The sequence below is a fragment of the Acetobacter estunensis genome (assembly GCF_019083805.1).
Taxonomy (GTDB): domain Bacteria; phylum Pseudomonadota; class Alphaproteobacteria; order Acetobacterales; family Acetobacteraceae; genus Acetobacter; species Acetobacter estunensis_A.
In genome coordinates this window covers 1-90,481 of the sequence record NZ_JAHRDV010000012.1, presented here as the reverse complement: position 1 = coordinate 90,481, position 90,481 = coordinate 1, and the positions used below count along the sequence as shown (strand labels likewise).

Sequence of the window (90,481 nt, the reverse complement as noted above, 5' to 3'; positions counted from 1 at the left end):
GGGCGGCCTCCATGAGGAGGCTGTCCCGGTCAGTTTCCGGAATGCGTGTCAGGGGTGAGCAGCGTGTGGCGTTTGCCGGATGGGTCGCTCACGGTTCCTTGGTCTGTTTCCAGATAGTCCGGTCCCAGCCCCACCCCCAGCCCATGCTGCCGGGATAGTACTCGGTCTGGTTGTCGATATAGGCGAGGAAAAGATGTCCACTTGCCTGATAGGTGCGAGTCGGCACGCCGAATGCCCGGACCACATCCACATCCGTATGCCCGATCAGGGCGTCAAGCCGCTTGCGCTGCTCGGGCGTTGGTCCCGATGCGCAGGCTGTGACTGCCAGAACGGCCATCAATGGCCAGATACGCCTTGCGACCATGATCCTGTCCTTGCCTTCACCATTGCGGGGCCGCGCATGCTGGCCCGAAATCATCCCAGCCACAAGATATTCGCAAGCCGGGGAGCGCCCGTTGCCAACATGACCAGCCGGTCGAACCCCATGGCAATCCCCGCCGTGGGAGGCATGGTGTCCAGCGCGGCCAGCAGCGCCTCATCCATTTCCCAGCGTGGATGTTGAGGATAGAGTTCCTGCCTGCGCGCACGATCAGCCTCGAACCGCCTGCGCTGCTCGGTCCCATCCGTCAACTCCTCGAAGGCATTGGCGAGTTCGATGCCTCCCAGATACAGCTCGAACCGCAAGGCCGCGCGCGGATCATGAGGACAGGCTCGCGCCAGCGCCGCCTGACTGACTGGCCAGTGCGTGAGAAATGTTGGCCTCTCACGGCCGATTACAGGCTCGATGCGCTCCAGAAGCAGGCGAAAGAACAAATCTTCCCAGCTCTCACCCTCACGCAAGACGCAGCCCGCCTGACGCGCCAAAGCCTGCGCATCCTCCATCGTCCCCAGCACATCCGCTCCGACATACCGGTGAAAGGCCTCCGCCATCGTCAGCCGCTCGAAAGGTGTATCGACAGCAATTTCGCATCCGTCGCGCAGCACAACCGGCGGCAGAAGCGTGCGCACCAGCGTCTCCGTCTCGTCCATCAGCGCATCCAGATCAGCACCGGGACGATACCACTCCAGCATCGTGAACTCATGTGCATGCAGCGCACTGGCCTCGCCATTGCGCCAGACCCGCGCGAGCTGGAAAATCGGCAGCCCCGTGGCCGCCACAATGCGCTTCATGGCGAATTCGGGACTCGTGTGCAGGAAAAGAGGCTCGGCCCCTCCATCCGGCATCGTTCGCCGTGTGGCGAAGACCTCCAGATGCACTTCCTCTCCGGGTACCGACACGGCACAGGGCGTCTCCACCTCAAGATAACCACGCCCATCGAAAAAAGCCCGTGTGGCCCGCATCATCAGGCTGCGACGGCGCAACATAGGCAATCGCTCAGCGATATCTGACGGATCGCTCGTCCTGTTCATGGCTCATCCTCTTTCGCGCAGGCGTCTGCCGCGCAGAGGTGGCGTGCCACCCGGTGAAACGCAAGTTGCCCGTATCCTTTGCCCAACGCTAGAACCGCGTCATGCCCTCCCGCTCCTCTCCGCCTCCCGCGCCGCCTCGGAACGAAACGCTGCGCACCCCCGGCGCCCTGATCGAACACGGTCTTGCCCGTCCGGAAGATCGCGCGGCGCTCGAACGTGTGGCGCGGGACTACGCCACCGCCATTCCCCCGACCTTTCTTCATCTGATCGAACGCCCAGACGATCCGATCGGGCTTCAGGTCATCCCCTCACCGGACGAACTGGAGATGGCGCCGCATGAGCGCGAAGACCCCATAGGGGACGACGCGCTCTCTCCTGTTCCGGGGATCGTGCACCGCTACGCCGACCGGGCGTTGCTCAAACCCCTTCTGATCTGTCCACTTTACTGCCGCTTCTGTTTTCGGCGGGAACATGTCGGACCGGATGGCGGCCTGCTGGATGAAGCGGCGCTGGAACGGGCGCTTGAGTGGTTGCGCAGCCACGAAGCCATACGTGAGGTGATCCTCACGGGTGGCGATCCGCTGATGCTCTCTCCACGGCGCCTCGGCCATATCCTGCGTGAACTGGAAAATATCGAGCACGTCACAACGGTGCGCATCCACTCCCGCGTCCCGCTAGCCGCACCGGAGCGGATTACGGACGCACTTCTGGACGCGATGGAGCTGGAGCGTCAGGCCTTGTGGCTAGTGGTGCATGCCAATCACGAGCGGGAATTTACGGAGACGGGCCGCGCGGCACTCCGACGCATCGTGCGACGTGGCATTCCCGTTCTGGGGCAATCCGTTCTGCTGCGCGGCGTGAATGATAGCATACCCGCGCTGGAGGGATTGTTCCGTGCGATGGTGGAAAACCGGGTGAAGCCCTATTACCTCCACCAACTCGATCCGGCGCCGGGAACGTCGCGCTTTTACGTCCCCATCACAGAAGGACGACGCCTGCTGGCGGGACTACGCGGCCGTGTCACCGGTCTGGCGTGGCCAACCTATGTGCTCGACATCCCGGGCGGTCATGGAAAAGTGCCGTTGGGACCGGACTATCTGGAAACAGACCAAGGAACCGTGAGCGACCCATCCGGCAAACGCCACACGCTGCTCACCCCTGACACGCATTCCGGAAACTGACCGGGACAGCCTCCTCATGGAGGCCGCCCCGTTTATACATCAGAGTTGCGCGCCATTTGCGGGCTGCGCCTGAGCGGGTGCCGCCGGCGTGCTCGGAGTGTCAGAGTTCATCTTGCCCGGCTGTGTGGAGTGCTCCACATCGTAAGCCGTGGCCTTCTCGGCATACGTGCCTTTTGCGCCAGGATGCTCCTGATCGTACAGAGCCGCCTTCGCGCGCGCTTCCTTGCGGTAACGATGACGCACATACATGCCCGTCACGCAGCCACCCATGGCACCCAGCACGCCATGATGATTGGCCACATGACCACCGACTGCTCCTGCCGCACCGTATTTGATGCAGCCGCCTGGCTCGGCATGCGCCACGGAGATCGAACTGGCTGCGATCATGGACGCAGCCGTCAGGCAAAGTAGTTTTTTCATGAAGTCGTTGTCCTGCTTCTGCACATCTACCCCGAACAGGGGCACATCAGGACATATGAACCTCAAAGGTGGCGAAAACCAGAACACGTGAGCGAATTTCCATGCACTGCAGTCTTGACGCCCATCGCGCCGTGCGGTCATGAGCGTCCCGGTTCTTTCTCCACGACCCATCCAGCGCGGAGCCCAAACGCCATGTCGATTACACGTCGCGCCCTTCTCGGGGCCACGCTTCCCGCCGCCCTCGCACCGGCATTCCTCTCCGTCGCACGCGCTGCGGGAACGAGCGCCGATCCGCGCATGGCGCCACGCGTACTGGGCAATCCGTCCGCCAAGGTGACGGTCGAGGAATGGTTCTCCCTGACCTGCACACATTGCGCGCGCTTTGCCATCGATGTGTTCCCCGAGGTGCAGCAGAAGCTGATCGACACCGGTCGCATCCGCTATGTGTTCTGTGATTTTCCTCTTGATCGCATCGCTCTGATGGCAGCGCAGGTAGCCCGCGCCCTGCCCGCTGAACGCTATGAGGCGTTCATCCTCTCCCTCTTCTCCAATCAGGACCGCTGGGCGTTCATTCAGGACGGTAACCCCGAAGACCAGCTCCGCAAGATGGCCGGTCTCGCCGGTATGTCAGCCGATAATTTTGACCGCACAGTCAACGACGTTGCTCTGCGCGACGCCATCATGGCGGAGCAGAACCGGGCGGAAGCGCAGTATCACATCGACAGCACGCCCACGTTCCGTTTCAACGATGAAGTCTATCGTCAGGGTGAGCTGACCTATGACGCCTTCGAGAAGAAAGTCGTGGCGGCGGGCGGCTGAACAGCGCTCTCCTTTCCGACATGACGGGCATCTTCTCTCCGGCTGCCGCCCCATCTGATCGCAGGTTCGCGCCTCTCTCATGAGCGCGCGCTTCGTGCAGTTGCGGATCGCGGGCTTCAAAAGCTTTGCCGATCCGGTCTCGGTGGACATCCTTCCGGGCCTGACCGGCATCGTGGGGCCGAACGGGTGCGGCAAGTCCAATGTGGTCGAGGGCCTGCGATGGGCCATGGGCGAGACGTCCGCGCGCAACCTACGTGGCGGCGAGATGGACGATCTCATCTTCGCTGGCACCACCAGCCGCCCTGCACGCAATCTCGCCGAAGTCACGCTGGTTCTGGAGAATGCCAAAGGTCTCGGTCCCGGTCCCTTTGCCGAACAAGACGATCTGGAAATTACTCGCCGTGCCGAGCGCGGGTCCGGCAGCGATTATCGCCTCAATGGCAAGGCAACGCGCGGTCGCGACATCCAGACCCTTTTTGCCGATCTGGCATCTGGGGCGCGCTCCTCGGCCATGGTCAGTCAGGGACGTGTCGCCATGCTGGTCGGCGCGCGTCCCGAAGAGCGTCGCACCATCCTCGAAGAAGCGGCCGGGATCACCGGCCTGCACGCACGGCGCCACGAAGCGGAACTGAAGCTGCGGGCAACTGAAGCCAACCTCACCCGCGCGGAAGACCTCAAGACCCAGCTTGAAACCCGGTTGCAGGGACTGGCGGGCCAGTCCACACAGGCCGCGAAATATCGCGAACTCTCGGCCAATCTGCGCGAGGCGGAGACGACGCTGCTCGCCCTGCTGCACGCCCGCGCGCGCCAGCAGGTGGAACGCGCGCGGCTGGCCGCCATCGCCGCCCGCAACGCTCTGATCGCCGCCGAGGAGGCCGCGGAAACCGCTGTCCTTGCCGAATACGAAGCCGATCGTGCCTTGCCTGCCATTCGTGAGGCAGCCGAACAGCGCCGCACAGCACTGGAACGCCAGCGCGTGGCTGCCGAAGGCATCGCGCGTGAGGAAGAACAGGCCGCGCAGGCGCTGGAGGCCGCAAGCTCCCGTCTGAAGCAGAGCGAAGCCGACCGGGACGCCGCCCTCTCCCGTATGGAGGACGCGCAGGCCACCCTCACGCGCCTTGGCGAGGAAGTGGCCGCTATCGAAACCGTTCGCACCACACTGCCCGCCCGGCAGGAGGAAGCGGATGCCACGATCACCCGCCTGCGCACGGAACTCGCGCAAGCGGGTGATGCGTTGGAACGCGCCACAGCGGATGTTTCGGCCGCACGCACCCGCACTGAACAGGCGCGCGCGGCGCTGGAGGCCACATCCCTCCGTCATGATCGCCTGACACAGGCCCGGGGGGCATTGGAAGCGGAACTCACGCAGCTTCACGCCGAAATGCCCGATGACGCCGCCCTGAAAGCAGCGGAAGACACTGTCCGTCAGGCAAACGAACATCTCTCCGCCTGTCGAGTGGACATGGAGACCGCCACGCAGCGGAAATCCGATGCCCATCTGGCGCTGTCCATCGCCCAGAATGCCGCTGAGGCCGCGCGCACCCGTCATGCAGAACGCGCCAAAGCGCATGCAACCGCCAAAGACACGCTCGCCGCCCTGACCCGCGACCGGGACGCGCTGATGGCGCGACAAGCCGAGGCACAACGCGGCCTTGTCCCCGAAACGGAGCGTGCAGCCCTTGCCGCAGCCCTCGCACAGGCCGAAGCAGCCCAGACAGAAGCCGCCCGCGCGCTCGAAGCCGCAGAGACCGAACGCGCGGCAGCCGCAAGTGCGCTGCTGGAAGCACGGGCGCGCGTACAGGAAGACAGCACTCTCCGCGCCGCCGCGAGTGAGACTGTTCGCCGGGCCGAAGCTGCGCTGAAACGCGCCGAACAGGAAGCCGGAAGCCTCGCGAAAGAACTGGAAACGGCCCAACGTGACGCTGTGCCGGACTCTGTTCTGGAGCAGGCGCAAACCGCACGCGCCAAAGAGGAGCATCGCCTTCAGGATGCCGAAACCGCGCTGACGCAGGCCGAGGAAACCCTCACGCGCGCCACCGGTGCCACCCGGGAATGCGAAGCGGCTCTTGGCACGCTGAACGCGGAACTGACCCAGCTTCGCGCCCGCATCGATGGTCTTGCGCAGGCGCTTGGCGGCGAAGAGCCAGAAGACACGGCGCAGGGCGCTACGCCGGTCTCCGATCTGCTGCGTATTCCCGCAGGGCTGGAAATGGCTGTGGCTGCCGTTTTGGCCGACGGACTGGACGCACCGGAAGCCAGTGCCTCTCCCGCCGCGCCGCGCGCATGGCTCGCCCTCGGGGCATGGCCAACGTCTCCCGCGCTGCCCGCTGGCGCATGCGCCCTCTCGGACATGGTGGAGAGCGCTCCCGACACGTTGCGCCGTGCCCTCTCACAGTCCGGCTTGATCGAGGACACGGCGGATGGAGACGCACTGGCCAGATCTTTGCAACCCGGACAAAGTCTCGTCACCCGTGAAGGCGCGTTGTGGCGTTGGGATGGCTATCGGATTGCGGCTGGGCAGCCAAATGCCGCCGCCCAGCGTCTGACCCAACGCCGTATCCTGCTCGAATCCCGCACCCATCTGGCCGAACTTGAAGATCGCCTGCCTGAAGCGGAAACTCGCGCACGGACAGCGCTGCAAGCTCAGACGGAGTCTGAAGCCGCCATGCGGCAAGCCCGTGAACTGCGCGCCACCATTGAAACGGCACTGGGACAAGCGCGGACGCACGAAGCCGAGACAGCCCGCCGTCATGGCGCAGCCCGCGCCCGACTGGACGCAGTGCGTCCACAGCACGAACGCGCAGCACAGGCTCTCGACGCCGCCCGTATTTCACTTACCGAAGCGCAGGCCGCGCAAGAAGCGCTGCCGGATCCGGCAGCGCTGAAACAGGCATATGACGCGGCACGGACACGCGACCAGAACGCCCAACAGACCGAAACGGCGGCGCGGGAAGCCCGTCGCCGCACGACACAGGCGCTGGAACAGGCGCAACGTGCCCGGCAGGCGACGGAGTCCTGTCACACCAGCGCCGAGACGAAACTCGCCACCATCACGCCCGATCTGGCGCGATTTGAGACCGACTGCGCCACGGCCGCCAAGGCGCTGGAAACCGCGCAGGCGGCTCTGGATGAGACCGCCGATCCGGCAGCCGTCACGAACCACCTGCAAGCTGCACAAACCGAGGCCACCGAGAGCACGCAGGCCGAGACTCGCGCACGTTCCGCATGCGCTGAAGCCGAACAGACACTGACCGCCACCGCCGAGGCCTCACGTATCCTGCAAACCCGCGCGCTCGAACTGCGCTCGCAACTATCAGCGTTGCTCCCGCGTCGGGACTCTCTCGACGAAGAGCTGGCGGACGCCACGACCGCGCTGGAGGCGGCCCGTCAGGCCGTAACCGCCGCCACCATCGATCCTGAACAGGAGGCCCTCCCCGAAACGCTTCGCGCCCGCATCGCAGCCCTTCGTGCAGATGAACAGGCAGCAGGCGAGACCCGCGCAGCGCTCCTTGCCGAACGCGAGACCCTGAGCAGCCGCGAAAACGCGCTGAAAGCGGCGTTGGCCGAATGGACCGAGCGCGAGAGCGTGGCCCGCACCCAGCTTGCACAAGCCGAGCAGAGACTGGCGGGAGTTGCGGAAGAACATCGCACCGTCGCGACCCGGCCCGAGGAAGCGCTGCGGCTGCGCACGACCACTCTCGCCGCGCTGGATGATGCCGAAAAAGCCTATCAGGAGGCCAATGCAGCCCGCGAAGCCGCCGAGGTACGGCTGAAAGACGCACAGGAAAGCCGACGCCAGACAGAAACCGCGTTGACCCAAGCGCGCGAGACAGTCGTGCGCAGTGAAGGCAAGAACGAACAGGCGCAGGCCATCCTCGCACAACTTCTGGCAGAAACGCCGGAGCCGCCCCTCGCCCCCGTGGGTGATCTCACGGAATCAGCGGAGACCGGTCTGCGCCGCAGGATTTCCCGCCTCACGCGCGAGCGCGAGGAACTCGGTCCCGTCAATCTCCGCGCCGATCTGGAAGCGCAGGAAGCCGAACAGCAGATCGAGACCATCCGCCGCGAGCACGCGGAACTGGAAGCCGCCATCGCCCGCCTGCGCGGTTCCATCGGCTCGCTCAACAAGGAAGGCCGCGAGCGCCTGATGGCGGTGTTCACGCAGGTGGACCACCACTTCCAGTCCCTGTTCTCACGCATGTTCGGCGGAGGGCGTGCTCATCTGGGACTTGTCGGCAGCGACGATCCGTTGCAGGCTGGCTTGGAAATCTACGCCCAGCCACCGGGAAAGAAGCTCGCCACGTTGTCTCTGCTGTCCGGTGGCGAACAGGCCCTCACTGCGCTTTCGCTTATTTTTGCGGTCTTTCGGTGTAACCCGGCACCCATCTGCGTCCTCGACGAGGTTGACGCCCCGCTCGATGATGCCAATGTCGGACGTTTCTGCGCCCTTCTGGGCGACATGGCCAATGAGGGTGGAACCCGTTTTCTTGTCGTGACGCATCATCAACTCACCATGGCGCATATGGATCGCCTTTACGGCGTGACCATGCAGGAGCGCGGCGTCAGTCGCGTGCTGTCCGTCGATCTCGAACGCGCTGCGGCCATGGCCGGCGCGGGAAAGAAGGAAGACGCTCATGTCTGATTCCTCCGTGAACATGGATCATATGCCGACATCTCCTCCCACGATCGGTCGTTCCTCACGTCTGACAAAACAGTGCCGTCGCAACACCATCATGGCGTTGGGCATATTGGGAAGTCTGGCCGCTGTCGTCCTGTGGCGCGATTCGCACGCGGACGCGCTGCTGACGCGCATCCATCATGGGCTGGTCATCTGTGCGACGGGCAAAGCCGCAACCGACACACTCCCCACCAGCGCACCTTCCGCGCTCTCCGAACTGGCTGACGCCGTCCTCCCTTCCCGAAAGGCGGATCAGCCCAAGACAGAAGCCCCCACCCAGCCGCCATCCATGGTTGCATTTGAAGTGGTGCGGACTCCCGACAACGCTCTGGCCGTAAAGGACGAGGGACAGACTGTACCGCTGGAGGAGGCTCTGCACGCCTCGCATCGCAAGCACCAACTGGTAATGCTGTCCCTGCAGGAAGCCGACATCCAGCCAGCAGCACGTCTTATCCGTTCCAGCGGCATGAGACATCAGGCCGTAATCGTGGCCAGCAATGAGAGCGAAACACGGGCCGCGCTGAAGGCCGACCGATCGCTCATGGTCGCCATTCCGGTTCGCTCGACACGTGACCAGCTTACCGCCCATCGACTGGCTGGCCAGCATCCTTATGCCGAATATCTCCCAGCCAACGCCTCCCCTACTTTGTTCGCCACCGCTCACCGTGAAGCGGATGTTGTGATTGCCGACAGCCCCGATCCACAGGACAATCCGAAAGCCATCCGCGCCCTGCTGCGCGAGCCGGTGGACATCGTCGTCACCAGCGCGCCGGATCATTTCGCCCACGTTCTGGGCGAAAGCTGACCACTCAGCGCGGCAATCTCTGACCGATTTGCAGCGCAAGCGCGACGTTACGCGCCGTGCGCCGCAGATTCTCCCGTGCGTGTTTCAGCACCTCCTCCAGCGAGGCCGGAGCGGGAACCGAATCGAACACGGCGTCGATTCCCACCTCGCCCAAGCTGTCCACGCCCTTCCCTAGTGAGCCACCCAACGCGATGACAGGCTTGCCATGACGGCGCGCCATTGACGCCACACCGGCCGGCACCTTGCCGCGCGCCGTCTGTTCATCCAGTCGCCCCTCGCCCGTGATGACGAGATCGACCTCGCGGATCTTCTCTTCCAAGCCCAGTAGACCGGCCATCAATTCAAAGCCCGAGCGCATCCGTGCGTCCAGAAAGGCCATTGCGCCAGCCGCCGTGCCGCCAGCCGCTCCCGCGCCCGGCACATGAGCCACATCGCACCCGACGTCGTCACGCAGACATTGAGCGTATCGCCCCAACGCCTCATCCAGCGCTGTTACCATCGCGGGGGACGCGCCTTTCTGCGGACCGAACATCGCGGACGCGCCATCCGGCCCGAGCAATGGATTGTCCACATCGCACGCCAATTCGACCGTTACGTCCTTCAAACATGGATCGAGCGCCGAGATATCGATTCGCGCTAAATCCCTCAGCGCTAGCCCTCCGGCCCCGATCTCCCGACCGTCAGCATCCAGCAGCCGCGCACCCAATGCCTGAGCGAGTCCTGCCCCGCCGTCGTTCGTGGCGCTCCCTCCCACCGCCAGCACGACACGGCGACAGTTACGATCCAACGCCAGCTTCACCAGTTCACCAACGCCGCGAGTCGTAGTTCGGCCCGGGTCACGTGCAGTGGACGGCACGAGCATCAACCCTGCCGCTTCTGCCAGTTCGATCACGGCAAGCTCGCCATCGGCCGAGAGACCGAAGCCGGCCTTTACCGGCCTCCCAAGCGGCCCCGTCACCGTTGCCTCGATCCGTTGAGCGCCCGTTGCCGTGACGAAAGCTGCAACCGTGCCTTCTCCACCATCGGCCATGGGACAAAGGATACAGGAGATATCGGGAAAGACGTCCTCGAACGCCTCGGCAATCACACGGACCACGTCCTCGGCATCTAGGCTTTCCTTGAAAGAATCGCAGGCGATCATGACCTTCACTTTTCCACCCCTCACAAACAAACGGGGCGCCCCGTGAAGGACGCCCCGGATGTCGAAGTCTTTTTCTGGACGGCTGTTCAGCGCGGCAGCATCGACCCGGTTTCAATGAAACGCTGATGCCACGAAAGAGCTTCCGTGAGCAGATGCGGCGTGTGTTTGCCAAACGAACTTTTCTTGGCGCGTTCCAGATAGTCTTCCAGCAGTGGACGGTAGCTCGGATGGGCGCAGTTGCGGATCACCACCTCGGCGCGCTGCACCGGGCCAAGACCGCGCATATCGGCCAGTCCCTGCTCCGTTACAATGATCTGGCTGTCCTGCATGATGTGATCGACATGCGCCGCCATCGGCACGATGGCCGAGATATGGCCGTCCTTCGCCGTGGAGGGCGTAAGGAAAATCGACAGGAAGGAGTTGCGTGCGAAATCGCCCGAACCACCAATGCCGTTCATCATTTTCGATCCCATCACGCGGGTCGAATTGACGTTGCCGTAAATGTCGGCCTCCAGCATGCCGTTCATGGCGATACAGCCCAGCCGCCGGATGACTTCGGCGTTGTTGCTGATGTCCTGCTGGCGAAGGATGATCTTCTCGCGGAAGAACGAGATGCGGTTATTGATCTCTTCCACGGCATCCGGACTGAGGGAGAAGGACGTGGCGGAGGCGATCTTCATCCGGCCATTGTCGAGCATCCGCAGCATGCCATCCTGAATGACTTCGGAATACCCCATCAGATTCTCGAACGGACCTTCATTCAGACCGTCGAGCACCGCATTGGCCACGTTGCCCACACCGGACTGAAGCGGCAGCAGGTTGGGCGGCAGACGGCCCACCTTCACCTCATGCTCGAAGAATTCCAGAAGGTGACCGGCAATGTCTTTTGCCGCCTCATCCGGCTTGGCAAACGGGGCATTGCGATCCGGATCGTCCGTGCGCACCACAGCCACGATCTTCTCGGGATCGACCCGTAGGAACGTTTCACCGATACGGTCATCAGCGCTGCGCAGGGGAATGAGGTCACGCGGAGGGATACCGCTGGCATTGCCGCGCCAAACGTCGTGCATGCCCTCCAGCCCCTCGGGCTGCCAGGAATTGACCTCGATGATGACCTTCTCGGCCAGATCGAGAAAAGTCTGCGAATTGCCGACCGAAGAGGACGGAACGATGCCGCCATCTTCACGGATGGCCGTGGCTTCCACGATGGCGAAGTCGAACTTGCCGTAGTTTCCCTGCACCGAGCGCGGCGCGACCAGTCCGAGATGCGTGTCGAAATACTCGGTTTCACCCGAATTGATGTTGTTACGCATCGCCGCGTCCGTGTTGAACGGAGAGCGGTAGGACACGCCATGGACCTTCGCCAGCGCACCATCGAGCTGCGGCCCGGTGGACGCGCCCGTCACGAGGCGGACCTTCAGATCCTCGCCTTTTCCGCGCAGCTCTTCAATGCGCTCGGCCAGCGCCATCGGGACAGCCTTGGGATAACCCGCGCCCGTGAAGCCGCTTGTGCCCAGGGTTGCGCCATTTCCAATAAGAGCGGCAGCAGCGGCAGCGGGCTTCTCTTTGCTGCGTAGCGCCGGATTGCGAATGCGATCAGTCATCAGAATAGGGTCCTGTTCAGCTTCACGTTTCGATTTTCCACAGACACCGACCTGAAATCGGTTTTCCGTGCAACGATCCGATGGAGCGTTCCGACGTGCCTGATGCCATTTTTCACATGCGCGGCAACCGTCTTTCGCAACAAACGCGGTCCGTTTGCAGCGCACTCTAGGCTGAATTCGCAGGCTTTAGCCTGTCACATGATTGTGCATCGCCCCATTGCCACGCGCTCGTGAACACATATTTCCCTCAGATGGGCACCCCACAGAGCCGCCGTATGGTGTTACATATGCAGGAAAAATGACGCGGCCCCCTTCGCTCGCGGGATTTGGCTGCCAATATGACAAGAAGATGAATGGTGAGCAGGCGATGCACGACGAGAGAGAGTTTCAGCGCAGAGTTGCCGGTCGCCGCATCCGGGTGGTGGGAGATGTCCACGGCGATCTGGAAGCTTTCCGGCATGCGGTGGCAACGGATCGCTTCATCGTGCAACTGGGCGATCTGGTGGATTACGGCCCCGATAGCGCAGGCGTGCTGCGCCTGATGGGGTCGATCCTCGAAGAGGGTCGCGGTCTCTTTCTGCTGGGCAATCACGATCGCAAGCTTGGCCGCGCTCTTCTGGGCCGCAAGCTGCGTCGGGACGAGACACTGGAAGCCACGATCCACCAGCTTTTCGAGCCCGGTAATTCGGACGTTCTGGAACATGCGCTGCCACTCTTTGAAGCCGCCCCCACATGGCTGAAATTCGGGCGCCGTATCTTCGTTCATGCCGCTTTCCACACCGGCATGCTGAGCGAGTCCTGTCCCCCCGGTCTCGACGGCGTTTCGCACCTTCTCTCCCGCGCCCTGTTTGGTGAGGTCACGGGCCGCACCCAGACGGACGGGTATCCGGAACGTCGCCTGAACTGGGTCGATCACATTCCGGCGGGCTATACCGTCTATTGCGGCCATGACCGCCGCTCAACCGATGGACGCCCATGGGTGAAGCATGGTCGCTCCGGGGGAACGGCCGTGTTCGTGGACACAGGAGCGGGCAAAGGGGGACATCTGGCATGGATCGACTTGCCCGATGAGACCGAGCAGCCCGACTACCCCGCACCGCCCGCCTACGAGCCGACTCCCATTCCCATGCCGGGAGACCGGCGCAGCGTGCGCGACTCCTTTTGACAGGAGACATCACGGCGTGGTGAATGAATCCGCTTTCAGAATGAAAGGCGGGTCGGCAAAGGCCGCATGAACCCGTCGCAAGAAGACAGGACCAAGAAGCGTGACGGCAGACCGGACTCATGAGACGACCAACGGCGCGGACGATCAGAAGGGTCCGCGCGCGGAACTGGCGTCACTGCGTCAGAGCATCGACAACATCGACATGGCTCTTGTCGCCATGCTGGCCGAACGCTTCCGGTGTACGCAGGAGGTCGGCAAGCTCAAGGCCAAGCATCACATGCCTCCCGCCGATCCCGCGCGTGAAGCCCGGCAGATCGCACGGCTGAGGCAGCTTGCGACAGACGCGCATCTCGATCCGGATTTTGCCGAAAAGTTCCTCAACTTCATCATCCGAGAAGTCATTCGTCATCACGAAGCCATCGCCGAGAAAACAGGCAGCGCCGCATGATCCGGCCGGTCGCGCATCGCCTGCTTCTCTTGCGGCACTGCGAGGCCGAACCGGCACGAGGCGACGAGTTTGGAAGCGCGGCCGATCAGGCGCGCCCGCTCACGCAGGCAGGCCACCTGATGGCGCGCCGCCGAGGCGAGAGCATGCGTCGCGCAGGACTCGTGCCCGATCTCGTCCTGTGCAGTCCCGCGATGCGCACGCGCCAGACCTATGCCGGTCTGCTGCCTTTCGGAGAGGGCGCACGCCCCGAAATCCGCATCGAGCCCACTCTCTATCTGGCCGCCCCGGACGAATTGCTGGCACGCCTGCGCGCAACGTCAGATTCGGTCCACACCATCCTTCTTGTGGGGCACAATCCAGGGCTTCCGGCTCTCGCCCGCTATCTCAACGGTGTGGAACGCGCGCTCGACTCTGATTTCGCGCTTGGCACGCTCGCCACCTTCCAGGTGGAGGTGGAAGAGCGGGAGTCGATTGCGCTGACATGGAAAGCGCTCGGGCCACGAACGGCCTGGCTTGAGTCGTTCTCGCAAAATTGAGCAGAAATAGGGATGGATCGTCCCGCCTCTCAACAAGGTGACGGTCCAGCGGCTTTCGGTTTCGCGTCCGATCAGGGACAAAAGTGGGGACACCACGACCTCCCGGTGCGTGGGCAGTTCGTTTCAGAAGCAGCGCCATTGAGCGCGTCGGAGGAAGCAGTGACGGGAACAACCGCCAGCATCAAAATCGGGGCCAACTCGGCTGACCTACCGATTCTCAAGGGGACGCTCGGGCCAGAGGTCGTCGACATCCGTCGCCTGACCACTGATCTGGGTGTCTTCACCTTTGACCCCGGCTACGGTGAAACGGCCTCGTGCGAGAGCAAGATCACCTTCATCGACGGCGAGAAGGGCATTCTTCTCCACCGTGGCTACCCCATTGATCAGCTTGCCGAGCATGCTTCCTATCCGGAGGTGATCTATCTTCTGCTCAATGGCGAACTGCCCAACAAGCAGCAGCATGAGACGTTCGTGAATACGCTCACGAATCACACCCTGCTGCACGAACAGATCCGCAATTTCTTCAACGGCTACCGCCGCGATGCCCATCCGATGGCCATCCTGTGCGGGACCGTGGGCGCGTTGTCGGCGTTCTACCCCGATGCCAACGACATCTCACGCCCCGAGAGCCGCGAACTCTCGGCCATGCGCCTGATCGCCAAGATCCCCACGATCGCCGCATGGGCTTACAAATACACGATCGGCGAGCCGTTCGTGTATCCACGCAACGACCTGAACTACGCCGAGAATTTCCTCTCGATGATGTTCGCCCGCCCCTCCGAGCCGTACAAGGTCAATCCGGTTCTGGCTCGCGCCATGAACCGCATCCTGATCCTGCATGCCGATCACGAGCAGAACGCCTCCACCTCAACGGTGCGTCTAGCCGGTTCCACGGGCGCCAATCCCTTCGCATGTATTGCCGCTGGCATTGCGGCCCTGTGGGGACCGGCTCATGGCGGTGCGAACGAAGCCGTTCTCAAGATGCTGGGACAGATCGGCTCCAAGGAGAACATCCCTTCCTTCATTGAAAAGGTGAAGGACAAGAACAGCGGCGTGAAGCTGATGGGCTTCGGGCACCGCGTCTACAAGAACTTCGACCCACGAGCGAAGATCATGCAGGCCACCTGCCACGAAGTGCTGACGGAACTCGGCATCAAGGACGATCCTCTGCTCGATCTGGCCGTGGAGCTGGAAAAAATCGCGCTGAGCGACGATTACTTCGTCAAGCGCAAGCTCTACCCGAACGTGGATTTCTACTCGGGCATCATCCTCAAGGCGATGGGGATTCCCACCAGCATGTTCACCGTGCTGTTTGCCGTCGCCCGCACCACCGGCTGGACCAGCCAGTGGAAGGAAATGATCGAGGAACCGGGTCAGCGCATCAGCCGTCCGCGACAGCTCTACACCGGTTCGGACCGCCGTGACTTCACGGCTCTCGACAAGCGCTGAAGTTCTCCATCCCCCATTCTGTGTAAAGAATGGGGGATGGCTCTCGCGCACAGCAACGAAAAAAGGGGCGGCCATATCTGGCCACCCCTTTTTTATCCCAGATGCAAAAACCTTACGGGCAGGCGCATCCTTTCGTGGGAGCTTCGCTCTTACGAACGACGTGGTGGTCGATCCACTCCGACACCAGTCGGCGCGCTTCGTTCACCGAAGCCTCCGGGTGATGGATACGATAGAGCGTGGTGCAGGCGTTGAAGGCCGAGACATCGTTAGTCCCCACCAGCCGCAGCTCCTGGTAAGCCGTGATAACGGCACGTTCGCATTTCCGGCTGATCCGGGTGATATCAGTCACCGCAGGCTTCCTTGAATTGATAATCATTCTCAACTTGTGTATTATAGGCGTTTGATGGCGCAGGAAGCAAGCCTGCGATGACCTTTCGCGCCAATGATTCGCGCCTCTTCATCTCACGGATGCGTCAGAGGCCGAAACGACGACGCAGCATCTGCGCCACACGGCCAGCTTCGTCGAGCGGGGACCGCACCCACGGCGAAATATCCCGATCGAAGAGCCGAAGCATGCCCTGTTCCATCAACGTGCGAACGAGCCGATTCCACGTTCCGAAACGGCCAGGAACCACCTCCACGAACAAGGGAAGATCGCTGGCTGCCGCCTCGATCACCGTTTCCACTCGACACCCGTAGAGGACGATGGCGTCGGCACAAGCCATGAAACCCAATGTCGGATCGTCATCGGGCTCGCCATGGCGCCAGACAAGACTGAAACACTCATCCAGCCCCGCGATGAAACTCTCGGCAACCTCCCGCGCCACACCGCGCGCGACGGACACCATGACCGAGCCATTTTCCGCCCGAACCATCTCTCCCAATTGCCGTCCCAAAACACTCGCCCTCCGAGGATCGATTGCGCCTCCGGCATCGAGAACGGCGGCCACTCTCGGGCTGGGCAGATGTTCCAGACGTTCACCCCATACATGCCGTGCCCGTTCGTAGAGCGTGGGGGAGACGATGCTAAGAGGTCCAAGCACCGGGATGACATGCGTACCGTGTGTTCGCACCGGATGCGTCGCGGACAGGATCAGTTCATCGAACAGTCGCTGCCCGAAAAAACCAGTTGTACCGTGATGGGTGCAGTGCACAACGGGCACGCCAAAACGACGGCGCAACGACAATCCGGCAAATGCAGCTGAAGAACCGGATGTCATCACGAGACGCGGGGGCACGCATCCCGGTTCCATGGAAGCCAAATCGCGCAATCGACGGAATGACAGATCAAACCGGCTGGCCAGCGCATGAGCCGGCCCCGCCTCACCCTTCGACAGGCCCGATTCGATAATCCACAAAGGTGTGTTGCATGTCCTTTCTTCGCGGATCATGCGTCTCGCCTTTCTTCCATCATCACGCCCATATGCCAGCACCGGGCGACTCCCGATGGATTTTCCAGCGATCTGCGGCTATGCCACCACAACGCCGAAGAACGCGCGCAAGGAAGAAGGGACATGACACGCATGATCGAACAGGAATCGGTTCTCGGCAATGACGCTTCGGCGTGGGACCGGGATGCAGCGCTCACAACCGCGCGCATCCTGCTTGAAATCAAAGCCGTCAATTTCCGTCCCGAAGAGCCCTACACCCTCACTTCCGGCTGGAAATCCCCGGTCTATATCGACTGCCGCCGTATCATCTTCTTCCCCCGCGCCCGTGCGAAGATCATGGAACTCGGTGTGGAAAAGATCGGTCGTCACGTTGGCTACGAAAGCATTGATGCCGTGGTCGGCGGCGAGACGGCGGGCATTCCGTTCGCCGCCTGGTTCGCGGACCGGATGATGACGCCCATGGCCTATGTGCGCAAAAAGCCCAAAGGCTTTGGCCGCAACGCCCAGATCGAGGGCGATGTGCCGGAGGGCATGCGCACGCTGCTGGTGGAAGATCTCACGACGGATGGCGCCTCCAAGATCGGCTTTGCCAAAGCCCTGCGCGATGCTGGGGCCATCTTGGAACACACATTCGTCGTCTTCTTCTATGGCGTGTTTCCCGGCGCTCACAAGACGCTGGCCGATATGGGCATCACTCTGCATTCGCTGTGCACATGGTGGGATGTTCTGGAAGCCTCTGCTGAGCGCCCCTACTTCGCAGAAGGTGCGGCTGCGGAAGTACGCCGCTTCCTCGAAGACCCATGTGGCTGGTCAAAAAAGCATGGTGGCGTGGGCAGCCTCGAAGAGGCTCTCGCACTCAAAACCGCACGCGATTCCTGATTACACTTCACGATGGACGCAGCGGCAGGCGATAACATGAGGGCGGGCGGGTTCACGCCGTCCATCCCTCCCCGCATCCTTGCCTTCGATTCCGGAATCGGGGGACTGAGCATCGTTGCCGCCCTGCGCCGCCATCTTCCTCACGCCCATATCGATTATCTCGCCGACACCGCGTTCTTTCCTTATGGCGGGCAAGAGGACGACCTTCTCAAACAACACATCGTGTCGTTGCTGGAGAACGCCATCCTGCGCCTTGACCCCGATGTCGTTGTCATCGCCTGCAACACTGCCAGCACACTCGCTCTCACCTTGCTGCGTGAGACCTGTGGCGTGCCCTTCGTGGGGTGCGTGCCGCCCATTCGCTGGGCCGCCAGGATCACACGCAGCAAAGTCATTGGGCTACTGGCCACCCCGGCCACCGTGCGACGCTCCTACATCACGGATCTTCGAAACCATTACGCGCCCGATTGTAATCTGATCGCCTACGGCGCGCGAGATCTGGCGGCTCTTGCTGAGAGCGCATTCCGCGGTGTTCCGCCCCATGCCGATTGCATCCGGCAGGATGTGGCAGGGCTGTTCGGACAACCTTCCGGACAACGCATCGACGCTGTGGCGCTTGGCTGCACACACTACACCTTCGTGGCGGACGCCCTACGTGCCGCCTCGCCTCCAGATGTGGCGTGGCTGGACCCGGCGGACGCCGTGGCCCGTCAGACCCGGCATGTACTGGAAACGACCGGACTCTCGACAGGAGCAAGGAGCGAACCGGAACACATCTGGTTCACAGCACCGCCCTATGACCCGGCGCGTCTGGAAAATGGACTGAAGAAGCTCGGATACGACCAGCCCGAGCTTTGGACCTCGGCCTGAACCTGTCTGAAAAACTCCGAATAATATCAGCGCGCGCGATTTGCCGTGTAGAGCGCAACGTCCACCAGAAGCTCGCGAAGCGGCTCATGATGATGACGGGCTGAACCGGGTGCTGCCTGTGGAATACGGGCCAGCGCCTTTACCGCGTCTTCCGCATATTCCTGCGCACGAGCCATCGTCACGCCGATCGCATCGGTCTGTGCAATGAGATCGAGGGCACGCTGGAGATCGCCCTCCCGCTGCTCCTCATTATTCTCGATCGTGCGCACCCAGAAAGCCCGCTCTTCCTCATTGCCTGCGTGATAAGCGGCCAGCACAGGAAGCGTCACCTTGCCTTCCTGAAAATCATCGCCAACCGTCTTGCCCAGCACGGCCTGATCGGCGGCGTAGTCCAAGGCGTCATCGACAAGCTGGAAAGCCATGCCGAGATTGGCGCCATACAGACGGAGCGCCTCACGCACATTATCCGGTGCTTCCGCTACAACGGCTCCGGTTTCACAGGCTGCGGCGAACAGGGCCGCCGTCTTACCGTAGATCACCTTGAGATACTGTTCGACGGACGTGGACAGATCGTTCTGCGTGGTCATCTGCATGACTTCACCTTCCGCCAGCGTCGCGGAGGCTGCGGAAAGGATCGCCATCACGGGCAGCGATCCATCCGCCGTCAAAATCTGGAAAGCGCGTGCGAAAAGGAAATCCCCGACGAGGACGGAGGCTTTGTTGCCGAACACGGCGTTGGCGCTCGCCAGCCCGCGCCGCAACTGGCTGTTATCCACGACATCGTCGTGCAGCAATGTAGCGGTGTGAATGAATTCGACGCAGGCCGCGACCCCAACATGCCGCATGTCCTCGCCATATTTGTCATAGCCCGCCAGCCGAGCCGCTGCGAGCACAAGGAGCGGACGGAGCCGCTTGCCGCCCGCCGCCACCAGATGCGCGGCCAACTGGGGGATCAGCGGCACGTCACTTTGCATCCGCGCGACGATTTCCCGATTGCAGGCCGCCATATCATCGGCAAGATAGTCGGCAAGCCCTCTCAGGGCCGTCTCGCCATCCCGACCGCGCGCCTCGTCACGCGCACCGGCATCCACCACACCGATGGGGCTCTCCGTTTCCGGGCCTGAGCCCTCCGTTTCCGGCCGATTGACTGCAACGCGCAAATGACTTTCTCCCGCCACAGGTTACCCTGTCCTTTCCAGCATATGAGCGGCGCTCCGAAGGCGGTCAAGCTGTGACCCCTGCCCCACCTGCAATTCCGCTCTCTGTTCCCGATGTCGCGATCACCCACGACACGCTGCTTGGAGGACGTGTCATGTACCATCAGTTCCACGATGGCTACCGCACCGGGCTTGAACCCGTGTTCATGGCGGCCCTCGTCCCCGCACGCCCGGGCCAGCGGGTGCTGGAAGCCGGTTGCGGGGCTGGAGCCGGCCTGCTCTGCCTGACCGAGCGCATACATGACCTCGTGGGCACGGGAGTGGAACTTGATCCCGCAATGGCGGAACTCGCGCGAAAAAATCTCGCCCTGAATCACAGAACGAACCTTCAGATCCTGCAGTCAGACATCCGCACGCTCCGTCTGACGGAACGATTCGATCACGTGATGGCCAACCCGCCGTGGCATCCTCCCACCGGCACCCCGTGTCCGGACGCGCGCCGTGACCTTGCCCGCCGCGCACGCGACCGCACGCCGGAAGACTGGATCAAGGCGCTGGCCGGATTTCTCACATCGGGCGGCTCACTCACTTTGGCGATACCTGCCTCCCTGCTCGCCCGCACATTGGCAGCCTGTGAGCACCATCGTATCGGAAGCACGGAAATCGTCCCGCTCTGGCCCGGTGGGGCACGGGAGGCCCGTATCGTTCTTGTGCGCGGCCGCCATCTGGGACGAGGAGGAACGCGCATGTTACCCGGTCTCACCCTGCACCGAGCAGACCGGCATTTCACAGAGGAGGCTGAATCTATCCTGCGTGATGGACACGCTTTCTTTCCCGACTCCTTCGGAAAATCACCGCATCGGCACCTCCACCGGATCACGGCTGCGGGAGCGTGAATATCACACGGCTCCCATGCCTTGACAGTGTCTGCAAACAGATCGTGCATGAACCGACGGTATCGAAAACCGTTGTCTCACACGCACGGCCTCTCAGTGGCGGTATATGCACGTCTACATGGGAACGGCCGGAACGATCAGAGGAATGTTGTCATGAGCACGACGAAAACGACCGACAAGACCAAAGCCAAAGCGGCCTATGCAGCCGAGGTTCAGCATTTTCTCGGCACACCTTCCGACCTCCCGCGCGAAGGCGTGGAGCAGATTTCAGCCGGTCTGCGCGCTCTTCTGGCCGACGTTTTCGCTCTTTACCTGAAAACGAAAAACTTCCACTGGCACATGAGCGGCCGTCACTTCCGTGACCTGCATCTGATGCTCGATGACCAGAGCGCCGAACTGTTCGCCATGACAGACCCGGTGGCCGAGCGCGCCCGTCGCATCGGCGGTCTGACGCTGCATTCCATCGGTGAAATCAGCACGCACCAGCGCATCAAGGACAACAACGCCGAGTATGTCGATGCGCCGGACATGATTGCGGAACTGTGTGAAGACAACAAACAGCTTGTCGCCTCCATGCGGTCGCTGCACGGCCTTACCAGTGACGTGGGGGACTGTGCGACGACAAGCCTGCTCGAAAACTGGATCGATCAAAGCGAAAAGCGCACGTGGTTCCTCTTCGAAATCACGCGCACGACTTTCGGCGCCAACAGCTGAACATCACACATGTTTCTCCCGCCCCTACATTACGGGCGGGAGAAACGGTTTTCCTTCAGCGTCAGGTCGGCTGTCCGTACGCCTTGAGCTTCAGCTTATCGTATGTCTTCGTCGCTCCCGGCATCAGCGGGTCGAGCGCCATGACATGCTCCCACGCTTTCAGCGCAGCGTCGTTGGCTCCTGCCGCCTCTTCAGCCGATGTCAGTGTCTGCCATGACTGGGCATCTTCAGGGTCGCGCTGAAGAGCCTCACCCAGATCGCTGATGGCGCCCTGCGCATCACCACCGGACAGACGCGTCTGTGCTCTCATCCGCCACAAGGCCGCGACATCGCTCTGTAGAGCAAGAGCCGCTCCCATATCCTCGATCGCGTCTGCAGGCTTGTCTTCGCCCAGTTCCCGCGTGGCGCGGCGCACAAGAAGCTGCGTGGCCGGACGAACGGGTTTGAGCCGCAGCTCTTCAAGCGCCTGACGGATCAGCGCAGCCTCCTGAGCGGATTGGGCATGAGCCAGCCGCGCCACTAGATCCGTCCTGGAGTCTTTCGCGCCCGGAGCGGGTATGGCTGTCGTTGACGGTGCCGCATGGCACAGCACCGGCGGGACCATCCCCCATACAGAGAGCACCGTGAGCATACGAAAAAGCCCGCCTCGTGAGCCTCCGTGAGGAGCTGACGGGCGGGCCTTGCGCTGCATGTCATAGGACATGACGGTCAGGTTTCAGCCCTGACGCGCTTTCATGCGCGGGTTCTTCTTGTTGATGACGTAGACGCGGCCACGACGACGAACGACGCGGCAGTCCTTGTCACGCACCTTAGCGGACTTGAGGCTGTTTCTGATCTTCATGACCCGTTTCTTTCATTCATGCGGCTGCAGGAAACCTGCAACAAAAGGTGCTGCGACATACGAAGCCAGACCGGGAAAGTCAACGCACAACACCCACTCAACCTAGGAAAACCGTGCCTTGTGGCTGCTTTTCTTCAAGAACCGATCCTTGCCTCCAACGCGTTTCCCGCAATCACGGTCCCCTCAGGCCCCAACCGCCGCAAACCGTTTGCAAGCGTCCGAAAGTCCTCGGCGCGCGGCGAGCGGAGCCGCCATCCCAGTCCGATGGTCCGCCAGACCGGTCCGCCCGTCAGCGGTCGCGCCACCACACCTGCCCCGTCCAGAAGACCATGATCGACCGCAAGCTGCGGCACGAGGCCGATTCCCAGCCCCTGCCCCACCATGCGCACCAGCGTATGCAGGGAGGACGCCGTGTGCATGGCCTCCGGCTCGCTATCCGCCCAATTGTTTCCCTGTCGGCACACATCCACCGTCTGATCCCGCAGGCAATGACCGTCCTCAAGCAGAACCATCCGCTCACCCGTCAGCTGGTCAAGTGGAACGACGGGCAACGCCTCCAGTGGATGCCCCGGCGGGACGATCAGCACGAACGGATCGCGCCATAAAGGGGTCGTCTCAAGCCCGTCACAGTCACACGGCATGCCAAGCAGAAGGACATCCAGCCGTCCCGTCATCAACCGTTCCTGAAGGCGCTCCGTCATGTCCTCGGAAATGAAAAGTCGGACTCGCGGAAAGAGAGCGCTCACCAACGGCACAAGGCGCGGGAGAATGAACGGCCCGATGGTGGGGATTATGCCCAGCCGCATTGGTCCCGTCATCGGATCGCGCGATGCTTCCGCTACCTGACAGATTGTCTCCAACGCTTCCAGCGCGACTCTGCCCCGTCGCAGAATCTCTTCGCCCAGCGGCGTGAAGACCACGCGTTTGCCCACTTCCCGGTCAAGAAGCTGAACGTCAAGCTGCCGCTCCAGCGCGAGAATACCGGCGGAAAGCGTGGATTGCGTCACCGAGCAGGCCGTCGCCGCCCGCCCGAAATGGCGCAGTTCCGCTAGTGCTAGCAGGTATCTCAACTGTTGAGGCGATGGAAACGCCACCATGTCGTATTCTCTCCGCCACGTTGGTTGTGCGGGAGTATGATCGAATATCTTATTAAAAAAGCAAATCCGACCATCGATCGCGTCGATCATGCCATGCTGAATTATTCATTGGCACCTCCCTCTTCCTGCTGTCATGGATAGGGTCCGCAGGGGGCCGGAACCGGTTTCCTGTCTCAATTACCGCTACATGCAAGGAGCATTCCGATGCTGACAGTAGGCGACAAGTTTCCAAGCTTCGATCTGACCGCCGTTCCGGGTGGCCCGGAAGGTCTGGAGGGCAAGTTTGTCCAGATTTCCGACACGTCCAATGCCGGCAAGTGGAAGATCGTTTTCTTCTGGCCGAAGGACTTCACCTTCGTCTGCCCGACCGAGATCGTGGCGTTCGGCAAGCTGGCCAAGGACTTCGCTGATCGTGATGCCGTGGTCTACGGCGCGTCCATCGATAGCGAATTCGTTCACCTGAACTGGCGTCTGCACCATGAGGACCTCAAGAAGCTTGAGATTCCCATGCTGTCCGACATCAAGCGCGAGCTGTCCGAGGCTCTGGGCATCATTGCCAAGGACGCAGGCGTCGATCTGCGCGCCACCTTCATCGTCGATCCGCACGGCATCATCCGTCACGTGTCGGTCAACGATCTCTCGGTGGGCCGTAACCCGCAGGAAATCGTGCGTATCCTCGACGGTCTGCAAAGCGATGAGCTGTGCCCGTGCAACTGGAAGAAGGGCGACGCTTTCCTTCAGGGCTGATCGCACGACCGGGAATCGTGGTGTCCGCCCTTGCGCGGACGCCACGTCCCTTCCCTTCCCTTCCCTTAACCCCTTACCCACCGAAATTTCCACCGAGGCCAAACACGATGTCGATTGACGCACTCAAGGACCGCATTCCCGATTTCGCAAAGGACTTGCGCCTCAATCTGAGCAGCCTCGCCTCCGACATCACACTTGATGAACAGAAGCTGGCCGGAACATTCGTCGCCAGCGCCATCGCCTGCCGCAACGCAGAACTGACCCGCGATATTCTCGACGAATTCGGCGGCAAGCTCTCACCTGAAGCGCTCAACGCCGCCAAGGCCGCCGCTGCGATCATGGGCATGAACAACATCTATTATCGCTTCACGCATATGGTGGGTGGCGACTACACGCAGATGCCCGCAAAGCTTCGCATGAGTGTGATCGCCCGTCCCGGCGTGGACAAGGTGGACTTCGAACTTTGGTCGCTTGCCGTCTCCGCCATCAACGGCTGTGAGATGTGCGTGCAAAGCCACGAGCGCGCGGTTCGTGAAGGCGGTCTGTCGAGCGAACAGGTCCAGACTGCCGTGCGCATCGCTGCGACACTTCATGGTGTTGCCGCTGCACTAGAAGCCGCTCCTGCGAACTGAGCCTTAAAAGCCCCTGTGGTCTGGCGGCACGACAGGCTGGCCGCTCAGACCACGGGGTTGTTTTCGTTGAAATCCTCTTGTGGGAACGCTTGGAACACCAAGGTGAAGTCAGGCTACCCTTACCCCTCACACAATCGTTGAAGCGAAGCCACGCACAAGCGCCTTCCACATTTCTGGCAACATGTTGATCTTCCTAATATTTCCGTCAAATTTCACGCCTTCGGACCAAAACGTGCGTTTTTTTCGCCAGACGGTGTTGCAAGCTGTGAAAACCCGAGTATAAAGCCCCTCAACAGCGGCACGGAACACCGGGTCACTGAAAAAAGCGGGTGTAGCTCAGTTGGTTAGAGCGCCGGCCTGTCACGCCGGAGGTCGCGGGTTCGAGCCCCGTCACTCGCGCCACTTTTCCTAAAAAAAGTAGCGCTGTTTGAACCACAGGGTCTTTTTCTGGACCTGTTCGATGGTTCATCAGGACTTGCGCATATAGGCGCCAAAAAGCGCGAAAACCACGATGGTTTCCGCGCTATCTGTGTATCAGGACTCTGGTGCCAGAAGTTTTGGGAACAGCCGGTCGAACCGCGCCTGATCCTCGGCACGCATCCGCACAGTGACGACGATACGCATTTCGTCATCCTGACGCTCCAGCACTTCCCCATGCTCATACAGCCACGCCATGGCATCCCCTTTCTCCACAGGGATGTCATACCGAGCGGTCACCATGGATTCGGTCAGATGGGCATCAATTGCCGCCAGAAGTTCCGGCAGTCCGTCTCCCGTAATTGCTGAGATGGCCACCGTGTTTTCACGCACAGGCACGTTTTCCGGACCACCGAGCAGATCAGCCTTGTTAAGAACCTCGATCACCCGGTCGCGCCAATGAGCGTCCAGCATGTGATCGCGTTCCATATCACCCAGAACGGACAACACATCGGCTCTCTGTGCCGCCGTATCGGGATGCGCCACGTCACGCACATGCAGGATGATGTCTGCTTCCGCCACTTCTTCCAGCGTTGCCCGAAAGGCCGCGATCAGTTCCGTCGGCAGATCGCTGATGAACCCCACCGTATCGGACAGGATCACCTTTCGTCCGGACGGCAGCTCAATCGCCCGCATGGTGGGATCGAGCGTGGCGAACAACTGATCCTGCGCATAGACGCTCGCGCCGGTCAGAGCATTGAACAGGGTGGACTTGCCCGCGTTCGTGTAGCCCACAAGCGCCACAATCGGGAACGGCACCCGCTTGCGGGCGCTGCGATGCAGTCCGCGTGTGCGACGGACCTGCTCAAGCTCTTTTTTCAGCCGAACAATGCGATCACCGATCATCCGGCGATCCGCCTCGATCTGCGTCTCGCCCGGGCCACCAAGGAAGCCGAAGCCACCGCGCTGACGTTCCAGATGGGTCCACAGACGCACCAGACGCGAACGCTGGTATTCCAGATGCGCCAACTCGACCTGAAGCGACCCCTCACGGGTTGCAGCGCGCGCGCCGAAGATGTCGAGAATCAACCCCGTCCGGTCGATCACCTTGCAGCCGAGAGCTTTCTCCAGATTGCGCTGCTGGCCGGGAGACAGCCGGGCGTCAATGACCACGACCTTGACCTCTTCCCGCGCCACGGCTTCACGCAGAGAGTCGACCTGCCCGGCCCCAAGCAGGGTCGCAGGACGGCGGGAACGCAGCAGCAGCACGGCATTGAGCACCACAACCAGCCCGATGGAAGAGGTCAGCCCGATCGCTTCCTCCAGTCGCGCGTCAGCGGCGCGGGCATCCTGATCGCGATCAGGCTTTTCCCATGGGAGGATGACAGCGGCGCGGGTGGCCGGGGTGGCTGTTTCAGTAGATGTCGTCGGCAAGAGTTTCGTCGCTCTCCGCTTGAAGGGTCGCCTCGCGCTCCGCGCCGGACGTCACGCCCGCACTCCCGTTGGGAGCCTCGAAGACATTGACGGGCACGAGGGGCATGACAGTGCTGATGGCATGTTTGTAGACAAGCTGGGTGTGGCCGTCGCGTCGCAGGAGGACGGTTTCGTCGTCGAACCAGCTTATGACGCCCTGAAGTTTGACGCCGTTGACGAGGAAAATCGTGACCGGCGCCTTCCCGCGCCTCACATGGCCAAGGAAGACGTCCTGGACGTTCTGGGTCGGTGTCTTTGCCACGATGCAGTCCTGTTTCTTGTTCGTTCTTGTTCTTCCGCCCGTAATCAAAGGTGCGTCAGGGCGGCAGACCGCCTGTGCCCCGGTTCGGAACAGGTTTGATGGCGATCATGCCACAATCGCGCATGTAAGGAATACAGGCGCGCGTATCAATTTCAGGCTGTGCATCACGCATACCAGATGACAGCAGAAACAGAACGCCTCTTCACGTTGTGGCACGATCCTCCGACGTGACGCCAAGCTGCTTGAGCTTGCGATGCAGCGCGCTGCGTTCCATGCCGACAAATCCCGCCGTACGGCTGATATTGCCTCCAAAACGCAGAAGCTGTGCCTGCAGATACTGCGTCTCGAACAGATCCCGCGCTTCGCGGAGCGGCAGGCTCATGATGTCGGCATTGGAATCGAACTTCAGGAGCGCCGGAGCGCCTTCGCTGATCTGGGGCGGCAGCATGTCGGCGCGGATCGGATCGGTGCCGCTGCCGGGCATCATGATGAGCAGACGTTCCATCAGATTGCGCAGTTCGCGCGCATTGCCCGGCCAGTCATAAGCCTGCAGCGCTGCCATCGCATCGGCGCTGAGTTCGCGCACCGGCAACCCGGCCGTCTCGGCAGCTCGGCGCAGGAACATGCGGGCCAATTCGGGAATATCCTCGCGCCGCTCGCGCAGACTGGGAATCCGCAGAGGCACGACGGCCAGCCGATAATAAAGATCCTCACGGAAACGGCCTGCCGCGATCTCGGCCTGAAGATCCTGATTGGTCGTGGAGATGACGCGAATGTCCACCTTCACCCGTGTGGACCCACCGATCCGCTCGAAGCTCTGATCCTGAAGCGCGCGGACAATCTTGCCCTGAGTCTCCAGCGGCATGTCCGAGACCTCATCGAGCAGCAATGTGCCGCCATGAGCGCGTTCCAGCACGCCAATGCGACGCGGAATGCCCTCCGCCCCTTCCAGCCCGAACAGTTCCTCCTCGAACCGACCCGGTGCCAGTGTCGCACAGTTCAGGGCGATAAAGGGACCATCCGCACGGCGCGATCGCGCATGGATCATGCGGGCCGCGACTTCCTTGCCTGCCCCCGGCGCGCCGGTGATGAGCACACGCGAACCGGTCGGCGCCACGCGCTCGATCTGGGCACGGACATTGGCAATCGTGCCGCTCTCACCGAACAGGGTGCTCTCGGGCCCGGCGCGCAGCCGCAATTCCGCGTTCTCACGTTCCAGACGCGACGCTTCCAGCGCACGACGAACCACGACCAGCAGACGGTCGGACTGAAAGGGCTTCTCGATGAAGTCGTAAGCGCCATGCTGTAATGCGCTCACGGCGGTTTCGATCGTGCCATGCCCCGAAATCATCACAACCGGGACAGTCGGATCCTCGACCTGCATGGTCTTGAGCACATCCAGCCCGTCAAGCTTCGAGCCCTGCAACCAGATATCCTGAATAACCAGCGAAGGCCGGCGCGCGCGAAAAGCCGCCAATGCCGCTTCGGAATCGCCCGCAACGCGTGTCTCGTATCCTTCGTCGTGAAGGATGCCTTCGATCAGCATGCGGATATCCGGTTCGTCATCGACGATCAGGATTTCATACGCCATCGTCTTCCTTCTGCACTCCGGCCTTGATCGACAGGTTGAGGATCACCTCGGTGCCTGTCCCGTCGGGACGATCCCTGAGTTCCACTGTCCCTTCATGGTCTTCCATGATTTTCCTGACAATGGCCAGCCCCAGACCCGTCCCCCGAGGTTTGTGCGTAACGTAGGGCTCGGTCAACCTGTCGCGGTCTTCTCCCGGCAGTCCAACTCCGTCATCCGTGACGATAATCCGCGCGCGCGCGCCGTCATGCCGCACCTCCACGCGGATATGTCCACCCGCCTTTCCATTCTCTTCCTCACCGTTCCCCTGCCCCAGTCGCCCGGTCATGGCGATGGCATCCGCAGCATTCTGCAAAAGATTGGTCAGAGCCTGACCGAGCTGCCGACGATCGCACGACAGCCGGAGTCCCTCTTCGGGCAGAACCACATCGTAGAAAATATCCGGGTGCGCGCCTTTTTGAAGCACCAGCGCGTCACGCACGATCTCGTTGAGGTTCTCCTCCGCCATGCGCGGCTGCGGCATGCGGGCAAACGCGGAGAACTCGTCCACCATGCGACCGATATCGCCCACCTGCCGGACAATGGTGTCCGCGCACTGCCTGAACGTGTCTGGATCGGTGGTGATCTCACGCAGGAACCGCCTCTTGAGCCGCTCGGCGGCGAGCTGGATGGGTGTGAGGGGATTTTTGATCTCGTGCGCAATACGGCGTGCCACATCCGCCCATGCTGCCTTGCGCTGGGCCGCCTGAAGAGCGGTGATGTCATCGAACGTGACGACATAACCCTCCGTCACATTATTGCGAAGTTCGACCGCTGCCCGCACGAACAGCACGCGACGGCTGCCCGGCTCACCGATCTGCACCTCACGGGTCAGAGCCCGATCCGTCCCGTCGCACAATGGCGCAAGCATTGGGGCAAACTCGGGGATCACCTCAGCCAGCGGCACCCCGACCTCCAGAGTAAGATCCTTCCCCAAAAGCTCACACGCCGCCCGATTGGGAAGTTCGATGCGCGCCAGTGAGTCCAGCCCGATCACACCGGCCGAAACACCCGAGAGCACGGCCTCCGTGAACCGTCGCCGCTCGTTGATCTGCGCATAGGCCTCCATCAGCTTGGTGCGCTGAGTGGCCAGTTCATCCGTCATAAGATTGAAGGCATGCGAGAGATTACGGATCTCATCGTCGCGTCCAACCTCCGGCACACGCACGGCAAGGTCGCCTTCACTGACGCGACGCGATGCGTCCATGAGTAATCCCAGAGGACGGGCGATCTGGGTGGCGAGCGCCAGCCCCATTAGCACGGCGGCGAGCAACACCAGCAAGGCCACAAGCGCGAAAATCATCACGAAGGTGGTCTGGATCTTCGTACGGTTGTGATCGAGGCGCCTGTAATCCGCGACGACCTTCTCGGTCTTGCGCATATGCCCCAGAATCTCGGGATCAACCGGACGAGTGATGACCAGCATCATCTCCGGTGTTTCCCCCAGCGCCACGACAGCGCGCACCACTTTCTCGTCGGGGCTGTCATAGATCGCCACGTCATTAGTCCGCGCCATCATCGTGGCGGCTGGCGGCGGCAGAGGCTGTTCATAGCCTGAACGACTGAGCAGACCGCCTGTGGCGATTACGCGGTTGGTGATGGGATCATACACCACAGCTTCCGTCAGGCCGCGGATCGTGGCCTGACTGTCGAGCATCTGCCCGAGCGTGTCCGGATCATGCAGCAGATCGGTGCCGTTGACCTGAAGCTCGTTCTCCGCGCTGACCAGATAGTTCGACAGGGAAAAGGCCTCGGTGCGGATGTTGGCGTTGTGCTCGCTCAGATACCCGCGCGATGCTTCCAGCGCCTCGTTCAGCGCCGTATTCACCCGATCCGAGAACCATATCTGGATGCCGTAATCGAAAAACAGAGTAGCGAAGATGCCCACCACAATGGTCGGCGCCACCGCGACAAGGCCAAAGAGCCGCACAAGCCGCACATGCAGCCGCGCACCCGCCCCCTCTCCCGACTGCCGCTCATTGATGAGTCGCCGCACACGCAGGCCGCTTGTCAACGCCAGCAACGCCAGCGCCAGCCCTCCCAGCACAAAGACAGCGTTTTGTATGTGAGGGTGATGGGCCAGCGCCGCGCCTCCTGAAAGCACGACGAACATTGCAAACACCAGCATGAGCGCTAGCGCCGCGAGCGTGACCCACACACCACGCAACTCGAGGAAGTGCTTCACGCTTCCCTTCTTTTCCACAGGCTGATCCGAGGAGTTCATGGTCCCTTGCCCAAGGGAATGTCCAACTCACGGATCTTCTTGCGCAACGTGTTGCGGTTCAATCCCAGAATGGCAGCTGCACGGATCTGGTTGCCCCGCGTGGCCTCCAGCACGACACGCAATAGAGGACGCTCCACTTCCGCAATGATGTGCTCATGCAGGGCCGTGTGCAGCCCATCACCGTGCTCATCCCCCATGGCAAGATAACGCCGGATATGACGTGTCACCACGTCTGCTAACGATTCCTCTTCCCGTGGGCCACCCGTTCCCGTCGTTTCAGGCTGCGCACCGGCCAGTTCCGCCTCGATCAGCGCAGCCGTCACACTCTCTTGGGGATGAAGCGCCACAATGCGCTGCATGAGATTGGCAAGCTCGCGCACATTGCCCGGCCAGCGCCACGACTGAAGCCGATCGAGAGCATCCGGTGTCAAGGTCTTGGAAGTGTGCCCCTCCTCCTGCGCTTCATCGAGGAAATGACGGGCGAGCAGCGGAATATCCTCCACCCGATCACGCAGAGGCGGAACACGGATGGGCACGACATCGAGCCGATAGAACAGATCCTCACGGAACGTACCGGCAGCAATCGCCTGACGCAGATCCTTCTGAGTGGCGGCAATGATCCGCACATTGGCGCGAATCGCGCGACGGCCGCCCGTGACAGTGAATTCGCCATCCTGAAGCACGCGCAGAAGCCGTATCTGCGCCTCGGGCGGCATGTCCCCTACCTCATCGAGAAACAAGGTGCCACCCGCCGCCTGCTCGAAGCGACCGGAAACGCGACCGCCTCCGCTTTCCTGTCCAAACAGTTCCGTCTCGATGCGATCCTTGGGAATGGCGGCCAGATTGACGGCTACGAAAGGCCCGGTGCGGCGATGTCCGTAATCGTGCAGCGCCCGCGCCACCAGTTCCTTGCCCGTTCCACTCTCACCCGTAATCATGACGGTCAGATCGGACGTCGTGAGGCGGGCGATAACGCGGTAGATGTCTTGCATGGGCACCGAACGGCCCAGAAGCGGCATGCGCTCTTCGGGCGCGGGCTCACCGCCTTCTTCAAAGGTAAGGACTGGCTCCTCGAGCGCCCGCTCCACCACGGCCAGCAGTTCAGTGAGATCGAAGGGCTTTGGCAGATATTCGAACGCGCCGCGCTGGGTGGCTTTTACGGCCGTCACAAGCGTTGACTGGGCGCTCATCACGATCACACGCAGATCGGGACGGAAGGTTCGGATACGCTGGAGCAGATCGAGCCCGTTTTCCTCGGGCATCACCACATCGGTGATGACCAGATCGCCCTCTCCTGCCTCCACCCACTGCCACAGTGTGGAAGCGCTGGGCGTAGTCCGCACCTCGTATCCGTTTCGACCTAGCGCCTGTCCGAGAACCGTGCGGATGGACCGATCATCATCGGCGACCAGAACAACGGGGGCGCTCATGGCGCCTGCACATCCCGCCTGCTCGCTCCAGCCCGTTTACTCGCCATGTTCACGCTCACGCCGCCCAGCATCCGTCACCACGGGAAGAAGAAGGCTCACCTCGGTGCATCCGCGACGACTTTCGACTTCGATTATTCCCCCATGATCGTTGATGATCTTGCCGGCTAGAGCAAGCCCGAGCCCTGAACCCGAGGTCTTGGTGGTCAGAAATGGCTCGAACAGATGGGGCCGGATGGCCTCAGGAATACCCGGTCCCGTATCCCTCACCGTAACCACCAGAGGCAGATGCCTACGCTCTGGAGAACCGGGAAGAGCCAGCCGCACGCCCTGCCTGTAGGCGGTCTGGAGAGTGATGGTCCCCGATCGCCCGGATTCCACAATGGCCTCGGCCGCGTTTTTCACCAGATTGAGAAGCACCTGCACGAGCTCGTCGCGGTTGACCCACACATGGGGCAAGGAAGGGTCATACCGCTCGACAATCGGTATCCCTGCGGCAAAGCCTTTTTCCGCGAGCTTTCGCACATGCTCGAGAATCTGGTGGATGTTGACCGGCCGCCGGCCGACCGGCTTTTCCCCGAACATTTCCATTCGCTCGACCAGAGCACGAATGCGGTCGGCTTCATCACGAATGAGAACCGCCAATTCCCGGTCCGCCTCACTAACGGAGCTTTCCAGAAGCTGGGCCGCACCGCGTATGCCCGACAGCGGGTTCTTCACTTCATGCGCCAGAACGGCCGCCATTCCTGACACGCTCCGGGCCGCGGAGCGGAACGTCAGTTGCCGGTCGAGCGCACGAGTGGACGAAAAATCCTGAAAAACCAGCATTACCCGATCGGGCCATTCCGGGACCGCGCAGGCATGAACGCAGATATCTTCATGATGAAAACGGGGAGAGGTCAGCTCTACGTCATGCTCCGTCACCATGACACCGCTGCGACGGACCTGCGCGATCAGGGGAAAAAGCGGATGATCCGCAGGAAGCAGTGTCCCCAGATGCTCCTGACAAAGAAGAGCCCGCGAGCGGGCAAAGAACATCTCGGCTGCGTTGTTGACCCCCAGAATGGCGTCGTCTTTTCCCATTACCATGATGGGAACCGGCAAGGTGTCCAGCAGCAATGCCGCATCCGGAGCGACCGCTTCATTGGCCGACCGGTTCTTCATCCGGCCTGCGCCCGCCACTGCCTGCTCATGCCGCCTGAAGACCATCCGTGCAGCAATCTGTCATCACGTTCTCGGACGACGCCATCTGCCCCTCGCGGGAACGGCGGGGCGTATGACTGGCACCACGGGCGATCTGCTCATCATAAAACGTATTGATGGACGCAATCACGGCCTTCGCATCGTCCATTCGCGTGATGGAAGCACGGAAACCCGCCGAATCCGGCAGTCCAGCCGAGTACCACGCAACATGCTTGCGAGCGAGCCGCAGCCCCGGCTGTTCACCGAAATGGCGCAGCATCATGTCGTAATGCTCAAGCACAATGCCGCGTTCTGTCTCAAGGTCAGGCTCTGGCGGGGCAATCCCTGTCCGAAGATAGGCTGCCACATGACCGGGAAACCATGGCCGCCCATAACAACCGCGCCCGATCATCACCCCATTTGCGCCCGACTGCTCAAGCGCCGTGCGTGCGTCTTCCTTGGTGATGATGTCACCATTGACGATGACGGGAATGTCCACAGCCTCTTTCACCCGCCGCACGAAACGCCAGTCGGCGACGCCATTGTAGAACTGCTGACGGGTGCGGCCATGCACTGTCACCATACGGATTCCGCAGTCCTGCGCGATGCGAGCAAGTGAAGGCGCGTTGAGATGCTCATGGTCCCAGCCCATACGCATTTTGAGCGTGACCGGCACGTCCACAGCTTTGACGGTCGCTTCAAGCAACCGCGCGGCCATCACCTCATCCCGCATGAGAGCGGAGCCGGCCTGCTGGCCCACCGCCACCTTGCGCACAGGGCAGCCAAAATTGATGTCCACGATATTTGCGCCATGCGCGACGGCAATGCGGGCGGCCTCGGCCATCGCTTCGGGTTCACAGCCCGCAAGCTGGATAGAGTTCGGCCCCTCGCCGTCTGCTACCTCCGCCATACGGAGCGTGGCGGCGTTCTCACGCACCATCGCCCACGATGCGATCATCTCCGAGACGACCAGCCCCGCACCCAAGTTGCGCGCAAGCCTACGGAACGGCAGATCCGTCACACCGGCCATGGGAGCAAGGATCACCGGGGTGTCGAGCACCACACCACCGAGGTCGATGGGAGCCAGCCTTAAGGGAGATATCTTTGTCGTGTCCATGTTCTGCATGATGCTTCGGTCTTAATCCGACAGACATCACCGTTCAATCAATGAGTGTGGATATCTCCAACAAAACGCTGCTTCCGTTCGACATGACACAAAGTCTTAGCTCCACCCCATATTCACGATAAAATTCACCGAAAGGCTCACTGAAATTATTTACAAAATCATATCTTACTGGACGCATCCTCAAGCATTCGCGCGGAATATCAAAGAAACACCGAAAAGGATATGCCCCACGCCTTCAGATGTGTTCAAGCATCGACACAGTTGCGACGACACCCCACCGCTTGAGATCAACCGCCGTGCGGCAGAACAAATAGATCAGGTGACAACGGTCTTCCGCCCTTCAGATCGCTCAGCATCACCTGCGTATGGTGCCCCTGAGCATCGGTAACGATCCACCCCCGCAGGGCCACGGGCTGGGCAGAGAAGATCATTTCAAGCGTCCCCTCTCCCGGTGACGCCGTGCGCACAACGGCAACACGTAATATGCCGTCTTCATGCCGAAAATCGGTCACGGTCACATCTCCCGACAGAGAAAGATGTTCCGCCAGCAACAGTCCAAGCGGTGTCCGTTCAAGTGGCATTTCGGTGGTCTGATCGAGCTCCGAATCCCGAAAGACAACCTTTCCATCATTGGCCACAAGAAGAAGTGGGCTTGGCTTGTCATATTCAAAGCGCATGCGACCGGGCCGCGCCAACCAGACACGCCCCGTCGTGCGCTGCCCATCAGGAGCAACCTGCTGGAAACGTCCCTCAAGTGTCGTAACGCCATTCATGGCGTCCTGCACCCGCGCGACCCATCCCTGATCGGCTGGCGTCAGCACGGTTTCGGCGTGACCGGCCACAGACATCGTCACACCCGTCAGGAACAGGCCACTCATAACGACGAACGAACGCAAGAACATGCTTTCACCTGCTGACAAGACGTAACGCCAGACGACCTCAGCGGCCCGTCATAATCCGTTCCACAAGTTGTTTGACCGTGGGTACAAAACCGTTCGAATAGAACGGGTCCGTGGCGAAACGCCACGCATTCGTGCCGCCAAACATCAGATTGTGGTCCGCGATCTCTTCCTCATCCGGACCATGCGCGTGCGCGATGTTCTGCAACGTTTTCTGAATGCAGAACGACCTGGGATCAGCCCTGTGGCCGTTGCTGTATTCGGGAGGCCTCTGGCTCCAGTTGGAAAACCGACATTCCGAGAGACAGCCCATGCAGGCAACCTGATCCGCCACGATCTCGCGTGCGCGCTCCGGCGTTACGAAGATCAGCGTGGAATCCTGTGTGCGCATGGCGTCCGTGAAACCATCGGCCTCCCACGCACGAATACGCAGCAGATCCGCTTCCGTCACAAAGACTTCGCGCTTACGTGCGCCCACACCATAGCTCGCCACCAGTTCGCCGAGAGGCTCTGGCGAGAACGCCACCTGCCGCTCCGAACGCTCACGCAGTTCCTGAAGGAAACTGTTGTTCACAGCAGAAGAATAAAAGCCCGTCGGTGAGAAGCGGTTCAGATAGACGTCGCCCTTTTTCAACGTGCGCAGACGCGCCTTCCATGCTTCAGGAATAGGGCTTTCCGTCGTAAGCAGAGGACGCGTGCCAAACTGGAAAACGATTGGCCCCAGTTCAGGATTGTCGATCCAGTCCTGCCATTCTTCCAGCCACCACACACCACCGGCCATGATGATCGGCGTATCGCCCAGCCCGAAGGTCCGCATCAGCTTACGCAGAGCCGCCACACGGGGATACGGATCTTCCGGCGCCAGCGGATTTTCGGTGTTGGACAGGCCGTTATGTCCGCCCGCGCGCCACGGGTCTTCATACACCACGCCCCCAAGCAACTCGGAGCTCTTGCTGTAGGCGCGCTTCCACAGCGCATTGAACGCGCGTGCCGACGACACGATCGGGTAATAGTAAACGCCGAAACGGGTTGCGATCTCGGACAGACGGTAAGGCATACCCGCGCCACAGGTCAGTCCCTGGATCAGCCCTTTAGCCCCTTCCAGAACACCCGTGATGACCTGCTCAGCACCGCCCATTTCCCACAGGATGTTGGCGTGGATACGTCCTTTGCCGCCTGCACGCTCATGCGCGATCCGCGCCTGAGCGATGCCGCCCCGGATCGCGTAGTCGATCAGTTCTTCGTGCCGTTCCCGTCGGGTCTTGCCCCTGTAGATCTGCGGCACGACATTGCCGTTCTCATCGTAGCTGTCGGCATTGACGATGGAGATAGTGCCCGCACCACCAGCCTCGGCCCAGGCGCCGGCCGACTCACCGGTAGAGACGGACACACCCTTCCCGCCCTCGACCAGCGGCAGAATCTCCGCTCCGCCCAACCTAACTGCGTTGATCGCCTTCATGCCTGTCTCATCGTCGTTTCTGTTCATACCAGATGCGGTCATCCGCACCGGGATCATTGCCAGAGGCTGCGCCATACGCAGGCGGGCGCCGTGACCACTCCGTCACGGCGCCCGCCCCACCAACTGCCCGTCGTCAAACGATGTCAGTCCTCGCGGCGCGGAGCGCGAGCGGGCTTCTCTCCCACCTCGGAGGTGATGTCGGCACCCGTGGCCTGATCCACAACCCGCATGGAGAGCTTCACCTTGCCGCGATCATCGAAACCGATGACCTTGACCTTCACGGCATCGCCCTGCTTGACCACATCCGTCGTGCGACCGACGCGGCCCTGCGCCAATTCCGAGATGTGAACCAGCCCGTCACGCGCACCAAGGAAGTTTACGAAAGCTCCGAAATCCGCCGTCTTGACGACTTTGCCGTCATAGATACGGCCAATCTCCGGCTCCGCCACGATCCCATTGATGCGCGAAATGGCCTTCTGCGCCTGGTCGTCGGACATCGCAGCGATCGTGATCGTGCCATCGTCCCCGATATCCACCTTGGCGCCGGAATATTCCACGATCTCACGGATGACCTTGCCACCGGAGCCGATCACATCGCGGATCTTCTCCTTGGGCACGCTCATGGTCGTGATCTTCGGTGCCGTCGCCGACACGTCCGAACGTCCTTCCGTCAGCGCCTTGCTCATCTCACCGAGAATGTGCAGACGGCCACCACGCGCCTGCTCAAGCGCGATTTCCATGATCTCCGGCGTGATGGACGTGATCTTGATGTCCATCTGCAACGCAGTGACACCCTTTTCGGTTCCCGCCACCTTGAAGTCCATGTCGCCGAGGTGATCCTCGTCACCAAGGATATCGGACAGCACGGCGTAGCCACGGTCTTCCTTGATAAGGCCCATGGCGATACCCGCCACCGGGCGCTTCAGCGGAACACCCGCATCCATCAGCGCCAGCGAAGAACCGCAGACCGTCGCCATGGAGGACGAACCGTTGCTCTCCGTGATCTCGGAGACCACGCGCATGGTGTAGGGGAACTCGGCCTTTGTCGGCAGAAGCGGATGAATGGCGCGCCATGCCAGCTTACCATGACCGATCTCACGACGTCCCGGCGAACCGGTGCGACCGCACTCACCCACCGAGAACGGAGGGAAATTGTAGTGCAGCAGGAAGTTGGTGCGATATTCGCCTTCCAGCGCATCGATCACCTGCTCGTCCTGACCAGTGCCGAGCGTTGCGATCACCAGCGCCTGTGTCTCACCGCGCGTGAACAAGGCCGAACCATGCGCACGCGGCAGGATACCGACCTCGGACACGATGGGACGAACCGTCGTCAGGTCACGCCCGTCGATGCGCAGACCTGTATCGAGGATCGCGCCACGCACGATATCGGCCTCAAGCTCCTTGAGCATCGGCTTGGCCGCCTCGGCGTCCAGATCAGCGGCCGTCAGCTTGTCGAGAACCGTCTTCTTAGCAGCAGCGAGCTTCTCGTAACGCGCCTGCTTGGCCTTTTCCTTGTAAGCTGCGGTGAACAGCTTGCGGCCCAGAGTATCGACCTTCTTGCGAAGCGCGATGGCCTCCTTGCTCGGACCTTCGAGTTCCCACGGCGCTTTCGCCGCATGCTCGGCCAGCGCGATGATGGCGTCGAGAACCGGCTGGAACGCCTTGTGGCCGAAGTTCACGGCACCAAGCATGGTGGCTTCGGAAAGCTCGGACGCCTCCGATTCCACCATCAGCACGCCTTCCGCCGTGCCGGCAACCACGAGGTCAAGTTCGCTTTCCTTCACCTCGTCGATGGTCGGGTTCAGGATGTATTCGCCATCCTTGTAACCGACACGCGCCGCACCGACGGGGCCAAAGAACGGAATGCCGGAGAGCGTCAGAGCCGCCGAAGCACCGATCAGAGCCGGAACCGCCGGATCGTTTTCCATGTCGTGGCTCAGAACGGTCGTGATGACCTGAACTTCGTTACGGAAGCCTTCGGGGAACAGCGGACGGATCGGACGATCGATCAGACGCGAGTTGAGCGTCTCGATTTCGGAAGGACGCCCTTCACGCTTGAAGAAGCCGCCGGGAATCTTGCCCGCAGCATAGGCTTTTTCCTGATAATTGACGGTCAGCGGGAAGAAGTCCTGCCCCGGCTTGACGGTCTTGGCGCCAACCGCGGTGCAAAGCACCACCGTCTCGCCATAGGTCACAACAACTGCGCCATCCGCCTGACGAGCGATCTTGCCCGTCTCCAGAATCAGCGGGCGACCGCCCCATTCGATTTCCTTGCGGAAGTAGTTGAACATTCAGTCGAACCTTACTTCAGGCCGAACGGAGGAGCCTCGCCTTCTCTCAGAAACAGACAAATCCGTTCAGGAGAGTGGACGACCCGAATGCGGACAGCGTCTCGGACGGCATGGTGGCTGGCGCAAAACGCCAGGACGCCATGTGGCCTGAAACGCCGTAACGGATCGAACCCTTGCGACGGCCGGTTCGGCGCGGATGAACCCGGAATCCGGGCATGAAAAACCCGAGACCCCGCAAAGCGGTGCCTCGGGCGATCCCATACAGGATTATCGGCGCAGGTAAAACAGCGGATACGCCACCCTACACCCGACCTGTCATGCTCAGCGACGCAGACCCAGACGTCCGATCAGCGTCTCGTAGCGCTGCTGGCTCTTGCGCTTGAGGTAGTCGAGCAGGCCACGGCGGTTACCCACCATCACCAGCAGACCACGACGCGAGTGGAAGTCCTTCGCGTGCGTCTTCAGATGCTCGGTCAGGTTGTTGATGCGCTCCGTAAGGATAGCAACCTGCACTTCAGGCGAACCCGTATCGGTCGGATTCGTGCGGTATTCCTCAATCAGCGCCGTACGGCGCTCAGCTGTGATCGACATCGTCGTCTCCCAGAATTCAAAGCAAACGAACGGGCCTCAGCCATCCTTCCTCAAGGCGGCAGAGCCCCAGCACATGCTCCCCGTCCATCGCACGGACAATTCCATCAGCGCCCGTTTCCGGGATGCGACCGACGAAATCCAGCAGACCAAGAGCCTGCCCGTGCTGCAGGAGAACCGCTTCGTCCGGGGTCAGGGCCAGCGCCGGGATGTCGGCCAGCGCGGTCGCGACCGGACGCAGAAGTTCCGGTGAAGCGGGGCCTTCTTCGGCGCTTGCGGCCAGCTTGTCCAGCGAAATCGCATCCGCTTCCGTGAAAGGCCCCACCCTGAGCCGCCGCAGTACGGCGATATGCCCGAGCGTCCCGCAGGCCAGTGCCACATCGCGCGCCAGCGAGCGCATATAAACGCCCTTGCCGGACTCGACTTCGAACACGGCGTGATCCGCATCCGGGCGCTCGATCAGCTCGAACCGATCCACCCGTGCAGGACGCGGCGGCAGTTCGGGAGGACGACCATCACGCGCCATGTCGTAGGCCCGCTCGCCCGCCACCTTGAGAGCGGAAAAGACGGGGGGCACTTGCATGATGTCACCCGTTAGTCCCACCGTCGCCGCGCGCAATTGCTCATCCGTCGGCCGCACATCGGAGATGGCCGTCACGGCGCCATCGGCGTCATCGCTATCGCGCGCCTCTCCCATCCGCAGGGTGAAGCGATACCGTTTCGTGCCGTCCATGATGTAAGGCACGGTCTTGGTGGCCGCCCCCAGAGCGATCGGCAGAAGACCGGTTGCCAAGGGGTCCAGCGTCCCCCCATGCCCTACCTTTTGCGCGTTAAATGCCCGCTTGACGATGGCAACGACGGCCGTGGATGTAATGCCTGTCGGCTTGTCGATGACGAGCCACCCATCCAGCGGCCGTCCCTTCCGAACCCGATTGCGCGCCATTTCACCCCCAGCCCCTGAACCCGATGCGCGGACGGATGCCCGTGCGAAGGCGGCGGTCTAGCGAACGGGGCGGCGTCGGGCAATGCTCATCCGCACGGGAAGAGCCCATCGCATCAGGTAGCGATGGGCACCCGGAAGCAGGCCATGGCGTGACTGCGCAAGGCGCGACAGGCTGCGGCCGCATCCTCCGCCCCAAGCCCCACAAGCCGTGCACGATAAAGAGGCGCCGCACTGGACGGCACACGCATCACCAACGGACTGGCACTCAGCGGGCCTATGATGGCGCGCGCCTGAGCAAGCGCCATACGAGCCTCCCCGCCAGACGAAAAGGCCCCGACCTGCACGGCCCACGAACCTCCCGTCCCTCGCACAGAAGCGCTCGTCATTGCAGGAGCGTAAGACACTTGCGTGACCGGGACATGATGACCGACCGGCTCCACGTAACTCGCCAGCTCAGTCGGGAGAGGTGCCGGCTGCGGCGCCGGCAAAGGCTGAGCGGACGCCACCGCAATCGTAGGCTGAGGTGGCGGCAAAGGAGCCGGATCCGCATGCGGAACATCGCGATCCACCAGACAGGCGGACGGATCATAGGCAGCGTCCACGTTTCTCAGGCACCCATCCGCTGTCCGGGAAAGAGCCGCGGTCTCGACAGGTGCGACAGAAGCCGTCGGGACAGTAGGAACGCGCTGCGATGCACTGGCCACCGTGACAGGCGTCGCCCCCACAGCCGGGACTGCATCGCCAAGATGCGGGGAGATGGACGCGACGTAATTGACCGTCTCATCCGGCAGTGGCGTTCCCGCCTGAAGATACTGCTCCAGCCGCCCCGGTCCGGCGTTATAGGCCGCCAGAAAACCCGGCGAGCCAAAACGATCGTAGAGCTGCCGGATATAACCAGATCCTGCTGTGATGTTGTCATGCGGTTCGTACGGATCGTTGCCCAGTCCATACTGCGCCGCCAAAGAAGACCATGTGGACGGCATGAGCTGCATCAGCCCGATCGCCCCTGCCCCCGAGCGGGTCAGGCGACCGTTACGATATTCCTTGCCGCCCGATTCCTGATTCATCACGGCCCGAATCCACTGTTCGGGCAACTGGAATCGACCAGAGGCTTCCCGAACATAGGGTCCCCACGGATCGCTGGTGGTGCCAGGAGGCGTATAATTCCCACGCCCCCATTGAGAAGGGTCACCTCCGGGTCGGGATGTCGCGCTGCATGCGGCCAGTGCCAGCAGCCCCCCAACACTCAGAATCCGAAGGACACGACGCTCCCCGCTGCGGCACATCTTGCATTGCTCTCCATCAAGGCACCCGAACTCAGGATCCGGCCTGCCGTTTTTGCCATGGCATGAAAAAATCAAGGCAGAAAAACGGCATGCAAGGCAGTTTCGCCACTTTTCCCCAACATCCGGTTGACGCCACGGACCTGAACTGGCATGTGCCCTGCCCTCGGGATGCGTGCGGTCGTTTGTGCCCACACACTGTGCATCCCTGCGGGAAATCTTCTCCCGCCCTCGACCACGATCGACAGGTTCAACATGGCCCAGCCTGAACTCGGTTCCAAGCGCGTTTGCGTCTCTTGCGGTGCGCGTTTCTATGACCTCAATAAGGAGCCGGCCGTCTGCCCGAAATGCGGCGCCGACCAGCCTGCCGAGGTTCCCCGTCTCAAGCGCACGGGGGATATTCCCTCGCCTGCGCCCGTGAAGGCGCCCAAACCGACCGAAGAGAGCGATGATGACATCGATCTCGACACCGGTGATGACGATGACGACGACGCCATCGAGGACACCGCCGATCTGGACGACGATGCCGATGACATCAGTTCGGACATCGACGTTCCGTCCGAAAAGGACGAGCACGACTCCTGAGGAGCTATGCTGCGGGGATCTCTGATCCCCGCGTCTTTGCAGGTTTTCTCATTTTACCGGGAAAAATTATTCCCGCTGTCAGTCCCGCTCGATAGTGCATTGCAGAGGATGTTGGTTCTGCCGTGCCAGATCCATGACGAGCGCGACCTTGCTCTCGGCCACCTCATAGGTGAACACGCCGCAGACCCCTACCCCCTTCTTGTGCACATGCAGCATGATGCTGGTCGCCTCTTCGCGGGTCTTATTGAAGAACCGCTCCAGCACATGCACGACAAACTCCATCGGCGTGTAATCGTCGTTGAGCATAAGCACTTTGTACATTGACGGTTTGCGCGTCTTCGTCGTTGTCCTTACCAGAACACCGACGTCATCGCCGCCGTCTTCGGGCTTTTCCGTCATGACAACCCGCCTGACATCTCTGTGGCTCGCTGGCCAAAAGCCAGCCGAGCCGCCCATTGCTTCTGTCCAATCGCGTGACTTCATGAGGTCTCTGTAAACCCCCGACCCGGTCAAGGGAACAGGAATTCGGGCACAACCCCATGCGTCTTGGGCGTCATTGTGTCTCCAATTCCCCACAGTTGAGAAGTCGTGAAGAGGCTTCCCGCATTTCTCACCCCTCCCATCCGTATTTTTGTCATCTTGTTAGCCACTTTTAGCCTAGACGGTCGAATCGGCACTGCTAAGGTTCGAGTGCCCGGCTCACAGGATTCTCGTACTGATCGCCATGATGAATGATCTGCCCCCCACACCGTCAGCATTCGGTAAACGCGACGGGATCGAGACCGGTCGGCCCTCCTTCAGCAATCGTTTCATGCGGCGACTGGCTGTCGGAACAGCTTTTCTGTCCGCTCTTCTGAGCGTTCCGGCCGCGCACGCCCAGTATGTAGGCCGCATCAGCGCTTTCGTGACCGATGCCCGTAGCGGCGCCGTGATGGCCCAGATCAATCCGGATCTGCAGCGCTATCCAGCGAGTCTTACCAAGCTGATGACGCTCTATATGACGTTCAGCGCTCTACGTTCAGGTCAGATTTCCCTTGATCAGGCGGTTCCCGTCTCCGTTCGCGCCGCAACTCGCGAACCGTCGAAACTTGGACTGGTGCCCGGTTCCTACATCACTGTCGAACAGGCCATTCTGGGGCTGGTCACCAAATCGGCCAATGACGCAGCCTGCGCACTGGGTGAACTCGTGGGCGGCGATGAAGATCGATTCGCAACCATGATGACGGCTCAGGCGCATGCGCTGGGAATGAGTTCCACGACGTTTCGCAACGCGTCCGGACTTCCCAACCCCGATCAGGTGACGACAGCACGGGATCTGGCGACACTCGGACGACGTCTCATCAACGATTTTCCGGAAGATTATCACTATTTTTCCGTGCCGCTGTTCTATTTCCACGGACGCGAAATCCCCAATCATAACCCCATGCTGCGCTTTTATCCCGGAGCGGATGGTATGAAGACGGGATATACGGCGCAGGCAGGCCTCAATCTCGTAAGCTCCGCCGCGCGCGATAATGTGCGACTGGTGGGCGTAGTGATGGGCGCGCGCTCCAATGCGGAACGCACGCGCACAATGGCGGCCCTTCTGGATCAGGGCTTTCAGGACGAAGGTGTGGCGCCCGTTTCGCGGCCACAAGTTCCTCTCATCATCGCCCGGGCAGGCAGCGCGTCCGCACGGCGACAAGGTTTTCGCATGATGGTGGCAAGCGGACGAACGGGCAATCTGTCGGCGGCCTCTCGCCAACACCTGAAGAAACTGGGCATGATTCATTATGTGCTGGCGCGTGCGCCGTTGAATCGCCGTCTTAAGGTAACCGGGCTGCACAAGGCCAAAGCGGCTGCGCATTCAACGCATCGTTCCAAGACCTAATGATCTTGAGTTGCTGTTGCGAAATCAGGCTTTTTGACGCATAAGCCTGCTACCGGATGGGTGGCCGAGCGGTTGAAGGCTCCAGTCTTGAAAACTGGCGTGCGGGTAACCGTACCGTGGGTTCGAATCCCACCCCATCCGCCAAAAGATTCTCCTCATAAATTTTGATTGTTCCAGAACCCTTGATCTTCCGGGATTTTTGGCATTTTCTTGCGTCCACAGCGTTCCAGTTTTGTTCTAACCGACCCACAAGGAATGTGGGTATGGAGTGGGCAAGCGATTTGCGGAGTGTGGGCAAACGCCAATGCTGACAGATACAAAGACCCGAACAGCTAAACCCGCTGAGAAAGCGTATCGGTTGGCAGACAGTGGAGGCCTTTTCCTCCACGTCATAGCAGTCTGGAAGCAATATCTGGCGAATGCGCTACCCCCCTGAAGGCAAAGAGCAAACACTCATCCTTGTTCCCTACCTGTTTAGTCCCGGGACTAAACACCTAATCTATTACGAGCCTTCTGCACCGTGTCGCCCACGCGAACGATCTCTCCACGCTCCATTGTCGGGGCAGCACCACAAAACCCCGTTTTGCCTGAAACAACCTGACGATTTCGAGGGTGATATCCTACTCTTGAGCGGCTTGTGCCGGTTCTGATCCAGTATAGCCCTGATCGGCCCATGCCAGTTCACGCTGTCCTCTGTTGCCTGCTGAATGGCTTCTGCCAGCGGATCGATTTCTGCCGAGTCATCCTTGTTTGCCGGGATGACTGACGTGCAGGGCCAGAAGATGCCTCGGAGTATCGACCGCCATGTGCTGCTTCGATCCTTTTTTCTTTTCGCGCCATCATACCCTGACCGTAGCGCGCTTTCCGGGGTCGAACACAGTGCCCTGCTGTCGATGATCGCCGTCGTCGGCTCCGCTTTCCTGCCCGCCGCAATACGCAGTACAGCCCGAAGATCGTGCATAACAGCCTCGAAACATCCCGCATCCATCCAGCGCCGGGATTGCTGGTAAACGCAGTCCACGGCGGAAGGTCGTTCGGCATTGCACGCCACGCAATGCCGTAACGGATCACATACCGCAGACCGTTGAACAACTCCCGCAGATCATGATGGCGTTGTTCTACGCCTTCCTTCATCGGAAGAAGATACGGAATAATCAGCGACCACTCTTCATCGCTGATATCAGACGGATATGGTTTGCGGACAGTATTCATCCATCTGTTCTGCAACACTCACACCATAAAGTACATAACACCCTCTTGGCAGGGCTACATCCCGCAACGAGCCACATCTCCCCTGAAAAAACTTTCATGATCACACCGCAACTTTCTTTTTACAGACGCGTATAAGCGACTGGCAGCATACTCCGGCATTTCATATATTCAGTTGGAATATATAGGGGTGCCCACATCCCCCTACATCAGGCGGTGACTGATTATCGCCTGTCACTGCGAATAGCACTACACAAAATATCTCCGTTCAGAACAAACAGAAACGGAAACACCAGTTATGGAAAATGTTTCCACTATATGGTCAATTTTCACCTATGCACTTGTCATAGGAATAATGCTGGCCTGCATGATGGGACTGTCCACCATAACCGGCACCCGGCGGCGCGGCAGGGCCATGGGTCGCTCCATGTCGCTCCCCTTTGAATCCGGCATCATACCCACCAGATCGGCACACCTGCGGCTGCTTGTACAATATTACTTAGTGGCTATGTTCTTTGTCATTTTTGATGTCGAAACAGCCATTCTCCTGACATGGGCAACTGTTGTGACCGAAACGGGATGGATCGGTTATGGCGCAGCCCTCGCCTTTACTGTCTTTCTGGCGATTTCCCTTGCCTATCTGTGGCGAGCCGGAGCGCTGGACTGGGGGCCGCAGGTTCGTCCACGCCGTGTAACGGACACACGAAAGGACCTCGCACCATGAGTTGGTCCCTTTCTTCCCCCGGCGCGCCCAGAAACGCGCAGCTTTCGCCCAGTTTCAGTGAAACCCTCCGCCGCAATCTGGTCATGGGCCGGTTGCAGGATTTTGTCTCGTGGGGGCAGAAAAATTCGATCTGGCCGCTGAATTTTGGCCTGTCATGCTGTTACGTGGAAATGGCGACGGCCTTCACCAGCCGCTTCGACATCGCCCGTTTCGGGTCCGAAGTCCTGCGCGCCACACCACGCGAAGCCGACCTGATCGTCATCTCCGGCACCGTGTTCGTCAAAATGGCTCCGGTTATCCAGCATCTTTACAATCAGATGCTGGAGCCACGCTGGGTGATCTCCATGGGATCATGCGCCAATTCCGGCGGCATGTATGACATTTACAGTGTCGTGCAGGGCGTGGACAGTTTCCTGCCCGTGGACGTGTATGTGCCCGGCTGTCCCCCGCGTCCCGAGGCGCTGCTTGAGGGACTACTGCTATTGCAAAAATCCATTGGCACACAACGCAGACCCCTAAGCTGGATGGTCGGACCGCAGGGCGCGGAATCCGTGACACCACCCAGTCTACGCGATGAAAAGCGCGAACAGCGTCGGGCCATGCGCGGCCTACGCACGCCGGACGGGATCTGACGCCCATGACGACGCTCCTTTCTCCCGCCCGCGAACAGAGACTTGTGGAAAGAATTTCGGAGCATCTTCCCGGCGGCCTGTTGGCGACACAGACAGCATGTGACGGCGTCTCCATTCTCTGGATCGCGGCGACCGATCTGCGCTCCACGTTTGCCGCACTGAAGGCGTCGGCACCCCTCATGCTACTGGATCTGACAGCCATAGATGAACGCGATCGCATCCACCGCGATGGGCAGCCAAAATCGGCATTCACAGTTGTCTATCACCTGATTTCACTTGCCTCCCGCACGGATGAGGTGCGGATCAAGGTGCCCCTCGGTGCAACTGCTCCCACTCTGCCCAGTATCTGTGACCTGTGGCCCAACGCCAACTGGTATGAGCGCGAAATATGGGATTTGTTCGGCATCCATTTCCAGAACCACCCCTCCCTGCGCCGTATCCTGACCCCACCCACATGGACCGGACATCCACTGCGCAAGGACCACCATGCCCGCGCCACGGAAATGCCTCCCTACAGCCTGACGGAAGAACACGAAGCGCGTGAGCAGGACGCCCTACGCTTTGATCCTTCCTCGTGGGACATGCGACGGCATAGTGCCCACAGCGACTTCATGTTTCTCAACCTCGGCCCCAATCACCCCAGCGTGCACGGGGTGTTCCGCATCGTGCTGCAACTGGAAGGAGAACGGATTGTCGATGCCGTGCCCGATATCGGCTTTCACCATCGGGGCGCGGAAAAGATGGGGGAACGCCAGTCATGGCACACCTACATCCCCTATACCGACCGGGTGGATTATCTCGGCGGCGTCATGAACAATTTCCCCTATGTGATGGCCGTCGAGACTTTGGCCGGGATTACCGTGCCGTCACGAGCACAAATGATCCGCGTCATGCTCGCGGAACTATTTCGCATTGCCAGCCACCTCGTCTTCTACGGCACAATGGCGCAGGATGTTGGGCAACTTTCTCCCGTATTCTACATGTTTACCGACCGCGAACGTGTGTTTGGGATTATCGAGGCGATCTGCGGCTTTCGCATGCATCCGGCGTGGTTTCGCATTGGCGGGGTCGCCATGGATTTGCCCAATGGATGGGAAGGGCTGATCCGAACCTTTCTTCACGATCTTCCCCTGCGGCTGGACGAATACGATGCGATGGTCATGCGCAACCCCATCTTTCGCGCTCGCACGAAGGGGATTGGCGCCTACACCACCGCGGAGGCCGTTGAATGGGGCGTTACCGGGCCGGGGCTGCGCGCCACGGGGCTGGAATGGGACTACCGGAAACACGCACCCTATGCCTGTTACGACCAGCTTGAATTCGACATTCCCATTGGCACCAACGGCGACTGTTATGACCGGATCGCCGTGCATATAGAGGAAATACGCCAGAGCCTGCGCATCATCCGCCAGTGCGTGGACAACATGCCCACAGGCCCGGTCAAGGCCGATCATCCACTAACAACCCCTCCGCCCAAGGCGCAGACGATGCATGACATCGAAACCCTGATCCATCACTTCCTCAGCGTAAGCTGGGGGCCGGTCATTCCGCCGGGAGAAGCGCGGGCCAGCATCGAAGCCACAAAAGGCGTGAACACCTACACCCTCATCAGCGACGGCGGCACGACATCCTACCGCACGCGCATCCGCACACCTTCGTTCGCCCACCTGCAAATGATCCCGCTGCTCAGTCGCGGCATCATGGTCGCAGACCTGATCGCGATCTTGGGCAGCATCGATTTCGTGATGGCCGATGTCGATCGCTGATCTTCCCCTTCCAGCGCCCCTGCGCACGGACATCCTTACCCTTGCAGCGCAGGAACTGCATCCGCGCGGCGCAAGTGTCGCGGCACTACGACTGGTGCAAGCCCGCTTTGGCTGGGTCAGCACCACGCATCTGCGCGAAGTGGCCGACCTACTGAGCATGTCGGCGGATGATCTCGATGGCGTCGCGACCTATTTCAACCTGCTGTTCCGCAGGCCGGTCGGACGGCATGTCATCATGCTGTGTGACAGCGTTTCATGTTGGATCATGGGACGCGAGCCGCTCTGCGCCCATCTGTGTCGGAAACTGGACATAAAGCCGGGAGAAACCACGACGGACAACGCCATCACGCTGCTTCCAACCGTCTGTATCGGACACTGCGATCACGCGCCGGCCATGCTGGTTGACGACACGCTGCATGGAGATGTGACCACGGAAAGCCTCGATCACCTGATCGCTACGCTGAGGGACACGCCATGACGGCCGCCTCCGAACATCCCCTCACCGCCATGATCGACCCTGCTGCCGGTCCACCGGACTGCGCGGCATACGAACGCGCTGGCGGCTGGCAGGCTGCGCGGCTGGCGCTCGGAAGCCTTGCCCCGGCTGAAATCATTGACAAGGTGACACGCTCAAAGCTGCGCGGGCGTGGAGGCGCAGGCTTCGGAACAGGGCAAAAATGGAGCTTCGTGCCCAAGGAACCCGCATCCGAACGCCGCAAATACCTGATCGCCAATGCCGACGAGATGGAGCCAGGCACTTTCAAGGATCGCTGGCTACTGGAAGGCAATCCTCTCCAACTGATCGAAGGGATGATCCTTGCCGCCTACGCCGTACAGGCGGGGCATGGCATCGTGTTCCTGCGTGGGGAATATCAGGAAGCCTGCGTCCGCCTGCAGCATGCGATCGGAGAGGCACAGCAGCAGGGCTGGCTGGGTGAAAATATTCTCGGCTCAGACTTCAGTTTTGACATCCACGTACATTCCAGCGCTGGGCGCTACATATGTGGCGAGGAAACCGCCCTTCTGACCGCGCTGGAAGGCCGTCGCGCCACACCACGCAGCAAGCCGCCCTTTCCGCAGACTGGCGGCCTGTGGGGCGCGCCAAGCGTGGTGAACAATGTCGAGACGCTGTGCAACCTGCCCCATATCATCGCCAACGGACCGGAATGGTTTGCTGGCCTCGGGCTGGGAGAGGATGGCGGCACCAAGATCTATGGTGTCAGCGGGCGCGTAGCAAAGCCGGGCGCATGGGAACTGCCGATCGGCACGCCGCTGCGTCAGATCATTGAGGATCATGCTGGCGGCATGCGCCCCGGCTACCAGTTGCGCGCCCTGCTGCCCGGCGGGGCGTCCACCGCCTTTATCGACACCACGGCCCTCGATGTCGCCATGGATTACGGATCGGTGGAAAAAGCAGGCAGCAGGCTTGGCACCGGCATGGCCATCATTCTGGATGACCGCACCTGCCCCATCGGCATGATCCGCAATCTTGAACATTTCTTCGCGCAGGAATCCTGCGGCTGGTGCACGCCATGCCGCGACGGGCTGCCTTGGGTGGAGCGCCTGCTGGACGCGATCGAGGACGGGACGGGTCGTGATGAAGATTTGGAGCAGCTCGACCGTCATGCCCGCATGCTGGGCGCTCCAGGGCGGACCTTCTGCGCCCATGCGCCGGGAGCGATGGCGCCGCTGGCCAGTGGACTGAAGCTTTTTGCCGCCGATTTTGCCGCCCACATCCAGCAGGGCCGTTGCCCGCATCAAGCCGGAGCAGGACCATGACCACCATCCGCATCGATGGACGAGATTGCCAGACCCGCAGCGACATCAATCTGCTTCAGGCCTGCCTGGAGGCCGGTGCCAACCTGCCCTATTTCTGCTGGCATCCCGAACTCGGCTCCGTCGGGGCGTGCCGGCAGTGCGCCGTCAAACAGTTCAGCGGGCCGGAGGACAGGAAGGGCCGCATCGTGATGGCCTGCATGACTCCAGCCAGCGAGAACGCCATCATCTCCATCGACGATCCGGAAGCCCGCGACTTTCGCGCCGGGATCATCGAATGGATGATGGTCAACCATCCACATGACTGCCCAGTCTGCGAGGAAGGTGGCGAATGTCATCTGCAGGACATGACGGTCATGACCGGGCACAACACCCGCCGCTACCGGTTTACGAAACGGACCCATCGCAATCAGGATCTTGGGCCGTTCGTAAAACATGAAATGAACCGCTGCATCGCCTGCTATCGCTGTGTGCGGTTCTACCGTGATTACGCAGGCGGCGATGATCTGGCGGCTTTCGCGTCACATGACAATGTCTATTTCGGTCGCGCCGAAGACGGCACACTGCAAAACGCGTTCAGCGGCAATCTTGTGGAAATCTGCCCGACCGGCGTGTTTACCGACAAACCCTTTTCTGCCGTTTACACCCGCAAATGGGACATGCGGGGGGCGCCCTCGGTGTGCGTACATTGTGCGGTGGGTTGCAACACCATCGTCAATGCCCGGGAGGAAACCCTCCGGCGTGTCCTCAACCGCTACAATGCGGACATCAACCGCTATGTGTTGTGCGACCGGGGCCGGTTCGGTCATGGTTTTGTCAATGCGCCGACACGGATATGCACGCCGCTGCGCGCCATTGACGGACAGCAGGTGCCTGTACCCATGGCCGATGCTCTCACTGCTTTCGCGCGTATGGCAACAAAAGGGCGGGTTGTGGGCATAGCCTCTTCCCGCGCGGCCTTGGAGACCTGTTTCAGCCTGTGGGCGCTGGTAGGGGCAGAGCATTTTTCCACCGGCCAGACACGGCAGGAACAGGAATGCACGGAACTGGCGCATACCCTGCTCACCCGGCATCCCGGCGCTCTTCCCACCCTGCATGAAATGGAAAGCGCCGACGCCGTGCTGGTGCTGGGCGAAGACGTATGCGCCACCGCCCCTCGACTGGGCCTTTCGCTGCGGCAGTCGGTGCGTCAAGCCTCTTTCCATACAGCAGACAACGCCAAGGTACCACGCTGGATGGATGCAGCGGTCCGTACGCTGGGCAGCGAGTGCCCTTCCACCCTGCATGTCCTGACACCTGCGCCGACCGATCTCGACAGTGTGGCAGCCGAAACCTTTCGCGCAGCACCCGATGATATCGCACGACTTGGCTTTGCCATCGCCCACGAAATTGAGTCCTCCGCTCCACCCGTCATGGATCTGACGCCGGATGATGCGGCGCTCGCCGCAGGCATTGCGCAGGCGCTGCTGGCCGCCCGAAAGCCGCTGGTCGTATCCGGCATGCAGTATGGCTCCCCCGCACTGATGCAGGCCGCCGCCAGTATTGCCGCAGCTCTTGCCCGCACCACACCTGCCACGGGCCTGTCGCTGGTTCTGCCGGAATGCAACAGCATGGGGCTGGCCATGCTGGGCGGACTGCCGCTGGAAACGGTGATGGAACAGGTGCGAGCGGGCGAGATTTCCACCCTGATCGTCGTGGAAAATGATCTGACGCGCCATCTCGATCCGGCGGACGTGGCGGAACTTGTGGCAACCGTCCCCGACATCGTCATGATCGACCATACGGTGACACCGCTGTGCCAGCACGCCAGTCTTGTTTTGCCCATTGCTGCCTTCAGCGAATGCAACGGCACGCTGATCAATCAGGAAGGCAGGGCACAACGCTTTTTTCAGGCGGTCTTTCCTCCTGCTCCCATACAGGCTGGCTGGCGGTGGATACAGGCGTTGGGCCGAAGTCTTGATCTATCCACGCTCCCTGTAACGGAGCTGATCGGCTGGGAAAATCTCGATGAGGTTCTCGCCGCGCTGGCAACGGCGTTTCCCAATCTTGCCCCCGCAACTATGGCTGCGCCCGGAGCGGATTACCGTATCAATGGTGAGAAACTACGCAGCCAGACCTATCGCGCCAGCGGGCGGACCGTCATTCGTTCCTTCGTCAGTGTGCGTGACCAGCCACCACCCGCCAGTCCGGACACACCATTCAGCAGTTCAATGGAAGGGACCTACGAACCAGACATGCCCGGCGCGCTGGTCCCCTACTATCAAGTGCCAGCATGGAATTCGGTGCAGGCGCTCAACCGGTTCCAGTTTGAGATTGGGGGCCCTCTGCGCGGCGGCCCATCCGGCATTCGGCTATTATCCCCTGCGAAGAATCAAAACACGGAATCGCATCCGTACATTTACACCGCGGACATTCCGTCCCCCTATGTCCCGCAGACAGATACCGTTCTGGTGCTGCCCGATATACGTCTGTTCGGCAGCGAAGAACTGAGCCTGTTCTCGCCTCCCATCATGGCGCGATCAACCGTCCCGACGCTGGGGCTGCCCGCCAGTGCGGCCCAATCAGACCGTATAGTGCTGCATCTGGAAGATGGGCCACATGTTTTGCCCGTGGAACCCGTGTCCGGCCTCCCTGAGGGCATTGTCCTATTTCCCGCGTACATGGTCGCACGCGCATTCCGTTTTCCTCGCATGGCCCGGCTTGAGAATTTGCCCAGTGAAGGAGAACGATCATGACGTCTTCAGCGCTCCTCACCATCATTCTTATGCCATTTCTCCTTCTTGCTCTTGCGACCGTGCTGACATGGGTCGAACGGCGTCTGCTGGGCTTATGGCAGGACCGGCATGGCCCTAACCGGGTGGGGCCGGGCGGCATGTTTCAGGCCGTGGCAGACGGAATCAAGATCCTGTTCAAGCAAGACTGGATTCCACCCTTTGCAGATCAAGGTGTTTTCATCCTTGCCCCGGCTATCGGCATGATGACGGTACTGCTGTCCTTTGCGGTCATTCCGTTCACGATGAGCATGGGCATTGCTAGCGACATGAATGTCGGGCTGCTGTTCATTCTCGGCATGATGGGACTGGGAGTCTATGCGGTGGTGCTGGCCGGGTGGTCGTCCAACAGTAAATTCGCGCTTCTGGGTGGGATGCGGGCGGCCGCACAGATGATCAGCTACGAAGTCTTCATGGCGCTTTCCCTTCTGGGTGTGGTCATGATGGCCAGATCATTCAGTCTGCACGACATCGTGACGGCGCAGGCGGGGTTGTGGTTCATCATCCCGCAATGTCTCGGATTTAGCGTCTTCCTGCTTGCAGGCATTGCGGAAACACACCGTCTGCCCTTTGATCTTCCCGAAGGGGAGAACGAACTGGGCGCAGGTTTCCATACCGAATATTCAGGCATGAAATTCGGCATGTTCTTCATTGCCGAATATGCCGGGATCGTTCTGGTCTCATGTCTTGTGACCACGCTCTACCTTGGTGGCTGGCGCGGGCCACTGCTGCCCCCCGCTATATGGTTCCTGTTCAAGACCGGTTGCATGGTGGTGTTTTTCATTCTGTTGCGCGCAAGCTTGCCTCGTCCGCGTTACGACCAGTTGATGGCGTTGGGCTGGAAAATCCTGCTGCCGCTTTCGCTTTTAAATGTCATGGCGACCGGAACTCTTCTTATGCTGCATGCGTCTTTGTAGCACGCCCGACGCAAAGGCACCTCCCATGCTCAATACATTGCGCACCCTGTTCCTGACGGCGCTGCACGCTTTCCACCGACGTGCGACCGTGCAGTATCCCGAACAGCAGCCCTATCTGCCGCCGCGGTATCGTGGGCGGATCGTCCTGTCGCGCGATCCCGATGGAGAGGAACGGTGTGTGGCGTGCAATCTGTGCGCTGTCGCCTGCCCTGTGGACTGTATCAGTCTGCAGAAAACCGAGACCGATGGACGCTGGTATCCAGAATATTTCCGGATCAATTTCTCCCGTTGCATTTTCTGCGGCTTTTGCGAGGAAGCCTGTCCCACCTATGCGATACAACTGACCCCCGATTTTGAAATGGGCGAATACGTACGCCCCAATCTTGTTTATGAAAAGGAAGACCTTCTGATAAGCGGGACCGGGAAATATCCCGAGTACAGTTTCTATAATGTCGCGGGCATTCCCATTCCCGGCAAGATGCGTGGCGCATCCGAACGCGAACGCCCACCTGTCGATCTCCATTCCCTCCTGCCATAACCACCATGTACGCTCTGGCCCTTCTTGCTGCCAGTGTGACTGTCATCGGGGCCATCATGGTCATTACCCGGAAAGTCGCCGTGCATGCGGTGCTGTATCTGGTCGTGACACTACTGGCGCTGGCGGCACTGCTTGTGATGCTGGGAGCGTCCTTCGCGGCAATGCTGGAGATCATCATCTACGCCGGTGCGATCATGGTGCTGTTCGTCTTCGTCATCATGATGCTGAATCTGGGGCAATCGGACAGTCAGCGTGAAAAGGAATGGCTGCGCCCGCGCGTGTGGCTGGGACCGGGGATTCTGGCTACCATTGTATGTGTGGAACTTCTTTATTGTGTCAGCCCGCTTTCCGGATCCATACCCTCCCTTGCCCCAATAACAGCGCATGATGTCGGACTGAGCCTGTTTGGCCGCTACGTGCTGATGGTCGAACTGGTGTCGTTCCTGCTTCTGTCTGGTCTAGTCTCAGCCTTTCATATTGGACGCAACCACGTGAAGGATCGCTGACATGCCGGCCTTTTCCTTCAACGATACCTTGCTTCTGGCCACCGTCCTGTTTTCGGTCGGACTGACGGGCGTTCTGGTCCGGCGCAACATGATCTTCATGCTGATGTCGCTGGACATCATGCTCAATGCAGCCGCCCTCGTCTTCGTGTGCGCAGGCGCGCGCTGGCATGATGCGGCCGGACAGGTGATGTTTCTGCTGATCCTCGCCCTCGCCGCCGTGGAAACGGCGGTGGGGCTGGCCATCATCCTGTGCCTGCATGCCCGGGGACGCCCCACGCTGGATGCCGATACCGGCAACCTTCTGCAAGGATAAGGGACATGGGTGAAATTCTGCTTCCCTTTCTCATCCTTTCACCGCTTGCAGTTTCTATGATCCTGTTTATCTCCGCCGGACGCATGAGTGCGCGTGCCGTCGGAACGGTTGCCTGCGCAGGTGTGGGGCTATCCGCCGTCATCAGCATTGTGCTGTCTGTCCTGCTTTTGGCCGGTCCAGCGGCAGGACTATTGCAGGCAACGCTGTGGTCATGGATGCATATCGCGGGATTTTCAGCCGACATTGCGTTCATATTGGACCGCATTTCCATGGTCATGATCCTTGTCGTCACGATCGTGGGGCTACTGATCCATATCTATGCCGCAAACTATATGTGCAACGATCTGGGGATTGCGCGCTTTTTTGGCTGCATGACGCTGTTCGTGGCTTCCATGCTGGTGCTGGTGCTGGCGTCCGACCTACTCTGCCTGTTTATTGGATGGGAAGGGGTAGGACTGTGTTCCTACCTGCTCATCGGGTTCTGGTACGAAAACCCCGTCAATACCGCCGCCGCACGCAAGGCCTTTTATATGACCCGCATGGGAGATGCAGCCTTGCTGTGTGGGCTGCTGCTATTGGCTACGGCGGTAGGTTCCCTGCACATCGATACCGTGTTGACGGCGGTGACAAACGGGCAGGTAGCACCCTCCGCCCTAAACATGGCAGCTCTTTTCATCCTCATAGGGGCCCTCGCCAAATCGGCGCAGATCCCATTCCAGACATGGCTGCCGGATGCCATGGTGGGACCAACACCGACCTCCGCCCTAATCCACGCAGCGACGATGGTCACGGCAGGCGTCTATCTGATTGCGCGACTGCACGACCTTTTCGCCCTAGCGGCCCCCGTCATGGCGCTTACGGCCGTGCTCGGCGCACTGACGCTGCTTATGGGAGCCTGCACGGCGTTGGTGCAATCCGATCTCAAGCGTATTCTTGCCTGGTCCACGATCAGCCAGCTTGGCTACATGTTTCTCGCTCTCGGATGCGGTATATGGCAGGCGGCGTTATTTCATCTGATGACCCATGCCTTCTTCAAGGCGCTGCTTTTCCTGACTGCGGGCGCTGTTATCGTACGCACCCATCATGAACAGGATATTTTCCGTCTGGGCGGCCTCCGCCACACCATGCCGGGACTGACCGCCGCCTTTGTTACGGGAGCGTCCGCTCTGGCCGGTCTGCCGCTGGTCACGGCGGGGTTCTACAGCAAGGAAATGATCCTCTCGGGTGTATGGCCCGCCCATTTTCGCCTGACGCATGAATTGAACCTGAGCGGGCATTTCCTGTGGGGAATGGCCCTGCTCGGAGCCTTCCTAACCGCGCTTTATATTTTCCGCTGCGTATTCATCGTTTTTTTCGGAAAAATGGGAACCATGGCGACAGGCCGGACGTCATGTCTCATGACCATTCCCCTTGCCTGCCTGTGTGTGCTGTCCCTGTGTGGAGGCATCATTGAAATGCCCACGCCATTCCCTCCCCTTCATCTGTTCAGCACCCTTCTTGATCCTGCGGGGCCACTGTCACACGCGGATGAACCTGGCTGGTTGATACTGGCGGGTGCGGTCGTTCCGCTTGCCGGACTTGCCGTCGCATGGGTGCTGTGGGGCCGCTCTTCACCCATCATGCGCGAGATACCGGGACAGGCGGCCGTCATCCGCTTTGCCCGCACTGGCGAGGGTATGGATGTCCTGTATGACCGCCTGTTCGTGCAGCCCTTTCGCTTCCTGACGTGGCTGACGCGGCATGACATTCTTGATTATGTCATAACCAGAACCGGACGACTGATACGGACAGCCAGCACATCGGTTCTCAGGGCGCGAACGGATTTTCTGGGTACCCTGACCCTGTGGGGGACCAGTGGAATCAGAGAGACGGACCACCTGCTGGGCGAGATACAGAACGGCCACGTGCGATGGTATGCAGCATGGATCGCCGGTGGACTGTGCGCGGGTCTCGCCATAGCGATGCTCTCATGAATCCCCTTCCCACTCTCGTGCTGCTGCCTATCATGGGTGGTGGGCTGGCATGGCTGGCTGAACGTATCCAGCCCGCACCTTCGTCCCCTTCTCGTAATGCGTCATGGTGGGCGATGCTGGCGACCTTGATTGTGGAAACGCTGCTGCTTTCAGGGGTTACATTCAGTCATTCGACCAACCATACGGGACCATGGCTGGAGCATTTTTCCATGCCGTGGATCCCCACCATGGGGATCGCGATCAGGCTGGACATGGACGGTCTTTCGCTCTCGCTGATCTGGCTTTCGCTGATCCTGTGCTTCTTGTGCGTCTGTCTTGCCACCCGTCAGGTTACGGTCAAGGCGGGGACTTTCCACTTCCTTTTCCTTACAACTCTTACCGGTATTATCGGTACATTTCTGGCCACCGACCTCTTCCTGTTCTTCTTTTTCTGGGAACTGATGTTGGTGCCAATGTTCGTGCTCATTGCCGTATGGGGACATGAGGACAGGCAGCGCGCTGCCCTGAAGTTCTTCATGTTCACGCAGGGCAGCGGGCTGCTCATGCTGTTGTCCATCCTCGGGCTGGTCATTACGCATGATCGGGAAACGGGTGTGCTGACATTCGATTACTTCACACTGGCCCAGACACATCTGTCCCCTACCCTGTCCATGCTGCTCATGTTGGGCTTTTTCATCGCCTTTGCCGTCAAGCTGCCAATCGTGCCGGTCCATGTCTGGCTGCCCGACGCCCATACGCAGGCACCCACGGCTGCCAGCGCACTTCTGGCAGGCATCCTGCTCAAAACTGGCGGATATGGAATGATCCGTTTCAATCTCATGCTGTTTCCCGATGCGGCCATGCACTTCGCGCCCGTCGCCATGGGGCTGGGCGTTGTCGGAGTCCTGTATGGGGCGTGGCTGTCCTGTGCGCAGGAGGACATCAAGCGCCTGATCGCTTACAGCAGTATCAGCCATATGGGCTTCGTGGTGCTTGGCATCTTTACCGGCTCACGCATGGGGATGCAGGGAGCGATCATCCAGATGCTGGCCCACGGGTTAAGCGCAGGCTCACTTTTCCTCATCGCGGGTGCCATTCAGGACCGACTGCATACACGTGACATGCATCGTATCGGGGGATTGTGGGCGGCCATGCCACGCCTGTCCGCCATGGGGGTGTTTTTTGCGGTGGCGTCGCTCGGAATGCCGGGACTGGGTAATTTCGCGGGCGAGTTTCTTGTGCTGCTGGCGACATGGCATGTCAGCCCTATCATTGCGACAGTGACGACCGTGGGACTGGTTCTGGCCGCTATTTATGCACTGCGGATGGTCAATCGCGTCTTTCTTGCGGCTCGTCGGGAGGGCCAACTCCCCTTAAAGGATCTGCCCGCCCAGCAGATGGCGGTTTTCGCATGTGCGATGATTTTTCTGATCGTACTGGGTTTGCATCCACAGCCTTTCATGACGTTTTCCGCTCCTTCATCCTTGTCCGTAATAGAGGCGACCGGTCAGGGGGATCACGCGCCATGATCGGGCACGATGTTTTCCTGCCAACACCCTTGCCGGTGCTTTGTGTAGGAATCACGGTCATGCTCGCCGCAACGGCGTGGCGGCGTTCGGTGAACCGCAGCTTTCTGACTGGAATGGTGACGCTGCTGCTGGCCCTTGTCTTCGTAGCGCACCATACGGGCACAGCCTCGGATAATGGCGACAGCCTATTCATTCAGGACCAATGGGCAAACTATACAGCCATACTCATCATGTTTTCTGGCATCTGTATCCTGCTCATGTCGTGGCGGAATGGCGCGCACGACAGAGCCACGCCGCTGCTAGATGAATATCCCCTGCTGTACATGCTGGGCACACTTGGCGCGCTGACCATAGTCTTCAGCGCAAATTACATGCCCTTTTTCTTGGGACTGGAAATACTTGGTGTCTCCCTCATGGGGCTTGTGACCTTCCGGCCCGGCTCCGCCATGCAGGGCTATGAAGCGGCAATGAAATACCTGATCCTGTCAGGGATATCTTCCGCCATTCTTCTATTTGGTATCGGTGTGGCCTATGGCGTTACAGGGTCGCTGCGATTCATACCACCCATCACAGCCGGGAACATTTCCCTTACATTGCCAATTTCTGCAACGGTCATGATCCTTGTCGGCATGTTCTTTAAGCTTTCCATGGTTCCCTTCCACATGTGGCTTCTGGACGTGATGGAAGGCGCTCCGGTTCCCGTGGCGGCCTTTCTGGCCGTGGTTTCGAAAATTGCGATATTTTCTTCTCTTGTACGCTATTTTGGGACAGGAAACCAACCGCCCTTCCTCAACGACATCCTGTATGTCGTCATTATCCTGACCATTCTGGGTGGCAATCTGCTTGCATTGCGTCAAACCAGCCTCATACGTCTTATGGCATGCTCATCCATTGCGCATGTGGGGTATCTTCTGATTGCCTTTCTTTGCCCTGGACGTCTGCAATCGGGGGCCATAACCATTTATCTTCTGGCCTACACCGCCAGCACATTAGGCGTATTTGCGACCATGGCCGCCTTCGCAGTCCCTGACCGATCGGATGGTACGGCTATCGCGCAATGGAAGGGGCTATTTTTCACCCGCCCGTTCCTGGCTTCGGCCATGTCGCTCATGCTGCTTTCGCTTGCGGGCATTCCACCAGGCATCGGATTTTTTGCAAAGTTCGAGATTACGGCGACAGGAGTTGAATACCAGCGCAACCTGCTGCTGGGTGTGCTCATAATCGGCAGCATTATCGGGTTGTATTATTACCTGAACATCATCCGTATCATGATGTCAGCACCATCGCTGCCATCTGCCAGCCTGAATCGGCATATCCGCCCGGAACTGATGGCGCTTGTCATCGTTCTCACAATAATCGTGGTGATTGGAGGGCTTTTTCCCGCCCGCGCCCTCCATCCGCTTCTTCCTGTCTCCGCCATCCCATCTGACACAGAGGCCGAGATGACGATACGTTGACTAAACTTATTTCGATTTCCATAAAACATGGAAAGGATTTTCCCATGTCCTCTCATGTCTTTCACATTCTGGCGCAAAAAGGCAGCACGGTCATTACCGTGAAAGCAGATGACCCCGTTGTGAGTGTCGCCACCACACTGACGCAGCATAATATTGGTGGCGCACCCGTTCTGGACCCAGATGAACATCTAATTGGCATGGTCTCTGAAAAAGGGATTGTTCGTGCATTATCCCAACGCGGTGCGGACATATCTACCCTGACCGCAAAAGATATCATGACGAAGGACATGCCAACCGCAACGCCTGATGACAGCATTTATGATATTGCCTGCCGCATGACTTATTCTCGAACCCGACATGTCCCTATTCTGGAAAACGAAAAACTTGTTGGACTGATCAGCATTGGAGATATTGTCAAACTACGCGCTGAAAATGCCGAACAGGAAGCGCGTGAACTGCAGGATTACGTGACTGGTAGCGACCATGCGGCAGTACAGCCTCCCCATAAAGTTCTCCCGACGCAATGCGGAGAAAAGCAAAGCTGATTTCCGTGTTGCTACAACTGAAGAGATCGAAGAACCATTATTGGATGTCGCATCTGCCTGATTTTGAGATCAACGAACGATAATTGATAGTTCTGTAAATGATTTTCGCTCTGCTTGTGGAGGAGAGTGATGATTCCTGTGCCATGGCCCGCTGCTCTGATCCACTCCAGGCAGAAAAGGCAGCACATATTATATGGTCAGTCCGACCCTCATGGTGGCGCGTTGGATCCCGACGTTGCGGACCAATAGTCACGTCTGTGACTTCTGATCGGCAAAAACATGCTCAACACGGGAATGGATGACCGCTGCAATCTGCCGCTCCCCAAGCAATTCGATGAGCGGATCAGCGTCATAGGCCTTGTCGGTGATAAAGGCTTTAGGTTGGACATCATCGAGGGTAGGTTCTGCTTCTGTGATATCGGCTCTTTGTCCTTGTGTCAGGGAAAGAGCCATGGCCTTTCCAGCGGCATCAACAATCGCATGGATTTTGGTGGTCAGTCCGCCCCAGGAGAAGATCCTTTATCCGCTCTCACTGACTGTCGCTCAGACCATCCCGACGCATTCACACTTTTCCTAAAAACAGAGAAAGAAAACATCACGGATTAAGCAGGAGTACAAGCTTCATCAAACTTCGTGCCCTAACTGACAACACGTTCTATTGCAGCTTGCTTGGTGCGATATAGCGCCACAGCACCGACCGCTTTTCCTACCACGCGACTAGCGTTCAAGGTCATCTCGGTGCCATTGTCGCTGACGATCATCAATGGCCAGCCGCGATGTTCTCCGATCCGATCGAGTTCGCGGCCTAGCCGTTCACCCGACAACGAGGTATCCGTCACCAACCTCAGGCATTGACGCGTGTAATCGTCCACTACTGTCAGCACCCGTAACCGCCGTCCGTTGTTCAATGCGTCCGAGACAAAATCCCGTTCCACCAACAGTTTGCCAACTTGCGCATGCAGCTTCTCCACGTCAATTGGACCGGCCGATGCTGTTGACCACGACTTTCTGGAAAAAATACCCGCCAACTCTGCCAGCGTCAGTTCGCCACGGATCGCCTCCAGAGCCATTCGCGACTTGAACTCACCTGAATACCGTTTCCTCGCAACCTTGCCATAAAACCCGTCCTCTTTCAGGTCGGATTATAGCTTAATCACCTGTCTGAAAATCCGGGACCACATCTCTCGAAGCCCGCAAGGCAGAACTCAAGGAGTTTCTCGCCACCACCGAAGCGCCACTGCTCTTGCTTCATCCGTAAATAGCGGGCTTTTATCATGAGCAGATCGGTCGCCTGCATGAGGCGCTCCGGTCTGAACTGGAGAAGCGGCGAAGATTGTGCGCTCTCTCATTGATGCGATCATTCTCACCCCGTCGGGCGACGGCATTCAGATTGACGAGCGTGGGTATCTCGCCGGCATTCTGACGATAGCGAGTGCAACGCAGAATGGCGCGAGCATTCGGGGATGTTCACGCTTTGATCGTAGGATGCAATTTAAGATGGTTGCGAGAGCAGGATTGGCTCTCAAATTGCAGCAATCGCAATTTGATAACAATACTGGATTAACAGACCATTTTGACAGACTTTTTTTACATCAGCCTGATCTTATATTTATCTCATCGCCCTGTCCTGCCAACACTACAGTAAATCTACCACACTAGGACACCTACAGTACCCCGGGCGATACCCTGTTTTCTAACCGAGTTCTTCCGATTCCTCATCCGACGGGCCGCTCTTTGTAGTCTGCAGAGATCGGCCCACGCTCCAGTTCCAGTCGTTTATTTTACTGCAGCATGAATTACCGGGGCCGTCATACCCAGAACACTGCATCAAATGCAGACATAACCATGACGACTACCAAAAAGTTATATTTCGCCACCAAAAATAAGCCTTATTCTACGCAAAGCTTGCATTCTTAACCTTCAGGAGAGGGATGTCGGTCTTCATACTCCGCACGCCTTTGATCCGTGCAAGCTGTTCACTCTGAAAACGTCGCAGTCCTGGAAGGTCTTCTGCAACAACGCGCAACAGGAAATCACAATCTCCCGCGAGGACATGCGCTTCTGTCACCTGTGGAAGTTTTCCAATTTCCTCGACGAAATGCTCGGATTGCCGCTCGTCTTCTCCCGTCAGCCATATCCTGACAAAAGCCGTCACGCCGAACCCGGCTTTTGCAGGATTCACAATGGCGACGTAGCCCTCGATAACGCCGCTTTCTTCCAGCATCCGCACCCGGCGCAAGCATGGTGATGGAGAAAGCCCAACGCGCCTCGCAAGTTCATTGTTGGGGCAGCGGCCATCTTCCTGAAGAACACGAAGAATATGCCGATCAATCGCATCCAGTTTCATTGGCACGTTATATCATGGATAAACATCCTGTCGCAATAATATGCCAAATATTGATGAATAAATTGGCATAAACGCAACCTCATATCCGCTGGTCCGCGCTATCGTGCCCTCTCTCGCGTCGCAGGAATGATGATCCGGAGCATAACCGAAGAGCATGAAAACGCCGTGGGACCTTGTGAATTTTCTTCTAAAGCGACGCATCTTCGATGAATCTGCATACACTTCTTGCCTTCTGGACGATCTCCATCCTCCTTGCCGCAACCCCAGGTGCTGACTGGGCATATGTCATTTCCGCCGGAATACGTGATCATGCCGCAGTCGTTCCCGCTGTGTTCGGGCTGTTCCTAGGATATCTCGCCATTACCGAAACGGTCGCAGGCGGTATCGGTGCGCTTGTCGCCAGCATGCCGCTTGCGGTCACCATTCTGACGTTTGCAGGCGCGGCCTATCTTATAAAACTGGGCATTTCCCTGTTGCGTCATCCTCCCTTGCCGAAAGAAGGACATGAACGGGAAACAAGCTTACGGCGCTGGATTGCCAAAGGGTTCGCCATCAGCGGCCTGAACCCCAAGGCTCTTCTGTTTTTTCTCGCCCTTCTGCCCCAGTTTACAAACCCAGGTTCATCGTGGCCGATCTTTTTACAGATCGGGATCTTGGGGATCATTCATACAATAAACTGCGTGTCCATCTATCTGATGGTCGGATTTGGCGCACGAACAATATTAAGCAGCCGTCCCGGAGCGTCCATCGTGACCGGCTACATATCCGGAGCGATCATGATTATGCTTGGTCTGGGTTTGGCATCGGAAGACATCATGAAATTACTCCACTCATGACGATTGAATACGGGGAGCGAAGATATTGGAAACTGGCTCTCTGCACAGGTCCATGGATCAGAGTGAAGCGCGCTGTATCGATTTCCCGATTTCCATGAATGTAGAAACCGCGGGGTTTTTCGTAGTGATCGGCGCTCGAAGGACAACGTCAAGTTGAGGCGCGTCTGTCAAAGCCCGTGATATCAGCCCCTCTCCCAGTTCGGTACACAGCGATGAGGGGATAAGGGCTACGCCCAGCCCTTTTGCAACAAGCTGGATGATCGTGTGCTGCAACCGCGGTTCAAGCACGACATGCGGGACAATTCCCTTAGCCGAAAAATAGCTATTGATCGCGGATCGCAGAGCTGGCGCCGTCGCAGCGGATGCCGCGATGATCTTCTCCTCGCGGAGTTCCTCAGGACCGATCTGCCCGGCCGTAGCAAGGGGATGCTCCTTACGCATGATGATGCGTAATCGCTCCCTGACCAGCAGCACGGTCTGCAGGTGCGGCGCATATCCGCAGTCAAATGTTACGGCGGCATCCAGCGTTCCGGCCACCAGCATCTCATCGATCTCTGTAGGCGTGCGTTCATCAAGCACAAGGCGGACATCCGGCCTTGCCTCCGCATAAAGCTGCACGAGTTGCGGCACGACACTGTGGGCGGCGTGCATCATGAAACCAAACCGTAATTCGCCCTTCATACCGCTGGCGACCAGCCTTACGTCCCGACAGGCGTCCTCAAACTGCCCCAGTACATTTCGGCAGTCTTTCCTGAAGTGTTTTCCGGCTGGGGTCAGCGCCACGTTTCGCGAGTTTCGTTCAAATAGCTTCACGCCCAAAGACTGCTCGATCATGGCGATCTGGCGACTGAACGGCGGCTGGCTCATGTTCATCCGCTCGGCAGCCCGACCGAAATGAAGCGTCTCCGCCAGGGCCATGAAATACCGCATATGCCGTGTGTCCATCTGATACCCTGACCGCATTAATCGTGAACCATATGAGCATTGGATTATATCAATAGCCTCCGGTAGCGTCACGCTTTTGCTGACCTCCCGAGATCCCTGATGCTGAATAATCTGCTGATCGTCCTGCCTATCTTCGCCCTCATCCTCACCGGATGGATCGCGCGCAAATCGGGTGCGCTTGGCCCCAATGCCACGCGCGAAGTCAATCGGCTGGTGGTCTATCTCGCACTACCTGCAGTGCTGTTCGACATCGTGGCGAATGCAAAAATGACAGATCTGTGGGAGCCGAGATTCATTGCGGCGTTCACGCTTGGCTGTTTTATCGTGTTTGCCGGGACGCTGTGGTGGCGGGTATCAACAGGACATCATCTTGCCGATGCCGCCATTGACGGACTGAACGCGAGCTACGCCAATACGGGGTTTGTCGGTTTCCCGCTTGTCCTGTCTCTTGTCGGCGATACCGGCATGGCACCGACGCTTATCGCCACGATCGTAACGGTCTGTGTGCTGTTTGTCATAGCGATCGTCCTGATCGAGGCCGGACTGCAGACCGAAGCGCGCCGTCGCGACATCGTGGCAAAAACTCTCTTCTCTTTGGTGAAAAATCCTTTGCTGGTGGCGCCAGTACTTGGCGGCCTTGTCATGGTATCCGGTGGCCACTTGTCGGGACCCGTTCATGCCTTTCTGAAGCTTCTCGGTGGGGCTGCATCCCCTTGTGCCCTGATCGCCCTCGGTCTTTTTCTTGCCGGAAATTCCGCCGGTGCTGCGTCTGCACGTCCGTCGACTGCCGGCATTCTGGTCGGCCTGAAGCTGATTGCCCAGCCTCTGGTTACGTGGATCATCGCAGCGCCCGTGCTCCACCTGCCGCCAGCGATGACAAACATCGCCGTGCTTCTTGCCGCACTCCCGACAGGAACCGGCTCGTTCATGCTGGCAGAATTCTATGATCGGGAGGCAGCCCTTACCGGACGGGTCGTTCTGGCCTCCACCGTGTTCTCGATTGCAACGATCTCGCTTTATCTCGCCTTTGCGCCCGTTTAGGGACGCTCACTCGCATTGTGGTTGAAGTCTCGGGCCAATAATCTCCACCAGCCAGTCCACGAACACCCGCACACGCGGAGAAAGCTGTCTGTTGCTCGGATAAAGGACCGAGACTGGCGTAGCCGCAGGAGGGAAAGCAGGAAGCACTTCGATCAGCGTGCCATTCGCAAGATCATCCGCGAAGCCATAGCGTGGAACCTGCACGAGGCCAAAGCCGAGCCTGGCCGCTTCGGCATAGGTATCAACGCCCCCAACTAGCAGGCGTGCGGGAAGCGAGACCTCGATCATCTCCTCTCCGCGTGTAAACTCCAGCGGCAGGGGCTGGCCGGTGCGTGAGGACACGAAGCCGATCATCTGATGGCCTTCAAGATCGTCGGGAGAGACAGGCGTTCCGTGCCGCGCCAGATAGGCCGGGCTGGCGACCGTCACCTCTTCCATCACACCGAGGGGCCGAGCGATCATGTCACTGTCCGGCAGACTTCCCGTCCGGACCACGCAGTCCACCCCTTCGCGCACCAGATCGACAAACCGCTCACCCTCGCCAAGATGAACGGTCAGCGCCGGGTGGCACGCAAGGAAGCCCGGTAATGTCGGCAGCAGGATCATGCGCGCCAGACGGCCGATCACATCAGCGCGCAACAGACCGGCTACAGCCCCGCTTGCGCCACGGTCCGCATCTTCGAGGTCAGCGAGGATCGCCACACACCGGCGATAATAGGCAGCGCCTTCTTCTGTTGGTCGGACGTGACGGGTCGACCTGTGCAGCAGTCGCGTGCCGAGCCTTTGTTCCAGCGCCTTGATCGCGGCAGTCGCAACCGGGCGGGAAACTCCGCAATCGGCTGCCGCGGCGGTGAAACTGCCACGGTCAACAATGCGGACGAAGAGGTCGAGTGTCGCAAGCCTGTCCATGGGATTATTCCATGGCGCAAAACAATACTGACGGAAAGAGCGATCTTATCGAACGGACGATGGTGTGACCAAGATTGGTCCCTCACCAGATGGAGATACTCATGCCTGAAACGAACACCATCGCGATTGTCACCGGCGGCAGCCGAGGACTGGGCCGCGCCACCGTTGAGGCTCTCGCCCGACGCGGCGTCTCGTCGATTTTCACCTACCACACCAACAGATCCGCAGCCGATGAGGTGGTTGAGAATGTCCAGAGCAGCGGCGCTCGCGCGGTGGCCCTGCAACTCGACACCGGCGATACGCACGCCTTTCCTGCCTTTGCCGACGAAATCCGGCGCGTGCTGCGCGACTGGGGAGCCGAGCGCTTCAATTATCTGGTCAACATGGCCGGCACGTCCCATAGTGGGCTGTTTGGCGAAGTGACTGAAGAGGATTTCGACGCCGCCTACCGCGTTCACGCGAAAGGTCCCTTTTTCCTGACGCAGACCCTGCTGCCGTCGATCGCGGACGGCGGGCGGATCGTGAACATCTCATCCGGCCTGACGCGCTTTTCTTATCCCGGCTGGATTGCCTATGCCTCCATGAAGGGCGCGGTGGAAGTGATGACGCGCTACATGGCCAAGGAACTTGGTCCGCGCCGCATCGCCGTCAACACGGTAGCGCCGGGTGCGATCCAGACGGATTTTTCGGGAGGCATGGTACGGGACAATCAGGACATTGCCCGCCAGATTGGAGAAGTAACTGCGCTTGGACGTCCCGGACTTCCTGACGACATCGGTCCAATGATCGCTTCGCTCCTCTCAGAGGACAATCGCTGGGTCAATGCGCAACGGATCGAAGTTTCCGGCGGTCAGGCCATCTGAAGGCTGGCCGTTCCCCAACGGCAATGCCGCACTGATTCCGTCAGGACACCAGCAGACGTTTCCGTGTGATCTTCCCGGACACGGTGGTCGGCAGATGCGTGACGAAGCGGACTTCTTTCAGACCAATCCAGCGCCCGAGGGCTTCGTTGACCCGCACGACGATTTCCTCGGAAGTTGGTTCGCAGGCCGCCTGGGGGTCAACGACCACATAAGCGACAGGTCGCTGTCCCCGCAATTCGTCAAGCATGGCCACCACTGCACACACATGAACGGCAGGATGGGTGGCGATGATCTTTTCGATCTGCACGCCCGAAATCCGCCGGCCTGCGACCTTGATGACATCATCGGACCGTCCGAGCATATGCACGGCGCGGTTGGCCTCGATCATACCTTCATCAAAGGTGCGATAATACCTGCATGTTTCATCAAGATACGCTGTGGGAACACGGATCGCCCTGTCCTTCCAGACACCCGCCAGACAGCCGGGTGGCAACGGCAGGGAGAGGACAATCTCCCCGCCCTGTTCCCCCGGCATGGACGGCACGATCTCTGGGCGAAATCCCGGCGCAGGCCGTCCGATGTCGTTCATGAGCGAGACCGGTTCACGCTCGGGCAGACCGAAGAAATGGGCGGTGATGCTCCACCCGGTTTCGGTCTGCCACCAGTGATTAACCACGGGTTTGCGAAAATACGACCGCGCCCAGTCCAGCAAGGTGGGATCAGCATACTCCCCGGCCACGAAGATGCGCGCTAGCGCGGGCAGTATCGCCCCTGACAGATAGCGGCTCTCCTGTCGCATGAGCCGCATCTGAGTGGGCGTGGTAAACAGGCATTTCACTGCGTGTTCGTGACAGAGCGCACGGATCGCAGAAGCTGAAGCACCGCCTTCGACAATCACGCTGGTGCAGCCGCTCATCAGCGGCGCGTAGACGCCATAGGAATGGCCGACCACCCAACCCAGATCCGATGTCGTGAAGAAGGTATCACCGGGTTTGCAGCCGTAGATCAGTTCCATGGACAAGGCGAGAGCTACAGCGTGGCCACCATTGTCACGCACAATGCCCTTCGCATTGCCCGTCGTGCCGGACGTGTGAAGAATGTACAGGGGGTCGTCAGAGCGCAGCATGACCGGCTCTGCTGGTGCGGACTGTTCCAGCGTGTGAAAATCGTGATCCCGCACCGGCAGAAGCGAGGCCGGGCAGGCTTCGCGCTGCACGATCACGCAAGCCTGTGGTCTGTGCGCCGCCGTAGCGAGCGCCTCGTTCAGGGCGGGCGCGGACGGAATGGGCGTCTGCCCCTGAAAGCTGCAACTCGCGATGATGATGACTTTCGGTGCTGCGTCATCAATCCGTCGCGCCAGTTCAGGCCCGGCGTAACCAGCAAAGACCATGACATGGACGGCACCGATCCGCGCACAGGCCAGCATGGCGATGGCCGTCTCGATCATGGTCGGCATGGCGATCAGGACGCGGTCGCCCTGCCCTACCCCCAGCGCGCGCAGGCCACCGGCAAAACCGGCCGCCCTGTCCTGTAGTTCGCGGTAGGTTACCACCTGCCGTTCCTTCGTGGCGCAGGAATGCCAGATCAATGCTGCCTGCTCGCCACGTCCATCCTCCACATGCCGGTCCACGGCGTTATGGCAGGTATTGAGCGTGGCCTCGGGAAACCAGTCATACCAGCCATCCGGCCGTGTCCTGCATGCGGTCACAGGTGCCTGCTTCCATGTGACGCGCTGTGCCGCCTCCAGCCAGAACTGCTCTGGCTGGGTCAGCGTCGCATCGTACATCGCCTCGTATGTCATCCATGGAAGCATGGTGCTTTACTCCGTTCAGGCTACAGGCACGTCTTTGGCGGTGATCTGGCTGGCCAGCCACGCAGCATCGCGCGAAACGCCGGAGAACCGCCCCGATCCCCATGTGTGCAACCACGGCAGGCCGAGGAAATAGAAGCCCGGCGCATCGGTTACGCCACGATGCCAGACGGGCTTGTTAGCTCCGTTGAAGACCGGCACGTCGATCCAGCGATAGTTCGGACGGAAGCCGATGCACCAGATGATCGAGGTGATCCCGGCGGCCTTCAGGTCCAGCGGGGTGTTGCTGCCATCGGGCTCCCACACAGGAACATAAGCGGCTTCGGTTGGGGCCGTGATCCCTTCACGGGCGATATAGGCGTCGATGGATTTCTTGATGTCGGCATTCGTCTTGTCCGCATCATCAAGGTTTTCCTTTAGGTCCGGTGCGAAGTGCGCAACTTCGTCACGGATTGTCTCCAGCGTGCCATGCAAGCCCACGCCTTCCTTCGCGAACTTGCGCAGATCAAGGTCATGCCCGCCATTTCGACCCGTGACGTAATGATTGGTCTTGTCGCGTGCGCCGTCACGAAGAGGGTGATTATCCACCGTCAGGTCGTAGAAGTGCATATCCGCCAGCCAGTCCACCACGTCGCGTCCACGGTAGAAACGCGAGACACGCGGGGCAGATCCGACACACAGATGGACCTTGCGATTTTCAAGGAACAGATCCTCGACGATCTGCGCGCCGGACTGGCCGCTGCCTACAACGAGAACCGCGCCTTCCGGAAGCTGGGCCGCGTTGCGGTAATCCTGTGAGTGGACCTGAAAGATTGATGGATCGATCGCGCTGGCGTAACCTGGGATCACCGCGTCCTGATACGCGCCCGAGGCAATCACCACATGCTTTGCATGCCAGGTCTCTCCGCCCGCCACCACACGATACCCACCGGCCTCGTGACGTGTGATGGAGGTGACGGCTGTGTGTTCACGCAGCGGTGGGTTGAACGAGTTAACAAAGCCTTTGACGTAGTCAATGATTTCCTGCTTCACCATGAAGCCGTGCGGATCACTCCCTTTGTAAGGATGACCGGGAAGTTCGCACTGCCAGTTCGGTGTGACCAGGCAGAAATTGTCCCAGCGTTCGTCATCCCACGAATGGCAGGCCGTCTTTGCCTCAAAGACAATGTGCTCCACCTTCTCGCGGCAGAGATACCAGCTCATGGAAAGCCCGGCCTGTCCGCCACCCACGATAATGACAGGAATGGTTTTTTCGTTCTGTTTCATAAGAGTATTCCGTCTCAGGATCTGAAAGACAGGACGCGCACCTGCGCATCGGGTCGATTGAGGAAGGGCGCGCTGGCCTGTCGAATGGCGTGAAGCTGACCAAGGGCGCGGCTGCACGGGAAGCCGTAGCGCGCACGAACCCGCTCACTGGCTTCCGTCAGCGCCGTGTCCGCCTTTTCAAGAAATTCCCGGACCGAATAATCCTGACCGGGCGTGAAATGGTCCCTTATGACCAGCGATGGAGAGTAACAGTCGGTCTCCTTTCCATCGGGCCAGCGTACGCGAAAGGTCATTTCGGGCATGATGACAAAACTCCTGAAACAGGGACGCCAGCGTGCCGCAGCGCCGCGAGACGCCGATATGCGGGGAGATGCCGACTGGCGACGCGGCACCAGTCGAAACGGCGGGCCGTTGCGGGGCCGCTGACCCGGAAACGGGCCGGGCTCTGGACGCTCAGAGCGTCGCGCAACGCGCAGACAAGTGTTTCGGAACTCTCGGGCTGGCACCAGAATGCCTCGAGAGTATGAAGATGCTCCGTGAAAGGGGGTGCGGCCGGCACCACCACGGGGATTCCGCAGGCCAGAGCTTCGAGCGGGCACAGGCCGAAGCCTTCCGTCCTTGAAGGATAAGCCAGTACGGAAGACTGCCGATACAGTGCGGGCATATCGTCATCCGCAATCGTACCTGTCACCGTGTTTGCCAGACTGCCACTCTGAATCTGCTCATCGAAAAGACGACGGTAGTCGGAATGATCCAGCAGGGACGCGCCTCCGGCTATCACAAGATGCAGATCGGACTGCTCCCGATGCAGCATCTCAAAAGCCTCAAGGAGAACAAGCGTGTTTTTGCGACGCTCGATCCCACCCACCGACAGCACAAGACGTGCGTTCCGCGGAAGCCCATACCGTACGCGAAGTTCCTGATCGCGCAGACCGGGCTCCGGAAAAAACCTTGTCAGATCGACACCATTCCCCACCACAGGCGCATGCCGCCCATATTCGGTGAGAAGCATGTCCTCCCAGAGCTGACTGACCGTGAAGAGTTCGGTCGCAGCCGTCAGCCCCCGTGTCTGGCGAGCCGCGAGACCGGGGTGGGAGAAACGGTCCAGATGATGAACCGTGCGGGCAAAGCCCGGTATCCGCCCCTCTTCCACCAGATCGGCCAGCGCATTGGCGCTGATCGGATCCTGCGCATGCAGCACGTCAAAATGCTGCCCGCGCAATGCGTCCCTGATCTCGCCAATCCGACGCTCCACCAGTGCTGGCAGGTCAGGCACAGACGCGGCCGGAATGCAGCGTGTGGCGCAGCGGGGCGTGCGGAAGAAACCGGCTCCTGTCACGTCCGGCGCGATCAGCGTTGCGTCATGGCCCGCGTCACACAGGGCTTCCGCCAGCGCCATGCCGTGCACCACACCGCCGCGTGGATTGGTTGAATGGGTCAGGATGCCGATGGACAGCCTCATGGCGCAAACCCCATGAGCGGCGTCCGGGCGAGATCCCAGAAGGTTTCTTTCTCGTCCACCCATGTAACATCCAGCCGCTGCGTGCTGTCACACTGACCGATGACAGAGGCTGCAATATCACGCCCACGAAATCGGGCCATGATCGCTTCAGCATCTTCGGGGCGCGCCGTGAGCAGGTAGCCATAGCTGGGGAATGTGGAGAGCCAGCGCTCCATAGGCGCGTCATCGGGACGCGGAATGTTATCAAGCGCGATGGTCATGCCAACGCCTGAACATTCGGCCAGCATGAGGGCGGTCCCCAGCAAGCCGGCCATACTGATGTCCTTGGCGGCGCGGCTCAACCCGTCCTCGGCAATGCCGGGCAGAAGTTCGAGATCACCCCGAAGGCGCGCCGCCGCCTCGGTGCCGCACAGTGCTGAACTGGCATCCCAGAACGGGTGCGGATCATGCCAGCGACCGCGCAGGTCGATGGCGGCGATCAGAACCTCGCCCGGTCGTGCATCGAAGCTGGTCAGCAGATGACGGGCACGGCCAAGGATTGCGACTGACAGCGAATTGTGGGTGCTGCGCATGTTGGTATGGCCGCCGACAACCGGCACGCCATAGGTGCGCGCACCTTCATGCAGACCGGTCAGAATGGACGCGGCCGCCTCGGACGTATCGCTCCACAACGCATCCACAACGGCCACGGGACGGCCACCCATCGCCGCGATGTCGCTGACATTGACCATCACGCCGCAATACCCGGCAAACCACGGCATTGAGCGGACAAAGCTGTCCTGAAAGCCCTCGCTGGCCAGCAGGAGGTAACCATCGCCATCAGGGATCGCGGCGCAGTCATCGCCAAGCCGGATAACGTCCGGGCTGACAGGTTTCAGGATTGCCGCAGTTTCGGCGATGTCCTGTTTACCCGCCAGGGCGCGACCGTTCCGGAGCGTGCGCAGCAGTGTGGTGAGTTCGTGTGCCATCACGCCACCTGTCGTATCCGGGGCTGCGGACGCAGCAGCCAGGTCTGATCCAGACCGTGCGCCGGATAGCGTGACAGATCGGCCTCCATATCGTGATGTGGCAGACCATGCAGCGTGATGACGCCGAGACTCTTCCAGTGCAAACGTCGGAAGAACAGCACGTTCTGCTCCTGCACCTGAGCCAGAAACCGCGTGGCCCCAAGCCCATGCGCCGTGCTGACCGCCATCCGGATGAGTTCCGCCCCTATCCGCCCCAGCTTGCGGTGATCTTCATGCACAGCCAGACGGGAACCACGCCAGATGCCGGATTCTGCTTTATGGATGCGCACCGCTCCCACAACCCGATCCGGCATCCCCGCCATACAGCAGGCGGCGATGATGGGAATGGCGACCTCATCGATCGCGTCGCGGTCATCCTCTACAAAAACATGCTGTTCATTGCAGAATACTTCGCGACGGAGCGCGTGATAGCCGGCACGCTCCCATGGCGTGCAGGCAAGGCGCACGACATATTCCATCGGAATAAACGGGCGGTCTTCCACGCCTTCGAGGATCGCGGTCATTGTTCATACGCCGAAAGCGAGGAACAGGCACCGCACCGGCCACATCCGGCCCGGATGTCGGTGGATTTCATGTTGGCTTCCCGCAACATCCGCCCAAGCGGCGCCAGAACGGATTTCATGAAATCGGCTGAAGGCGGAACATGATTTTCCAGCGGGGTGCCGGAGATAGGCACGAACGGCACCACAAAGGGATACACCCCCAGCGTAATCAGCCGTTCGGCCAGCGCCAGAATGTCCTCGGCGCTGTCGCCAAGACCGGCCAGAATATAGGTATTGACCTGCCCACGTCCGAAGATTGGCACAGCGCTGGCGAAAGCGTCCATATAGCGATCGACGCTGACCGTGGCCTTACCGGGCATGATCTTCTCGCGCACCGCCTGCGTCGCGGCTTCGAGATGCATCCCCAGACTGTCGGCCCCAGCGTCGCGCAGGCGCTGGAACCAGTCGTGATCGCGTGGCGGCTCGCATTGCACCTGAAGCGGCAGATCCACCGCCGCCTTGATGGCGCGGGCTGACTCCGCCAGCACGGCAGCGCCCCGATCAACCATATTGGGTGTGCCGGTCGTCAGCACCATGTCGCGCACGCCGTCCAGTTCCACAGCGGCTTTGGCAACTTCGGCAAGCTGCGCCGGTGTCTTGTAAGCGATCGTCCGGTCCGCCTCCAGCGACTGGCCAATGGCGCAGAACTGACAGGAGGTGCGCCGGTCGGCATAACGGATGCAGGTCTGGTGCACCGTGGTCGCCAACGTGTCACGGCCATGCAGCAGCGCGATCTTCCAGTAGGGAATACCGTCTGCCGTGCTCAGTCCGTAAAAGCGCGGGGCAGCCGGAAAATGGATCGTGCCCAGTGTCTGCCCATCGCGTAGAAGCGTGCTGGCCCCGTGCTGGTCAGGCGGACTGGCCTGAAACGGAGACCGTCGCGCACCGGACGTATAGACCGGCACCATGACGGTCTGGCCTGCAATGGTAATCGTCTTGTGATCCGAAGGACCGGCGCCTCCCTTGCGGGCAATGCCGCCGGTCTGCTCGCCGATCTGAAGCCCGAAGGATTGCAGGTCGGTGACGAGCTTGCGGCCGGAAAGCGTGCCGAGTGTTGGTACAGTCATGGCCTGGCCTCGTCCTTGGAGGGACCAATCGGCTCGGCTGCTTCATGCTCACCGACATAATGCACTGTGCGCGCCGGACGCCGGTCCTGAAGCAGGCTGAGCAGTTCGGGCCGGGCGTAATGCCCTACAGAGTCCATCATCCGCTTGCGCTTCGTGATCAGGGCAAAATCGAGATCGGCAATCACCATCCCCTCGCCTTCCGTCAGCGGTGTACCGAGCAATTTACCTTCGGGGGAGACGATGGCCGTAAAGCACCCACCACGCAGCGGGCCTTCCAGCGCGGGATCGCGGGCTATCTCCGTGATCTGCTCTTCCGTCAGCCAGCCCGTGGCGTTTACGACAAAGCAGCCGGATTCCAGCGCATGATGCCGAATGGTGACTTCCATCTGGTCGGCAAAGATCTGCCCTACCAGCGAGCCCGGAAACTGGGCGCAGTGGATTTCCTCATACTGGGTCATAAGCGCGTAGCGGGCGAGCGGGTTGTAATGTTCCCAGCAGGCCAACGCTCCGATGCGACCGGCAGCACTTTCAACGACTTTCAGACCGGAACCATCACCCTGCCCCCAGACCATCCGCTCATGGTAGGTGGGCGTGATCTTGCGGCGTTTGAGCAGGATTTCACCTGTCGCATCAAAGATGATCTGTGTGTTGTAGAGCGTACCGAAATCGCGCTCGTTTACACCCAGCACGACGACAATGCCGGTCTGGCGTGCGGCTTCGGCGACCATGTCGGTGACCGGACCAGGAATGACGACGGCGCGCTCGTAGAGCTCCAGATGTTCGCCGCCGAAACGGAAAGCCGGCTGGATGAACGAGAAATAGGGATAATAGGGCACGAAGGTTTCAGGAAAGACCGCAAGCTTCACACCTTTTTCGGCGGCTTCGCGGATGGCCTGACAGACTTTCCGGGCAGTTCCCAGACCGTCATCGCCAAGGACGGGACTGATCTGGATGGCTGCGGCGCGAACGATACGGGACATGGCGTGCGGTCCTCCCTTAGGCCTTCAGAGAGTCCAGGTATTGAGGATGAAGGCGTTGTCGCGCCGGGCCAGCAGGATGATGTCCAGCACGTCCTGCGGATTGATCGGCGTGATGCCGGGGATCAGGTTCTGCTCGCCGTAGCCATAGAGAGCCTGAAGCGCGAAGCGACAGGCATAGACTTTGCCGCCCTCTTCGATGATTTTCGCGATCTGCTTGTTGCAGTTCATGTGCCCCGGAAAGGCTTCGTCGCCCAGACGGGGAAAGCCGCGCTGCACACCAAGGGTGACACCCGGTCCATACAGCAGCACCGACGTCTCGAAACCTTTGCGGATCAGACGTGTGGCCTGCAGAAGATTTACGAACCCGACCGAGCCTTCATTGGCGACGGTATGGAAAGTGATAAGGGCTTTTTCGCCGGGTTTGGCTTTGACGTCCTCGAAAACCTTGTTCTCATAATCGACGAAGCAGTCGCCATCTTTGTACGGAGCGTGTTCGACTTTCGGCATGGTATGTCTCCCGTGTGCTGCAGTCTCCAGCGAAAAGCCGGAGCTGACCGCTTTGCCGAAGCGAACGTGACATGGGATGACGGGGAGACAAAATATTGTATGCCCGACCTATGCATGACAAACAATGCAAAGCATGTGACAGACCTGTTGCTAGCTAAGACAGATCCATACAAAAAGTATTAACAAGCATGACAATCGGGAGAAAATTGAATACTATACTGTTTTATAAGGATATTTATTTCACGCATTCGTGAACAGAAAGCGATTTTGTTTTTCGCGTAGCCGCGAATAGCCTCAGGGAATCAGGCGATTCCAACCATTCCAGATCGTGCTGTCAGGTCACACAATATCGGCAAAACCGGGAGAACGCTTGTGCTGCAGGACTGACAGGACCCCATGCAGGGATTCTTCCAGGCTTGCGGCGTCAGGTGCACTGCCCAGGGCGATCCGTGCGCGCTGCGGGGGCTCACCGCTGATGGCAAAAACGGTGCTGGGCACCAGCGCCAGACCGCGCCTGCGGGCATAGGCGACGAAATCCGCGCTGCCCCACCAATCCGGCAGTTTTAGCCACACATGCGGTCCGTCGGGGTTCATGCAGTGCCCTTCCCCAAGCACCTTCTGGGCAATCGACTGGCGCAGACGCAGTTCCTTCTGGATGGCGTGCAGAATTGTATGCGCCTGCCCTGTCTGCATCCACCGTGCCGTGAGCGCACTGAGCAGACCGGCATTGGTGAGAGCTATAGCCCGGATCGCCGCCGTAACGCGCCGGGTCATGTCCGCGTTGGGCAGGGCGACATACGCCGTGCGCAGGCCTGGGCTCAATGTCTTGGCGAGAGTAGCCACATAGCTGACACGGCTATGGTCGAGGGCCGCCAACGCCGGCAGCGGATTGTCCATCAAAAGACTGTATGGATCATCTTCCGCAATATGCAGATGATGACGCTGGGCGACCTTCAGAATGTCCTTGCGCCGTTGCAGCGACATCGTGGCCGTGGTGGGATTGTGAATGGTCGGGATGCAGTAGAGCAGTCGGGGATGATGCTCGGCGCAGACCCGATCAAGCTGGTCCGGCATCATGCCTTCCATATCGCTGTCCACACCGACCAGAATGAGATCGAACTGTGCCGCGATAGTCCGGATACCGGGATAGGCGATGCGGTCGGTGACAATGACATCGCCGGGCTGGGTGTGCGTGCTGACGATCGCCGCAAGCGCACTCTGGGCGCCCGGTGACACAAGGATTTCATCCGTACGCCGCTGCCCGATGACGGGTGCGATCCATTTTGCGCCAAGCTGGCGCTCCTCCAGAGTGCCGCCCGTTACCCGATAGGACATCAGGCTGTTCAGATCCTGCTGCTTCAGGATAGCGGTAATGTCACTCTGAATGATCCGTTGCAGAGGCGGATCCTGCGGGATCGGCGGCAAATTCATGGTCAGATCGACCACAGCGGGTCCCGTATGGCGCCAATGACTCTCCCCGGCACCGACACGAACGAAGGTGCCCCGGCCCACCGTCGCATCAATGAGGCCGCGCCGTCGAGCTTCGGTGAACGCTCGGGTCACAGTCGTCAGATTGGTACCGAGATACTCCGCGATCGTTCGCTGTGGCGGCAATCTGTCCCCTTCCCGCAGATCACCCTTGCGGATGGAAAGAGCCAGTGCGTCCGCGATCGTCAGGTAGATCGCATTCGGGCTTCGGCTGATTTCTTCTTTCCAGTGAGCGAGGTAGGGGTATGCGGACATAAGATGGAATTCCATACATTCGACGAGATTCCATTCGACCATATACCATACAATCCGTGCAATAATGATCGATACAGATTATGGTTGGATGCTCCGACCAGATCCACATCCGTTCGATCCGGAGCAAATAGGTTCATAGGCAGAATGTATCATTCCATTATCTCTTTGTTGGTCGCAGTTGAGGCTACGTCCGGAATGGGAGGGGAAGCGGTCATTCGTGCGGTGCGGTGCGAAGTAGCCGAATTTCCACTGACGTTTTGGAAGAGCTCGCTGCCATTGCTGGCGAGGCAGGAAACCAATGAGGCTGGTCTCCGTGGGGGATAAGATACGCTTGCTCGTCGAATTTCACCGGCAATCCGGCAGATGAAATCCGCCCTCACTCACAAGGTATGGATACATATTCTATACAATTGACAATGATTCAGATACTACCCATATACATTTCCGCAACCCAATGGCGGCGTTAAGAGGTGATCATGTCGGATAATGTCATTCAGGTTCTAACTTACAAATCGATTGAAACCATACTTTCGGTCGGCGGAACGCAATCGTGGGCGGTCGATCCCAATCGTGCAAACGGGTGTAAGTATGCGGTTTGCTGTCGCAATGCCAACACGCGAGAAGCCGAAGGAAACGAGGCGCACGGATCGGCTTTCATAGTCGGTAAGGTATCTGGCGTGGTAGAATCGACGGATCACGACGGCCGATGGCTAATCCTTTTCAGCGAATACGCCACGGTGAATATTGGCGATCAGTGGGAAGGACGCAATCCGGTGCGCTTCTATACGGTCGAGGATTACGAGGGACATATCGACTTTGATGGGCTGGATTGGAAGCCGATGCCCGCGCCAGTGGTGACGCAGACGGTAGCAAAAGCAAGGGAACCGAAACATGCCATGACTATCCCGCAAGCAAAAGAGGCTCTTGCTTTGACGCTTGGCATTGATTCTTCAGCCATCGAAATCACCATCCGCGGATGAAATAAAAGTGTGCAGACGAGAATGCGAGCGAAAGTCGGCCAGCTCTCGAGTTCCGATTGATCGTTGCGACACATCAAAGCTCGCGCAGAATGTTCTTCAGGCTTGGATTGTGCTCACCATGTATGATTTCACCGATACGAGCGCGGTCTAAGCCACACACATCTGCGAGGACAGCCGTCATGCCGTCGGAGCGATGTGGCAGAAGTACCAGCGCGTGGGTCAGTCCGAGAGGGTAATGACGATTTTCCCGACATGGCTGCCAGTCATGAGATGGTCAAATGCCTCCCTTGCCCGAGCAAAGGGAAACACACTGTCGATCACAGGCTTCAGGCCGGAAGCGGTCCATGCACGCACAAGATCTTCCAGCATAGACCTGTCACCCACAGCGACAGAACGGACGACTGCACCGCTGCCTTTGAGATGGAAATAGTCAATTCCCGGATTGTCACTACTCAGGAACCCAACCAGTACAACCTCTCCACCCCAGCGAACAGCATCGAGAGACTGATTGATCGTCGCAGGACCGCCGACTTCGACGACACAGTCCACGCCTGTTCTACCAGTGATGTCATCCTTGATGTATCGGCCCCAGTTCGGAATATCCCTGTAATTGACAATATGATCTGCTCCCAATGCCTTCAGCCGTTCGGCCTTTTCCGCACTGGACGTCGTTGAGATCACGGTCGCTCCCACGGCTTTGGCAAGCTGCACCGCAAACATCGAAACACCGCCTGTTCCAAGGGTCAGGACTGTCTGTCCGGCTCGCATGGGGAGGGCGCCCGACAGAGCGTTCCAAGCCGTCACGGCAGCACAGGGCAGTGTGGCTCCTTCCTCAAATGAGACCTTCTCCGGAAGAGGCACCACCGCTTCCTGTGAGACGACCTTGTATTCAGTTAGCCAGCCATCCGAACCGGTGCCGTAGCTTTCCAGCATCAAGCCAGTCGGCGGTCTGCCACCCAGCCAGCGAGCATGAAAGCTGCTGACAATCCGATCTCCCGGGCGGAAAACCGTCACGTCTTCGCCGACACTGACGATTTCCCCCGCAGCATCGCTGCATGGGATAAGCCCTGACTTCGCGGGCCAGACATAGCGACCGAGAGTGGGTGCGATATCACGATAATTCAGTGAAACAGCACGCACCTTTACAAGAACTTCTCCGCGCTGAGGTGCGGGCATCGGTTCACTGTGCACGGAAAGGTCACTGAGAGAAGAGAGGGCGTCGAAGCGCCAGGCGCGTATGGTCATACAGGTGTTTCCTTCAGCCAGGGGTGCAGCCGAGACCGCAGTTGCGCCTTTCTCTGTGCTATGGTGCTGGCGTCGTGACAAGAACGTACAAAAAAGTCCTATACTCACCAAAAGGTAACCATGCCGGATTCAGATACAAAAACCATTTATAACGCACGTTCCCGATCCAGCTCAGCCGCCGATATGCAGTGCGCCATTCGCATTCTCGAAGGACGGTGGAAGATGATGATTCTGGCCTGGCTTTTTGAGGGGCCGATCATGCGCTTTTCAGACCTGCAAAGAGCCATACCGGATATTTCACAGAAAATGCTGATCCAGCAGCTTTGTGCGCTGGAGCAGGAAAAGGTCATTTTCCGCATGGTCCACGCACAGGTTCCGCCTAAAGTCGAATACGGCCTGACGGATATTGGCAAAGCGCTCGGTCCGGTTTTCATAGCCCTGCTGGATTGGGCTGATCTGAGACGCGAAGCTAAAGCATCCGATGCATAGCCGTTCAACGATCGCAAGGCAGGTCCGGTTTCGGGAACATGCTCGTGGCCATGTAGCGTCGGGGATGAAGGCGAAATCCGATATTAGTGCTGGCTGATATCGACCCATTCTGCGCCAACAAGTTCCACCAGTTGCTCCGGCGTCAGACATACGGAACTGTTCCGATCACCTGCCGCCGGCCAGACTTCGTCAAACGCACGCAAGGAGATGTCGCAGAACACCCTGATCGGCTGCGGCAGCCCAAAGGGGCACACGCCCCCAACGGGATGACTCGTCAGTTCCAGCACCTCGTCTGCAGGCAGCATGCGAGGCCGGTTGCCGAACGTATCTTTCGTCTTGCGGTTATCCAGCCGTCCCGTCCCGGCCATGACAACCAGGATCTGCTCATCCCCGACTTTCAGCGCTAGCGTCTTGGCAATCTGCCCTTCCTCCACACCCAATGCCTGAGCGGCTTCCGCCACTGTCGCCGTACTGTCTGTCAGCACCACCGGTTCGATATCGGGTGCGTTCGCCTCGAAAAATGCCTGCACGGACTCCCGGCTCATCTCTTCCTCTCCACAATGCTGGAAAACTGTTGGTCGTCCGGATGATGACACATCCTGCATTTCACGGACACAATCACAGACCGGTTCACAACGGCACCACCTGAAAACTGCCGACATCAATCATGAAACTACCGTCTGCCTCGATCTCGAAATAGCCTTTCACCGCTTCCGGTGCAGCCTGCTGGAGAGAACGAATGGCCACAGTCTGCTCAATCGGGGCTTTCGTACGTGCCACCCAGCTTGCGAAGTCCATACGCAGGCGATGGGTCTGAAAAGCCTCCAGAGCGAAGGCCGCCTGCCCCAGAAAGGCCGTCCATTCAGCAGATGAATAATCCCGTACATGCGAGATATCACGCAGCAGTTCCATCGACTGCAGCCAGCTATCCAGCAGGGCGGAAGATGGGGCCCGTCACATCAATGAACAGAGCCATGCCTGCAGAAGTCAGGACACGTCGTGCCTCCCGCAGACCTGCCAGAGCATCCGACCAGTGGTGGGTGGTAAAGCGACAGAACACGGCGTCAAAAGTTCCAGCGTCAAATGGCAACTCCTCTGCCGGGGCCTGTACCGTCGTAACATTGTTCAAATTCTGCCGGGCCGCCTCGTGCGCCACGGCGTCCAGCATCGAAGCGGTGATATCGCAGGCAACCACCTCTTCGACATGGGGCGCCAGACGGTAGGTCACGTGCCCTCCCCCACACCCCAAGTCCAGAACGCGCCGCAGGCTTTTGCCCGCGACAAGACGTTCGATCCTGTCCAGATCGCTGCCCTGACTGTGTACTGCGCTGGCAACATAGTCCTGTGCCCGGTCGTCATAATGCCTTGCTGCGTGCTCGACGTGACGCCCTGTCTCCGCAGGACGTTGGATTGCATGTCCTGCCCGGACGGCGTCGGGCACGGGGGTTGCGGCGGGAAGAAGCCGCCCAACTCTGTGGTATCAGCACGACGTGGTATACGTGGCTGGAACAGGGTCGGAATGTCTCCTGCTCGGCGGCAACACTGGCGCGTATTGCCACGGCTCTGCATCTGTCCCCTGCCGAAAGGCTCTATCTGTTCGAACTGGCGCAGTTGAAGGATCCCGATGCCTCACGGCCAGTCACCGCATCCAGTCTTCCCGAACCCGTCCGGACTTTCCCGGAGCAGGTAACCATGCCCTGTTATGTGCTGGATCCCCTGTGGAATGCCTGCGTCGCCAACAAAGCGGCCCGGCGTCTCTTTCTCGGATGGCTGGACAGTGAGGAACGCAACCTGCTGCGCTATGTCTTTCTCGACCGTGCAGCCCGAACCTTTCTGGATGACTGGGAAGGCAGTGCCCGACGGGTTCTTGCCGAATTCCGGGCTGCCAGCATCCGTGGCGACACGCATCTGGTGGAAACACTCGTGCAGGAGCTTCGATCCCGAAGTCCGGATTTTGAACGGCTGTGGCATAATCAGAGTGTATTGCTAAGAGAAGGCGGCCCTCGCCGGTTTCGACATCCGACCGATGGCCCATTGGACTTTGACCAGACCACCCTTACCTTCACGACATGGCCGCACTACCAGCTGGTAACACTGAAGCCCCGATGAACACTTTCGAAATCCTGCTCCCACATTGTGATTTTTCTGAACGTCACGCGATTGTCATTCGCGGTCAGGCATCTGATATTCTCGATGCCGTTGCGGCTTTCCGCGTACAGAATGATCCCCTTGTGCGTCAGATTATCCGTCTGCGTGAACTTCCTGGCCGACTGATGAAGCGCCTGTCCGCCCCGCCACTGGATCTTGAAGACTTTACGCTTCTGGCGCGCACCGGACACGCACTTGCCTATGGTCTGGTCGGAGCATTCTGGCATGCCGATTATGGACTTCGCTCCATTCCTTCTCCTGACGCTTTCATGGCTGTACGGGAGGGAGATCTCTGCAAACTGGTTCTTGGCTTTACTGTCGCGCCCATTAGCGAAAGCAGGTGTCGCCTCATAACCGAAACACGTGTCCTCTGCCTCAGTGACAAGGCCAGACAACGCTTTACGCCGTACTGGTTTCTGATCCGCCCCGTCAGCGGGTTACTACGCCGCCGCATGCTCTGGAATATTCGTAAGGTTATTGAGCAGCAGTCATGAAGTCGTATCCGGACTGGATACGATCAGACCGTCACTCGCAGCGACCTGATCCATGAAGGCACACACTTGTGGCGGAAGTTCACCCGTTTCCAGGTCAGGCGAGAACACCGGAAGCGCGCTCACCTGATCAAATACTGAGATAGAAAATGTCGCTGGTGCCATGAACGACAGAGCGCGCAGCATCGCAGTATTTGTCGAGTTGTGTCGTGTGCTTCCTGAAAGAGTCAATATTTTCACGATAATGCTTTAATTACCATATTCATATAAACCCCTGGAGCTATGGCTGTCGATAGCACCTCATTCCGAGGTATGGACTATCTCAGCTGTCGGCATGACTTTTGCACAGGCGAATGCCAACGCCGCCATATATGCAGAATGCACCTGATTTGCCGGAACGTTTGTTCCATTGAACTCCAGATCACGCGTGGCGACCGCGTCATGCACCACGGTCACGTCATATCCGAAGTCAACCGCAGCACGGACGGTCGCATCGATGCAGACATGGCTCATTGCGCCCAGAATGGTCAGTTTCCGAATTTCCCGCTCATTCAGAAGTGTTTTAAGGTTCGTATCCCGAAATGCGTTCGGATGGTGCTTAAGAACCACCGGTTCCCCTTCCTTCGGCATGACAAGCTCGTTGATCTGTGCGCCATATGAACCCGGCGCAAAAAACGGCGCGTTATCGGCCAGGAATTCATGACGGATATGGACAACCGCCATATCTTTTTCCCGAAAGTGGCTCAGGACGAGACGTCCGTTACCAGCAGCATCTTCAATGCCCACCAGCGGCCAACGCCCACCCGGGAAATAATCGTTCTGCAGGTCCACAATAATCAGGGCTTCATCTGTCATGTCTGTCGCCTTTTCTGCATGAGATGATAATGGAAACTCACGCCTGTTCCACCTCGACCGGACCCGGAACAGGCCGCCGACGCACGAAGGCCAATACATTGCCTGCCATGACAAGCAGGAGCCCGATCAGCATGACAGCCGTCCACTGCGCACCTTCGAAAACGCATGACACCGCAAGAGCCAGGACAGGAGAAAGGATCGTCGTATAGCCGGCCCTGTCCGCCCCGATCCGGTGCACCAAAGACAGATAGGTCAAAAACCCGATGACCGAGCCAAATACCGACAGATAGGCCAAGCCGCCAAGCCAGGCTGCGGTAAGCGGAACAGCGAAGCTATATCCGTGCGCGAGCGCTACGGCTCCCACGATGACTGTCCCAACTCCCATCGCGTAGAACACGGCATTGGGCAGATCCAGATCGAAGCGACCGATCCTGCGGGTAACCATATTGCCCAGTGAAAAGAACAGAGTGCCCGCCAGTGCCAACCCGACCCCGGTGAGACTTCCTGCGTGCAGCCCTCCTCCATGATCTCCGCCCAGCAGCAGCGCGACGCCCATTACGCCCAGAAGGCCGCCGCCGATAATCCGTGCGTCTGGCCGCTGGCGGAAGAACAGCCAGAGGTTCAGGGCGTTCAGAACGCTGGCCAGACTGAAGATCACCGAGACCATGCCGCTGGCCAGATAGGCGGCCGATCGATAGAGCACGAGATAATTGCCAGAGAACAGACAGATCCCCATGGCAATCAGCCATGGAACACAATCAGTTGCCGGCCTTCTCAACCGTCCGGACAGGCATAACCAACCGCCGAGCAGAACGAGGGAAAGCGCGAAACGCCAGAAGATCGCGACCTCTACCGGCGCAGCCCCAAGCTGAAGATGCATGGCGAACCACGTCAGTCCCCAGACCACGACGACGGCGATAAACAGAAGAACATTGGTCATGATGGCAGTTCGGCCTTTTCTCCACACCTGCGCACAGGACCAGCCAGGTGCAGGGCACGCCTGACTGCACGCTTGAGGGGTCTATTGTCCCCTTCCGTCGCAATCCAGAGCGTTGCACCTTCCAACTGAGCCAACGTATCGGCAGCAGTTGCTGCGGGAGGCGCAATCTTTCCCGAACGCAGGATCCGGGTCATGGCCTCCTGCACAGACTTGAAAAATACCCTGACGGCTTTCTGCGCCTCAGGTGTCGCAGATGTCACGCCATAAGCCAGATGCAGGCCGACGCAGCGACCATGGTTTTCCAGCGTCTGCGCGATGCGCCCGATCAGCGTCCTCCATGCGTTACGCCAGTTCCGGTCTGGATCAGGCAGACCTTCCAGCATTTCTTCAAGCGTCAGCGCCAGAACCTCGGACACCAGAGCCTCTTTCGACGGAAACCGCGTATAGAGGCTCTGTGGACGCAGCCCCACACGTCCGGCCAGATCGCGCATCGACGCACCTTCGTAACCATATTCACGAAACAGCTCGCGCGCTTCGATCACGATATCGCGCAGGGGGACCGGCTCTCGCATTTGTTCTTTGACTCACGAACACTCGTTCGTCAGCGTAGGTCCAGCGCCTGCAAAGAGGCAATTCACAAATCAGTTGTGCTGAATAATAACAATGACGATACCCAGATCTCACGCACAGGATCCCGACTGCCAGCGACCTGCACGCCTCAACCGGCGAGACGGATCATGAACCGTTCAGACGTCCAGACAATGAGAAATGACGTAGCTGTAGACACTACGGTCCCATTTCGACAAATGGCTGCTCTCTTCGCTTTGGGAAGCTGTGCGCTCCTGAACGTCTATGCCACGCAGCCGATCCTGCCTGACATCGCCCGCCGGTTTGGTGTCAGCATAGGTACCAGCACCTGGACAATCAGCACCTCCACTCTGGGTGTGGCAGTTGCTGCCCCGCTGGCAGGCGCCATCTCCGATCGCTTCGGGCGCAAGCGTATTATGGTGATGGCTCTCATCGGACTGATCCTTTCAACTGCCTCCTGCGCTCTGGCATGGAATTTTGCCGCTCTGCTTTCCCTGCGGTTTGCACAAGGATTGCTGGTGCCCTTCATCTTTACTGCCGCTCTCGCATACATCGCCGAGGAGTGGTCCGGGCGCACGGCAACCACCCTGAACGGTGTATATGTAGCGGGCACGGCATTTGGTGGGTTTTGCGGGCGGTTTCTTGCTGGTACTGCTGCGTCCCTCACCGGCTGGCTCTCCACCTTTCTGGCTTTTGCGGTTCTTCTGATGCCAGTGCTTGCGCTCACAGTGTTCTGTGTGCCCACGGAGCGCCGGTTCAAAGCCAATGCGTCTCTTGGAAACAGTTTACGGAATGTCGCAAAGGGAGTGCGGGACTGGCGGCTGCTCGCCACATGCTTTGTCGGGGCCAGCCTGCTGTTTCAGCAGGTAATATCCTTCACCTATCTGAGTCTGCGTCTGGCAGCGCCACCATTTGGTCTAACCGCAATCGAAGTCGGTGCCCTGTTTGTAGTCTTCCTTCTGCCCGTTACAGTCACGCCCTTCTTCGGGCGTCTTATTGGCACGATCGGGCGAACGCAGGCGTTCCTACTCTCGCAGATCGCCGGGATTGCCGGGATTGCCGGGATTGCCCTGACACTTTCCGTCCATCTGCCTGCTATCATAGTCGGGCTGGCTCTCTCCTGCATGGCCGTCTTTGCCGGACAATCCTGTGCCACCGGTTATACCGCCCGACATGCCAGAAGTGGTCGGTCTGCGGCAACAGGCCTCTATCTCACATGCTATTATCTGGGTGGCAGTATCGGGGCGGTTGCCCCTGCCCCTCTCTATGTCCGTCACGGCTGGCTCGGCTGTGCTATTCTGATCGGTCTTGTGGCCTTGGTCAGCACAGTGCTTTCATGCATGGCATGGAAAGAAACGGCTACCAACGCATAGAGACAAAATCTGATTTATAACTCAGTAAAAATCAACAATCACCACTCCCATACGACAGTTTCCCAAACGTAATCGGCGTGTTCTTTTCGGATGTGGCCTATACCAGGGAATGAAAAATAAGGAACGTGGACGAGAGGAGCCTCAGCACTCGTAATTTTTTCAAGAAGTCTTATACGGGTGCCTATGGCTTCCACCTGATCATTGTCGACACCTAGCACTACAGTTGCAGTTTATTTTCCGGGCCAGAAAAACGAAAAAGTTGCGGTTTTTCTCGCCGTAGACAGCCTGAAATTCGAGCCTTCTGGAAACTATGGGAGCCATGAACAATTATCGAACAAAGCAAATTGCAACTGTAGTGCTAGACAGACCTTGCACCCAGCCTACTTTACATCAATTTTGTCAGAACACGTCCAAACGGACCGTCGTCAGTAGTCCTTGGAAGACAGCGCGAGTTTTTTAACGACAGTATCCCGCATCTGGATAATCTCGCCGTCCGCGTCCCGCACGACCAACGGTGCCAGAGACTTCCCCTTTTTCCGGTCGACCAGTTCCGAATGTGGCTCCCCAGGTCGGTAGCAGAACGCCTCTCCCCACTGTCTCAAGGCGACGATGACCGGAAATAGCGCCTCTCCTTTTGACGTCAGCACGTAGTCCTGCCAGGCACTCCCGTCGGATGCCGACGTCATTGTAAGCACTCCCAAAGCAACAAGACCCTGCAAACGACGGGCCAGAATCCCTTTGGATATTCCGAGGCTTTTCTGGAATTCTCCGAAACGCCTTACGCCGTCAAATGCGTCGCGCACGATAAGCAGTGACCACCAGTCGCCAATGCCATCCAGCGACCTGGCCATCGGACATTCCGCATCGCTGAGGCTCACCCGCTTCACCATTCGACATCCTCACTTTTTCATGTGGTTCTAAAATAGAACTGGACGACGAGAGATGCAAGAGGTTCTATTATAGGACTACTAATAAGGTGCAATCTATGTCCTCTCCTCCTTCTGCCGACCATAACCGGCAGCGTCCGCTCACCGTTCCACTCATTCTTCTTATGGCAACTGCCTGCGGCCTCAGCGTCGCAAATGTCTATTACGCTGCGCCCATGCTTAACGAGATCGCTCATGATCTGGATGTCGACCCGGCCCTCATCGGCAGTATCATCACCGCGACACAGGTCGGATACGGGCTTGGTCTGATCGGTATTGTGCCGTTGGGTGACCTGATGCCACCTGGGCGTCTTGTGCTCATTCAGGGTCTCACTGCCGCTGCTGCACTTGTTGCCGCCGCGCTGTCTCTCATGGGAATTCCTCCTTGGAAGCCTGTTTCTGGTCGGTCTTTCATCCGTCATCGTCCAGACGCTGGTGGCCTGCGCGGCCGGCTGGGCCGCACCTGCCAAACGGGGACGGGTCGTCGGGCAGATCACCAGCGGCGTCGTGATCGGAATCCTGTGCGCTCGGCTCATTGCAGGCCTGCTCACGGACACGATCGGCTGGCGGGCCGTCTATCTTGCTTCTGCCGTTCTGACAGCAGACATGGCCGCAGTGCTGGCACGCATCCTGCCTCCCAGAAAGCGAAACGACATGCCGCTTTCCTATCCGGTCCTCGTTTTCTCGACCCTGTCGCTTTACCGGACCAAATCCGTCCTGCGCCGCCGCGGTTTGCTTGCGTTTCTGATCTTTGCGATGTTCAACGTGCTCTGGGCGCCTCTTGTTCTTCCGCTCAGCGCGGCCCCGTTCTCGCTGTCGCACACCGAAGTCGGGTTGTTCGGACTTGTAGGCGTGGCTGGAGCACTGGGCGCCGGACGAGCCGGCATCTGGGCCGATCAGGGACGCGCCCGCCGGACGACCGTACTGTCCTTCTTTGCTCTTGCCCTGGCGGCATGGAGCCTGATGACCGCCCTGCCCATCCCACTGTGGTTTCTAATCGCTGGCGTCGTCCTGCTGGATTTTGCCATTCAGGCGATCCATGTCACCAGTCAGAGCCTGATCTTTGCTTCGGGCGCAGAGGCGCGCAGCCGTCTTGTCGGTGCCTATATGGTTTTCTATTCGCTTGGCAGCGCGTGCGGCGCCTTCGCGTCAACACTGGCCTATGCACATGGAGGCTGGACCAGCGTCTGCCTGCTCGGGACAGGACTTGGCCTCGCAGGACTAACGCTGGCGTGCCTCGAAAAACCGGAAATCGTATTATGAGGACAGATCAATCACGATCTTTCCAAAGTGCTTCGCGCTCTACAGATAGTCATAAGCCTCGCCTGCCTGTTCGAAAGGAAAGACCCTGTCGATGACAGGATGGATGTCCTGCTGGGTCAGAAACGCATTCATTTCCCGAAAGTGGTCCACGGAGCCCACGGTAATTCCGTCAATGCTGGCATTTGCGCTGCGGATACGATCGATATCCGGGCGCGGTCCAAAGCCGGTCAGCACGCCGATCTGGACAATGTGGCCACCGGTCCCGATCGATTTGACGAATCGGGGGTAGGTCTCCGGTCCGCCCAGTTCCAGGACATGGCTGACACCATCTCCATGGGTATCGTCAGCCTCCCGGATTTTGTGCTTCACGAGTATCTCAGGAGCAGACGCCTCGTTCCTGCGCTGTCCGACCATACCGAACATTCGGGGGGCTTCCGTCTTCTGTGGCCGTCCAGTCCCTATCTCTCACCGAAGCTCAGGGTGTTTGTCGAGTTCATGACGGCGAATTTGTTCCCGCCCAAATGACCTCGCTCTGACGGTTCACGCATACGTGAAATCAGCCCAACCTACGCTGGAGTTTCACTCCCATTTGCATCCTATACGCATCCTGCGCTCATTCCCGGAACGCAAAAAAGCCACCCTTGAGGGTGGCTTTTCCATAGTCTT

The 90,481-nt window shown here is 59.6% G+C and carries 89 protein-coding genes, 2 tRNA genes and 3 pseudogenes; 42 read left to right on the top strand and 52 right to left on the bottom strand.

Annotated features, from left to right (window positions below):
• Window positions 1-88: 88 nt before the first annotated feature.
• Complete coding sequence (locus KUA11_RS13475; protein ID WP_217411141.1) at window positions 89-364, bottom strand: hypothetical protein; 276 nt, start codon at window positions 362-364, stop codon at window positions 89-91.
• Window positions 365-414: 50 nt separating this feature from the next.
• Window positions 415-1,410: an EF-P lysine aminoacylase EpmA gene (epmA, locus tag KUA11_RS13470; RefSeq protein WP_217411139.1), complete on the bottom strand. Its 996-nt coding sequence runs from the start codon at window positions 1,408-1,410 to the stop codon at window positions 415-417.
• Between the two features lie 101 nt (window positions 1,411-1,511).
• Here epmA and KUA11_RS13465 point away from each other — a divergent pair, with 101 nt between their 5' ends.
• Window positions 1,512-2,591, top strand: a complete 1,080-nt coding sequence (locus KUA11_RS13465) for a lysine-2,3-aminomutase-like protein (RefSeq protein ID WP_217411138.1) — start codon at window positions 1,512-1,514, stop codon at window positions 2,589-2,591.
• A gap of 39 nt (window positions 2,592-2,630) precedes the next feature.
• Here the strand turns inward: KUA11_RS13465 and KUA11_RS13460 are convergent, their stop codons facing one another.
• Entirely contained in the window at window positions 2,631-3,011 is a 381-nt protein-coding gene (locus KUA11_RS13460; protein WP_217411136.1) for a hypothetical protein, read from the bottom strand.
• A 192-nt stretch (window positions 3,012-3,203) separates the two neighbouring features.
• On the opposite strand from KUA11_RS13460, the gene KUA11_RS13455 reads away from it, so the two are divergent.
• The 3 genes from KUA11_RS13455 to KUA11_RS13445 all read left to right on the top strand — a co-directional run bounded on the left by KUA11_RS13455 (window position 3,204) and on the right by KUA11_RS13445 (window position 9,313).
• On the top strand, window positions 3,204-3,830 hold the full coding sequence (locus tag KUA11_RS13455) for a thioredoxin domain-containing protein (protein WP_217411135.1): 627 nt from the start codon (window positions 3,204-3,206) through the stop codon (window positions 3,828-3,830).
• A 79-nt stretch (window positions 3,831-3,909) separates the two neighbouring features.
• The gene (locus KUA11_RS13450; RefSeq protein ID WP_217411133.1) at window positions 3,910-8,472 is read left to right on the top strand and encodes an AAA family ATPase; all 4,563 of its coding nucleotides are present in this window, start codon (window positions 3,910-3,912) and stop codon (window positions 8,470-8,472) included.
• Entirely contained in the window at window positions 8,465-9,313 is an 849-nt protein-coding gene (locus KUA11_RS13445) for a PI-PLC domain-containing protein (protein WP_217411131.1), read from the top strand. Before KUA11_RS13450 ends, KUA11_RS13445 begins: the two co-directional genes overlap by 8 nt.
• Before the next feature lie 4 nt (window positions 9,314-9,317).
• Here the strand turns inward: KUA11_RS13445 and KUA11_RS13440 are convergent, their stop codons facing one another.
• Both KUA11_RS13440 and KUA11_RS13435 read right to left on the bottom strand, forming a co-directional pair.
• Window positions 9,318-10,454: a glycerate kinase gene (locus KUA11_RS13440; RefSeq protein ID WP_254454936.1), complete on the bottom strand. Its 1,137-nt coding sequence runs from the start codon at window positions 10,452-10,454 to the stop codon at window positions 9,318-9,320.
• Window positions 10,455-10,540: 86 nt separating this feature from the next.
• Window positions 10,541-12,058, bottom strand: a complete 1,518-nt coding sequence (locus KUA11_RS13435) for an acetyl-CoA hydrolase/transferase family protein (RefSeq protein ID WP_166313259.1) — start codon at window positions 12,056-12,058, stop codon at window positions 10,541-10,543.
• A 367-nt stretch (window positions 12,059-12,425) separates the two neighbouring features.
• On the opposite strand from KUA11_RS13435, the gene KUA11_RS13430 reads away from it, so the two are divergent.
• The 4 genes from KUA11_RS13430 (at window position 12,426) to gltA (ending at window position 15,656) form a co-directional block, all read left to right on the top strand.
• Window positions 12,426-13,223 carry a metallophosphoesterase gene (locus KUA11_RS13430; RefSeq protein WP_217411161.1) on the top strand — a complete coding sequence of 266 codons (798 nt, stop codon included), beginning with the start codon at window positions 12,426-12,428 and terminating at the stop codon, window positions 13,221-13,223.
• A 100-nt stretch (window positions 13,224-13,323) separates the two neighbouring features.
• Window positions 13,324-13,671, top strand: coding sequence for a chorismate mutase (locus KUA11_RS13425; RefSeq protein WP_217411127.1), 348 nt, complete (start codon window positions 13,324-13,326; stop codon window positions 13,669-13,671).
• Window positions 13,668-14,207, top strand: a complete 540-nt coding sequence (locus tag KUA11_RS13420) for a SixA phosphatase family protein (protein ID WP_217411125.1) — start codon at window positions 13,668-13,670, stop codon at window positions 14,205-14,207. Before KUA11_RS13425 ends, KUA11_RS13420 begins: the two co-directional genes overlap by 4 nt.
• A 138-nt stretch (window positions 14,208-14,345) precedes the next feature.
• The gene (gltA, locus tag KUA11_RS13415; RefSeq protein ID WP_217411159.1) at window positions 14,346-15,656 is read left to right on the top strand and encodes a citrate synthase; all 1,311 of its coding nucleotides are present in this window, start codon (window positions 14,346-14,348) and stop codon (window positions 15,654-15,656) included.
• A 112-nt stretch (window positions 15,657-15,768) separates the two neighbouring features.
• Here gltA and KUA11_RS13410 read toward each other — a convergent pair whose 3' ends face one another.
• Together KUA11_RS13410 and KUA11_RS13405 are read right to left on the bottom strand one after the other, a co-directional pair.
• Window positions 15,769-16,005 carry a hypothetical protein gene (locus tag KUA11_RS13410; protein ID WP_254454939.1) on the bottom strand — a complete coding sequence of 79 codons (237 nt, stop codon included), beginning with the start codon at window positions 16,003-16,005 and terminating at the stop codon, window positions 15,769-15,771.
• Window positions 16,006-16,129: 124 nt separating this feature from the next.
• A complete protein-coding gene (locus KUA11_RS13405; RefSeq protein ID WP_217411123.1) occupies window positions 16,130-17,047 on the bottom strand; it encodes an ELM1/GtrOC1 family putative glycosyltransferase in 918 nt (305 codons plus the stop codon).
• 123 nt (window positions 17,048-17,170) lie between these two features.
• On the opposite strand from KUA11_RS13405, the gene KUA11_RS13400 reads away from it, so the two are divergent.
• Window positions 17,171-17,926, top strand: coding sequence for an orotate phosphoribosyltransferase (locus KUA11_RS13400; protein ID WP_166313254.1), 756 nt, complete (start codon window positions 17,171-17,173; stop codon window positions 17,924-17,926).
• A gap of 12 nt (window positions 17,927-17,938) precedes the next feature.
• Window positions 17,939-18,796 carry a glutamate racemase gene (murI, locus tag KUA11_RS13395; protein ID WP_254454935.1) on the top strand — a complete coding sequence of 286 codons (858 nt, stop codon included), beginning with the start codon at window positions 17,939-17,941 and terminating at the stop codon, window positions 18,794-18,796.
• A gap of 26 nt (window positions 18,797-18,822) precedes the next feature.
• Here murI and KUA11_RS13390 read toward each other — a convergent pair whose 3' ends face one another.
• Entirely contained in the window at window positions 18,823-19,803 is a 981-nt protein-coding gene (locus KUA11_RS13390; RefSeq protein ID WP_217411155.1) for a polyprenyl synthetase family protein, read from the bottom strand.
• Between the two features lie 224 nt (window positions 19,804-20,027).
• On the opposite strand from KUA11_RS13390, the gene KUA11_RS13385 reads away from it, so the two are divergent.
• Together KUA11_RS13385 and KUA11_RS13380 are read left to right on the top strand one after the other, a co-directional pair.
• Window positions 20,028-20,849, top strand: coding sequence for a tRNA1(Val) (adenine(37)-N6)-methyltransferase (locus KUA11_RS13385; protein ID WP_368041023.1), 822 nt, complete (start codon window positions 20,028-20,030; stop codon window positions 20,847-20,849).
• 153 nt (window positions 20,850-21,002) lie between these two features.
• Window positions 21,003-21,563, top strand: a complete 561-nt coding sequence (locus KUA11_RS13380) for a Dps family protein (protein ID WP_166313252.1) — start codon at window positions 21,003-21,005, stop codon at window positions 21,561-21,563.
• A 61-nt stretch (window positions 21,564-21,624) separates the two neighbouring features.
• Here KUA11_RS13380 and KUA11_RS13375 read toward each other — a convergent pair whose 3' ends face one another.
• The 3 genes from KUA11_RS13375 to KUA11_RS13365 form a co-directional block, all read right to left on the bottom strand.
• A complete protein-coding gene (locus KUA11_RS13375; RefSeq protein WP_217411121.1) occupies window positions 21,625-22,194 on the bottom strand; it encodes a hypothetical protein in 570 nt (189 codons plus the stop codon).
• A gap of 84 nt (window positions 22,195-22,278) precedes the next feature.
• Complete coding sequence (gene ykgO, locus KUA11_RS13370) at window positions 22,279-22,404, bottom strand: type B 50S ribosomal protein L36 (RefSeq protein WP_003625637.1); 126 nt, start codon at window positions 22,402-22,404, stop codon at window positions 22,279-22,281.
• A gap of 134 nt (window positions 22,405-22,538) precedes the next feature.
• Complete coding sequence (locus KUA11_RS13365; protein WP_217411119.1) at window positions 22,539-23,501, bottom strand: hydrogen peroxide-inducible genes activator; 963 nt, start codon at window positions 23,499-23,501, stop codon at window positions 22,539-22,541.
• A gap of 204 nt (window positions 23,502-23,705) precedes the next feature.
• Here KUA11_RS13365 and KUA11_RS13360 point away from each other — a divergent pair, with 204 nt between their 5' ends.
• The 3 genes from KUA11_RS13360 (at window position 23,706) to KUA11_RS13350 (ending at window position 25,282) form a co-directional block, all read left to right on the top strand.
• Window positions 23,706-24,248 (top strand): peroxiredoxin, encoded by a 543-nt coding sequence (locus KUA11_RS13360; RefSeq protein WP_217411117.1) that lies wholly within the window; start codon window positions 23,706-23,708, stop codon window positions 24,246-24,248.
• A 107-nt stretch (window positions 24,249-24,355) separates the two neighbouring features.
• Window positions 24,356-24,880, top strand: coding sequence for an alkylhydroperoxidase, AhpD family (gene ahpD, locus KUA11_RS13355; RefSeq protein WP_217411115.1), 525 nt, complete (start codon window positions 24,356-24,358; stop codon window positions 24,878-24,880).
• Window positions 24,881-25,205: 325 nt separating this feature from the next.
• Window positions 25,206-25,282, top strand: a tRNA-Asp gene (locus tag KUA11_RS13350).
• Window positions 25,283-25,414: 132 nt separating this feature from the next.
• On the opposite strand, the gene hflX is transcribed toward KUA11_RS13350, so the two are convergent.
• The 14 genes from hflX to KUA11_RS13280 form a co-directional block, all read right to left on the bottom strand.
• Entirely contained in the window at window positions 25,415-26,731 is a 1,317-nt protein-coding gene (gene hflX / locus KUA11_RS13345; RefSeq protein WP_217411113.1) for a GTPase HflX, read from the bottom strand.
• The gene (gene hfq / locus KUA11_RS13340) at window positions 26,712-27,032 is read right to left on the bottom strand and encodes an RNA chaperone Hfq (protein ID WP_217411111.1); all 321 of its coding nucleotides are present in this window, start codon (window positions 27,030-27,032) and stop codon (window positions 26,712-26,714) included. The genes hflX and hfq overlap by 20 nt, the downstream gene beginning before the upstream one ends.
• A gap of 202 nt (window positions 27,033-27,234) precedes the next feature.
• On the bottom strand, window positions 27,235-28,623 hold the full coding sequence (ntrX, locus tag KUA11_RS13335) for a nitrogen assimilation response regulator NtrX (protein ID WP_166313245.1): 1,389 nt from the start codon (window positions 28,621-28,623) through the stop codon (window positions 27,235-27,237).
• Complete coding sequence (locus KUA11_RS13330) at window positions 28,613-30,883, bottom strand: sensor histidine kinase NtrY-like (protein ID WP_217411109.1); 2,271 nt, start codon at window positions 30,881-30,883, stop codon at window positions 28,613-28,615. The genes ntrX and KUA11_RS13330 overlap by 11 nt, the downstream gene beginning before the upstream one ends.
• Window positions 30,880-32,313, bottom strand: coding sequence for a nitrogen regulation protein NR(I) (ntrC, locus tag KUA11_RS13325; protein WP_217411107.1), 1,434 nt, complete (start codon window positions 32,311-32,313; stop codon window positions 30,880-30,882). Before ntrC ends, KUA11_RS13330 begins: the two co-directional genes overlap by 4 nt.
• Before the next feature lie 36 nt (window positions 32,314-32,349).
• Complete coding sequence (locus KUA11_RS13320; RefSeq protein WP_217411151.1) at window positions 32,350-33,474, bottom strand: two-component system sensor histidine kinase NtrB; 1,125 nt, start codon at window positions 33,472-33,474, stop codon at window positions 32,350-32,352.
• Between the two features lie 25 nt (window positions 33,475-33,499).
• Window positions 33,500-34,609 carry a tRNA dihydrouridine synthase DusB gene (gene dusB, locus KUA11_RS13315; RefSeq protein ID WP_217411105.1) on the bottom strand — a complete coding sequence of 370 codons (1,110 nt, stop codon included), beginning with the start codon at window positions 34,607-34,609 and terminating at the stop codon, window positions 33,500-33,502.
• Between the two features lie 296 nt (window positions 34,610-34,905).
• Window positions 34,906-35,520, bottom strand: a complete 615-nt coding sequence (locus tag KUA11_RS13310; RefSeq protein WP_217411103.1) for a LolA family protein — start codon at window positions 35,518-35,520, stop codon at window positions 34,906-34,908.
• A gap of 37 nt (window positions 35,521-35,557) precedes the next feature.
• Window positions 35,558-36,976, bottom strand: coding sequence for an NAD(P)H-dependent flavin oxidoreductase (locus KUA11_RS13305; protein WP_217411149.1), 1,419 nt, complete (start codon window positions 36,974-36,976; stop codon window positions 35,558-35,560).
• Window positions 36,977-37,119: 143 nt separating this feature from the next.
• Window positions 37,120-39,267 carry a polyribonucleotide nucleotidyltransferase gene (gene pnp, locus KUA11_RS13300; RefSeq protein ID WP_217411101.1) on the bottom strand — a complete coding sequence of 716 codons (2,148 nt, stop codon included), beginning with the start codon at window positions 39,265-39,267 and terminating at the stop codon, window positions 37,120-37,122.
• Between the two features lie 46 nt (window positions 39,268-39,313).
• Window positions 39,314-39,484, bottom strand: a complete 171-nt coding sequence (locus KUA11_RS13295) for a hypothetical protein (RefSeq protein WP_217411099.1) — start codon at window positions 39,482-39,484, stop codon at window positions 39,314-39,316.
• A gap of 104 nt (window positions 39,485-39,588) precedes the next feature.
• Entirely contained in the window at window positions 39,589-39,858 is a 270-nt protein-coding gene (gene rpsO / locus KUA11_RS13290) for a 30S ribosomal protein S15 (RefSeq protein ID WP_166313238.1), read from the bottom strand.
• Window positions 39,859-39,874: 16 nt separating this feature from the next.
• Window positions 39,875-40,798 carry a tRNA pseudouridine(55) synthase TruB gene (gene truB, locus KUA11_RS13285; protein ID WP_217411097.1) on the bottom strand — a complete coding sequence of 308 codons (924 nt, stop codon included), beginning with the start codon at window positions 40,796-40,798 and terminating at the stop codon, window positions 39,875-39,877.
• Between the two features lie 113 nt (window positions 40,799-40,911).
• The gene (locus KUA11_RS13280; RefSeq protein WP_254454933.1) at window positions 40,912-42,084 is read right to left on the bottom strand and encodes a lytic transglycosylase domain-containing protein; all 1,173 of its coding nucleotides are present in this window, start codon (window positions 42,082-42,084) and stop codon (window positions 40,912-40,914) included.
• Window positions 42,085-42,336: 252 nt separating this feature from the next.
• Between KUA11_RS13280 and KUA11_RS13275 the strand changes: the two genes are divergently transcribed.
• Entirely contained in the window at window positions 42,337-42,666 is a 330-nt protein-coding gene (locus KUA11_RS13275; RefSeq protein ID WP_217411145.1) for a TIGR02300 family protein, read from the top strand.
• A gap of 78 nt (window positions 42,667-42,744) precedes the next feature.
• On the opposite strand, the gene clpS is transcribed toward KUA11_RS13275, so the two are convergent.
• Window positions 42,745-43,065, bottom strand: a complete 321-nt coding sequence (clpS, locus tag KUA11_RS13270; protein ID WP_166313235.1) for an ATP-dependent Clp protease adapter ClpS — start codon at window positions 43,063-43,065, stop codon at window positions 42,745-42,747.
• Between the two features lie 412 nt (window positions 43,066-43,477).
• Between clpS and KUA11_RS13265 the strand changes: the two genes are divergently transcribed.
• Window positions 43,478-44,536, top strand: a complete 1,059-nt coding sequence (locus tag KUA11_RS13265; RefSeq protein WP_217411143.1) for a D-alanyl-D-alanine carboxypeptidase family protein — start codon at window positions 43,478-43,480, stop codon at window positions 44,534-44,536.
• A 54-nt stretch (window positions 44,537-44,590) separates the two neighbouring features.
• Window positions 44,591-44,680, top strand: a tRNA-Ser gene (locus KUA11_RS13260).
• A gap of 353 nt (window positions 44,681-45,033) precedes the next feature.
• Here the strand turns inward: KUA11_RS13260 and KUA11_RS13255 are convergent.
• Window positions 45,034-45,748 (bottom strand): annotated as a pseudogene (locus tag KUA11_RS13255) (IS5 family transposase); the annotation flags it as partial.
• 295 nt (window positions 45,749-46,043) lie between these two features.
• On the opposite strand from KUA11_RS13255, the gene KUA11_RS13250 reads away from it, so the two are divergent.
• From KUA11_RS13250 to KUA11_RS13185, 14 genes are read left to right on the top strand one after another with little or no spacing between them, the layout of a single operon-like run.
• The gene (locus KUA11_RS13250) at window positions 46,044-46,469 is read left to right on the top strand and encodes an NADH-quinone oxidoreductase subunit A (protein ID WP_217411095.1); all 426 of its coding nucleotides are present in this window, start codon (window positions 46,044-46,046) and stop codon (window positions 46,467-46,469) included.
• On the top strand, window positions 46,466-47,101 hold the full coding sequence (locus tag KUA11_RS13245) for a NuoB/complex I 20 kDa subunit family protein (protein ID WP_217411093.1): 636 nt from the start codon (window positions 46,466-46,468) through the stop codon (window positions 47,099-47,101). Before KUA11_RS13250 ends, KUA11_RS13245 begins: the two co-directional genes overlap by 4 nt.
• A gap of 5 nt (window positions 47,102-47,106) precedes the next feature.
• Window positions 47,107-48,867 carry an NADH-quinone oxidoreductase subunit C/D gene (gene nuoC / locus KUA11_RS13240; RefSeq protein ID WP_217411091.1) on the top strand — a complete coding sequence of 587 codons (1,761 nt, stop codon included), beginning with the start codon at window positions 47,107-47,109 and terminating at the stop codon, window positions 48,865-48,867.
• Window positions 48,854-49,345: an NADH-quinone oxidoreductase subunit NuoE gene (nuoE, locus tag KUA11_RS13235; RefSeq protein WP_217411089.1), complete on the top strand. Its 492-nt coding sequence runs from the start codon at window positions 48,854-48,856 to the stop codon at window positions 49,343-49,345. Before nuoC ends, nuoE begins: the two co-directional genes overlap by 14 nt.
• Entirely contained in the window at window positions 49,342-50,646 is a 1,305-nt protein-coding gene (nuoF, locus tag KUA11_RS13230; RefSeq protein ID WP_217411087.1) for an NADH-quinone oxidoreductase subunit NuoF, read from the top strand. Before nuoE ends, nuoF begins: the two co-directional genes overlap by 4 nt.
• Entirely contained in the window at window positions 50,643-53,378 is a 2,736-nt protein-coding gene (nuoG, locus tag KUA11_RS13225) for an NADH-quinone oxidoreductase subunit NuoG (protein ID WP_217411085.1), read from the top strand. Before nuoF ends, nuoG begins: the two co-directional genes overlap by 4 nt.
• Window positions 53,375-54,331 (top strand): NADH-quinone oxidoreductase subunit NuoH, encoded by a 957-nt coding sequence (gene nuoH, locus KUA11_RS13220; protein WP_217411083.1) that lies wholly within the window; start codon window positions 53,375-53,377, stop codon window positions 54,329-54,331. The genes nuoG and nuoH overlap by 4 nt, the downstream gene beginning before the upstream one ends.
• 25 nt (window positions 54,332-54,356) lie before the next feature.
• Window positions 54,357-54,869: an NADH-quinone oxidoreductase subunit NuoI gene (gene nuoI / locus KUA11_RS13215; protein WP_217411081.1), complete on the top strand. Its 513-nt coding sequence runs from the start codon at window positions 54,357-54,359 to the stop codon at window positions 54,867-54,869.
• 5 nt (window positions 54,870-54,874) lie between these two features.
• Window positions 54,875-55,375 carry an NADH-quinone oxidoreductase subunit J gene (gene nuoJ / locus KUA11_RS13210; protein ID WP_217411079.1) on the top strand — a complete coding sequence of 167 codons (501 nt, stop codon included), beginning with the start codon at window positions 54,875-54,877 and terminating at the stop codon, window positions 55,373-55,375.
• A gap of 1 nt (window position 55,376) precedes the next feature.
• Window positions 55,377-55,688, top strand: coding sequence for an NADH-quinone oxidoreductase subunit NuoK (gene nuoK, locus KUA11_RS13205; protein ID WP_217411077.1), 312 nt, complete (start codon window positions 55,377-55,379; stop codon window positions 55,686-55,688).
• Between the two features lie 5 nt (window positions 55,689-55,693).
• Window positions 55,694-57,661: an NADH-quinone oxidoreductase subunit L gene (gene nuoL, locus KUA11_RS13200; RefSeq protein ID WP_217411075.1), complete on the top strand. Its 1,968-nt coding sequence runs from the start codon at window positions 55,694-55,696 to the stop codon at window positions 57,659-57,661.
• Window positions 57,658-59,169: a complex I subunit 4 family protein gene (locus KUA11_RS13195; protein WP_217411073.1), complete on the top strand. Its 1,512-nt coding sequence runs from the start codon at window positions 57,658-57,660 to the stop codon at window positions 59,167-59,169. Before nuoL ends, KUA11_RS13195 begins: the two co-directional genes overlap by 4 nt.
• The gene (locus KUA11_RS13190; protein ID WP_217411071.1) at window positions 59,166-60,626 is read left to right on the top strand and encodes an NADH-quinone oxidoreductase subunit N; all 1,461 of its coding nucleotides are present in this window, start codon (window positions 59,166-59,168) and stop codon (window positions 60,624-60,626) included. Before KUA11_RS13195 ends, KUA11_RS13190 begins: the two co-directional genes overlap by 4 nt.
• A gap of 44 nt (window positions 60,627-60,670) precedes the next feature.
• Window positions 60,671-61,171 (top strand): CBS domain-containing protein, encoded by a 501-nt coding sequence (locus KUA11_RS13185; protein WP_217411069.1) that lies wholly within the window; start codon window positions 60,671-60,673, stop codon window positions 61,169-61,171.
• A 249-nt stretch (window positions 61,172-61,420) separates the two neighbouring features.
• Here the strand turns inward: KUA11_RS13185 and KUA11_RS13180 are convergent, their stop codons facing one another.
• The 4 genes and pseudogenes from KUA11_RS13180 to KUA11_RS13165 all read right to left on the bottom strand — a co-directional run bounded on the left by KUA11_RS13180 (window position 61,421) and on the right by KUA11_RS13165 (window position 63,518).
• Window positions 61,421-61,657, bottom strand: a complete 237-nt coding sequence (locus tag KUA11_RS13180) for a transposase (RefSeq protein ID WP_408744211.1) — start codon at window positions 61,655-61,657, stop codon at window positions 61,421-61,423.
• Window positions 61,658-61,835: 178 nt separating this feature from the next.
• Window positions 61,836-62,241, bottom strand: a pseudogene (locus tag KUA11_RS17550) (integrase catalytic domain-containing protein); the annotation flags it as partial.
• An 83-nt stretch (window positions 62,242-62,324) separates the two neighbouring features.
• Window positions 62,325-62,468: a hypothetical protein gene (locus KUA11_RS17870; protein WP_217411065.1), complete on the bottom strand. Its 144-nt coding sequence runs from the start codon at window positions 62,466-62,468 to the stop codon at window positions 62,325-62,327.
• Window positions 62,469-63,065: 597 nt separating this feature from the next.
• Window positions 63,066-63,518, bottom strand: a complete 453-nt coding sequence (locus KUA11_RS13165) for an Lrp/AsnC family transcriptional regulator (protein WP_217411063.1) — start codon at window positions 63,516-63,518, stop codon at window positions 63,066-63,068.
• Between the two features lie 206 nt (window positions 63,519-63,724).
• Between KUA11_RS13165 and KUA11_RS13160 the strand changes: the two genes are divergently transcribed.
• On the top strand, window positions 63,725-64,354 hold the full coding sequence (locus KUA11_RS13160) for a LysE family translocator (RefSeq protein ID WP_217411061.1): 630 nt from the start codon (window positions 63,725-63,727) through the stop codon (window positions 64,352-64,354).
• A gap of 57 nt (window positions 64,355-64,411) precedes the next feature.
• Here the strand turns inward: KUA11_RS13160 and KUA11_RS13155 are convergent, their stop codons facing one another.
• Window positions 64,412-65,299 (bottom strand): LysR family transcriptional regulator, encoded by an 888-nt coding sequence (locus KUA11_RS13155; protein WP_254454932.1) that lies wholly within the window; start codon window positions 65,297-65,299, stop codon window positions 64,412-64,414.
• Window positions 65,300-65,398: 99 nt separating this feature from the next.
• Between KUA11_RS13155 and KUA11_RS13150 the strand changes: the two genes are divergently transcribed.
• The gene (locus KUA11_RS13150; protein ID WP_217411057.1) at window positions 65,399-66,340 is read left to right on the top strand and encodes an AEC family transporter; all 942 of its coding nucleotides are present in this window, start codon (window positions 65,399-65,401) and stop codon (window positions 66,338-66,340) included.
• 6 nt (window positions 66,341-66,346) lie between these two features.
• On the opposite strand, the gene KUA11_RS13145 is transcribed toward KUA11_RS13150, so the two are convergent.
• Window positions 66,347-67,249 (bottom strand): LysR family transcriptional regulator, encoded by a 903-nt coding sequence (locus tag KUA11_RS13145; protein WP_217411055.1) that lies wholly within the window; start codon window positions 67,247-67,249, stop codon window positions 66,347-66,349.
• A 101-nt stretch (window positions 67,250-67,350) separates the two neighbouring features.
• Here KUA11_RS13145 and KUA11_RS13140 point away from each other — a divergent pair, with 101 nt between their 5' ends.
• Window positions 67,351-68,112 carry an SDR family NAD(P)-dependent oxidoreductase gene (locus KUA11_RS13140; protein WP_217411053.1) on the top strand — a complete coding sequence of 254 codons (762 nt, stop codon included), beginning with the start codon at window positions 67,351-67,353 and terminating at the stop codon, window positions 68,110-68,112.
• Window positions 68,113-68,152: 40 nt separating this feature from the next.
• Here KUA11_RS13140 and KUA11_RS13135 read toward each other — a convergent pair whose 3' ends face one another.
• The 10 genes from KUA11_RS13135 to KUA11_RS13090 form a co-directional block, all read right to left on the bottom strand.
• Window positions 68,153-69,925 (bottom strand): AMP-binding protein, encoded by a 1,773-nt coding sequence (locus KUA11_RS13135; RefSeq protein ID WP_217411051.1) that lies wholly within the window; start codon window positions 69,923-69,925, stop codon window positions 68,153-68,155.
• 15 nt (window positions 69,926-69,940) lie between these two features.
• Window positions 69,941-71,188, bottom strand: a complete 1,248-nt coding sequence (locus KUA11_RS13130; RefSeq protein WP_217411049.1) for an MSMEG_0569 family flavin-dependent oxidoreductase — start codon at window positions 71,186-71,188, stop codon at window positions 69,941-69,943.
• Window positions 71,189-71,202: 14 nt separating this feature from the next.
• Entirely contained in the window at window positions 71,203-71,490 is a 288-nt protein-coding gene (locus KUA11_RS13125; protein WP_217411047.1) for an MSMEG_0570 family nitrogen starvation response protein, read from the bottom strand.
• Complete coding sequence (locus KUA11_RS13120) at window positions 71,478-72,650, bottom strand: MSMEG_0565 family glycosyltransferase (protein ID WP_217411045.1); 1,173 nt, start codon at window positions 72,648-72,650, stop codon at window positions 71,478-71,480. Before KUA11_RS13120 ends, KUA11_RS13125 begins: the two co-directional genes overlap by 13 nt.
• Window positions 72,647-73,621 carry a sll0787 family AIR synthase-like protein gene (locus KUA11_RS13115; protein ID WP_217411043.1) on the bottom strand — a complete coding sequence of 325 codons (975 nt, stop codon included), beginning with the start codon at window positions 73,619-73,621 and terminating at the stop codon, window positions 72,647-72,649. Before KUA11_RS13115 ends, KUA11_RS13120 begins: the two co-directional genes overlap by 4 nt.
• Entirely contained in the window at window positions 73,618-74,181 is a 564-nt protein-coding gene (locus tag KUA11_RS13110) for an MSMEG_0567/Sll0786 family nitrogen starvation N-acetyltransferase (protein ID WP_217411041.1), read from the bottom strand. The genes KUA11_RS13115 and KUA11_RS13110 overlap by 4 nt, the downstream gene beginning before the upstream one ends.
• The gene (locus KUA11_RS13105) at window positions 74,178-75,287 is read right to left on the bottom strand and encodes an MSMEG_0568 family radical SAM protein (protein ID WP_217411039.1); all 1,110 of its coding nucleotides are present in this window, start codon (window positions 75,285-75,287) and stop codon (window positions 74,178-74,180) included. The genes KUA11_RS13110 and KUA11_RS13105 overlap by 4 nt, the downstream gene beginning before the upstream one ends.
• A complete protein-coding gene (locus KUA11_RS13100) occupies window positions 75,284-76,267 on the bottom strand; it encodes a Nit6803 family nitrilase (RefSeq protein ID WP_217411037.1) in 984 nt (327 codons plus the stop codon). Before KUA11_RS13100 ends, KUA11_RS13105 begins: the two co-directional genes overlap by 4 nt.
• 24 nt (window positions 76,268-76,291) lie before the next feature.
• Window positions 76,292-76,774, bottom strand: a complete 483-nt coding sequence (locus KUA11_RS13095) for an MSMEG_0572/Sll0783 family nitrogen starvation response protein (RefSeq protein WP_217411035.1) — start codon at window positions 76,772-76,774, stop codon at window positions 76,292-76,294.
• A 339-nt stretch (window positions 76,775-77,113) separates the two neighbouring features.
• Window positions 77,114-78,517, bottom strand: a complete 1,404-nt coding sequence (locus KUA11_RS13090) for an aminotransferase-like domain-containing protein (RefSeq protein WP_217411033.1) — start codon at window positions 78,515-78,517, stop codon at window positions 77,114-77,116.
• A gap of 476 nt (window positions 78,518-78,993) precedes the next feature.
• On the opposite strand from KUA11_RS13090, the gene KUA11_RS13085 reads away from it, so the two are divergent.
• Window positions 78,994-79,497 (top strand): hypothetical protein, encoded by a 504-nt coding sequence (locus KUA11_RS13085; RefSeq protein WP_217411032.1) that lies wholly within the window; start codon window positions 78,994-78,996, stop codon window positions 79,495-79,497.
• Window positions 79,498-79,716: 219 nt separating this feature from the next.
• Here KUA11_RS13085 and KUA11_RS13080 read toward each other — a convergent pair whose 3' ends face one another.
• Complete coding sequence (locus tag KUA11_RS13080) at window positions 79,717-80,742, bottom strand: zinc-dependent alcohol dehydrogenase family protein (protein ID WP_217411030.1); 1,026 nt, start codon at window positions 80,740-80,742, stop codon at window positions 79,717-79,719.
• 120 nt (window positions 80,743-80,862) lie between these two features.
• On the opposite strand from KUA11_RS13080, the gene KUA11_RS13075 reads away from it, so the two are divergent.
• On the top strand, window positions 80,863-81,231 hold the full coding sequence (locus KUA11_RS13075) for a winged helix-turn-helix transcriptional regulator (RefSeq protein WP_217411029.1): 369 nt from the start codon (window positions 80,863-80,865) through the stop codon (window positions 81,229-81,231).
• 83 nt (window positions 81,232-81,314) lie between these two features.
• Here the strand turns inward: KUA11_RS13075 and KUA11_RS13070 are convergent, their stop codons facing one another.
• Both KUA11_RS13070 and KUA11_RS13065 read right to left on the bottom strand, forming a co-directional pair.
• A complete protein-coding gene (locus KUA11_RS13070) occupies window positions 81,315-81,776 on the bottom strand; it encodes a YbaK/EbsC family protein (RefSeq protein WP_217411027.1) in 462 nt (153 codons plus the stop codon).
• Between the two features lie 85 nt (window positions 81,777-81,861).
• Window positions 81,862-82,642 (bottom strand): annotated as a pseudogene (locus KUA11_RS13065) (class I SAM-dependent methyltransferase).
• Here KUA11_RS13065 and KUA11_RS13060 point away from each other — a divergent pair.
• A complete protein-coding gene (locus tag KUA11_RS13060) occupies window positions 82,555-83,340 on the top strand; it encodes a helix-turn-helix transcriptional regulator (protein WP_408744209.1) in 786 nt (261 codons plus the stop codon). The pseudogene KUA11_RS13065 and the gene KUA11_RS13060 overlap by 88 nt on opposite strands.
• A complete protein-coding gene (locus KUA11_RS13055) occupies window positions 83,337-83,873 on the top strand; it encodes a hypothetical protein (protein WP_217411023.1) in 537 nt (178 codons plus the stop codon). Before KUA11_RS13060 ends, KUA11_RS13055 begins: the two co-directional genes overlap by 4 nt.
• On the opposite strand, the gene KUA11_RS13050 is transcribed toward KUA11_RS13055, so the two are convergent.
• From KUA11_RS13050 to KUA11_RS13035, 4 genes are read right to left on the bottom strand one after another with little or no spacing between them, the layout of a single operon-like run.
• Window positions 83,868-84,110, bottom strand: a complete 243-nt coding sequence (locus tag KUA11_RS13050) for an NADPH-dependent FMN reductase (protein ID WP_225063087.1) — start codon at window positions 84,108-84,110, stop codon at window positions 83,868-83,870. The two genes, KUA11_RS13055 and KUA11_RS13050, sit on opposite strands and share 6 nt — an antisense overlap.
• A 60-nt stretch (window positions 84,111-84,170) precedes the next feature.
• A complete protein-coding gene (locus KUA11_RS13045; protein WP_217411021.1) occupies window positions 84,171-84,725 on the bottom strand; it encodes a cysteine hydrolase family protein in 555 nt (184 codons plus the stop codon).
• A 37-nt stretch (window positions 84,726-84,762) separates the two neighbouring features.
• Window positions 84,763-85,665 carry a DMT family transporter gene (locus KUA11_RS13040; protein WP_217411019.1) on the bottom strand — a complete coding sequence of 301 codons (903 nt, stop codon included), beginning with the start codon at window positions 85,663-85,665 and terminating at the stop codon, window positions 84,763-84,765.
• A complete protein-coding gene (locus KUA11_RS13035) occupies window positions 85,662-86,237 on the bottom strand; it encodes a TetR/AcrR family transcriptional regulator (protein WP_007400092.1) in 576 nt (191 codons plus the stop codon). The genes KUA11_RS13040 and KUA11_RS13035 overlap by 4 nt, the downstream gene beginning before the upstream one ends.
• Before the next feature lie 189 nt (window positions 86,238-86,426).
• Between KUA11_RS13035 and KUA11_RS13030 the strand changes: the two genes are divergently transcribed.
• Window positions 86,427-87,626, top strand: coding sequence for an MFS transporter (locus KUA11_RS13030; RefSeq protein ID WP_408744208.1), 1,200 nt, complete (start codon window positions 86,427-86,429; stop codon window positions 87,624-87,626).
• A 425-nt stretch (window positions 87,627-88,051) separates the two neighbouring features.
• On the opposite strand, the gene KUA11_RS13025 is transcribed toward KUA11_RS13030, so the two are convergent.
• Window positions 88,052-88,516 carry a winged helix-turn-helix transcriptional regulator gene (locus tag KUA11_RS13025; protein ID WP_217411016.1) on the bottom strand — a complete coding sequence of 155 codons (465 nt, stop codon included), beginning with the start codon at window positions 88,514-88,516 and terminating at the stop codon, window positions 88,052-88,054.
• 384 nt (window positions 88,517-88,900) lie between these two features.
• Between KUA11_RS13025 and KUA11_RS13020 the strand changes: the two genes are divergently transcribed.
• Entirely contained in the window at window positions 88,901-89,815 is a 915-nt protein-coding gene (locus KUA11_RS13020; protein WP_217411014.1) for an MFS transporter, read from the top strand.
• A 39-nt stretch (window positions 89,816-89,854) separates the two neighbouring features.
• Here the strand turns inward: KUA11_RS13020 and KUA11_RS13015 are convergent, their stop codons facing one another.
• Window positions 89,855-90,238, bottom strand: coding sequence for a zinc-binding dehydrogenase (locus KUA11_RS13015; RefSeq protein ID WP_254454927.1), 384 nt, complete (start codon window positions 90,236-90,238; stop codon window positions 89,855-89,857).
• On the opposite strand from KUA11_RS13015, the gene KUA11_RS18185 reads away from it, so the two are divergent.
• On the top strand, window positions 90,149-90,340 hold the full coding sequence (locus tag KUA11_RS18185) for a LysR substrate-binding domain-containing protein (protein WP_475638918.1): 192 nt from the start codon (window positions 90,149-90,151) through the stop codon (window positions 90,338-90,340). The genes KUA11_RS13015 and KUA11_RS18185 overlap by 90 nt on opposite strands.
• The last annotated feature ends 141 nt before the right edge of the window (window positions 90,341-90,481 follow it).

Bases quoted from the DNA above. Each gene is read 5' to 3' on its own strand.
- KUA11_RS13475 (WP_217411141.1), bottom strand. From the start codon at position 364: ATGGTCGCAAGGCGTATCTGGCCATTGATGGCCGTTCTGGCAGTCACA.
- epmA (WP_217411139.1), bottom strand. From the start codon at position 1,410: ATGAACAGGACGAGCGATCCGTCAGATATCGCTGAGCGATTGCCTATG.
- KUA11_RS13465 (WP_217411138.1), top strand. From the start codon at position 1,512: ATGCCCTCCCGCTCCTCTCCGCCTCCCGCGCCGCCTCGGAACGAAACG.
- KUA11_RS13460 (WP_217411136.1), bottom strand. From the start codon at position 3,011: ATGAAAAAACTACTTTGCCTGACGGCTGCGTCCATGATCGCAGCCAGT.
- KUA11_RS13455 (WP_217411135.1), top strand. From the start codon at position 3,204: ATGTCGATTACACGTCGCGCCCTTCTCGGGGCCACGCTTCCCGCCGCC.
- KUA11_RS13450 (WP_217411133.1), top strand. From the start codon at position 3,910: ATGAGCGCGCGCTTCGTGCAGTTGCGGATCGCGGGCTTCAAAAGCTTT.
- KUA11_RS13445 (WP_217411131.1), top strand. From the start codon at position 8,465: ATGTCTGATTCCTCCGTGAACATGGATCATATGCCGACATCTCCTCCC.
- KUA11_RS13440 (WP_254454936.1), bottom strand. From the start codon at position 10,454: ATGATCGCCTGCGATTCTTTCAAGGAAAGCCTAGATGCCGAGGACGTG.
- KUA11_RS13435 (WP_166313259.1), bottom strand. From the start codon at position 12,058: ATGACTGATCGCATTCGCAATCCGGCGCTACGCAGCAAAGAGAAGCCC.
- KUA11_RS13430 (WP_217411161.1), top strand. From the start codon at position 12,426: ATGCACGACGAGAGAGAGTTTCAGCGCAGAGTTGCCGGTCGCCGCATC.
- KUA11_RS13420 (WP_217411125.1), top strand. From the start codon at position 13,668: ATGATCCGGCCGGTCGCGCATCGCCTGCTTCTCTTGCGGCACTGCGAG.
- KUA11_RS13405 (WP_217411123.1), bottom strand. From the start codon at position 17,047: ATGATCCGCGAAGAAAGGACATGCAACACACCTTTGTGGATTATCGAA.
- KUA11_RS13400 (WP_166313254.1), top strand. From the start codon at position 17,171: ATGACACGCATGATCGAACAGGAATCGGTTCTCGGCAATGACGCTTCG.
- murI (WP_254454935.1), top strand. From the start codon at position 17,939: ATGGACGCAGCGGCAGGCGATAACATGAGGGCGGGCGGGTTCACGCCG.
- KUA11_RS13390 (WP_217411155.1), bottom strand. From the start codon at position 19,803: ATGGCGGCCTGCAATCGGGAAATCGTCGCGCGGATGCAAAGTGACGTG.
- KUA11_RS13380 (WP_166313252.1), top strand. From the start codon at position 21,003: ATGAGCACGACGAAAACGACCGACAAGACCAAAGCCAAAGCGGCCTAT.
- KUA11_RS13375 (WP_217411121.1), bottom strand. From the start codon at position 22,194: ATGCTCACGGTGCTCTCTGTATGGGGGATGGTCCCGCCGGTGCTGTGC.
- ykgO (WP_003625637.1), bottom strand. From the start codon at position 22,404: ATGAAGATCAGAAACAGCCTCAAGTCCGCTAAGGTGCGTGACAAGGAC.
- KUA11_RS13365 (WP_217411119.1), bottom strand. From the start codon at position 23,501: ATGGTGGCGTTTCCATCGCCTCAACAGTTGAGATACCTGCTAGCACTA.
- KUA11_RS13360 (WP_217411117.1), top strand. From the start codon at position 23,706: ATGCTGACAGTAGGCGACAAGTTTCCAAGCTTCGATCTGACCGCCGTT.
- ahpD (WP_217411115.1), top strand. From the start codon at position 24,356: ATGTCGATTGACGCACTCAAGGACCGCATTCCCGATTTCGCAAAGGAC.
- ntrX (WP_166313245.1), bottom strand. From the start codon at position 28,623: ATGGCGTATGAAATCCTGATCGTCGATGACGAACCGGATATCCGCATG.
- KUA11_RS13330 (WP_217411109.1), bottom strand. From the start codon at position 30,883: ATGAACTCCTCGGATCAGCCTGTGGAAAAGAAGGGAAGCGTGAAGCAC.
- ntrC (WP_217411107.1), bottom strand. From the start codon at position 32,313: ATGAGCGCCCCCGTTGTTCTGGTCGCCGATGATGATCGGTCCATCCGC.
- KUA11_RS13320 (WP_217411151.1), bottom strand. From the start codon at position 33,474: ATGAAGAACCGGTCGGCCAATGAAGCGGTCGCTCCGGATGCGGCATTG.
- dusB (WP_217411105.1), bottom strand. From the start codon at position 34,609: ATGGACACGACAAAGATATCTCCCTTAAGGCTGGCTCCCATCGACCTC.
- KUA11_RS13310 (WP_217411103.1), bottom strand. From the start codon at position 35,520: ATGTTCTTGCGTTCGTTCGTCGTTATGAGTGGCCTGTTCCTGACGGGT.
- KUA11_RS13305 (WP_217411149.1), bottom strand. From the start codon at position 36,976: ATGAAGGCGATCAACGCAGTTAGGTTGGGCGGAGCGGAGATTCTGCCG.
- pnp (WP_217411101.1), bottom strand. From the start codon at position 39,267: ATGTTCAACTACTTCCGCAAGGAAATCGAATGGGGCGGTCGCCCGCTG.
- KUA11_RS13295 (WP_217411099.1), bottom strand. From the start codon at position 39,484: ATGCCCGGATTCCGGGTTCATCCGCGCCGAACCGGCCGTCGCAAGGGT.
- rpsO (WP_166313238.1), bottom strand. From the start codon at position 39,858: ATGTCGATCACAGCTGAGCGCCGTACGGCGCTGATTGAGGAATACCGC.
- truB (WP_217411097.1), bottom strand. From the start codon at position 40,798: ATGGCGCGCAATCGGGTTCGGAAGGGACGGCCGCTGGATGGGTGGCTC.
- KUA11_RS13280 (WP_254454933.1), bottom strand. From the start codon at position 42,084: ATGTGCCGCAGCGGGGAGCGTCGTGTCCTTCGGATTCTGAGTGTTGGG.
- KUA11_RS13275 (WP_217411145.1), top strand. From the start codon at position 42,337: ATGGCCCAGCCTGAACTCGGTTCCAAGCGCGTTTGCGTCTCTTGCGGT.
- clpS (WP_166313235.1), bottom strand. From the start codon at position 43,065: ATGACGGAAAAGCCCGAAGACGGCGGCGATGACGTCGGTGTTCTGGTA.
- KUA11_RS13265 (WP_217411143.1), top strand. From the start codon at position 43,478: ATGCGGCGACTGGCTGTCGGAACAGCTTTTCTGTCCGCTCTTCTGAGC.
- KUA11_RS13250 (WP_217411095.1), top strand. From the start codon at position 46,044: ATGGAAAATGTTTCCACTATATGGTCAATTTTCACCTATGCACTTGTC.
- KUA11_RS13245 (WP_217411093.1), top strand. From the start codon at position 46,466: ATGAGTTGGTCCCTTTCTTCCCCCGGCGCGCCCAGAAACGCGCAGCTT.
- nuoC (WP_217411091.1), top strand. From the start codon at position 47,107: ATGACGACGCTCCTTTCTCCCGCCCGCGAACAGAGACTTGTGGAAAGA.
- nuoE (WP_217411089.1), top strand. From the start codon at position 48,854: ATGTCGATCGCTGATCTTCCCCTTCCAGCGCCCCTGCGCACGGACATC.
- nuoF (WP_217411087.1), top strand. From the start codon at position 49,342: ATGACGGCCGCCTCCGAACATCCCCTCACCGCCATGATCGACCCTGCT.
- nuoG (WP_217411085.1), top strand. From the start codon at position 50,643: ATGACCACCATCCGCATCGATGGACGAGATTGCCAGACCCGCAGCGAC.
- nuoH (WP_217411083.1), top strand. From the start codon at position 53,375: ATGACGTCTTCAGCGCTCCTCACCATCATTCTTATGCCATTTCTCCTT.
- nuoI (WP_217411081.1), top strand. From the start codon at position 54,357: ATGCTCAATACATTGCGCACCCTGTTCCTGACGGCGCTGCACGCTTTC.
- nuoJ (WP_217411079.1), top strand. From the start codon at position 54,875: ATGTACGCTCTGGCCCTTCTTGCTGCCAGTGTGACTGTCATCGGGGCC.
- nuoK (WP_217411077.1), top strand. From the start codon at position 55,377: ATGCCGGCCTTTTCCTTCAACGATACCTTGCTTCTGGCCACCGTCCTG.
- nuoL (WP_217411075.1), top strand. From the start codon at position 55,694: ATGGGTGAAATTCTGCTTCCCTTTCTCATCCTTTCACCGCTTGCAGTT.
- KUA11_RS13195 (WP_217411073.1), top strand. From the start codon at position 57,658: ATGAATCCCCTTCCCACTCTCGTGCTGCTGCCTATCATGGGTGGTGGG.
- KUA11_RS13190 (WP_217411071.1), top strand. From the start codon at position 59,166: ATGATCGGGCACGATGTTTTCCTGCCAACACCCTTGCCGGTGCTTTGT.
- KUA11_RS13185 (WP_217411069.1), top strand. From the start codon at position 60,671: ATGTCCTCTCATGTCTTTCACATTCTGGCGCAAAAAGGCAGCACGGTC.
- KUA11_RS17870 (WP_217411065.1), bottom strand. From the start codon at position 62,468: ATGCAGGCGACCGATCTGCTCATGATAAAAGCCCGCTATTTACGGATG.
- KUA11_RS13165 (WP_217411063.1), bottom strand. From the start codon at position 63,518: ATGAAACTGGATGCGATTGATCGGCATATTCTTCGTGTTCTTCAGGAA.
- KUA11_RS13160 (WP_217411061.1), top strand. From the start codon at position 63,725: ATGAATCTGCATACACTTCTTGCCTTCTGGACGATCTCCATCCTCCTT.
- KUA11_RS13155 (WP_254454932.1), bottom strand. From the start codon at position 65,299: ATGGACACACGGCATATGCGGTATTTCATGGCCCTGGCGGAGACGCTT.
- KUA11_RS13150 (WP_217411057.1), top strand. From the start codon at position 65,399: ATGCTGAATAATCTGCTGATCGTCCTGCCTATCTTCGCCCTCATCCTC.
- KUA11_RS13145 (WP_217411055.1), bottom strand. From the start codon at position 67,249: ATGGACAGGCTTGCGACACTCGACCTCTTCGTCCGCATTGTTGACCGT.
- KUA11_RS13140 (WP_217411053.1), top strand. From the start codon at position 67,351: ATGCCTGAAACGAACACCATCGCGATTGTCACCGGCGGCAGCCGAGGA.
- KUA11_RS13135 (WP_217411051.1), bottom strand. From the start codon at position 69,925: ATGCTTCCATGGATGACATACGAGGCGATGTACGATGCGACGCTGACC.
- KUA11_RS13130 (WP_217411049.1), bottom strand. From the start codon at position 71,188: ATGAAACAGAACGAAAAAACCATTCCTGTCATTATCGTGGGTGGCGGA.
- KUA11_RS13125 (WP_217411047.1), bottom strand. From the start codon at position 71,490: ATGCCCGAAATGACCTTTCGCGTACGCTGGCCCGATGGAAAGGAGACC.
- KUA11_RS13120 (WP_217411045.1), bottom strand. From the start codon at position 72,650: ATGAGGCTGTCCATCGGCATCCTGACCCATTCAACCAATCCACGCGGC.
- KUA11_RS13110 (WP_217411041.1), bottom strand. From the start codon at position 74,181: ATGACCGCGATCCTCGAAGGCGTGGAAGACCGCCCGTTTATTCCGATG.
- KUA11_RS13105 (WP_217411039.1), bottom strand. From the start codon at position 75,287: ATGACTGTACCAACACTCGGCACGCTTTCCGGCCGCAAGCTCGTCACC.
- KUA11_RS13100 (WP_217411037.1), bottom strand. From the start codon at position 76,267: ATGTCCCGTATCGTTCGCGCCGCAGCCATCCAGATCAGTCCCGTCCTT.
- KUA11_RS13095 (WP_217411035.1), bottom strand. From the start codon at position 76,774: ATGCCGAAAGTCGAACACGCTCCGTACAAAGATGGCGACTGCTTCGTC.
- KUA11_RS13090 (WP_217411033.1), bottom strand. From the start codon at position 78,517: ATGTCCGCATACCCCTACCTCGCTCACTGGAAAGAAGAAATCAGCCGA.
- KUA11_RS13085 (WP_217411032.1), top strand. From the start codon at position 78,994: ATGTCGGATAATGTCATTCAGGTTCTAACTTACAAATCGATTGAAACC.
- KUA11_RS13080 (WP_217411030.1), bottom strand. From the start codon at position 80,742: ATGACCATACGCGCCTGGCGCTTCGACGCCCTCTCTTCTCTCAGTGAC.
- KUA11_RS13075 (WP_217411029.1), top strand. From the start codon at position 80,863: ATGCCGGATTCAGATACAAAAACCATTTATAACGCACGTTCCCGATCC.
- KUA11_RS13070 (WP_217411027.1), bottom strand. From the start codon at position 81,776: ATGAGCCGGGAGTCCGTGCAGGCATTTTTCGAGGCGAACGCACCCGAT.
- KUA11_RS13055 (WP_217411023.1), top strand. From the start codon at position 83,337: ATGAACACTTTCGAAATCCTGCTCCCACATTGTGATTTTTCTGAACGT.
- KUA11_RS13045 (WP_217411021.1), bottom strand. From the start codon at position 84,725: ATGACAGATGAAGCCCTGATTATTGTGGACCTGCAGAACGATTATTTC.
- KUA11_RS13040 (WP_217411019.1), bottom strand. From the start codon at position 85,665: ATGACCAATGTTCTTCTGTTTATCGCCGTCGTCGTGGTCTGGGGACTG.
- KUA11_RS13035 (WP_007400092.1), bottom strand. From the start codon at position 86,237: ATGCGAGAGCCGGTCCCCCTGCGCGATATCGTGATCGAAGCGCGCGAG.
- KUA11_RS13030 (WP_408744208.1), top strand. From the start codon at position 86,427: ATGAGAAATGACGTAGCTGTAGACACTACGGTCCCATTTCGACAAATG.
- KUA11_RS13025 (WP_217411016.1), bottom strand. From the start codon at position 88,516: ATGGTGAAGCGGGTGAGCCTCAGCGATGCGGAATGTCCGATGGCCAGG.
- KUA11_RS18185 (WP_475638918.1), top strand. From the start codon at position 90,149: ATGGGTATCGTCAGCCTCCCGGATTTTGTGCTTCACGAGTATCTCAGG.
- KUA11_RS13015 (WP_254454927.1), bottom strand. From the start codon at position 90,238: ATGTTCGGTATGGTCGGACAGCGCAGGAACGAGGCGTCTGCTCCTGAG.